At 64.7% G+C, this 109,434-nt stretch carries 120 protein-coding genes and 1 tRNA gene (1 of these 121 only partly in view); 61 read left to right on the top strand and 60 right to left on the bottom strand.

From position 1 onward, the window contains the following. A partial coding sequence (locus AUR64_RS16970) for an anaerobic glycerol-3-phosphate dehydrogenase subunit C (protein ID WP_082230837.1) occupies nucleotides 1–778 on the top strand: 778 nt, incomplete at its 5' end. 66 nt (nucleotides 779–844) lie between these two features. Here the strand turns inward: AUR64_RS16970 and AUR64_RS16975 are convergent. From AUR64_RS16975 to AUR64_RS16985, 3 genes are all read right to left on the bottom strand, one after another. Then, nucleotides 845–1,036 (bottom strand): hypothetical protein, encoded by a 192-nt coding sequence (locus AUR64_RS16975; protein WP_058583161.1) that lies wholly within the window; start codon nucleotides 1,034–1,036, stop codon nucleotides 845–847. A 140-nt stretch (nucleotides 1,037–1,176) separates the two neighbouring features. Continuing rightward, nucleotides 1,177–1,791 (bottom strand): methyltransferase domain-containing protein, encoded by a 615-nt coding sequence (locus AUR64_RS16980; protein WP_058583276.1) that lies wholly within the window; start codon nucleotides 1,789–1,791, stop codon nucleotides 1,177–1,179. Between the two features lie 86 nt (nucleotides 1,792–1,877). Continuing rightward, nucleotides 1,878–3,053, bottom strand: coding sequence for a CBS domain-containing protein (locus tag AUR64_RS16985; RefSeq protein ID WP_058583162.1), 1,176 nt, complete (start codon nucleotides 3,051–3,053; stop codon nucleotides 1,878–1,880). Between the two features lie 180 nt (nucleotides 3,054–3,233). Here AUR64_RS16985 and AUR64_RS16990 point away from each other — a divergent pair, with 180 nt between their 5' ends. From AUR64_RS16990 to AUR64_RS17005, 4 genes are all read left to right on the top strand, one after another. Further along, nucleotides 3,234–3,623, top strand: coding sequence for a cupin domain-containing protein (locus AUR64_RS16990; RefSeq protein ID WP_058583163.1), 390 nt, complete (start codon nucleotides 3,234–3,236; stop codon nucleotides 3,621–3,623). A 107-nt stretch (nucleotides 3,624–3,730) separates the two neighbouring features. Then, entirely contained in the window at nucleotides 3,731–5,791 is a 2,061-nt protein-coding gene (locus tag AUR64_RS16995) for a DEAD/DEAH box helicase (RefSeq protein ID WP_058583164.1), read from the top strand. 87 nt (nucleotides 5,792–5,878) lie between these two features. Then, nucleotides 5,879–7,729, top strand: a complete 1,851-nt coding sequence (locus tag AUR64_RS17000; RefSeq protein ID WP_058583165.1) for an SLC13 family permease — start codon at nucleotides 5,879–5,881, stop codon at nucleotides 7,727–7,729. Nucleotides 7,730–7,786: 57 nt separating this feature from the next. After that, a tRNA-Pro gene (locus AUR64_RS17005) sits at nucleotides 7,787–7,859 on the top strand. Between the two features lie 246 nt (nucleotides 7,860–8,105). Here AUR64_RS17005 and AUR64_RS17010 read toward each other — a convergent pair. Next, nucleotides 8,106–9,254, bottom strand: a complete 1,149-nt coding sequence (locus AUR64_RS17010; protein ID WP_058583277.1) for an MBL fold metallo-hydrolase — start codon at nucleotides 9,252–9,254, stop codon at nucleotides 8,106–8,108. Nucleotides 9,255–9,381: 127 nt separating this feature from the next. Between AUR64_RS17010 and AUR64_RS17015 the strand changes: the two genes are divergently transcribed. The 7 genes from AUR64_RS17015 to AUR64_RS17045 all read left to right on the top strand — a co-directional run bounded on the left by AUR64_RS17015 (nucleotide 9,382) and on the right by AUR64_RS17045 (nucleotide 15,242). Further along, a complete protein-coding gene (locus AUR64_RS17015; protein ID WP_058583166.1) occupies nucleotides 9,382–11,487 on the top strand; it encodes a minichromosome maintenance protein MCM in 2,106 nt (701 codons plus the stop codon). A 1-nt stretch (nucleotide 11,488) separates the two neighbouring features. Further along, entirely contained in the window at nucleotides 11,489–11,779 is a 291-nt protein-coding gene (locus AUR64_RS17020; protein ID WP_058583167.1) for a DUF7854 family protein, read from the top strand. Between the two features lie 103 nt (nucleotides 11,780–11,882). After that, nucleotides 11,883–12,503: a DUF7504 family protein gene (locus AUR64_RS17025; RefSeq protein WP_058583168.1), complete on the top strand. Its 621-nt coding sequence runs from the start codon at nucleotides 11,883–11,885 to the stop codon at nucleotides 12,501–12,503. Between the two features lie 40 nt (nucleotides 12,504–12,543). Then, nucleotides 12,544–12,882 (top strand): DUF7855 family protein, encoded by a 339-nt coding sequence (locus AUR64_RS17030; protein WP_058583169.1) that lies wholly within the window; start codon nucleotides 12,544–12,546, stop codon nucleotides 12,880–12,882. Next, nucleotides 12,879–13,757 (top strand): DUF7856 family protein, encoded by an 879-nt coding sequence (locus AUR64_RS17035; protein WP_058583170.1) that lies wholly within the window; start codon nucleotides 12,879–12,881, stop codon nucleotides 13,755–13,757. The genes AUR64_RS17030 and AUR64_RS17035 overlap by 4 nt, the downstream gene beginning before the upstream one ends. A 25-nt stretch (nucleotides 13,758–13,782) precedes the next feature. After that, the gene (locus AUR64_RS17040) at nucleotides 13,783–14,565 is read left to right on the top strand and encodes a DUF7857 domain-containing protein (protein WP_058583171.1); all 783 of its coding nucleotides are present in this window, start codon (nucleotides 13,783–13,785) and stop codon (nucleotides 14,563–14,565) included. Then, on the top strand, nucleotides 14,562–15,242 hold the full coding sequence (locus AUR64_RS17045; protein WP_058583172.1) for a MinD/ParA family ATP-binding protein: 681 nt from the start codon (nucleotides 14,562–14,564) through the stop codon (nucleotides 15,240–15,242). Before AUR64_RS17040 ends, AUR64_RS17045 begins: the two co-directional genes overlap by 4 nt. Nucleotides 15,243–15,262: 20 nt before the next feature. On the opposite strand, the gene AUR64_RS17050 is transcribed toward AUR64_RS17045, so the two are convergent. Then, nucleotides 15,263–16,126, bottom strand: a complete 864-nt coding sequence (locus tag AUR64_RS17050; protein WP_058583173.1) for a transcription initiation factor IIB — start codon at nucleotides 16,124–16,126, stop codon at nucleotides 15,263–15,265. Nucleotides 16,127–16,296: 170 nt separating this feature from the next. Here AUR64_RS17050 and AUR64_RS17055 point away from each other — a divergent pair, with 170 nt between their 5' ends. Both AUR64_RS17055 and AUR64_RS17060 read left to right on the top strand, forming a co-directional pair. Then, complete coding sequence (locus tag AUR64_RS17055) at nucleotides 16,297–16,812, top strand: DUF7858 family protein (protein WP_058583174.1); 516 nt, start codon at nucleotides 16,297–16,299, stop codon at nucleotides 16,810–16,812. Nucleotides 16,813–16,864: 52 nt separating this feature from the next. Continuing rightward, complete coding sequence (locus tag AUR64_RS17060) at nucleotides 16,865–17,191, top strand: hypothetical protein (RefSeq protein WP_058583175.1); 327 nt, start codon at nucleotides 16,865–16,867, stop codon at nucleotides 17,189–17,191. Between the two features lie 55 nt (nucleotides 17,192–17,246). On the opposite strand, the gene AUR64_RS17065 is transcribed toward AUR64_RS17060, so the two are convergent. The 5 genes from AUR64_RS17065 to AUR64_RS17085 form a co-directional block, all read right to left on the bottom strand. Beyond that, nucleotides 17,247–18,005 (bottom strand): cell division inhibitor, encoded by a 759-nt coding sequence (locus AUR64_RS17065; RefSeq protein ID WP_058583176.1) that lies wholly within the window; start codon nucleotides 18,003–18,005, stop codon nucleotides 17,247–17,249. 91 nt (nucleotides 18,006–18,096) lie between these two features. Continuing rightward, nucleotides 18,097–18,516 carry an HIT family protein gene (locus AUR64_RS17070; RefSeq protein ID WP_058583177.1) on the bottom strand — a complete coding sequence of 140 codons (420 nt, stop codon included), beginning with the start codon at nucleotides 18,514–18,516 and terminating at the stop codon, nucleotides 18,097–18,099. Between the two features lie 70 nt (nucleotides 18,517–18,586). After that, entirely contained in the window at nucleotides 18,587–19,204 is a 618-nt protein-coding gene (locus AUR64_RS17075; protein WP_058583178.1) for a uracil-DNA glycosylase, read from the bottom strand. Nucleotides 19,205–19,237: 33 nt separating this feature from the next. Continuing rightward, the gene (locus tag AUR64_RS17080) at nucleotides 19,238–19,444 is read right to left on the bottom strand and encodes a hypothetical protein (RefSeq protein WP_058583179.1); all 207 of its coding nucleotides are present in this window, start codon (nucleotides 19,442–19,444) and stop codon (nucleotides 19,238–19,240) included. An 80-nt stretch (nucleotides 19,445–19,524) separates the two neighbouring features. After that, entirely contained in the window at nucleotides 19,525–19,755 is a 231-nt protein-coding gene (locus tag AUR64_RS17085; RefSeq protein ID WP_058583180.1) for a DUF7860 family protein, read from the bottom strand. Nucleotides 19,756–19,845: 90 nt separating this feature from the next. Here AUR64_RS17085 and AUR64_RS17090 point away from each other — a divergent pair, with 90 nt between their 5' ends. Further along, nucleotides 19,846–20,100 carry a hypothetical protein gene (locus AUR64_RS17090; RefSeq protein ID WP_058583181.1) on the top strand — a complete coding sequence of 85 codons (255 nt, stop codon included), beginning with the start codon at nucleotides 19,846–19,848 and terminating at the stop codon, nucleotides 20,098–20,100. Between the two features lie 11 nt (nucleotides 20,101–20,111). On the opposite strand, the gene prs is transcribed toward AUR64_RS17090, so the two are convergent. The 3 genes from prs to AUR64_RS17105 all read right to left on the bottom strand — a co-directional run bounded on the left by prs (nucleotide 20,112) and on the right by AUR64_RS17105 (nucleotide 22,591). Continuing rightward, a complete protein-coding gene (gene prs, locus AUR64_RS17095; protein ID WP_058583182.1) occupies nucleotides 20,112–20,963 on the bottom strand; it encodes a ribose-phosphate diphosphokinase in 852 nt (283 codons plus the stop codon). Nucleotides 20,964–21,029: 66 nt separating this feature from the next. After that, complete coding sequence (locus AUR64_RS17100; RefSeq protein ID WP_058583183.1) at nucleotides 21,030–21,857, bottom strand: HVO_0234 family beta-propeller protein; 828 nt, start codon at nucleotides 21,855–21,857, stop codon at nucleotides 21,030–21,032. A gap of 359 nt (nucleotides 21,858–22,216) precedes the next feature. Next, nucleotides 22,217–22,591, bottom strand: a complete 375-nt coding sequence (locus tag AUR64_RS17105) for a hypothetical protein (protein ID WP_058583184.1) — start codon at nucleotides 22,589–22,591, stop codon at nucleotides 22,217–22,219. A 107-nt stretch (nucleotides 22,592–22,698) separates the two neighbouring features. On the opposite strand from AUR64_RS17105, the gene AUR64_RS17110 reads away from it, so the two are divergent. The 4 genes from AUR64_RS17110 to AUR64_RS17125 all read left to right on the top strand — a co-directional run bounded on the left by AUR64_RS17110 (nucleotide 22,699) and on the right by AUR64_RS17125 (nucleotide 26,442). After that, a complete protein-coding gene (locus tag AUR64_RS17110; protein WP_058583185.1) occupies nucleotides 22,699–22,917 on the top strand; it encodes a hypothetical protein in 219 nt (72 codons plus the stop codon). A gap of 61 nt (nucleotides 22,918–22,978) precedes the next feature. After that, nucleotides 22,979–24,103, top strand: coding sequence for a tRNA (guanine(26)-N(2))-dimethyltransferase (locus AUR64_RS17115; protein WP_058583186.1), 1,125 nt, complete (start codon nucleotides 22,979–22,981; stop codon nucleotides 24,101–24,103). Between the two features lie 134 nt (nucleotides 24,104–24,237). After that, on the top strand, nucleotides 24,238–25,497 hold the full coding sequence (locus AUR64_RS17120; RefSeq protein ID WP_058583187.1) for a YihY/virulence factor BrkB family protein: 1,260 nt from the start codon (nucleotides 24,238–24,240) through the stop codon (nucleotides 25,495–25,497). A gap of 30 nt (nucleotides 25,498–25,527) precedes the next feature. After that, entirely contained in the window at nucleotides 25,528–26,442 is a 915-nt protein-coding gene (locus AUR64_RS17125) for a phosphatase PAP2 family protein (protein WP_058583188.1), read from the top strand. Nucleotides 26,443–26,451: 9 nt separating this feature from the next. Here AUR64_RS17125 and glnA read toward each other — a convergent pair whose 3' ends face one another. Next, nucleotides 26,452–27,822: a type I glutamate--ammonia ligase gene (gene glnA / locus AUR64_RS17130; RefSeq protein ID WP_058583189.1), complete on the bottom strand. Its 1,371-nt coding sequence runs from the start codon at nucleotides 27,820–27,822 to the stop codon at nucleotides 26,452–26,454. Between the two features lie 125 nt (nucleotides 27,823–27,947). On the opposite strand from glnA, the gene lrp reads away from it, so the two are divergent. Together lrp and AUR64_RS20160 are read left to right on the top strand one after the other, a co-directional pair. After that, entirely contained in the window at nucleotides 27,948–28,406 is a 459-nt protein-coding gene (gene lrp / locus AUR64_RS17135; protein WP_058583190.1) for an HTH-type transcriptional regulator Lrp, read from the top strand. Nucleotides 28,407–28,526: 120 nt separating this feature from the next. Beyond that, nucleotides 28,527–28,691, top strand: a complete 165-nt coding sequence (locus tag AUR64_RS20160; RefSeq protein ID WP_082230838.1) for a DUF1059 domain-containing protein — start codon at nucleotides 28,527–28,529, stop codon at nucleotides 28,689–28,691. A gap of 122 nt (nucleotides 28,692–28,813) precedes the next feature. On the opposite strand, the gene AUR64_RS17140 is transcribed toward AUR64_RS20160, so the two are convergent. Next, nucleotides 28,814–29,899 carry an aminopeptidase gene (locus tag AUR64_RS17140; protein ID WP_058583278.1) on the bottom strand — a complete coding sequence of 362 codons (1,086 nt, stop codon included), beginning with the start codon at nucleotides 29,897–29,899 and terminating at the stop codon, nucleotides 28,814–28,816. A 392-nt stretch (nucleotides 29,900–30,291) separates the two neighbouring features. Between AUR64_RS17140 and AUR64_RS17145 the strand changes: the two genes are divergently transcribed. Further along, a complete protein-coding gene (locus AUR64_RS17145; RefSeq protein ID WP_058583191.1) occupies nucleotides 30,292–31,320 on the top strand; it encodes a threonine aldolase family protein in 1,029 nt (342 codons plus the stop codon). A 31-nt stretch (nucleotides 31,321–31,351) separates the two neighbouring features. Here the strand turns inward: AUR64_RS17145 and AUR64_RS17150 are convergent, their stop codons facing one another. The 3 genes from AUR64_RS17150 to AUR64_RS17160 all read right to left on the bottom strand — a co-directional run bounded on the left by AUR64_RS17150 (nucleotide 31,352) and on the right by AUR64_RS17160 (nucleotide 38,583). Next, entirely contained in the window at nucleotides 31,352–33,781 is a 2,430-nt protein-coding gene (locus AUR64_RS17150; protein ID WP_058583192.1) for a GAF domain-containing protein, read from the bottom strand. A gap of 150 nt (nucleotides 33,782–33,931) precedes the next feature. Next, nucleotides 33,932–37,924, bottom strand: coding sequence for a hypothetical protein (locus AUR64_RS17155; RefSeq protein WP_058583193.1), 3,993 nt, complete (start codon nucleotides 37,922–37,924; stop codon nucleotides 33,932–33,934). 158 nt (nucleotides 37,925–38,082) lie between these two features. After that, nucleotides 38,083–38,583, bottom strand: a complete 501-nt coding sequence (locus AUR64_RS17160; protein ID WP_058583194.1) for a TspO/MBR family protein — start codon at nucleotides 38,581–38,583, stop codon at nucleotides 38,083–38,085. Nucleotides 38,584–38,693: 110 nt separating this feature from the next. Between AUR64_RS17160 and alaS the strand changes: the two genes are divergently transcribed. The 6 genes from alaS to AUR64_RS17190 all read left to right on the top strand — a co-directional run bounded on the left by alaS (nucleotide 38,694) and on the right by AUR64_RS17190 (nucleotide 45,572). Continuing rightward, nucleotides 38,694–41,462 (top strand): alanine--tRNA ligase, encoded by a 2,769-nt coding sequence (alaS, locus tag AUR64_RS17165; RefSeq protein ID WP_058583195.1) that lies wholly within the window; start codon nucleotides 38,694–38,696, stop codon nucleotides 41,460–41,462. A gap of 85 nt (nucleotides 41,463–41,547) precedes the next feature. Further along, nucleotides 41,548–42,336, top strand: coding sequence for an alpha/beta fold hydrolase (locus AUR64_RS17170; protein ID WP_058583279.1), 789 nt, complete (start codon nucleotides 41,548–41,550; stop codon nucleotides 42,334–42,336). 91 nt (nucleotides 42,337–42,427) lie between these two features. Continuing rightward, complete coding sequence (locus AUR64_RS17175) at nucleotides 42,428–43,144, top strand: type 1 glutamine amidotransferase (protein WP_058583196.1); 717 nt, start codon at nucleotides 42,428–42,430, stop codon at nucleotides 43,142–43,144. Between the two features lie 51 nt (nucleotides 43,145–43,195). After that, nucleotides 43,196–43,729, top strand: coding sequence for a hypothetical protein (locus AUR64_RS17180; protein ID WP_058583197.1), 534 nt, complete (start codon nucleotides 43,196–43,198; stop codon nucleotides 43,727–43,729). An 81-nt stretch (nucleotides 43,730–43,810) separates the two neighbouring features. Then, on the top strand, nucleotides 43,811–44,974 hold the full coding sequence (locus AUR64_RS17185) for an acyl-CoA dehydrogenase family protein (protein ID WP_058583198.1): 1,164 nt from the start codon (nucleotides 43,811–43,813) through the stop codon (nucleotides 44,972–44,974). Nucleotides 44,975–45,284: 310 nt separating this feature from the next. Continuing rightward, the gene (locus tag AUR64_RS17190) at nucleotides 45,285–45,572 is read left to right on the top strand and encodes a DUF7853 family protein (protein WP_058583199.1); all 288 of its coding nucleotides are present in this window, start codon (nucleotides 45,285–45,287) and stop codon (nucleotides 45,570–45,572) included. 51 nt (nucleotides 45,573–45,623) lie between these two features. Here AUR64_RS17190 and AUR64_RS17195 read toward each other — a convergent pair whose 3' ends face one another. Continuing rightward, nucleotides 45,624–45,980 (bottom strand): thiol-disulfide oxidoreductase DCC family protein, encoded by a 357-nt coding sequence (locus AUR64_RS17195; RefSeq protein WP_058583200.1) that lies wholly within the window; start codon nucleotides 45,978–45,980, stop codon nucleotides 45,624–45,626. Nucleotides 45,981–46,020: 40 nt separating this feature from the next. Continuing rightward, nucleotides 46,021–46,497: a cupin domain-containing protein gene (locus AUR64_RS17200; protein ID WP_058583201.1), complete on the bottom strand. Its 477-nt coding sequence runs from the start codon at nucleotides 46,495–46,497 to the stop codon at nucleotides 46,021–46,023. 133 nt (nucleotides 46,498–46,630) lie between these two features. Here AUR64_RS17200 and AUR64_RS17205 point away from each other — a divergent pair, with 133 nt between their 5' ends. Together AUR64_RS17205 and AUR64_RS17210 are read left to right on the top strand one after the other, a co-directional pair. Continuing rightward, entirely contained in the window at nucleotides 46,631–46,951 is a 321-nt protein-coding gene (locus AUR64_RS17205; RefSeq protein ID WP_058583202.1) for a 4Fe-4S dicluster domain-containing protein, read from the top strand. Nucleotides 46,952–47,076: 125 nt separating this feature from the next. Next, entirely contained in the window at nucleotides 47,077–47,532 is a 456-nt protein-coding gene (locus tag AUR64_RS17210) for a ferritin-like domain-containing protein (RefSeq protein ID WP_058583203.1), read from the top strand. Nucleotides 47,533–47,553: 21 nt separating this feature from the next. Here the strand turns inward: AUR64_RS17210 and AUR64_RS17215 are convergent, their stop codons facing one another. The 4 genes from AUR64_RS17215 to AUR64_RS17230 form a co-directional block, all read right to left on the bottom strand. Further along, nucleotides 47,554–49,773, bottom strand: coding sequence for a heterodisulfide reductase-related iron-sulfur binding cluster (locus tag AUR64_RS17215; protein ID WP_082230839.1), 2,220 nt, complete (start codon nucleotides 49,771–49,773; stop codon nucleotides 47,554–47,556). 94 nt (nucleotides 49,774–49,867) lie between these two features. After that, entirely contained in the window at nucleotides 49,868–50,572 is a 705-nt protein-coding gene (locus tag AUR64_RS17220) for an energy-coupling factor transporter transmembrane component T family protein (RefSeq protein WP_058583204.1), read from the bottom strand. Continuing rightward, a complete protein-coding gene (locus tag AUR64_RS17225; RefSeq protein WP_058583205.1) occupies nucleotides 50,566–51,306 on the bottom strand; it encodes an energy-coupling factor ABC transporter ATP-binding protein in 741 nt (246 codons plus the stop codon). Before AUR64_RS17225 ends, AUR64_RS17220 begins: the two co-directional genes overlap by 7 nt. Nucleotides 51,307–51,311: 5 nt before the next feature. Next, a complete protein-coding gene (locus tag AUR64_RS17230; protein WP_058583206.1) occupies nucleotides 51,312–51,896 on the bottom strand; it encodes a biotin transporter BioY in 585 nt (194 codons plus the stop codon). A gap of 107 nt (nucleotides 51,897–52,003) precedes the next feature. Here AUR64_RS17230 and AUR64_RS17235 point away from each other — a divergent pair, with 107 nt between their 5' ends. Together AUR64_RS17235 and AUR64_RS17240 are read left to right on the top strand one after the other, a co-directional pair. Next, entirely contained in the window at nucleotides 52,004–52,603 is a 600-nt protein-coding gene (locus tag AUR64_RS17235; RefSeq protein WP_058583207.1) for a hypothetical protein, read from the top strand. A gap of 218 nt (nucleotides 52,604–52,821) precedes the next feature. Further along, a complete protein-coding gene (locus tag AUR64_RS17240) occupies nucleotides 52,822–53,493 on the top strand; it encodes a CRISPR-associated protein Cas4 (RefSeq protein ID WP_058583208.1) in 672 nt (223 codons plus the stop codon). A 36-nt stretch (nucleotides 53,494–53,529) separates the two neighbouring features. On the opposite strand, the gene AUR64_RS17245 is transcribed toward AUR64_RS17240, so the two are convergent. The 3 genes from AUR64_RS17245 to AUR64_RS17255 form a co-directional block, all read right to left on the bottom strand. Further along, nucleotides 53,530–54,117 carry an L-threonylcarbamoyladenylate synthase gene (locus tag AUR64_RS17245; protein ID WP_058583209.1) on the bottom strand — a complete coding sequence of 196 codons (588 nt, stop codon included), beginning with the start codon at nucleotides 54,115–54,117 and terminating at the stop codon, nucleotides 53,530–53,532. Nucleotides 54,118–54,201: 84 nt separating this feature from the next. After that, entirely contained in the window at nucleotides 54,202–54,711 is a 510-nt protein-coding gene (locus AUR64_RS17250) for a redoxin domain-containing protein (RefSeq protein WP_058583210.1), read from the bottom strand. Next, nucleotides 54,711–55,031, bottom strand: coding sequence for a glutathione S-transferase N-terminal domain-containing protein (locus AUR64_RS17255; protein WP_058583211.1), 321 nt, complete (start codon nucleotides 55,029–55,031; stop codon nucleotides 54,711–54,713). Before AUR64_RS17255 ends, AUR64_RS17250 begins: the two co-directional genes overlap by 1 nt. A 103-nt stretch (nucleotides 55,032–55,134) precedes the next feature. On the opposite strand from AUR64_RS17255, the gene AUR64_RS17260 reads away from it, so the two are divergent. Both AUR64_RS17260 and AUR64_RS17265 read left to right on the top strand, forming a co-directional pair. Beyond that, on the top strand, nucleotides 55,135–56,553 hold the full coding sequence (locus tag AUR64_RS17260; RefSeq protein WP_082230840.1) for a hemolysin family protein: 1,419 nt from the start codon (nucleotides 55,135–55,137) through the stop codon (nucleotides 56,551–56,553). A gap of 75 nt (nucleotides 56,554–56,628) precedes the next feature. After that, the gene (locus AUR64_RS17265) at nucleotides 56,629–58,383 is read left to right on the top strand and encodes a histidine kinase N-terminal 7TM domain-containing protein (protein WP_058583212.1); all 1,755 of its coding nucleotides are present in this window, start codon (nucleotides 56,629–56,631) and stop codon (nucleotides 58,381–58,383) included. Here AUR64_RS17265 and AUR64_RS17270 read toward each other — a convergent pair. Continuing rightward, nucleotides 58,336–59,538, bottom strand: a complete 1,203-nt coding sequence (locus tag AUR64_RS17270) for an inorganic phosphate transporter (RefSeq protein WP_058583213.1) — start codon at nucleotides 59,536–59,538, stop codon at nucleotides 58,336–58,338. The two genes, AUR64_RS17265 and AUR64_RS17270, sit on opposite strands and share 48 nt — an antisense overlap. Before the next feature lie 139 nt (nucleotides 59,539–59,677). Then, on the bottom strand, nucleotides 59,678–59,863 hold the full coding sequence (locus AUR64_RS17275; protein WP_058583214.1) for a DUF7859 family protein: 186 nt from the start codon (nucleotides 59,861–59,863) through the stop codon (nucleotides 59,678–59,680). 90 nt (nucleotides 59,864–59,953) lie between these two features. Here AUR64_RS17275 and AUR64_RS17280 point away from each other — a divergent pair, with 90 nt between their 5' ends. Beyond that, nucleotides 59,954–60,958, top strand: coding sequence for an ArsR/SmtB family transcription factor (locus tag AUR64_RS17280; protein ID WP_058583215.1), 1,005 nt, complete (start codon nucleotides 59,954–59,956; stop codon nucleotides 60,956–60,958). Between the two features lie 220 nt (nucleotides 60,959–61,178). On the opposite strand, the gene AUR64_RS17285 is transcribed toward AUR64_RS17280, so the two are convergent. Continuing rightward, complete coding sequence (locus AUR64_RS17285) at nucleotides 61,179–61,691, bottom strand: metallophosphoesterase (protein WP_058583216.1); 513 nt, start codon at nucleotides 61,689–61,691, stop codon at nucleotides 61,179–61,181. Between the two features lie 91 nt (nucleotides 61,692–61,782). On the opposite strand from AUR64_RS17285, the gene AUR64_RS17290 reads away from it, so the two are divergent. After that, the gene (locus AUR64_RS17290; protein ID WP_058583217.1) at nucleotides 61,783–62,727 is read left to right on the top strand and encodes a cation diffusion facilitator family transporter; all 945 of its coding nucleotides are present in this window, start codon (nucleotides 61,783–61,785) and stop codon (nucleotides 62,725–62,727) included. Between the two features lie 344 nt (nucleotides 62,728–63,071). Here the strand turns inward: AUR64_RS17290 and AUR64_RS17295 are convergent, their stop codons facing one another. After that, the gene (locus tag AUR64_RS17295) at nucleotides 63,072–64,040 is read right to left on the bottom strand and encodes a replication factor C small subunit (protein ID WP_058583218.1); all 969 of its coding nucleotides are present in this window, start codon (nucleotides 64,038–64,040) and stop codon (nucleotides 63,072–63,074) included. A gap of 107 nt (nucleotides 64,041–64,147) precedes the next feature. Between AUR64_RS17295 and samp2 the strand changes: the two genes are divergently transcribed. The 3 genes from samp2 to AUR64_RS17310 all read left to right on the top strand — a co-directional run bounded on the left by samp2 (nucleotide 64,148) and on the right by AUR64_RS17310 (nucleotide 65,392). Then, nucleotides 64,148–64,354, top strand: coding sequence for a ubiquitin-like small modifier protein SAMP2 (samp2, locus tag AUR64_RS17300; RefSeq protein WP_058583219.1), 207 nt, complete (start codon nucleotides 64,148–64,150; stop codon nucleotides 64,352–64,354). A 166-nt stretch (nucleotides 64,355–64,520) separates the two neighbouring features. After that, nucleotides 64,521–65,006: a redoxin domain-containing protein gene (locus AUR64_RS17305; RefSeq protein WP_058583220.1), complete on the top strand. Its 486-nt coding sequence runs from the start codon at nucleotides 64,521–64,523 to the stop codon at nucleotides 65,004–65,006. After that, nucleotides 65,003–65,392, top strand: a complete 390-nt coding sequence (locus AUR64_RS17310) for a GNAT family N-acetyltransferase (protein ID WP_240479629.1) — start codon at nucleotides 65,003–65,005, stop codon at nucleotides 65,390–65,392. The genes AUR64_RS17305 and AUR64_RS17310 overlap by 4 nt, the downstream gene beginning before the upstream one ends. Here the strand turns inward: AUR64_RS17310 and arsN2 are convergent. Both arsN2 and AUR64_RS17320 read right to left on the bottom strand, forming a co-directional pair. After that, the gene (gene arsN2, locus AUR64_RS17315) at nucleotides 65,389–65,880 is read right to left on the bottom strand and encodes an arsenic resistance N-acetyltransferase ArsN2 (protein ID WP_058583221.1); all 492 of its coding nucleotides are present in this window, start codon (nucleotides 65,878–65,880) and stop codon (nucleotides 65,389–65,391) included. The genes AUR64_RS17310 and arsN2 overlap by 4 nt on opposite strands. A gap of 8 nt (nucleotides 65,881–65,888) precedes the next feature. After that, entirely contained in the window at nucleotides 65,889–67,259 is a 1,371-nt protein-coding gene (locus AUR64_RS17320; protein WP_058583222.1) for a phosphoglucomutase/phosphomannomutase family protein, read from the bottom strand. A 154-nt stretch (nucleotides 67,260–67,413) separates the two neighbouring features. Between AUR64_RS17320 and AUR64_RS17325 the strand changes: the two genes are divergently transcribed. After that, the gene (locus tag AUR64_RS17325) at nucleotides 67,414–68,001 is read left to right on the top strand and encodes an NADPH-dependent FMN reductase (protein WP_058583283.1); all 588 of its coding nucleotides are present in this window, start codon (nucleotides 67,414–67,416) and stop codon (nucleotides 67,999–68,001) included. 18 nt (nucleotides 68,002–68,019) lie between these two features. Here the strand turns inward: AUR64_RS17325 and AUR64_RS17330 are convergent, their stop codons facing one another. From AUR64_RS17330 to larB, 3 genes are all read right to left on the bottom strand, one after another. Further along, on the bottom strand, nucleotides 68,020–68,262 hold the full coding sequence (locus AUR64_RS17330; RefSeq protein ID WP_058583223.1) for a GIY-YIG nuclease family protein: 243 nt from the start codon (nucleotides 68,260–68,262) through the stop codon (nucleotides 68,020–68,022). Nucleotides 68,263–68,352: 90 nt separating this feature from the next. Beyond that, the gene (locus AUR64_RS21445) at nucleotides 68,353–68,502 is read right to left on the bottom strand and encodes a DUF7563 family protein (protein WP_425490661.1); all 150 of its coding nucleotides are present in this window, start codon (nucleotides 68,500–68,502) and stop codon (nucleotides 68,353–68,355) included. Nucleotides 68,503–68,646: 144 nt separating this feature from the next. Beyond that, on the bottom strand, nucleotides 68,647–69,414 hold the full coding sequence (gene larB, locus AUR64_RS17335) for a nickel pincer cofactor biosynthesis protein LarB (RefSeq protein ID WP_058583224.1): 768 nt from the start codon (nucleotides 69,412–69,414) through the stop codon (nucleotides 68,647–68,649). A gap of 161 nt (nucleotides 69,415–69,575) precedes the next feature. On the opposite strand from larB, the gene AUR64_RS17340 reads away from it, so the two are divergent. After that, the gene (locus AUR64_RS17340) at nucleotides 69,576–69,743 is read left to right on the top strand and encodes a DUF1931 family protein (protein ID WP_058583225.1); all 168 of its coding nucleotides are present in this window, start codon (nucleotides 69,576–69,578) and stop codon (nucleotides 69,741–69,743) included. Between the two features lie 151 nt (nucleotides 69,744–69,894). Here the strand turns inward: AUR64_RS17340 and rpiA are convergent, their stop codons facing one another. Beyond that, the gene (rpiA, locus tag AUR64_RS17345) at nucleotides 69,895–70,581 is read right to left on the bottom strand and encodes a ribose-5-phosphate isomerase RpiA (protein WP_058583226.1); all 687 of its coding nucleotides are present in this window, start codon (nucleotides 70,579–70,581) and stop codon (nucleotides 69,895–69,897) included. A gap of 205 nt (nucleotides 70,582–70,786) precedes the next feature. On the opposite strand from rpiA, the gene AUR64_RS17350 reads away from it, so the two are divergent. The 5 genes from AUR64_RS17350 to AUR64_RS17370 all read left to right on the top strand — a co-directional run bounded on the left by AUR64_RS17350 (nucleotide 70,787) and on the right by AUR64_RS17370 (nucleotide 76,462). Beyond that, complete coding sequence (locus AUR64_RS17350) at nucleotides 70,787–71,575, top strand: sugar phosphate isomerase/epimerase family protein (RefSeq protein WP_058583227.1); 789 nt, start codon at nucleotides 70,787–70,789, stop codon at nucleotides 71,573–71,575. A gap of 2 nt (nucleotides 71,576–71,577) precedes the next feature. Continuing rightward, on the top strand, nucleotides 71,578–72,909 hold the full coding sequence (locus AUR64_RS17355; protein WP_058583228.1) for a CDP-glycerol glycerophosphotransferase family protein: 1,332 nt from the start codon (nucleotides 71,578–71,580) through the stop codon (nucleotides 72,907–72,909). 169 nt (nucleotides 72,910–73,078) lie between these two features. Continuing rightward, entirely contained in the window at nucleotides 73,079–74,056 is a 978-nt protein-coding gene (locus AUR64_RS17360; RefSeq protein WP_058583229.1) for a glycerophosphodiester phosphodiesterase, read from the top strand. Between the two features lie 105 nt (nucleotides 74,057–74,161). After that, the gene (locus AUR64_RS17365; protein WP_058583230.1) at nucleotides 74,162–75,685 is read left to right on the top strand and encodes an HAD-IIA family hydrolase; all 1,524 of its coding nucleotides are present in this window, start codon (nucleotides 74,162–74,164) and stop codon (nucleotides 75,683–75,685) included. A 51-nt stretch (nucleotides 75,686–75,736) separates the two neighbouring features. Beyond that, nucleotides 75,737–76,462, top strand: coding sequence for an SDR family NAD(P)-dependent oxidoreductase (locus AUR64_RS17370; protein WP_058583231.1), 726 nt, complete (start codon nucleotides 75,737–75,739; stop codon nucleotides 76,460–76,462). A 23-nt stretch (nucleotides 76,463–76,485) separates the two neighbouring features. Here the strand turns inward: AUR64_RS17370 and AUR64_RS17375 are convergent, their stop codons facing one another. The 4 genes from AUR64_RS17375 to AUR64_RS17390 all read right to left on the bottom strand — a co-directional run bounded on the left by AUR64_RS17375 (nucleotide 76,486) and on the right by AUR64_RS17390 (nucleotide 81,141). Beyond that, entirely contained in the window at nucleotides 76,486–77,106 is a 621-nt protein-coding gene (locus AUR64_RS17375; RefSeq protein ID WP_058583232.1) for a hypothetical protein, read from the bottom strand. 203 nt (nucleotides 77,107–77,309) lie between these two features. Beyond that, entirely contained in the window at nucleotides 77,310–78,437 is a 1,128-nt protein-coding gene (locus AUR64_RS17380; protein WP_058583233.1) for an ORC1-type DNA replication protein, read from the bottom strand. Between the two features lie 228 nt (nucleotides 78,438–78,665). Continuing rightward, a complete protein-coding gene (locus AUR64_RS17385; RefSeq protein WP_058583234.1) occupies nucleotides 78,666–80,684 on the bottom strand; it encodes a MutS-related protein in 2,019 nt (672 codons plus the stop codon). A 139-nt stretch (nucleotides 80,685–80,823) separates the two neighbouring features. After that, nucleotides 80,824–81,141: a hypothetical protein gene (locus AUR64_RS17390; protein ID WP_058583235.1), complete on the bottom strand. Its 318-nt coding sequence runs from the start codon at nucleotides 81,139–81,141 to the stop codon at nucleotides 80,824–80,826. Between the two features lie 132 nt (nucleotides 81,142–81,273). Here AUR64_RS17390 and larE point away from each other — a divergent pair, with 132 nt between their 5' ends. Then, on the top strand, nucleotides 81,274–82,158 hold the full coding sequence (gene larE, locus AUR64_RS17395; RefSeq protein ID WP_058583236.1) for an ATP-dependent sacrificial sulfur transferase LarE: 885 nt from the start codon (nucleotides 81,274–81,276) through the stop codon (nucleotides 82,156–82,158). Between the two features lie 239 nt (nucleotides 82,159–82,397). Here the strand turns inward: larE and tatC are convergent, their stop codons facing one another. Beyond that, the gene (gene tatC, locus AUR64_RS17400; protein WP_082230841.1) at nucleotides 82,398–83,300 is read right to left on the bottom strand and encodes a twin-arginine translocase subunit TatC; all 903 of its coding nucleotides are present in this window, start codon (nucleotides 83,298–83,300) and stop codon (nucleotides 82,398–82,400) included. A gap of 101 nt (nucleotides 83,301–83,401) precedes the next feature. Here tatC and AUR64_RS17405 point away from each other — a divergent pair, with 101 nt between their 5' ends. The 4 genes from AUR64_RS17405 to AUR64_RS17420 all read left to right on the top strand — a co-directional run bounded on the left by AUR64_RS17405 (nucleotide 83,402) and on the right by AUR64_RS17420 (nucleotide 86,962). After that, on the top strand, nucleotides 83,402–85,591 hold the full coding sequence (locus AUR64_RS17405) for a twin-arginine translocase subunit TatC (protein WP_058583237.1): 2,190 nt from the start codon (nucleotides 83,402–83,404) through the stop codon (nucleotides 85,589–85,591). Between the two features lie 144 nt (nucleotides 85,592–85,735). Continuing rightward, nucleotides 85,736–85,951, top strand: a complete 216-nt coding sequence (locus AUR64_RS17410) for a ribbon-helix-helix domain-containing protein (RefSeq protein WP_058583238.1) — start codon at nucleotides 85,736–85,738, stop codon at nucleotides 85,949–85,951. Further along, on the top strand, nucleotides 85,944–86,648 hold the full coding sequence (locus AUR64_RS17415) for a queuosine precursor transporter (protein WP_058583284.1): 705 nt from the start codon (nucleotides 85,944–85,946) through the stop codon (nucleotides 86,646–86,648). The genes AUR64_RS17410 and AUR64_RS17415 overlap by 8 nt, the downstream gene beginning before the upstream one ends. 131 nt (nucleotides 86,649–86,779) lie before the next feature. Beyond that, the gene (locus AUR64_RS17420; RefSeq protein ID WP_058583239.1) at nucleotides 86,780–86,962 is read left to right on the top strand and encodes a hypothetical protein; all 183 of its coding nucleotides are present in this window, start codon (nucleotides 86,780–86,782) and stop codon (nucleotides 86,960–86,962) included. 36 nt (nucleotides 86,963–86,998) lie between these two features. Here the strand turns inward: AUR64_RS17420 and AUR64_RS17425 are convergent, their stop codons facing one another. Together AUR64_RS17425 and AUR64_RS17430 are read right to left on the bottom strand one after the other, a co-directional pair. Beyond that, nucleotides 86,999–87,775 carry a 23S rRNA (uridine(2552)-2'-O)-methyltransferase gene (locus AUR64_RS17425; RefSeq protein ID WP_058583240.1) on the bottom strand — a complete coding sequence of 259 codons (777 nt, stop codon included), beginning with the start codon at nucleotides 87,773–87,775 and terminating at the stop codon, nucleotides 86,999–87,001. 61 nt (nucleotides 87,776–87,836) lie between these two features. Continuing rightward, nucleotides 87,837–88,337 (bottom strand): hypothetical protein, encoded by a 501-nt coding sequence (locus AUR64_RS17430; RefSeq protein ID WP_058583241.1) that lies wholly within the window; start codon nucleotides 88,335–88,337, stop codon nucleotides 87,837–87,839. 225 nt (nucleotides 88,338–88,562) lie between these two features. On the opposite strand from AUR64_RS17430, the gene AUR64_RS17435 reads away from it, so the two are divergent. Continuing rightward, a complete protein-coding gene (locus tag AUR64_RS17435; RefSeq protein ID WP_058583242.1) occupies nucleotides 88,563–89,306 on the top strand; it encodes a DNA polymerase sliding clamp in 744 nt (247 codons plus the stop codon). A gap of 57 nt (nucleotides 89,307–89,363) precedes the next feature. Here AUR64_RS17435 and AUR64_RS17440 read toward each other — a convergent pair whose 3' ends face one another. The 3 genes from AUR64_RS17440 to AUR64_RS17450 all read right to left on the bottom strand — a co-directional run bounded on the left by AUR64_RS17440 (nucleotide 89,364) and on the right by AUR64_RS17450 (nucleotide 91,974). Continuing rightward, complete coding sequence (locus AUR64_RS17440) at nucleotides 89,364–90,773, bottom strand: MFS transporter (protein ID WP_082230842.1); 1,410 nt, start codon at nucleotides 90,771–90,773, stop codon at nucleotides 89,364–89,366. Between the two features lie 130 nt (nucleotides 90,774–90,903). Then, nucleotides 90,904–91,491, bottom strand: a complete 588-nt coding sequence (locus tag AUR64_RS17445; protein ID WP_058583243.1) for a DUF7474 family protein — start codon at nucleotides 91,489–91,491, stop codon at nucleotides 90,904–90,906. A gap of 69 nt (nucleotides 91,492–91,560) precedes the next feature. Beyond that, nucleotides 91,561–91,974 carry a hypothetical protein gene (locus AUR64_RS17450; protein WP_058583244.1) on the bottom strand — a complete coding sequence of 138 codons (414 nt, stop codon included), beginning with the start codon at nucleotides 91,972–91,974 and terminating at the stop codon, nucleotides 91,561–91,563. Nucleotides 91,975–92,171: 197 nt separating this feature from the next. On the opposite strand from AUR64_RS17450, the gene AUR64_RS20630 reads away from it, so the two are divergent. Next, a complete protein-coding gene (locus AUR64_RS20630) occupies nucleotides 92,172–92,309 on the top strand; it encodes a hypothetical protein (RefSeq protein WP_155120650.1) in 138 nt (45 codons plus the stop codon). Nucleotides 92,310–92,480: 171 nt separating this feature from the next. Then, complete coding sequence (locus AUR64_RS17455; RefSeq protein WP_058583245.1) at nucleotides 92,481–93,569, top strand: DNA primase large subunit PriL; 1,089 nt, start codon at nucleotides 92,481–92,483, stop codon at nucleotides 93,567–93,569. An 80-nt stretch (nucleotides 93,570–93,649) separates the two neighbouring features. Here the strand turns inward: AUR64_RS17455 and AUR64_RS17460 are convergent, their stop codons facing one another. Beyond that, nucleotides 93,650–93,847, bottom strand: coding sequence for a DUF7472 family protein (locus AUR64_RS17460; protein ID WP_058583246.1), 198 nt, complete (start codon nucleotides 93,845–93,847; stop codon nucleotides 93,650–93,652). A 290-nt stretch (nucleotides 93,848–94,137) separates the two neighbouring features. On the opposite strand from AUR64_RS17460, the gene AUR64_RS17465 reads away from it, so the two are divergent. Continuing rightward, complete coding sequence (locus AUR64_RS17465; RefSeq protein ID WP_058583247.1) at nucleotides 94,138–94,839, top strand: SWIM zinc finger family protein; 702 nt, start codon at nucleotides 94,138–94,140, stop codon at nucleotides 94,837–94,839. A 160-nt stretch (nucleotides 94,840–94,999) separates the two neighbouring features. On the opposite strand, the gene hjc is transcribed toward AUR64_RS17465, so the two are convergent. Beyond that, nucleotides 95,000–95,425, bottom strand: a complete 426-nt coding sequence (gene hjc / locus AUR64_RS17470) for a Holliday junction resolvase Hjc (protein ID WP_082230843.1) — start codon at nucleotides 95,423–95,425, stop codon at nucleotides 95,000–95,002. Between the two features lie 32 nt (nucleotides 95,426–95,457). Continuing rightward, nucleotides 95,458–95,643: a hypothetical protein gene (locus AUR64_RS17475; RefSeq protein ID WP_058583248.1), complete on the bottom strand. Its 186-nt coding sequence runs from the start codon at nucleotides 95,641–95,643 to the stop codon at nucleotides 95,458–95,460. A 215-nt stretch (nucleotides 95,644–95,858) separates the two neighbouring features. Between AUR64_RS17475 and AUR64_RS17480 the strand changes: the two genes are divergently transcribed. After that, a complete protein-coding gene (locus tag AUR64_RS17480) occupies nucleotides 95,859–97,388 on the top strand; it encodes a PAS domain-containing sensor histidine kinase (protein ID WP_082230844.1) in 1,530 nt (509 codons plus the stop codon). 68 nt (nucleotides 97,389–97,456) lie between these two features. Here AUR64_RS17480 and AUR64_RS17485 read toward each other — a convergent pair whose 3' ends face one another. The 3 genes from AUR64_RS17485 to AUR64_RS17495 form a co-directional block, all read right to left on the bottom strand. Next, on the bottom strand, nucleotides 97,457–98,743 hold the full coding sequence (locus AUR64_RS17485) for an adenosylhomocysteinase (protein ID WP_058583249.1): 1,287 nt from the start codon (nucleotides 98,741–98,743) through the stop codon (nucleotides 97,457–97,459). Between the two features lie 183 nt (nucleotides 98,744–98,926). Then, entirely contained in the window at nucleotides 98,927–99,970 is a 1,044-nt protein-coding gene (locus AUR64_RS17490) for a hypothetical protein (protein ID WP_058583250.1), read from the bottom strand. A 147-nt stretch (nucleotides 99,971–100,117) separates the two neighbouring features. Continuing rightward, nucleotides 100,118–101,407, bottom strand: a complete 1,290-nt coding sequence (locus AUR64_RS17495; protein ID WP_058583251.1) for an amidohydrolase — start codon at nucleotides 101,405–101,407, stop codon at nucleotides 100,118–100,120. 123 nt (nucleotides 101,408–101,530) lie between these two features. Between AUR64_RS17495 and AUR64_RS17500 the strand changes: the two genes are divergently transcribed. Together AUR64_RS17500 and hisG are read left to right on the top strand one after the other, a co-directional pair. Continuing rightward, a complete protein-coding gene (locus tag AUR64_RS17500; RefSeq protein WP_058583252.1) occupies nucleotides 101,531–101,917 on the top strand; it encodes a hypothetical protein in 387 nt (128 codons plus the stop codon). Between the two features lie 59 nt (nucleotides 101,918–101,976). Continuing rightward, on the top strand, nucleotides 101,977–102,840 hold the full coding sequence (gene hisG / locus AUR64_RS17505) for an ATP phosphoribosyltransferase (protein WP_058583253.1): 864 nt from the start codon (nucleotides 101,977–101,979) through the stop codon (nucleotides 102,838–102,840). 22 nt (nucleotides 102,841–102,862) lie between these two features. On the opposite strand, the gene AUR64_RS17510 is transcribed toward hisG, so the two are convergent. Both AUR64_RS17510 and AUR64_RS17515 read right to left on the bottom strand, forming a co-directional pair. After that, the gene (locus AUR64_RS17510; protein ID WP_058583254.1) at nucleotides 102,863–103,843 is read right to left on the bottom strand and encodes a CPBP family intramembrane glutamic endopeptidase; all 981 of its coding nucleotides are present in this window, start codon (nucleotides 103,841–103,843) and stop codon (nucleotides 102,863–102,865) included. 241 nt (nucleotides 103,844–104,084) lie between these two features. After that, complete coding sequence (locus AUR64_RS17515) at nucleotides 104,085–104,456, bottom strand: DUF7473 family protein (RefSeq protein ID WP_058583255.1); 372 nt, start codon at nucleotides 104,454–104,456, stop codon at nucleotides 104,085–104,087. Nucleotides 104,457–104,480: 24 nt separating this feature from the next. Here AUR64_RS17515 and AUR64_RS20635 point away from each other — a divergent pair, with 24 nt between their 5' ends. Then, nucleotides 104,481–104,651: a hypothetical protein gene (locus AUR64_RS20635; protein ID WP_155120651.1), complete on the top strand. Its 171-nt coding sequence runs from the start codon at nucleotides 104,481–104,483 to the stop codon at nucleotides 104,649–104,651. Here AUR64_RS20635 and AUR64_RS17520 read toward each other — a convergent pair whose 3' ends face one another. Beyond that, the gene (locus AUR64_RS17520; protein ID WP_058583256.1) at nucleotides 104,652–105,212 is read right to left on the bottom strand and encodes a TATA-box-binding protein; all 561 of its coding nucleotides are present in this window, start codon (nucleotides 105,210–105,212) and stop codon (nucleotides 104,652–104,654) included. A gap of 176 nt (nucleotides 105,213–105,388) precedes the next feature. On the opposite strand from AUR64_RS17520, the gene AUR64_RS17525 reads away from it, so the two are divergent. Further along, complete coding sequence (locus AUR64_RS17525) at nucleotides 105,389–106,354, top strand: methyltransferase domain-containing protein (RefSeq protein ID WP_082230846.1); 966 nt, start codon at nucleotides 105,389–105,391, stop codon at nucleotides 106,352–106,354. Between the two features lie 18 nt (nucleotides 106,355–106,372). Here the strand turns inward: AUR64_RS17525 and AUR64_RS20165 are convergent, their stop codons facing one another. The 4 genes from AUR64_RS20165 to AUR64_RS17545 form a co-directional block, all read right to left on the bottom strand. Then, a complete protein-coding gene (locus AUR64_RS20165; protein WP_240479630.1) occupies nucleotides 106,373–106,804 on the bottom strand; it encodes a hypothetical protein in 432 nt (143 codons plus the stop codon). Nucleotides 106,805–106,841: 37 nt separating this feature from the next. Next, complete coding sequence (locus AUR64_RS17535) at nucleotides 106,842–107,471, bottom strand: protein sorting system archaetidylserine decarboxylase (protein WP_058583258.1); 630 nt, start codon at nucleotides 107,469–107,471, stop codon at nucleotides 106,842–106,844. Then, the gene (locus AUR64_RS17540; protein WP_058583259.1) at nucleotides 107,472–108,482 is read right to left on the bottom strand and encodes an AAA family ATPase; all 1,011 of its coding nucleotides are present in this window, start codon (nucleotides 108,480–108,482) and stop codon (nucleotides 107,472–107,474) included. It lies immediately after the preceding gene. Between the two features lie 131 nt (nucleotides 108,483–108,613). Beyond that, on the bottom strand, nucleotides 108,614–109,063 hold the full coding sequence (locus AUR64_RS17545) for an SHOCT domain-containing protein (protein ID WP_058583260.1): 450 nt from the start codon (nucleotides 109,061–109,063) through the stop codon (nucleotides 108,614–108,616). A gap of 120 nt (nucleotides 109,064–109,183) precedes the next feature. Between AUR64_RS17545 and rnz the strand changes: the two genes are divergently transcribed. Continuing rightward, nucleotides 109,184–109,434, top strand: the 5' end (the start) of a protein-coding gene (gene rnz / locus AUR64_RS17550; protein WP_058583261.1) for a ribonuclease Z. The gene runs 679 nt beyond the window's last position; 251 of the gene's 930 nt are visible here — the first part of the coding sequence; it begins with the start codon at nucleotides 109,184–109,186; the stop codon falls past the right edge of the window.

The raw sequence follows: 109,434 nt of genomic DNA on the forward strand, positions 1-109,434 counted from the left end.
ATTTGCAACTCAGACGTTCAGAGAGTGGTGGGACGAACGCGGCGGTCCGCAGGTTAGAGACGAAGACAAGCGCGTGGCGTACTTCCACGGCTGTTACTCGAACTACAACACACCCGAGGTGGGCAAGGCGATGGTTCGCGTCTTCGAGTCCTTCGGCTACGAAGTCGTCGTTCCGGTCCAACGCTGTTCGGGCACGCCGATGTTCGCCAACGGAATGTTGGACGACGCCAAGCGCGCAGCAGGTATCAACGTCGAGAACTTCTCGGGATTGATTGCCGACGGCTACGACGTCATTGCTTCCTGTACGTCGTGTTCGATGTCGCTCAAGCAAGAGTACCCCGAACTGTTCGATTTGGAGGGCATCGAAGACGTGTCGGCACACACGTTCGAGGCGATGGAGTACCTGCGAATCCACGAGGATTTGGAGGGCGCGCTGTCGGAGTCGTCGGTGTCTGAGCAGTCGTATGCGTACCACGCGCCGTGTCACGCCCGCAATCAGGGTCTCGACAGACAGGCAGTTGAGTTGTTCCGGGAGTTAGATGGTATCGACATCGAAGACGTGGGGTCGTCGTGTTCGGGCATCTCGGGCACCTACGGCTGGAAAGAGGAGAAATACGACAAATCGATGAAGATAGGCGAGGAGATGTTCGAGCATATGCACCACGCTTCGGGGAACGTGGGGATGACCGAATGTCCGACGTGTTCGATGCAGATGGAACACGGCACCGGCTACGAGATTCGACACCCACTCCAAGTTCTCGAAGAAGCTCTCGTCTGAAGGCCGTATCGAGTTGAACTCGTCACTCTGTTCGGGACACGACTCACAGCCGAAGAACTGAAAAAATCAGTAGCCACCCGCGCCGTCGAAACAGCGTCCGCACCGTGACGTGTCGTCGTCGTCGGTGTCGGCCAAATCGACGACGACCGTCGATTCCTCCGAGACGTGAAACAGCGCGCCACAGACGGCGAGTCTGTGCGCGTGGTCGTCGTTGAACTTGTGAACGGTCTCGGTTCGTTCGTTGAGGACGGCGCGCATCGTCAGTACCGACGAACCGTACCCCGTAAAAGACAGTACCCCGTAGTTACGGGTAACTGGCAGGCATTCGACAGCCTTGGTGGCGTGAACACGACGAACGAGGCGAGTACGGCAAACGGGACGAACACAGCGAGTGCGAACTACTCGCTCGTTCGCCTCGCTACTACGGCGTAGAAGGGGTCCGATTGCGAGTCTACGTCGGAGACGACGCGGACATCCTCGAACCCGCCGACGCCCTCAAAGTACCGCCGGACCAGCGCGGCCCGTCCGTCCATCGACGTCGCCCGCCACGCTCGAATCGCTTTCTGGGCGAACATGCGGTTCGAGAAGGAGACGACACAGACGCCGCCGGGGCGGAGCACCCGTCGAATCTCGGCGAACACCGCGCCGGGACGTTGGAGATACTGTACCGACACCGCGACGAGCACCGCGTCGACGACGGCCGTCTCCATCGGAAGCGAAGGGGTTTCGTTGAGATTTCCGACGAAGAACTCGTCGAGTCTCGGATTCTCGGCCAACTCCGCTCGGTTCAGCCCGTGGCCGACGACGCGTTCGTAGTCGACGTCGTCCGGCAGATGCGACACCCAACTACTCATCAAGTCGAGAGCGACGCTGTCGGCCGTGAGTTCGTCTCGATACAGTTCGGTCAGTCGCTCGCGGAACCGTTCGTCGACGTGGTGGACGAACCGTGGGGAGTCGTAGAAACGGGCGTCGTCGCCGGTGTCGAGTTTCGAGCGTTCCGCCGCCGAAAGCAGCGTGGGCGCGTCAGAGAGGTCGGAATCGGCAGCGGAGTCACCACGGGTTTCGGTGTCGACGGTGGGGTCGGACTCTTCGGCCACGCTCAGAGCGACCCCGGCGGGTTCGAGGAACGAAGCGACCGAATCGAGTCCGGCGAGCCGCTGGTCTGGATGATGTCGAACGCCGTCATCAGGTCCGTCCGCGAGACGATGCCGACGATATCGCCGTTGTTGTCGATGACGGGGAGGCGGCCGACGCCCTTCTCCTGCATCATCTGGAGCGCTTCCATCGCGTCGAGTTCGGGAGTGACGCTGGCGATATCGCGCGACATCACGTCTTCGACCCGGTAGGCGTCGCGTTCGACTTCGTTGATCGAACGGGCGTCGTTGAGCGTTACCATCCCCGTGAGCTGGCCGTCACGAAGCACCGGATAGCCGGTGTGACGCTCGGTGAACATCCGGCTCATCAGTTCGGCGATGCTCGTGTCCTCGTCGACGGTGTGGAGGTCCTCCTTGGTGGTCATGATGTCGCGGACGGTCACGTCTTGGAACGCCGCTTTCATCACCGTCTGCTGGGCTTCGCTGGACGCACCGATGTAGATGAAGAACGCGAGCGCGACGAGCCAGAGGTTGGCGAAGAGTCCGAAGATACCCAACAGGAGCGCGAACCCTTTGCCGACCTCCGCCGCAATCTGAGTTGCACGGGCGTACGACCGCGAACGTGCCAGCAGCGCCCGAAGCACGCGGCCACCGTCCATCGGGAAGCCGGGCAGCATGTTGAACACCGCCAAGAGGATGTTGGTCAGCGCGAGATAGCCGAGAACGAACTTGATGGCGTCGAGACTCGACGGCAACACGAGGAAGGCGGCGTAGGAGATAACGCCGAGAGCGACGCTGACGGCGGGGCCGGCGAGGGCGACGTTGAGTTCCTGTTTCCAGTTCTCGGGAATCTCGGTGAAGCGGGCGACGCCGCCGAACAGCCAGAGGGTGATGGAGTCGATTTCGTAGCCGTACCGGAGCGCCACCAACGAGTGGCCGAACTCGTGGAGGAGAACGCAGCCAAACAGCCCGATAGCGGCGGCGCTGCCGAGTATCCACGGCATCGGACCGTCGGTGAGCGCGGCGGCGTCGAGCGACGACCCGAACAGGTCGTTGACGGTCCCCACCAGCGACCCGACGTCGAGTCCGATGAGATACGCGAAGAGCGGTAGCACCAGCAGGAACGTGAAGTCCAACCGGATGGGGATGCCGAAGGCGCTCCCGATTCGAATGCCTCGCATACGACAGGTTAGGGTCCGGACGTTCTTAAACTCGGCCGTAAGTTCGGCAGCGTCCGGATTCGAGAAATCCCCCAAGTTCGTCGCGTTCAGGTTCGTCGTGTGTCCGGTCCGGGCGGGAGGAAAGAGCGTGGGCGAGAACGGTGGAGCAACGCTTACGCCTCGGGAGTCGTAGACGCGGGTATGGAGTCCAGCGAGTCAGGAGACGGTGGCGCAGTCGTCAAACGTGGGTCCGACGTTGAGTACGAGTCGGTCGGCGCGGCGGACGGGATGCAAAAGGGCGTCCTCGTGAGCGACGCCGACGGCGCACCGAACTTCGCTATTCGGCGGTTCACCCTCGATGCGGGCGCGTCGGTGCCGAAACATACGAACGAGGTCGAACACGAGCAGTACGTCCTCTCGGGCGAGTACACCGTCGGCATCGGCGACGAGGAGTACGAGGTGTCGGCGGGCGACTCGCTTCTCATCCCGGCGGGTGTCGTCCACTGGTACCGAAACGAAGGGGCAGAGACCGGGTCGTTCCTCTGTGCGGTGCCGAACGGCGACGACAGCATCGAGTTGGTCGACGAGTAGTCGCATCGTCGCCGGGTGCGAGTGTCGATGCGGAGTGCGAGTGCGACAGCTAGCCACGACTCCACGGAGTCGAATCCCTGAAATACCCCGTTCTCGTACGATGCGACGTGTCTCAGCAGGTCGCCCGGGTCGACACGTTGTTTCTCCACGAGAGCGGTGGCCGCGACGACTTCACCGTCGTCGCCAACCGCGACGGCGAACGTCTCTTCCGTGGCCGACTCGGTCTCAAGGAGACGAACGCCGGCCCCCGTCCCGGGAAGTTCCGCATCGTCGACGGTTCCAGCGAAGAACCGCGGGACCCCGACCAGTTCGTCGAACTCGCGCGCCGGGCGTCGCGTATCCGCATCTCCGAGCAGACCTCCAGAACGGGTCGCTCCGAGCTTCAAGAGATGCTCGACGGCTACCAACTCGACGCGCTCGTCGTCCGGACCTGTCGGTTCTGCGCCGACGGCGGCCGCTACTCGCCTATCACCGAGGAGACGGCCATCAAGACCGAACGTGAGTCAATCTGTCCGGACTGTGCGATTCGGGAACTCGAACGCGAACTCTCGTTCAAAGGCAATCTGACCGGGGCCGCACAGGACCGCCTCGAAGAACTCCTCTTGGACGTACAGGACCTCGACCGTATCACGAATCTCCTGCAGGGGAACCTCGACCCCGACCTGACGAAGTTCGACGAAATCAGTGCGACTGTCGAAGACGTCGACCCCGTCCCGACGAACAGTCTGGACCTCCACCCCAATCTACAGGGAATGACCGAACAGCGGTTCGACACGCTCCTGCCGGTGCAGAGTCTCTCGGTCCGAAACGGCCTCTTCGACGGCGACGACCAACTCGTCGTCAGCGCGACGGCGACCGGAAAGACGCTCGTCGGTGAACTCGCCGGAGTGAACCGCGTTCTGGAGGGCAAAGGGAAACTACTGTTTCTGGTCCCGCTCGTCGCCCTCGCCAACCAGAAGTACGACGACTTCAAGGAGCGCTACGGCCACCTCGCCAACGTCACGATTCGAGTCGGTGCGTCGCGCATCAACGACGACGGCAACCGCTTCGACCCGAACGCCGACATCATCGTCGGCACTTACGAGGGTATCGACCACGCATTGCGGACGGGCAAGGACCTCGGCGACATCGGCAGCGTCGTCATCGACGAAGTTCACACGCTGAAAGAAGACGAGCGTGGTCACCGCCTCGACGGCCTCATCTCTCGGCTCAAATACTACTGTGAGAACCGAGCGGAGCGCCGCGAGAACTACGAGGGCGCGCAGTGGATTTACCTCTCTGCGACCGTCGGCAACCCCGAGTGGCTGGCGCGACGACTGAAGGCGACGCTCATCGAGTTCGAAGAGCGCCCCGTTCCCATAGAGCGCCACCTGACGTTCGCCGACGGTCAGGAGAAAGTGCGAATCGAGAACAAACTCGTCCGCCGCGAGTTCGACACCAAGTCCTCGAAAGGCTATCGCGGCCAAACCATCATCTTCACCAACTCGCGGCGGCGCTGTCACGAAATCTCCCGAAAACTGGAGTACGACGCCGCGCCGTACCACGCCGGGTTGGATTATCGCAGACGAAAGAAAGTCGAGCGGATGTTCGCCAATCAGGATTTGGCGGCCGTCGTCACGACGGCGGCGCTGGCGGCGGGCGTCGACTTTCCCGCCTCGCAGGTCGTCTTCGACTCGCTGGCGATGGGTATCGAGTGGCTTTCGGTACAGGAGTTCAGCCAGATGCTCGGCCGCGCCGGCCGGCCGGACTACCACGACAAAGGGAAGGTGTACATGCTGGTCGAACCCGACGCCGCCTACCACGGGTCGATGGAGATGAGCGAGGACGAAGTCGCGTTCATGCTCCTGAAAGGCGAGATGGAGGACGTTGCGACCATCTACGACGAGTCCGCCGCCGTCGAGGAGACGCTGGCGAACATCACCGTCGCCGGCAAGCGAGCCAAACGGCTGAACGACCGGATGCTCGGCGAGATTCCGACGAAACACGCGGTCGGCAAGTTGCTCGAATGGAACTTCATCGACGGCTTCGAGCCGACTCCCTTGGGCCGAGCGATTACCCGGCACTTCCTCGCGCCCGACGACGCGTTCCGCATTCTCGATGGGGTTCGCAACGGCCTCGACCCCTACGCCATCGTCGCCGAGATGGAACTCGCAGAGGACGACCTGTAACCCGAAGTCGCGCGCGAAACACCTACGACCGCCGCGCCGCCTTGCGAATACCGCATCCTTTTGCCAGCAGCGGCCGTCTGACTCCCCGTGGCAGCGATAACTCCGGGCATCGTCTTCGTCTCTCTCGTCATCCTCGTTGCGCTGGTGTTGTTTGCGACGGAGCCGGTTCCGGTCGACATCACTGCAATCGGGGTGATGGTGACGCTGATGCTCGTCACCCCGGTAACCGAGGCGCTCACCTCGATAGGGCTGCTCGCCGCACCGATACGGATGATTTCGGTCGAGCAGGGGCTGTCGGGCTTTGCGAGTCAGGCGACGTTGACCGTGCTGGCGATGTTCATCCTCAGCGAGGGCGTCCAACGGACGGGCGTCATCCAGATACTCGGCGCGAAAATCGCGGCCGTCACCCGCGAGAGCGAGGGTCGCCAACTCGGTGCCGTCGTCGGCGTCGTCGCCCCTATCTCGGGGTTCATCAACAACACCGCCGCTGTCGCTATCCTCCTGCCGATGGTGACCGACCTCGCCGAACGCGGCCGCAACTCGCCGTCGAAGCTGCTGTTACCGCTGTCGTACGCGTCGATGTTCGGCGGGACGCTCACGCTCATCGGGACCTCCACCAACATTCTCGCCAGCGACATCTCCGCACGTCTCGGTGTCGGCGCGTTCTCGATGTTCGAGTTCACCGGCTTGGGACTCGTCGTGACGCTCGTCGGCACCGTCTACTTGCTCACGGTCGGTCGGTATCTCACGCCGGCGCGCATCAGACCACAGTCGGACCTCACCGAGGAGTTCGAGATGGCCGAGTATCTGACCGAGGTGGTCGTTCGAGAGGACTCCCCGCTCGTCGACCAGCGGGTACAGGACGCGCTGGGCGAAACCGCACTCGACGTCGACCTGCTCCAACTGATTCGAGACGGCGAGGTGTTTCTCGAACCGCTGGGTCCGAAGGAGATTCAAGCGGGCGACGTGTTCGCCGTCCGAACCGACCGCGACACGCTGGTCGAACTGTTGGACGTCGAAGGTCTCGACCTCGTGCCGGTTCGCGTCGACGAGGAGACGCTGGAAGCCGGCGAGTCGGGGCAGAACCTCGTCGAAGTCGTCGTCGCTCCACAGTCGGCGCTCGTCGGCGAGTCGCTCTCCTCTATCGGCTTCCGACAGCGCTACGACGCCACCGTGTTGGCGCTGCGGCGCGGCGGCGAACTCATCCGTCGGCGGATGGACAACGTCCCGCTACAGGTCGGTGACACGCTGCTCGTGCAGGCGACGACCGACAGCATCGAGCGACTCGACCAGAACCGCGACTTCATCGTCGCCCAAGAGATACAGCGACGCGATTTCCGCGAGTCGAAGATACCCGTCGCCGTCGGTATCGTCGCGCTGGTCGTTCTCGTAGCCGCGTTGACGCCCATCGAAATCGTGGTCGCGGCGCTGGCGGGCGCGCTGGCGATGGTGGCGACGCGGTGTCTGAAGCCGACCGAGATTTACGATGCCGTCCAGTGGGACGTCATCTTCCTCTTGGCGGGCGTCATTCCGCTCGGCATCGCCATGCAGGAGACGGGTGCAGACCAGTTGCTCGCCGATGGCGTCGTCGCCAGCGCCAGCGCACTTCCGATGCTGGGAGTGCTCGGACTGTTCTACGTCGTCACGGCGCTTCTGACGAACGTCGTCTCGAACAACGCGAGCGTCGTGCTCATGGTTCCGGTGGCGGTGGAGGCGGCGACCCAAATCGGGGCGAACCCCTTCTCGTTCGTCATCGCGGTGACGTTCGCCGCGTCGACGGCGTTTATGACACCCGTCGGCTATCAGACGAACCTGTTCGTCTACGGCCCGGGCGGCTACAAGTTCACCGACTACGTGCGCGTGGGTGCGCCGCTACAGTTGGTGTTCGCCGTCGTCACGACACTCGGTATCACGGTATTCTTCCCCGTGACGGGGTGAGACACGAGAAACGAGGAACGAAACGCTTTACACTGGAACGCGATTCTGTACTGATGCGGGACCATGGGTTAGCCTGGTATACTTCGGGCCTTGGGTGCCCGTGACCCCGGTTCAAATCCGGGTGGTCTCACTCCACCGTTTTACTTCGTCGGGTCGCGCTACGCGCGACCGCTCTCCGCGGGCGACACATGAGTCGTCCGCGGGGAAGCGAGACGGCGGTGCCGTCTCGCCCTCCTCGCAAAAATCTGTGTTCGTGAACGCAGTGAACGAACGCTCGGGAGAGCAACGCTCTCCCGGTGGACCAAAAAGAGCCGCGACGAGCGAAGCGAGTCGCGGTACAGTACAGTGATACAGCTCCGCGAGGAAAATACAGATTCTACGCCGCGCAGTTGTTCGCGCCCGTCTCCAGCATCTCCGCCTCGCGGTCGCTTCCCACCGACTCCACGCCGCGATTCAATCCGATAATCGTCTCGTAGTTGTCCGGCTTTTCCGGCGTGTTTTCGACCATCCGTTCGACGAACGCCTCGCGTTCCAACCCGGCGAGCGAGAGCGACTCACGAACCTGCGAGAGCGACGCCGCGACGGCCTCACCGGGCGACCCGTGGGCGAAACGGCCGTCGTTCGTCACGGTCACGTGACCCGGTAGAACCGTCAGTTCCTCCGGGAGCGCCAGCAGTGTCTCGTGAAGCGTGTCGTACGCCATCTCCGCGCCTTTCGCCGCGTCGTCGTCGCCGAGCTCCAGTTCGGTGCGCCCCAGCGAGTCCAAGAAGAGCGCGTCGCCGGTGAGCACCGCCTCGTCGCCGACGCGGTACACCATCATCTCGGAGGTGTGGCCGGGCGCGTGCAGTGCCGTCACGTCGAGGTCGCCGAGCGAGACGGCGTCGCCGTCGCCGAGCGGTTCGAACGCGAAGTCGAGGTCTCGCTCCGTCGCTCTTTCGCCGAGGTGGTACGGTACGTTCAGCGCCTCGGCGAGCGCTCGCCCGCCGGAGACGTGGTCGGCGTGGACGTGAGTGTCGAGGACGTGCGTAACCTCCAAACCGAGTTCGGCGGCGGTGACGACGTACTGGTCGGTGTGTTGGGTCGCGTCGACGACGACGGCTTCTCCGGCAGTTTTCGACCCGACGAGATAGCTCAGACAGCCTTTGCCCCGGCGCTGGAACTGGACGACGACGATGTCCTCGTCGTCGGTGTCGACGGAGACGCGTTCGTACAGCGCGTTCCAGTCGCGCATGCCGCCTTTGACGACCGACACGTCGTCGTAGCCGTTCGCGTCGAGTTCCGCCGCCAACGTCGTCGACGTCGCACCTTTCCCACAGATTGTGAGGATGGGTTTGTCGCCTGCCCAGTCGTCGATTTGCGCTCGGCTGTCGTCGTCGAGCGTCTCCGTCGGGCCGAAGGGGAGATTTTTCGCGTCGGTGACGTGCCACGACTCGTAGCTCTCCTCGGGTCGGGTGTCGACCAGCAGGTAGTCGTCGCCGTCGTCCTGCTTTTCGGCCAACTCGCGGGCGGTAATCTGGGTAAACATGACTCCGTAGTCGTGTATGGTCTTGTGACTTTTAATCATTACTACCGTCGCGGCGGACCGACACGACGGGTATCACTTTCGCTCCAAGGCGATACTTCTTACAGGGGGAGGGTCTAAGCGTGTGTCAATGGCGCAGGCATCGAATCAGGAGTTGACCGAGCGGTTCATCCAGTTCTACCGCAACTACTACCGGGACCGCATCGGCCGACTCGCCCAGAACTACCCCAACGAGCAACGCTCGCTCTTCATCGACTACGACGACCTCTATCGGTTCGACCCGGACCTCGCCGACGACTACCAGTCGCACCCAGAGCAGATGCAGGAGTACGCCGAGGAAGCCCTCCGCCTCTACGACCTCCCTGCGGACGTCAGTCTCGGACAGGCACACGTCCGTCTCAACGACCTCCCCGAGAGCATCGCGATTCGCGGCATTCGCGTCCACGACGACCACGTCGGGAAGATGGTGAGCATCCAAGGAATCGTCCGGAAAGCGACCGACGTCCGCCCGAAGGTGACGCAAGCGGCGTTCGAGTGCCAACGCTGCGGTACGATGGCGTACATCCCGCAGTCCGACGGCAGCTTTCAGGAACCGCACGAGTGCCAGGGCTGTGAACGACAGGGTCCGTTCATGGTCAACTTCGACGAGTCGGAGTTCATCGACTCACAGAAACTCCGTGTCCAAGAAAGTCCCGAGGGCCTTCGCGGCGGCGAGACGCCCCAGAGCATCGACATCAACGTCGAAGACGACATCACGGGAAAGGTGACCGCCGGCGACCACGTCACCATCGTGGGCGTACTCCATATCGAACAGATGAAAAACGGCCAGGAGAAGTCACCCATCTTCGACCTCTACATGGACGGCGTCTCGGTGACCATCGAGGACGAGGAGTTCGAAGACATGGACATCACCGACGAGGACAAAGAGGAGATAATCGAACTCTCGGCACATCCGAACATCTACGACGAGATGGTCGCCTCCGTCGCGCCCGCCATCTACGGCTACGACAAGGAGAAACTCGCCATGATTCTCCAACTGTTCTCGGGCGTCACCAAACATCTCCCCGACGGCTCTCGCATCCGCGGCGACCTCCACATGCTGCTCATCGGTGACCCCGGTACCGGGAAGTCGCAGATGCTCTCGTACATCCAGAACATCGCGCCTCGGTCGGTCTATACGTCGGGGAAGGGTTCGTCTTCTGCGGGTCTGACCGCCGCCGCCGTCCGCGACGACTTCGGCGACGGCCAGCAGTGGTCGCTCGAAGCCGGTGCGCTCGTACTCGCGGACAAAGGTATCGCGGCGGTGGACGAGTTGGACAAGATGCGCCCCGAGGACCGCTCGGCGATGCACGAGGCGCTCGAACAGCAGAAGATTTCGGTGTCGAAAGCCGGCATCAACGCAACCCTCAAATCCAGGTGTTCGCTGCTCGGCGCGGCGAATCCCAAATATGGGAGATTCGACCAGTACGAACCCATCGGCGAACAGATAAACCTCGAACCGGCGCTCATCTCGCGGTTCGACCTCATCTTCACGGTCACCGACCAACCCGACCCCGACCACGACGGCAAACTCGCCGACCACATCCTGCGGACGAACTACGCCGGCGAACTGAACACCCAGCGGACGAACCTCACGACGTCGAACTTCACCCAACAGGAAGTCGACGACGTGACCGAGGAAGTCGCGCCGGCTATCGAGGCCGACCTGCTTCGGAAGTACATCGCGTACGCGAAACGCAACTGCTTCCCGACGATGACCGACGAGGCGATGGCGACGATTCGAGAGTTCTACGTCGACCTGCGGTCGAAAGGCGCCGACGAGGACGCCCCCGTTCCAGTCACCGCCCGGAAACTCGAAGCGTTGGTCCGTCTCGCGGAGGCGAGTGCACGAATCCGCCTCTCCGACACCGTCGACGAGGAGGACGCCGAACGCGCCGTCGACCTCGCACGCTCGACGCTACAGGACATCGGTGTCGACCCCGAGACGGGTCAGTTCGACGCCGACGTCGTCGAGACCGGCCAGTCGAAGACCCAACGCGACCGGAAGATGAACCTCCGCAAACTCATCGGCGACATCGAAGACGAGTACGACGGCGGCGCGCCGGTGGAGGTCATCCTCGAAGCGGCCGAAGAGCAACTCGGCATCGGCGAACAGAAGGCCGAAAAGGAGATAGAGGGCCTCAAACGCAAGGGCGAACTGTACGAACCGACACAGGGCCACCTCCGGACGACGTAGGATGGACCGAATCTCCGCACTCCGCAACGTCGAGGAGGCGCTTCGGGCGTTCGAGGAGGGCGATGTCGACCTCGCAACGGCCGAACGTCGGGTCGTCGCCGTGCTCCGGACCTACGCCACCGAGTTCGAAGCCGACGGTCTGTCGGCGTACCGCGCCCGCGGCGACGACAGAGCGGACGGCCTCGTCGTCGTCGCCGACTCCGAACGCGAGGCCGAGCAACGAATTCGGACGCTTCTGGACGACGACGGGGCGCTGTCGTTCGAGGTCGTCGGAGTCGAACAGCGAACCTGAACGCCTCCTCTGGTCGATGGAGCGGGGTGGGGGACCGATGCGCAAACACTTTAGTCCGGCCCTGTGATACATCAAAAAGACAACGTGAGGGAGGCACTCAGTCGTGACAGGTGAGAAAAACACTCTGGAGACCGTGTTCGACGAGGCGTCGAGCATCCTCCTCTTAGCCCCGTCGCTCGGTGAAGGTGAGAGCGACACGTGCATCGAGCTGTTACACCCCGACAACAGCGACAAGAACGCGTTGTGGGTGTCGTACACGAAGTCGCCGGACGCGCAACTGCGTCGGTGGCGAACCCACAGCGACCACGCGCCGGCGAACGTCGGGGTCGTCAGCGTCGGCGACTCGATGCGCTCTGTCGGCACCGCGAGTCCGCAAGGCGGTGCAGCACAGGAACTCGACGCGGGAGTCAAGACGGTCACCAACCCGAACGACCTCACCGGCCTCGGAATCAACATCACCGAGCATCTGAGTCGCTGGCAGGACAACGGCAACCGCACCGTCGTCTGCGTCGACTCGTTGACGGCGATGCTGCAGTACGTCGAACTCCAGACGGCCTACGAGTTCCTTCACGTACTCACCGGCCGCCTCTACGCGTCCGACGCCGTCGCCCACTTCCACATGGACCCCGGCGCACACGACGACCAGACCGTCGAGAGCATCGCGTCGCTCTGTGACGCCGTCGTCGAACTCCGTGATGACGAGCGCCGCATCAGGTGTCGCTGACTCCGAAGGTTTTAATTTTAGAACGGATACAGCTGTATCCGTGCTGTTGGTCGTCACGTACTCACAGGCCGCGCGAGCGACGCTCCGAAACGTCTGCGGAAGCCACGAGACGGCCGTCGTCAGGCGGTTCGGACGCGCGGCGCTGTTTGCAGCGACCGAGTTAGGGGCGTTTCTCGCGCTTCGAATGCGGGAGAAACACGGCGGCGACGTCCAACTCTCACAGACCGAACCGTTCAACGAGTTCGCCGAGGTGAAAGAGGAGATACGTGAGGCGGCGACTGCGTACGAGACCCGCGACTCACCGAGTACGCCGTACACGAAGTTCGTGGTAGGAACCGACCATCCGACTCCCGAGCAGATGCGCGGGCGGGAGCTGTGAGCACCGTCACCGTCCACGTCGGAACGAGAACGTATCGAGGGAGCGGAATCGACCTCAGTGTGGAAGGACTCGCGCCGATGGCAGTGTACGAAGCCGTCGTTGCGGAGACGACTGGAGGCGCGGAAACGGTAGGGGAGACAGCAGGTCGGGTCGTCGTCGAGAGTCCAAACCCGAACACGGGCTACGAGACGCTGTGGCGCATCTGTGAGAAATCCACGAACTCGCTTCTACATTCGCTGGCGGCGGCGGCGCGCTCTCGCGGGCGGACCGCGCCCGAAGACGACGAACGAGTCAACGTCGAGGCGACGCTCGGGTCGCTCGACGTACCGACAGTCGAGATGACAGCGGTCCGTCGTCGCGTCGCCGACGCGGGCGCGGACGAAGCCCGTCTCGGAGAACGCGTCGCCGAACTACGGGGTAGACTCCAAGCCCGGCGTGAGACGGACGAAAGCACCGAGGGCGTCGGCGACGTTCGACAGGAACTCTCGGAGACAGTCGCACGGCTCACCGAAGTCGAAACGGAGCGAATCGCCGCCGAACAGGCGCTCGAACGGGCCGAACGCGAGGCGGCCGACGCACGAGACGCTCGGGAACGACGACTCCGACTCGAAGACCGAGCGGCGAATCTCGCACGGGCAGCCCGTCGTCGCCTCGCAGAGGGCGTGTACGACGAGTTCGCGTCCGCGTTGCGGTCGGTGCCCGGCGAGGCGGACGCGGGCGCGGGGCCGCAGGCGTTTCGTGGCGACCCGGTGACCGCCCGCCTCGCTGCGGTTCGCGTCGCCGACCTCGACGCCCCCGTGGTTCTGAGCGTCGACCGGTTCGACGACGCCGACGCGGCCGCGGACGCACTCGACACGCCCGTCGTCCGAGTTTAAATACGGGAACGCGGCAGGTCAGGGTATGGAGCTCTCTTGGAGCGTCGACCACGCCGACGGCGTCTCGTTCGTCACCGTGCGAACAACGAACGAAACGGCCGTCGACCAGCGTATTCGTGTCGAGAATCGATTGGAGGGACCGGTGTTGCCGCCGCGGCGAGCAGGCGTTCCCGAAGACGGGTGGGACGCCGAAGGTTACGAGGCGGTCGTTAGCGCTGGAGAGACCGTGAGTCTCGGCTACGCCTGTCCGGGCGAGACCGGTGCGGACAATGTCGACGCCGACAGCCCACCCGTGGAACTCGTTTCGGTCGAAAGACCGGCTTCGGAAGCCGAGGTGAGTGAGAACCCGACCGCCGAGCACGCGCTCAGGAAGTGTGGGACCGCGCGCCCGCCACGGGACGCGGTCGGTCGCGTCGTCTCGGGCGACGATAACGGCGGAGGCGAGGGAGACGGTATGACCGACCGAGACAACGAGGACAGCGACAGCGACGGCAGAACCGACGTTCGAGCAGGAGCAACCGAAACCGCGGGAGCGACCGAGACAGCCGAGATACCCGAAGCGGTCGACGAGTGGTTTGGCGACGTTCGAGAGCGCGTCGAGGACGCCGAGACCCTCACCGACGCCTCCGTCGGCGAAGCGACGACCGTACTGGCAGAGCGCGGCGGGCTGGCGGCGGTCGAACGACTGCCCTCGTGTCTCGACGGCGACGCAGCGACGCTCCGAGCGGTCGCTCGCCGAGCGGAGCGACTCGCCGAGCGTGCCGAATCGACGGACGTGCCCCTCGACGCACTTCGGGGGATAGCGTGATTCTCGCCGTTGTCGGGGGGAAGGGTGGCGTCGGCAAGTCGACGGTAGCGTACAACCTCACCGCGGCACTCGACGAGGGAGAGTCCGGAAGACAGAGCGTCGTCGTCGACGCCGACCTCGGGATGGCGGACCTCCCAGTAAAGCGAGGCCCGGACCTCCACGACGTACTGGCCGGGCGTGCTGGACCGCTGGAGGCAGTGCGACCCGGTCCGGTCGACGTGCTCGCTTGCGGCCGGTCACTGGCGGGGGCACGAGCGGCGGACCTCGGTTCACTGTCGGCGGCGCTCGAACGGGTTGAGCGCGAGTACGGAACCGTCGTCGTCGACTGCCCCGCAGGGATGCGCGCGGACGTCGGCGTTCCACTGGCGCTGGCAGATGCGTGTGTCGTCGTCGCCTCGCCGAAACCGTTCGCGCTCGCCGACGCGGTTCGAAGCCGAGAACTCGCCCGGGAACTGGACGCGGGCCTCGCCGGCGTGGTGTTGAACCGCGTCGTCGACGACGCTCCCGAAGAAGCCGTCGGGCGGGCGCTGGGTGCGCCGGCCGAGACCGTTCGCGCAGACCCGCGAGTCGGCAACTCCGTCGGAGAGGAGCGTCCGGTCGTCGCCGCCGCTCCCGACACCGAGGCGGCGGCAGCGTTCCAGCACATCGCGTCTGCGGTTCGCGCCTGCGAGCGTTAAGAGAGAGAAGAAAACGTCGTTCAGTCGCGCAGGTCGTAGTAGGTGCTGCGGAGCGTAACAGGGGTGACGCCCGCGACGTCGGCGGCCTCTTTCTGGGTGAGTTTCACGTCGAGTTCGCGCGCCGCGGTGTAGAGACACGCGGCGGCGACGCCGCTCGGGTTCCGGCCCGCTGCGAGGCCGCTGTCGTGGCTCTCGGCGGCGAGTTCGCGGGCGCGGCGTTCGACCGACGACGCCAAGTCGAGTTCGCTCGCAAAGCGCGGCACGTACTCGGTGGGCGAGATAGGACCCACAGGAAGACCGAGGTCGCGGTTGAGCGCGTCGTACGCCGCGCCGTGTTCGTTCTCCGTCGCGCGGGAGACGGCGAGTACTTCGTCGACGGTCCGGGAGACGCCGGCGACGCGACAGGCGGCGTACACACACGCCGAGGAGAACCCTTCGAGCGAGCGCCCGCGCAGCAGGTTCTCGTTCTGTGCGGAGCGAAGCAGCGAACAGGCGTGGTCGCGCACGCGGTCCGGCAGCGACAGCGCCCCCGTCAGTCGGCGAATTTCGGTGAAGGCGTACACCTGATTCCGCTCGCGTTTCGAGGAAATCCGCGCACGGTTGTGCTGGCGGCGCATCCGCGCCAGTCGGCGGCGTTTTCGACCTTTGATTCGGCTCGACCGACCGATTTCCGTCGAGAGGCCGCGGTCGTGGCGCGAACGCGTCAGCGGCGCGCCGGTCCGCTCGGGGTTCGTGTCGTCGTCCGCGAACGACCGCCACTCGGGGCCGTGGTCGATGTGGTCGGCGGCGACCACCAGACCGCAACTCGCACACACCGTCTCGCTGCTGTTCGTTCGGAGTCGGCCGTCGCATTCGGGGCAACCGGTCGCTTGTGACTTGCTCATACTCGAAACTCGGTCCCGATGGAGTATTTAAACACGGGAGAAATCGGCGGAAATCGGGGTAAGACGGTCGGGAGAACGTATCGGTCACCGATACGTTACACACTCAAATTTATTGAATACTCTTCCTTGTCGATAACTTTTAGTGTGAAGCGGCGGCACCTGTCGCCAGAATGGGATTGGCCGACATCGCGGCGGGCATCGAAGTCACCGCCGAACAGGAGACGCGAGGCGTCCCCACCGTCGACGACACCGGCGTGGACCTCCGGGAACGGTTCGACGCGCACGCCGAATCGCTTCCGTGTGACCCCGACGCGGCAGCGACAGTGTTCGACGCGTACGCGGGCGGGGCGAGCGTCGGCGAGAGCGCGCACGCGGGAGGCGTCGCACCGATGACTGCGGCGAAGGCGCTCCATCGCTGCGGCGTGACTGGCGTGACGCCGCTGGGGCCCACGGCGCGCGACATTCTCCGGGATTGGCTCGCCGGAGAGCTGTCTCGAACCGAGGCGCTGACGCTCACCGGCGCGTCGAAGACGGAGTTCGCACTCGCGGCGTACGTCGAGACGCACGACCAAATCGAGGAACTGGCGGACGCGACGGCGGGTGAACTGACGCCCGGGACGAACGCGACTGTCGCAAAGCGCGACGCGCTGGCGGAGACGATGAGCGACGTGAGCGAGTTCTTCTGAACTGTTCGCGCGACGACAATAGTTATGAGCGCACCCGACCGATAGGAAGCAGATGCATCGGAACGAGAACGAATGGTGGCTGTCGTCTCTACTCGACAGCGCGTTGTTCAGCGAGCCATCGGGAGGGCTCAACGCGTCGGTCCAGTTCGTCGCCGCGCTGCTATTCACGGGGATGTACGTTTACTTCGACGTTCTACTCGGTAGTCCTTCCAGTCATCTGCTATTCCTTGCCACCGCTGCTGGCCTGTCCGGCCTTGCAGAATCCCTCCCGAAAGAACGCCGACGGACCGCAGGCGTGTTGCGTATAGCGGGAATCTCTGTTGCACTCGCACTGATAGTTCTCGTATGGGTGGCGCCCGAGTTCGTCATCGGTCCGTAGTCGCCTCCGTCGAGTTGTCCACGCGACGAGACGTCTCGATAACGTGGCCTCGCTACTACTTCGTCAATCGCCGAAGCGACGACGGGAGGAACCCATCGACACTGTCGAGAACGCTCTTCTCTTCGAATTCGAGGTCGAGTTTCGTCGTCACCGTCGTCTCCGCGGCGTGAGCGACCGTCGGCGCGAACTCCCCGGAGGTGGCGAGCGACGCCGGGAAGGGCGCGTCGGTGGCGGGGACGAACGCGTCGGCGGCGTCGAACCGGCCGCGAGTGGCGAGCGTCGCGTGGCTCTCGATGCCGAGGTCGGCGAGTCGGTCACGGATACGGCGGTTCGCTTCCACGCCGCGGTCGGTCGCGGGCGTGACCGTGACGACGCGTTGGGCGGCGTCGGCGGCCGCGATAGCTTGGTTCGCGGCGACCGGCGGCACGTCGAGGAGGACGTGGTCGAACGTCTCGCTGGCTTCGGCGACACGCGTCTCGAACCGGCGGGCGGCCTCGGCGGTCTTCGCACGGGCGAGTCGCTCGAAGGGCGCGCTGGCGGGGGCACAGGCGACGCGCCCGGCGGTGTCATCGAGAAGCGGAAAGTCGACGAGTGCCGCGTCGAGCGGCGTCTCCGGTTCGACCAACAGCGTCGTCATGTCGGTGTCGAGTCGGCCGTCGGCGTAGTCGGCCAACCCCTGCGTCGCAAAGGCGGCGTCGAGAATCGCCACGTCGCGCCCGTCGTTTGCGAGCGTCGCCGCCAGTTCGAGCGCCGTCCGCGTCGTCCCCGCGCCGCCGGTCGCTCCGACGAGCGCAGCGCAGACCGTATCAGACATACGCCGAGTTGGTACCGCTATCCGGCTAAAAATCTATGGTTTTCTGAACAGTTCAGCGTGGAGTGTTCTCTCGGCTTCGGCTTCGAGACGCTCACTCGGCGATGTCGTCGGCGATATCGTCGAGTTCGTCGTCCGAGAGGTCCGGTCGCTCGCCCGCGACGGCGTGAATCGGGCCGCCGCCGTCGCCCTCGAAACGCGGTACGAGGTGGACGTGGACGTGTGGCACCTCCTGTCCCGCGGCACTGCCGTCGTTGATACCGACGGTGACCGCGTCGGCGTCGACGGCCGACTCTACGCGCGGGGTGAGTTCGTGAACCGCCGCGAAGAGTTCGGACGCCTCCGCTCCCGAGAGGTCGTCGAGTCGCTCGGCGTGTTCTTTCGGGACGACGAGCGTGTGCCCCGCCGAGAGCGGGTTCGCGTCGAGAAACGCCAGTACCTCGTCTGTCTCGTAGACGGTGCGTCCGGGAATGTCGCCCGCGACGATTTTGCAGAAGATACAGTCGTCGGCCATGGTGTGAGCGTCTCTCGCCGTCGGCAAGAAAGTTCGGACGAACGGTCTCAGGGGTGAAACGGCAAACCACTCAAGGCAACTGTGCGGCTATCGCGTCGCGGTACTCTGCTTGCGAGTAGCCTAGCCGCGAGAGCCACACCTCCTGATACGACGGGTGCAGAAGCGGGAGAACACGGACGCCGAGTGTGTCGGAGTCGAACGGTTCGAGCACCCGATCGAGAAACCCACCGACCGACTCGTCGTCGAACGCGAGCAGCGTCGCCGTCGCGTGTTTACCCGTCGTGACGACGAGTTCCGGCGACACCTGTTCGAGTTCGGTTTCGAGGTGGAGGCGGCAGTTCTGTCGTTCTTGGCGTGTTGGCTCGCGGTTCGAGCCATCGTCGCCCTCGGGAAAACAGTTCACCGCGTTCGTGTAGTACGTCCGGTCGGCGTAGCCGAGCGACTCGAACAGCGAGCGGACGCGGCGGCCCGAGTGTTTGGAGGTGTAGGCGAACCCGGTGTGATTGCCACCTCTCCACGTCTCCGCGTCGGGGTCGCCCGCGCCGGGTGCTTCGCCGACGACTACCACGTCGGCGTCCATCGGACCGTTGCCCCACGAGATACACGTCCGCGACTCGACGAGCGCCGAACAGCGCGCACAGTTCGGTTCGAGGACGTTCTTCTCGGCTTCGTCCGGATGAGTCGGCATTGCTTGTGAGACTCGGGGCGGGCAGTGGACCGCTCAGCGGTCGCGGCGGTGGTCTTCTAGCTCTCGGGCCTGTTCGTCGATTTTCGAGAGTTCGCGGACGACTTCGTCGTCGCGTCCGCCGTGTGCGGTCCGGACGGAGAGGTCCAGCGGCGAAGGGACGAATCGGGCGTTCTCGGCGTCGTCTTCGTCGTCGGCGCGGCCGACGAGCGCGAGAAACACCTCCCAGAGGCTACGAACCATACGTGCAGTTCACGTCCGGGAGTTGATAGCTGTTCGTGCCGGATGGAGGTGTGTCCAGAGTGTATCGCCGGGCCGACGCGTTACTCCGTCAGCGGGAGGGCGATGCCGAAGACGAACGGCGAGAGCAACGCGATAGCGATGCCGATGATTTCCATGTCGAGAAACAGCGTGTCTTGCCATCCGGGGAGCGTGCCGAAGGCAGCGTGTCCGACGAGTTCGGCGACTGCGCCGACGGCGAACAGCGTGACGCCGAAGAGGAACGCAGATTTCGTCAGACGAGGGTAGTCTATGTTGCCGTATCGGCCGGTCATACACTCGCTCTACGAGCGACCCGAAAAACCGTTTCGTTCTCGTTTCTCGGAGCGAAAGAGTGAGGTAGGAGAGAAACTGAAGGAGAGGAGATGCTCGAATCACTCCTCGAACTGCTGCCGGAGTTCGTCTCCGTGCTGTTCTTCGCGGGCGGGGCCGCCGCGCTCTCCACGCTCGGCGTCTACATCGAACAGCTCGCATTCGAAACGTTGGCCACCGGCGAAACCGTACTGGCGCTGTGGCTCGCCGTCATCGGCCTGATGGCCTTCTACTTCGGTCCGTACCTGATGGGCTTCACCGAGGCGCTGCCGCGGAGTAGACGGCTACTCGCTCACCTGACCGAATAATCGAAATCCACTCAGAGCGCGTCGGCGACGACCGACGCCGCGCTGACCGCACTCACTTCTCGTTCGACCGTATCCGTCCCGTACACCGCTTCGATGCCCGCAGCGGCGAGTTTCGTCCGCGCGTTGCCGGTGAGCACCGGGTGGACGCAGGTGGCGAAGACGTTGTTCGCGCCGCCGTCCGCGAGTGCGCCGACCGCCTCGCTCATCGTCGACCCGGTGGCGATGATGTCGTCGACGACGACGACGTCCCGACCGGTGACCGACGCGTCGCTCGGTTCGACGCTCACCTCGCCGGTGTCGTAGTCGCGCGTCTTCTCGAAGTAGTCGGTGTCGCCTGCACCGTACACGTCGCGGACCTCCTCGGCGAGGTCTTCGGCGCTGGCGTCCGGGCCGAGAAACAGCGGTTCTCGGAGGTCGTCGGGCAGCGGGTCGGCCAAGAGAGAGGAAGCGTCGACCGTCTCGCAAGGCACGTCGAAGAAATCGGCGACGCGCTCCTCGTGGGGTGTGACGAGCACGACGCGGTCGGCCCCGGAACTGACCGCGCGGGCGACGGCGCGCGCCGAAATCGGCTGGCCCGACTTGAACGCGCTGTCCTGACGACTGTAGCCCATGTACGGCAGAACGGTGACGATTTCCTCTGCACCCGCCTCGCGGGCGGCGTCCTGCAACTGGAGCAGTTCGAGATGTGCATCCGAAGAAGTGGTCGTGCAGACGACGACGGCTCGGTCGTCGTCGAAGTCGGGAATCGACGCGAGCAGTTCGCCGTCGGGGAAGCGGTCGTACTCGGCGACGGCCAGCGACTCGCCCGTCTCGGCGGCGAGGGCGGCCGACAACGCCTGCGAAGTCGAACCGGAGACAATCATATCTCGCTCTCCTCGTCCCGGCCTAAACCCGTTTTCGTTACCGGCGCGCCAGCAGCGTCTCTCGGTTCACTCCTCGATGAAGCGAACGCCGACACCGGCGATGCCGTCGAGACCGAGCGTCTGCGAGCGCCAGCCGTCGCCGGCGTCCATCAGGAGCGTGCCTGCCTCGGTGACGGCGTACGTCGCCGGTCCGTGGACGACGCCGACGAGCGGTTCGTCGACCGGCACGTCGAGCGTCTCCCACTCGTCGTCGTCGGTGCGGGCGTAGACGCGGCCGTCGCCGACGGCGTGCGCGCGACGGCCGTCGCTGGCGACGACCCGAAACGACCCCGAGAGTACGTCCATCCAGCCGTTACCGAGCGCGTACAGTCCCGACCCGGTCGCTGCGAGGGGGACGCCCGAAGCCGACACGTCGCGCGCGTCGTCGAGGCCGACGTGTGAGAGCGCGTCGCCGTCGACACGGTGGACGCCGTCGGCGGCGGCGACGAGCGACCCGTCGATGGCCCGCGGGTGGTCGACTTCTCCGAGCGTCGTCCACGCGTCCGAGTTCTCGTCGGTATCGGCCGCGTCGATGGCTCGCCGAGCGACGCGTCCGGACTCGTCTGCCGCCAGCAGGTCGTCGCCGTCGAAACCGACGGCCACCGCCGACCCGAAGCCCGCGTTCTCGAACCCCTCCCCCTCGCCTCTGTCGAGGAGAACGCGCTCGTCGGTGGCGACGGCGATGTGTCCGGCCGCGCTCGCAACGTCGAGCGCCGTGCATCGGTGGTCGATTCCGAACCCACCGATTCGGTCGTCGGAGACGTCGACGACGACGACGCCGAGCGCTGCGGCGACGAACAGCTCCGCCTTGCCGGTTTTGTCGGCGTAGACCCGCTTTTCGTCGATAGTTGGCATACGTCCGTAGTCGGGAGGGGGGTGCGAAAACGTTCCGTCTCGAAACTGACCAGTCGTTCGGAGTTTAAACCCACACCATTGAAGAGAACTGAACCGTTCCACACAACTGAATAGTGAGACAATAACATGCATGGCATGCCCGCTGTGAAACCACCTCCCCATCAAGAAGACGTGTCTCAGAAAGTACTCCTCATCTGCAAACACTGCGAGCGAGCGCTGCCCGGCGAGAAACGCGACGACGGAACGCTTCGACCCTATGGTGTGAGGTACTGTCCCGACTGTCAGCGCGCGGATTTCGAGGTGCGGGGCCTCGGCGACTCCTGACCGGCGGGTCGCCACGAACTCCGGCCCACGTCGACTCAGAGAAACTCACGGACGTCGGAGTACCACATGTCGTGGTGGTCGACGAGTTCGAGTGCATCGGCGATATCGACCGCGAGCGCGTGCCAACAGCGTTGCTCGGGGTCGTCGGGGTCGAGATTGTACGAACTGTCTTTGCAGGTGCAACTGCCCTCCTCGACGACGTACTCCTCGGCGTAGCCGACGACGACGGTGAAATCCCGGTAGCGTTTGACGCGACGCTCGGAGACGGCTTCGATGGCCTGCGTCGCGCGCGTGCCGTGCGCGGAGACGAGCGTCTCGACTACCGGTCCGGTCAGTTTTCCGGCGTCCGCGAGTGCGGCCTGCCAGTCGTCGTCGCCGTCGTCGCTGTCGCCACCGTCGACACCGTTCACGACGCCGGGTTCTCGGGGACCCCACAAAACCGGTTCGATGCGGGCGGCGGATTCGAGTGCCGAGTTCGGAGCAACCGTTATCAGTGGTAGCTGTGTGGTCCGAAGCGATGTCAGCGATGTCGACGATGACGGACCCACCACCGTTCCCTTCCGAACTGGAACTGCTCGTCTCTGGCGTCCTCGTCGTGACGGCACTCCTGTGGATAGGCGTCCGGTACGTCGGCGACGACCCCACAGAACGAGTCGAACAGGCGTCGAACGCCGCCGTCCGGTCCGCCGCGATGGCTGTCGCGGCAGTCGTCGCGCTTCGACTTCTGTCGCTGTGAGTCTCGAAACCCGACGCCACTGGACCGCGTCACTTTTCGCCGCCGGTGGGCGAGTCGGGGTATGCAGATTCACGAGGGCGGCGTCGACATCGACGTCGCCGACTCCCGCGACGGGGCCAGCGAGGGCGCGGGCGACAGCGTGTTCTTCAACCCGACACAGGAACTGAACCGCGACGTGACCGTGGCGACGCTTCGGGCGTACAAGGAACGAGAGCCACGCGCGGAGACGTATCTCGACGCGATGACCGCCAGCGGGATTCGGGCGGTTCGCGCCGCCGCCGACGGATGGCGCGTCACCGGCGCGGATATCGATTCGGAGGCCGTCGAACTCGCGCGCTCGAATATAGAGCGCAACGGACTGGAGGGAGAAATTCTCGAACAGAACGTCAACGAACTGCTCTACGGGGACCGCGAGGTGTACGACGTCGTCGACGTCGACCCGTTCGGCACGCCCATCCCCTTCGCGGACGCGGCGCTGTCGAACGCGCGGAACATGGTTTGCGTCACCGCTACCGACACCGCGCCGCTCTGTGGAGCCCACCAGAACAGCGGGATTCGGAAGTACTCGACGCTCCCGCAGAACACCGACTTCCACGCCGAGATGGGGCTTCGCGTGCTCCTGTCGGCGCTGATTCGGACCGCCGCGCGCTACGACATCGCCGCGAAACCGGTTCTCTCGCACGTCTCCAGACATTACGCGCGGACGTATCTCGAACTCGACCACCGCGCGACCAGCGCCGACGCGCTCGTCGAACAACTGGGCTACGTCCACAGTTGCGAGGACTGTCTCACCCGAACCCACGAGTTCGGTCTGCTGTCGCACCCGCCCGAGACGTGTCCGCACTGCGACGGCAACCGACTGCTGTCTGCGGGGCCGATATGGCTCGGTCCGACGGCCGAAAGCGAGTTCGCCCGGTCGGTTCGCTCGCACCTCGACGACGAAATGGGGACGAAAAAGCGCGCGTCGCGGATGCTGTCGACCATCGCCGACGAACTCGACGAACCGACCCACTACGACCAACACCGCCTCTGCAAGCAGTGGAACCGCTCGGCGAACGCGATGGACGAGTTCCTCTCGGACCTCCGGGATGCGGGATACGAGGCGTCACAGGCACACTACAGCGGTACTGCGTTCAAAACGGACGCGAGCGTCGCCGAGATGCGCGAGGCGACGCGGCCCGAGTAGAGACAGCAGGGGACGCGAATCCACGACTCGCATCGGTCGTGTGACTCGCAGTAGACGAACAGACGCGTCGGATACGCTCTCTAAGGATGATACTGTCCATCGATTACTTGTAACCGGTTGCTGAACACTGTCACGTGTCAACGGCATCTCTCAACTCGTCTTCCGGTTACGTCGGCACGATACGAGCCGTCGTGACGGAGGTGCAGGAGCGCGAAGTGACGTTTCTGGCCGCGAGCATCTCGTACTACGCGTTCGTCTCGCTGATTCCGCTGTTGGTGCTCGCCGTCGTTCTCGCCGGACTCATCGGTGGCGACGCACTGAGAGGCGAAGTCATGACGCTGGCCGAACAGTATCTCGTCCCGTCGGCGCAGGATGCGGTGCTCAGCGCGATGACGGACCAGACAGCGCAGGGCGGCCTCGGTGTCGTGAGTCTCGCCCTCACGACGTGGGGGGCGCTCAAACTGTTCCGCGGCGTCGACACCGCCTTCTCGCGGGTGTACGGCTCCGAAACCGGCGGTATCCTCGACCAAGTGAAAGACGGCCTCATCGTCATCGGCGCTATCGGTGCTGGCGTCGTCGGCGTCATCGCAGTCAGTACGGTCATCGCTCTCCTGCAGATTCCGTACATCGGATTCATCGGACCGGTTATGCTGCTCTTGACGCTCTGTGCGGCCTTTTTCCCGTTGTACTACGTCTTTCCCGACGTGGGCGTCACCCCCCGGGAGGTGCTCCCCGGGACGGTGTTCGCCGCCGTCGGCTGGTCGATTCTCGGTGCGGTCTTCGGCGTCTACGCGGCCGCCTCCAGCGGCGTCGGCGGACTGCTCGGTGGGATTTTGCTCTTGCTCACGTGGTTTTACTTCGGCGGCACCATCATCCTCGTCGGCGCAGTCGTGAATGCCGTTCTCTCGAACCGTCTCACGGACCGGCAGGTACAACAAGAAGGGGCCCGACAGGAGAAACCAAGCGATATGTCCGACGAGGAGGTTACCCGAGAGGAGGACGTCGAACCGAGCGGTGCGCCGGATATCTCCGAACTCTCGCGTCAAGTCGAGAAGCTACAGGCGGAACTCGACGCCTTCGAGTCGGACGTCGACGAGCGAACGGTCAAGAAACCCGAGTTGGAAGCGGAACTCAAGCGCTACGTCCGCGGCCGAATGCGCCGCGGCAAAGCCCGTGGCTGGGGTCCGTATCTCGTGTTGCTCTACGGCACGGTGCTGACGCTCGGCGCGTTCTACTACCTCGGCGAAGCGCCGCTCGTCGCCGTGTTGGCGATGCTCATCATCTTCCTGTCGACACTCGGCCTCTACGTCATCTTCGTCGTCGTCGGCGTCGGCCTCAACGCGCTGGGCGTGCCGGGTCGCGCCGCCGACTGGGTACGCAAGCGACGCTCCTAAGCGACTCGCAACCCAACGGTAACGATATTGATGCGTGAACTTGGCCTCACCGAGGCGCTCTCGAATCTCCCCGACCCGGTCGTCGCCGCGTTCGCTCTACTCACCCAACTCGGCGACGTCTGGTTTCTTTTTGCAACGCTGGGGTTACTGTATCTCCTCGCCGGCGAGCGAATCGCCTCGAACCCGCGCCGGTCAGGGGCGTTGCTCATCGCACTCTCGGTCGGTGCGCTGGCGACGACACTCGCGTTGAAAGCGACGTTCGCGTTCCCTCGCCCGCCGAACGCCGGCACCGCGTCGATTCCGCCGTGGTTGCCACCGGCGTTGGAGGCGGTGTACCTGAACGTCGCCACTGGAAGCGGGTTCGGGTTTCCGAGCGGGCACGCCATCGGAACCACCGTCGCCTACGGCGGCGCGGCGGCAGTACTCGACGTGTGGAACCGCCGAAAACGCGCACTCGTCGCGGGCAGCCTCGTCGGTATCGTCTGTCTCGCGCGACTCGTCCTCGGCGTCCACTACTTGGTCGACGTACTCGCCGGCGTCGCCGTCGGTGTCACCTACCTCGCCGTGACGCTGCGGGTGGCAAAGGGCGACCCGACGCGCGCGTTCAGTGTCGCCGCCGTCGCCGCGGCGGTTGCACTCGTCGCCGTCGTCGTCAGGGGCGTCCCCTCCGAGTTCGGGCCGGTGGCGGTAACGCTCGGAGCGGCAGCGGCCGGTGCGGTCGTCTGGCGGCGTCTGGACCCCACAGAACGCACGGTTTCGGTCCCCGTCGCCGCCACTGGCCTCGCGCTTTCGGGCGTGCCGTGGGTCGCCGCGTATCTCGGTGACGTGGGACTCGTCCCCTCGCTCGTCGCCGGAGCTGTTGGCCTCTCGATTCTCGTCGGACTGCCGGCGCTCGCAGGGCGCAGCGACGGGCAAAAAAACGATGGAACGTCTCGAACGGCGTAGTTCTCCGCGTTAGAACGTCTCGAGGTAGCGGTCGAGTTCCCACTGGGAGACGTCGATGCGGAACTCGTCGTACTCTTGGGACTTCGCTTGGTGGAACTTCTCGTAGATGTGTTCACCGAGCGCACTCTGGATGGCTTCGTCCTCTTCGAGCGCTTCGAGCGCTTCGCCGAGGTTCGACGGGAGCGTCTCGATGCCGTACTCTTCGCGTTTCTCCTCGTCGAACTCGTAGATGTTCTCGCGAACCGGTTCGGGTGCTTCGAGTTCCTGCTCGATGCCGTCGAGACCGGCGTGGATGAGCGCGGCGAACGCGAGATACGGGTTGCAGGACGGGTCGGGGAAGCGCGCTTCGATACGGCTTGCGGCCGGAACGCGGGCGGCCGGCTTGCGGATGAGCGCCGAACGGTTGCGGTCGGACCACGCCACGTAGACGGGTGCTTCGTAGCCGGGGACGAGGCGCTTGTAGCTGTTGACCGTCGGGTTCGAGATGGCGGTGATAGCGGGCGCGTGTTCGAGGATACCTTGGAGGAACTGTTTTGCAGTCTCCGAGAGGTTGAACTCGTCGTCGTCGTCGTGGAAGGCGTTCTCGCCGTCTTCGAACAGCGAGATGTGGGTGTGCATCCCCGAGCCGTTTACTTTGGCGATAGGCTTGGGCATGAACGTCGCGTGCAGGTCGTGTTCGGCCGCGATGGCGCGAACGACCGTGCGGAACGTTCCGACGTTGTCGGCGGTCGTCAGCGCGTCGTCGTACGTGAAGTTGATTTCGTGCTGGCCTTCGGCGACCTCGTGGTGGCTGGCTTCGATTTCGAAGCCCATCGATTCGAGGCCGTAGATGATGTCACGGCGGACGTCGGAGGCGAGGTCCTTCGGCGCGAGGTCGAAGTAGCCGCCGGCGTCGTTGGTTTTCGTCGTCGCGCGGCCGTCTTCGTCCTCCTCGAACAGGAAGAACTCGGGTTCGGGCGCGGCGTTGATTTCGTAGCCCATCTCGTCGGCGCGGGCGATAGCCTGCTTGAGCACGTAGCGCGGGTCACCCTCGAACGGTTCGCCCGTGGAGGTGTTGATGACGTCACAGATGAGGCGGGCGGAGGCGCCGCCCTCGTGTTTGCGCCACGGGAGGATGGCGAACGTCGCCGGGTCCGGCTTGAGACGCATGTCGGACTCCTGAATGCGCACGAATCCTTCGATGCTGGAACCGTCGAAATAGATGCCTTCGGTGAACGCCTTTTCGGCCTGGCTGGCCGGAACAGCGACGTTTTTCACCGTGCCGAGAATGTCGGTAAACTGGAGGCGGAGGAAATCGACGTTCTGTGCCTCGATTTCGTCGATGACTGCCTGCGCTTCGGTGCTCAACCCCCCGTCTGGAGAGACGTTTTCGTCCGTCATATTTCTGAACAGCCTATGCGTGTACACCCAGTATAAAGACCTTATCGCTTACCGCAAAACGCCCGGTTACGTGTTAGAATTGGATATTCGTTAAATTCTAATGCCCCCAGTGTGTGCGTGGGTGTATGACGTACGAAAACCTCGACGCAAAACTCATCAATGCACTGCTCGGTGACGGCCGCGCGAGCCTCCGCAGTCTCGCCGAGGAACTCGACGTGTCGGTGACGACCATCTCGAATCACCTCCGAGATTTGGAGGCCGAAGGCGTCGTCGAGGGGTACACACCCGTCGTCAACTACGACGCACTCGGCTACGACGTGACGGCAGTCATCCAACTGAAAGTCGAAGGGAGCGCCCTGCCGGACATCACCGACCGCCTGCAGGAACAGAAACAGATGATTTCGGTGTACGAAGTCACCGGAGACTACGACGTCATCGCCATCGGCAAGTTCCGAGACACCGACGGGATGAACAAGCAGATCAAGGAACTACTCACCGACGTCGACATCCGTGAGTCGAACACGAGCGTCGTGCTCAACTCCGTCGTCGAGAACCAGCAGTTCGAACTCGATATCAACCGGTAGACTGACCGAATCCGTTCTCACATCTCGCCTCGACGACGAGCGACTGCCACCGAACCGGACGGTCCCGTACGCCGCAGTACCGAGTTATCTCGTCGGAGCGCGTACTCTCTGCGAACTGCTATGAGCCACAGAGTAACCTGCCGAGAACACGGCTTCGATTGCGACTTCGAGGTCACCTCCGAGAACGAAACCGAACTCATCGAGTTCGTCCGGACGCACGCGAAATCGACGCACGACCTGTCCGTCTCCGACGACGACGTTCGCGGGATGATGCACTCAGCGTGAGTGTGTGAGAACGTCGTTTCTACTGTTTTACTCGAAGTCCGCTTCGAAGACGAACGTGCCAGTTCCACCTTTTGCTCGCTCACTTGCGCTCGCAGAACGGAGAGTGAAACCGCAGAGACTCGCTACTCGAAGTCCTCCTCGAAGACGAACGTGCCGTTGCGCTGGACGACTTCGCCGTCGAGTTCGATGGTGGAGTTCTCGGCCATGTCGACGATCATGTCGACGTGTTCGGCGGACTCGTTGACCTCGTTCTCCTCGCCGACGCACTCGGCGTAGGCGCTGCCGACGGCCATGTGGACGGTGTCGCCCATCTTCTCGTCGAACAGCATGTTGTAGGTGAACTGGTCGATGGCGCGGTTCATCCCGATGCCGAGTTCGCCGAGGTAGCGCGACCCTTCGTCGGTGTCGAGGATGCTCGTCAGCAGTTCCTCGTTTCGCTCGGCGCTGTGGGAGACGACTTTGCCGTCTTCGAACGTGAGGCGTGCGCCTTCGATTTCGCGGCCGTAGCGGTACAGCGGCAGGTCGAAGTAGACGTCGCCGTCGACTTCGTCGCGGACGGGCGCGGTGAACACTTCGCCGCCGGGGAGGTTGGCTTCGCCGTAGTCGTTGATGGTCTCGTTGCCCGCGAGACTCATCGTGATGTCCGTCTCTTCTCCTGATTGGATGCGCACCTCGTCGGCGTCGTTCATCAGGTCGACCATCTGCTGTTGGAACTCCTTCTGGGCGTCCCAGTCGAGCGTGACGGCGTCCCAGACGAAGTTCTGGTAGGCCTCGGTGCTCATTCCCGCGAGTTGGGCGTGGCCCGTCGTCGGGAACTGCGTGAGACACCACGTCTTCGAGAGTCGCTCGTGGAGAATCTCCTGCTCGGCGCGGCGGAACGCCGCGTTCGTCTCGGGGGCGACGTCGGCTTTCTCGGAGACGTTGCCGCCGCTTCGGGCGACGATGTACACGTCCATCTCCTCGTAGAGCGCGAGTTTGTGCGCCGGGGTGTCGAACTCGTCCTCGCGTGCGCGGAGAAACGCCCGCTCGGCGCGGTCGGAGTTGGTGAGAAAGACGGGGTTCGCGCCGCGGTCACCGATGAGTTCGTGGAGTGCAACGGCGAGGTCCTCGGCCTCGCTCGGCATGTGGACGACGACGTTGTCGCCCGCTTCGATATCCGTCGAGTGGTCGACGATGGTCTGTGCGTGTTCGCGGATACGCGGGTCCATGACACGGGGTTCTTGTGGGGGGTGGATACGGCTTTCGGAGTTGTCGTGTGATTTTCGTGATTCTTCTGTGCTGTACGTCGGGTGTGAAGAGACGGCGAGACGGAGTTCGAGGGTCGGGTGCTGTTTTCTGCCGCCGGGCGCACCGAGAAACCGCACCACAGCCTCCCCAACCGATTCGTGTCTCGCTCCCGCTGGTCGCTCCGACACATCATCCACCGGAGCGCTGCGCCGCTCCGAGCCCTCGGTCGCTCCGCTCCCGAGAACCTCGCACGCGACCCGTCGCCCCGAAGGGCGACTGAGCCGCGCGCCACGGCGGTCGGTCCTGCTCTGGTCTCCAACCCAACGTTTCCGCCACCACCGACTATTTGCCCCTGCACCGGTATCGCCGTGGTATGATAGACCTCCGGAGCGACACCGTCACGATGCCGAACGCGGAGATGCGCGAGGCCGCCCGCGACGCCGACGTCGGCGACGACGTCTACCGCGACGACCCGACCGTCAACGAACTCGAACGCCGCGCGGCCGACCTCGTCGGCATGGAGTCGGCGCTCTACGTTCCCTCGGGGACGATGGGCAACCAAATCGCCGTCCGAGTTCACACCGACCGCGGTCAGGAACTGCTCTGCGACGAGCAGGCCCACGTCGTCAAGTGGGAACTCGGCGGCATCGCCCAACTTTCACAGCTCCAAGTCCGGACCATCGACTGCGGCGAGCGCTGCGTGCCGACGCCCGAACAGGTCCGCGAACGCTACGTCGAAGAGGACCTCCATCGACCCGGTACGGGCCTTCTGACGCTCGAAAACACCCACAACAGCCGCGGCGGCGTCGCCGTGCCCAAGGAACATATCGACGCCGCGGCGGAAGCCGCCCACGACCTCGGTGTCCCGGTCCACCTCGACGGCGCGCGCGTGTTCAACGCCGCCGTCGCTCTCGACGAGGACCCCGAATCACTGGTGGAGAACGTCGACAGCGTGATGTTCTGTCTCTCGAAGGGTCTCGGCGCACCCGTCGGCTCGATTCTCGCCGGGTCGGAGGCGTACATCGACCGCGCCCGTCGCACGCGAAAACTGCTCGGCGGCGGCATGCGGCAGGCGGGCATCATCGCCGCACCCGGCCTCCTCGCACTGGAGAACGTCGACCGACTCGCCGACGACCACGAGAACGCGCGGACGCTCGCCGCGGGACTGGACGACCTGTCGGGCCTCAGCGCGCCGGTCCCCGACTCGAACATCGTCGTCGTCGACGTCGCGGGCGCGGGTCTCACGGCCAACGAATTCGTCGACGCCTGTGTCGACGAGGGAGTCGCCTGCGGCGCGTTCGGCGAGACGACGGTCCGACTCTGCACGAACTGGGACGTGACAGCCGAAGACGTCGACGAGGCGCTCGACCGTATCGGGACGGCCGTCGACGCAGTCCGATAATGGTCGACGCGGCTTGAGAGACGAAGAGCAGCTATTCTTCTTTCGACGCGTTGCCGAGCGTCGGGAAGCTGTCGTCCGAGAGTTCGACCGCCTCGGCGTCGGCAGGGTCGGTCGTTTCGTCGGTGACGAAGTGGAAGCAGGCACCGCCTTCAGGGCTGTCACAGACGGTCACCGACCAGTCGTGTGCCTCCGCGATGGTGCGGACGATGTGGAGGCCGACGCCGATACCGTCGCCACCGGTCGAGAAGCCACGTTCGAAGACGCGTTCGCGGTCGGCCTCGGCGACGCCCGGGCCGTCGTCGGCGACGAAGAAGCCGTCGTCGACCGGGCCGACGGTGACCGAAACCGTCTCGCCACCGTGTTCGATGGCGTTGCGAAAGAGGTTCTCGAACAGTTCGCGCAGTCGGCTCTCGTCGGCGTCGACGGGTATCGACCCCTCCCGGCGAATCGTCGCGTCGGCGGTGTCGACGCCGGCCCACGCCCGTGTGGCGACCTCGGTGGCGTCCAGCGGGGTCCGTTCCTCGACGGTGCGCCCCGCCCGCGCTAACGAGAGCAGGTCGTCGATGAGGTCGTCCATCCGGTCCAGCGAGCGTTCGACCGCCTCGAACGACTCCTCTGAACCGGTTTCGCGGGCCAACGAGAGATGTCCCACCGCGACCGAAAGCGGGTTGCGAAGGTCGTGTGAGACGATGTGGGCGAACTCCTCTAACTGCTCGTTCTGTCGGGCGAGGCGTTTTTCTCGAAGTGTCCGCTCGGTGATGTCGGTGTAGATGGCAAAGCCGGCGACGTTCGTCTCGCCGATGGCCAGCGGGACGACGTGAAGCAGGAACTCGCGGGGGCCGTCCGCGGTGAGCCGGCGGCACTCGCGGCGGAGGCTTTCGCCGTCCTGCAGTTGCCGGTTGAGTCGCGGTGCGGAACTCGGGTCGTCGCCGTCGTCGCCGTCGGCGACGATGTACTCGTCGACGTTCTCGCCGACGATGGTGTCGGCGTCGTAGCCGAACACCTCCTCGAACGCCGAGTTGACCCGGCGGACGATAGGTTCGCCGTCGACGAACTCGTAGGCGACGGCGGCGTCGGGGACGTTCTCGAACAGCGCACCGAGTCTGTCGCGCTCGGCGGTGAGTTCGCGCTCCCGCGTGCGAAGCGCTCGCTCGGAACGAATCCGCGAGCGGGTCGTGCGGACGTACGACACCAGAATCTCGGCGAACTCTAGGTCTCGTTCGTCGAACGCGGCAGGCGTCGCCGACAGCGCCTGAAACACACCTGCATCACCCATAGGGATGCTCAGCGCCGCGCGGAATCCGTTGTCGACTGGGTCCGCACGTGTGTCACGTTGGACGTCTTCGATGAGAAACGAACGGCCCTCCGAGAGCGTCTTTCCGGTGATGCCGTGGCCGACAGGGATAGACCCGAGCGTCCACGGCGACGAACGGTTCGTCTCCGCCCGGACGACGAACTGGCCGTCCTCGACCATCCGGACGTAGCAGGAGTCGAACGAGAGAACGTTCTCGGCCGTCTCGATGGCTCGTCGGTACAGTTCGTCCTCGTCGGCACATCCGACGAGTTCAGTCGTCGCCTCGTGGAGGCGTGCAATCTCCTCGCGGCGCTGTCGAAGCGCCTCCTCCGAGCGGATACGTGAGAGCGTCTCCGTCGCGTACGTCACGAGCAACTCCGCGAGGTGGAGGTCCGTCTCGTCGAACGCGTTCACCTGCGTGGAAATCGCTTGGAAGACGGCCCCGTCACCCAGAGTGAGGCTGATGCCCGAACGATAGTCGGGGTCGGACGGTTCGGCCACCGGATTCGCCTGCAGGTCGCCGATGAGCAGCGACTCGCCGGTTCGGTACGTCTCACCGGCTACTCCGTGCGACACCGGGAGTTCGGCGACGTACGCCGACGCCGGCTGAATCGCCGTCGGGACGACCCACTCCTCGCCGTCGGTGTGAGTACCCCCGTCGGCCGTTCCTCGCTCGGTTCCGGTCGAATTCGGGTCGTCGGTGACGACGCCGACGTAGCAGGTGTCGAACGCGAGCACCCGAGAGGCGATATCGACCGTCGATTCGTACAACTCCTCGGCGCTTCGAGCGGCGATGAGCGTCGCTGCCCCCTCGTGGAGTTTGGCGATTCGGCGACGGTCTGCGGTGTCGTTCCGGCGCGTCGCCCACCGAATCTGCGCCGGCAACGTCGACGGGACGTCCGCGGGCGCGAACGCGTCGTATCGCTGCGGTCGGGCGGCGGCGGCCGAACTGTCCGTACAGAGTACCGTCGGAATCCCGCGTGCGGCCCCGGAGAGCGACCGCGCGTCGGTGAGCACGAGACAGTCGACGTCCGCGAGGTGCGCGTCGACGGCGTCGAAACCGCATCGTCGGACCGAGAACGTCGTCTCGGCGTCGAGTACCGCGTCGATACGGTCGACGGGGGCGTCTGCGACGAGGAGAACCCTGACCGACGATTCGGATGCCATGAGAGAGAGTGTATTACTCCGGTGAGTGTTCCAGCACCAATATAATGATTCCGGAGGGAATCGAATGACGAGAAAATCCGGATTCGTCGTCTTCTGACCCCGATAGCCAAAAATTCGGGCAGTACGGGGTAAGATACCGTCCGACTCGGGTCAGTCGTCGCGTTCGAGGATGGTCCCGTTGGCACCGACAGCCACGTCGGGGCCGTCGCTCACGAACGCGACGCCGTCGAGACGTTCGGTCACCGGCGTCTCGGTTTGCTGCCACCCCTCGTCGGTGCGGGCGAAGATTCGCCCACCGCCGCCGGCGACGAGGCCGTCGGAGCCAACACGGTCGATGGTGTACAGCGCACCCGCGCTCACGGAGAGTTTGGTCCAGACGGCACCGTTGTACTGGAGAACCGAACCGTCGCCGCCCGCGACGGAGAGGTCGTCTCGTGCGGCGGCGGCGACGCCGTAGAGGCCAACAGAACCGCCGTCGATGCCAATCGTAGTGTAATTCTCGCCGCCGTCGGTCGTCTCGTATACTTTCGCGTTCGTGTCACAGACGTAGCCGGTCTGCGAGTCGAGGAACGTCACGTCCTTCGCGCTGGAACCGCCGCCGGGTTTGACCACCTCACCCCAGTTCATCGACCCGTCAGACGCTTTCTCGCCCGCGAGCGCCTCACCGGAACCGTTGACGAGCAGCACGCGTTCGGAGCCAGCGGGTCCGGCGACGGCCATCGCCTCCCACGTCGAGGTTTTCCCCAGTGGCGCGGAGTAGTCGGTGAGCGTACCGTCGGTTACGTCGTACTGACCGATAGCGCCGCTCCCGCCGCAGAACCAGACGCGTGCGCCGTCGTCGGTGACGCCCGCTCCGGTGAGCGTGTTCTCTTCGCCCGTCGGCCCCTTCTCGACGACGAGTTGCCAACTGCCGTCGCGTCGGGTCACCACTCGGCCACCGCCACCGACGGCGTACGGGCCGTCCGCGCCCTCGACGACGGCGTTCAGCGACTGGCCGGTCGGCGAGGTGGCTTCGGTCCACCCGGCGAAGCTCGGGTCGTCCTCGCTCGGCGGTGCGGTGTACTCGCCGCGCTCGATTATCGTGCCGTTCGCGCCGACGGCCACGTCGGGGTACGACCCCGTCTCGTCCAGCGCGACGCCCTGCAGGATGGCCGTCGTCGGCGTCTCCTCGGGTTCCCAGCCCTCGCCGGTCAGGACGTACATCGCGCCGCCGGCACCGGCGGCAGCGCCCGCTTCTTCGAATCGGTCGACGCCGAACAGGGCCCGACTACCCGCTTCGTTCTTCGTCCACACCGCGCCGTTGTAACGGAAGAGACTCCCGTCGCCGCCGGCGACGACGATGTCGTCGCGCGCGGTGGCAGTGACATCGTACAGGCCGACGCTTCCGCCACTGATGCCGAGCGTCGAGTAACTCCGCCACCCGTCCGTGGTTTCGTACACTTTCGCGTTCGTATCGCAGATGTATCCGGTCTGCGAATCGAGGAAGTCGATTCCCTTCATGCTGGAGCCACCGCCGGGTTTGAACGCCTCGCCCCAGTCCATGCCTCCTTCCGAGTTCTTCGTGCCGCGAAGCACCTCTCCGGAACCGTTCACGAGGTGGACCGTCTCGGTGTCGGCGTTGCCGGTGACGGCGACACCTTCCCACGTCGAGGTCTTCCCGTTCGGCGCAGAGTAATCGGTCAACTGCTCGTCGGCGACGTCGTACTGGCCGACGACGCCGCTGCCGCCGGCGAACCAGACGTTGCGGCCGTCGTCGGTTACGGCGGCGTCGCGCAAGGTGTTCGACTCCGTCGTCGGGCCGGTGTCGAGTACACGCACCCAGCCGTCGGCGCGGCGCGCGAGGACGTCACCGCCGCCACCGACGGCGTACGGCCCTTCCTGCGATTGGACGACGCCGTACAGCGTCTGGCCCGTGGGTGATTCCGCCGTGGTCCAGTCGGCGAACGTCTCCTCGTCGTCGCTCGGCGGCGCGGTGTACTCGCCGCGCTCGATTATCGTGCCGCTCGCACCGACGGCGACATCGGGGTACGTTCCCGTTCCGTCGAGGACGACACCCTGTAAGGTAGCCGTCGTCGGCGTCTCGTCGGGTTCCCAGCCGTCCTGAGTCAGTTCGTAGACGGTGCCGCCGTTACCGGCTACGAGGCCAGTCTCGGCGAAGCGGTCGACGCCGAACAGCGCGTTGCCACCGGCGTACAGTTTCGTCCACACCGCGCCGTTGTAGCGGAACAGCGTCCCGTCGCCGGCGGCGACGACGATATCGTCGCGTGCGGTGGCGGTGATACCGTAGAGGCCGACGCTTCCGCCACTGATGCCGATGTCGGTGTAGCTCCGTCCGCCGTCGGTCGTCTCGTACACTTTCGCGTTCGTATCGCAGATGTAGCCGGTCTGCGAGTCGAGGAAATCGATGGCTTTCATGCTGGAGCCACCGCCGGGCTTGAACGCCGTCCCCCAATCCATGCCTCCTTCCGAGTTCTTCGTGCCGCGAAGCACCTCTCCCGAACCGTTCACGAGATGTACGGTCTCTGCGCCTGCGTCTCCGGTAACGGCGATACCCTCCCACGTGGAGGTCTTCTCCTTGGGCGCGGAGTAGTCGGTGAGTTGCTCGTCGGTCACGTCGTACTGACCGACGACGCCACTCCCCCCCGCAAACCAGACGTTGCGGCCGTCGTCGGTGACGGCGGCGTCGCGCAACGTGTTGGATTCGGTCGTCGGCCCGGCGTCGAGGACCTGCTCCCAGCCGTCGGCGCGGCGCGCGAGAACGTCGCCGCCGGCACCGACCGCGTACGGACCTTCCTGTGTCTGGACCGCGCTGTACAGCGTCTGGCCGGTCGGCGATTCGACTTCGATCCACGGTTCGTCGGCGAGTTCTGCGACGGTCTTGGCAGTGCCGTCGACCGAGATGGTGATGTTCTGGGTGCTCCCCGACGTCACCTCGAAGTCGGTAATCTCCCCCGAGAAGGTGTACGAGTCGTCGTCGTCGCTGCCGCCGACGCTGCCGGTCACCACGTCGTCGGAGAGCACCGAGTTCTGAACGGTGTCGTCGGACTCGACGGTTCCCGTCTCCCTGACCGCGCCGTCGACGGTGAAGCGGTATTCGGTCGTGTCACTGCTCGACGTGGTGATGCTGATACTGTTCGGCAACGAGGCGGCGAACTCGCCGCGTTCGATGATACTGCCGCCGTCGCCGACAGAGACATCTGGATAGCTGTCAGTCGCGTCGAGGGCGACACCCCGAAGCGTCGACGTCGTGGGTGTCTCCGTCTTCGTCCACTTGTTTTTGCGGCGGTCGTAGACGAACCCGCCGGTCCCGGCGGCGAGACCCGCAGCGCCGGCACGGACGAGCGACAACACGGTGTTCGAGCCGACGTTCTTGCGTTTCCATCCCTTCCCGTCACCGTCGTTCAGGCGGAATATCTTCCCACCCGCGCCCGCGACGTCGAGGTCGCCTTCGTTGAGTGCGCCGACGTCGAAGAGGCCGACGCCCGCGCCGGGGATACCGACGTCGGTCCACGTCTCGCCGCCGTCGGTCGTCCGATACACTTTGGAGTTGGTGTCCGTGACGTAGCCCTCCGTCTCGCTGTAGAAGTCGATGCCGGGCGCGCTCGACCCGCCGCCGGGCTTGAACACCTCGCCCCAGTCCATTCCGCCGTCGGGCGTTTTCGTGCCGGAGAGGAACTCGCCGGAACCGTTGACGAGGTAGACGGTTTCGCTCCCCGCAGTGCCGACGACGGCGAGGTTGAGCCACGTACTCGTCTTACCCATCGGTGCGGAGTAGTCGGTGAGTTGCTCGTCGACGACGTCGTACTGACCGATAACGCCGCTGCCGCCACAGAACCAGACGTTGCGGCCGTCGTCGGTCACGTCTGCTCCTCTGAGAGGGTTCGACTGCACTGTCGGCCCGCGTTCGAGTACCGGTTGCCAGCCGTCGGCGCGGCGCGCAAGGACGACACCGCCGGCACCGACCGCGTACGGTCCTTCCGTGGTCATCACCGCGTCGTACAGCGTTTGGCCGGTCGGTGAGTCGACTTCGGACCAGCCGTTGACTGCCGCCGTCGCCCCGCCGGAGAGCGTACCGACACCGACTGCCGTGACGGCTCCTGCTTTCAGAAACGCTCGTCTCGTGCCTTTCGGGAGTTGAGACATACTCAAGAGTCCATCGAATTAATAAATACTTGTTGTGATGATTCTCATCTAGAGTTAATTTTAACTCAGTGAAAAATCAAGTCAAAGATGAGAGAGTCGGCGAACCGACGGGTAACTGGGGGACGGAGTAGCGGAGAGCAGCAGGGTTTCGCCGTTTTCTATCCGTTCAGCCGCCAAATCTCGAAGTTGAGAACGGCAGCGAACGACGCCCAGAGGAGGTACGGCACGAGTAGGGCCGCGGCCCTGCGGTCGACGCGGTTGAACAGCGCGATGGTGACGAGAATCGCCGCCCACAGCGCGACGATGATGCCGAAGGCGACGAGCGGCATCTGAAGCGCGAAGAACGCCGGCGTCCACGCGAGGTTGAGCACGAACTGACCGGCGAAGGCGGCGTACGCCGTCCGCACCGCCGACGACGGGCGCTGTCGCCACAGTATCCACAGTGCGATGCCTTGCAGCGTGAACAGCGTCGTCCAGACGATACCGAAAGTGACCGGCGGCGGGTAGAACCACGGCTTTTCGAGCGAAGCGAACCACGCGCTGTCGGGACCGGCGAGCAGCGCCGGGGCCGCACCGATGGCGTTGACGAGAACGACGAACGCGAGCGCCGTCACGAGCGAGCGACCGTCGGGAAGCGTTCGACTCTGTGTACTCTCCATAGCTTCGAAGACGTGTGCAGGGAGCCTAACGTTTGCTCCGACGGCTCGGAATTACGCCGCCGCCGGGCGTTCCCGAACCCTTTTAGCCGGTCATCGGCCAAACAGAACCAATGAGCAGTCTCGAATCGGAGTATCGTCTCGACTATTTCGAGGAGAACGACTTCGAGCGCAAGGAGTGCGTCTCCTGTGGTGCCCACTTCTGGACCCGGGACCACGACCGCGAGACGTGCGGTGAACCGCCGTGCGACGAGTACAGTTTCATCGGTGACCCCGGATTCGCCGAGTCGCACACGATGGAGGAGATGCGAGAGGAGTTCCTCTCGTTTTTCGAGGAGAACGACCACACCCGCATCGACCCGTACCCGGTCGCGGCGAACCGCTGGCGCGACGACGTGCTGTTGACGCAGGCGTCTATCTACGACTTCCAACCGCTCGTCACCTCGGGTGAGACGCCGCCGCCGGCGAACCCGCTGTGTATCAGCCAGCCCTGCATCCGGATGCAGGACATCGACAACGTCGGCAAGACGGGCCGCCACACGATGGCGTTCGAGATGATGGCCCACCACGCGTTCAACGCCCGCGAGGAAGTCGGCGACGAGTACGCCTACGAGGGCGAGGTGTACTGGAAGGACGAGACGGTGCAGTACTGCGACGAGTTCTTCGAGAGCCTCGGCGCGAACGTCGAAGAGATAACGTACATCGAGGACCCGTGGGTCGGCGGCGGCAACGCCGGACCCGCCATCGAAGTCATCTACAAAGGTGCAGAGCTGGCGACGCTCGTCTTCATGTCGATGGAACAGGACCCCGATGGCGAGTACGAACTCAAAGACGGAAACCGCTACTCGCCGATGGACACGTACATCGTCGACACCGGCTACGGCCTCGAACGCTGGACGTGGATGAGCCAAGGGACGCCGACGGTGTACGAGGCGGTGTACCCCGACATGATTGCGTTCCTCAAGGAGAACGCCGGAGTCGACCACACCGACGAGGAGGAGGAACTCGTCCACCGCGCCGCAAAGTTGGCGGGAGCGATGGACATCGACGAGGCCGAGGACATGCAGACGGCGCGCTCCGATATCGCCGGCCGACTCGACGCCGACCCCGAGGAACTCACTGCGTTGATGCGGCCGCTCGAAGACATCTACGCCATCGCCGACCACTGCCGGACGCTCGCGTACATGTTCGGCGACGGCATCGTCCCCTCGAACGTCGGGACGGGCTACCTCTCGCGGATGGTCCTCCGACGGACCAAACGTCTCGTCGACAACGTCGGCGTCGACGCGCCGCTGGACGAACTCGTCGACATGCAGGCAAAGCGTCTCGGCTACGAGAACCGCGACACGATTCGTGATATCGTCCGCACCGAGGAGCGCAAGTACAGAGAGACGCTCGAACGTGGCGGCCGACGGGTCCGCCAGTTGGCCGAAGAGTTCGCCGAAAAGGGCGAGCCAATCCCCACGAAAGAGCTCATCGAACTGTACGACAGCCACGGCATCCAGCCGGATATGGTCCAAGAGATTGCCGACGAGAGAGACGTCGACGTGGAGATTCCCGACGACTTCTACTCGCTGGTCGCCGCACGCCACGACACGCCCCAACAGGCCGAGACGACGACGGAGCGCGACGAACGTCTCTCGGACCTCCCCGAGACCGAACGCCTCTACTACGACGACCAGGAGCGCACGGAGTTCGAGGCCGTCGTCCTCGACGTGTTCGAGCGCGAGGAGGGCTACGACGTCGTGTTGGACCAGACGATGTTCTACCCCGAGGGCGGCGGCCAACCCGCCGACCACGGCCACCTCTCTTCGGAAGACGGCTCCGTCGAGGTCACCGACGTCCAGCGCCGCGACGGCGTCATCCTCCACCGGACGACCGACGACCCCGGCAAGGGCGAGTTCGTCCGCGGCCAAGTCGACATCGAGCGCCGCCGCAGTCTCATGCAGCACCACACCGCGACGCACATCGTCGGCTACGCGGCCCGCGAAGTCGTCGGCGACCACGTCCGACAGGCCGGTGCCCAGAAAGGCGTCGAGCGTTCGCGCTTCGACGTCACCCACTACGAGCGCCTCACGCGCGAACAGGTCGAGGAGATAGAACGCGTCGCCAACCGCCTCGTCCGCGACAACATCCCGGTGAAACAGGAGTGGCCCGACCGCAACGACGCCCAAGAGAAGTACGGCTTCGACCTGTATCAGGGCGGTATCCCACCGGGAGAGCAGATTCGGCTCATTCAGGTCGCAGACGACATCCAAGCCTGCGGTGGCACCCACGTCAGACGAACCGGCGATATCGGCGCGATAAAGATTCTCACCACCGAACCCGTCCAAGACGGCGTCGAACGCATCGTCTTCGCGGCCGGCGACGCCGCGATTCGCGCGACACAGGAGACCGAGAACCACCTGCGCGACGCGGCCGAGGTGCTGGACGTCAATCCCGAGGACGTGCCGGACACCGCCGAGCGCTTCTTCACCGAGTGGAAGGAGCGCGGCAAGCAGATAGACCGCCTCAAACAGGAACTCGCCGAGGCGCGCGCGGCGGCCGACGCCGAGGAGATAGATATCGGCGGCACGCCTGCAGTCGTCCAGCGACTCGACACCGACACCGACGAACTCCGTGCGACCGCGACGGCGCTCTCCGAAGACGGCAAAGTCGCCGTCCTCGGTAGCGGCGCGGGCGGCAGCGCCCAGTTCGTCGTGAGCGTCCCCGACGGCGTCGGCATCAACGCCGGCGAAGTCGTCGGCGAACTCGCCGGCATGGTCGGCGGCGGCGGCGGCGGTCCCGCCGACTTCGCACAGGGTGGCGGCCCGAACGCCGACGACCTCGACGAAGCGCTCGACGAAGCGCCGGGCGTGCTTCGGAACGTCCTGAACGCGTAGCGACCTGCGGACGGCGGTCCCCTTTTTCGTTCTTTTACGACTCGCAGACGCAACGCTGACGGTGCCGAGAGACGAACATCCGGCAATGGCTACTGCAACGAACGGCGGCGTCTCGCTTCACTACCAGACCGACGGCGACGGTGAAACGGTCGCCTTCGTGGGTGATGCGGGCTACGGCGCGTGGCAGTGGGGCTGGCAGCACGCTGTCGTCGCCGGCCCGTTCGAGAGTCTCGTCTACGACCACCGTGGCGTCGGTCGCTCCGACGTGCCGGACGGTCCGTACACCGTCGGCGAGCTCGCACAGGACCTCGAAGTCGTCCTCGCCGACCACGGAGTTCGGAAAGCGCACCTCGTCGCCGCGGGTCTCGGCGGGATGGTCGCACTCCAGACGGCGCTCTCGTCGAACCGCGTGGCGAGTCTGACCTTGTTGGCGACGGCGGCGACGGGTGCGGAACCGGAGTTGGACTCGCTGCGCGCGGACCCGAGAGACCACGACGCACTCCGACGAACGACCGAAGCGGGCCTCTCCGAGGCGTTCGTCGACCGACATCCCGACGTGGTCGACCGCATCGTCGCGTGGCGCGCCGACGAGGACGCGTCGCCGGCGGCGTGGGAGGCACAGGCGGCCGCAGTCGAGGGCTTCGACGTCAGCGACCGACTGTACGAGGTCACGGTGCCGACGCTCGTACTGCACGGGACGGCGGACTCGGTGTGGCCCGTCGAATCGGGAAGGGAACTCGCCGACGAACTCCCACGGGGCACGTTCGAGGCCGTCGACGGCGCGGCCCACCTCGTGGGCGTCGAAGCCTCGAAGGACGTGAACGACCGTCTGCTGGCGTTTCTGGAAGAACAAGCAGACGCCGAGTATCTGTAGCGAATTCGTCTCCTCCAGAGTCCCAGCACAGACGCCGGCAGGATTCGCCCGGACGCAACGCCTTTCAGCACCGAGGAACTGATTTTCCTCCATGAGCCGACTTCGCTTTGCGCTTCTCGACGCCTCTCACGGCAGCGGCAGCACCAGACGAAACTTCAGACGCGAACTCGACGCCGACCTCGTGGAGTTCGCCGCCAGCGACGGCGAGTTGCCCGACAGCTACGACTACGACGGCGTCGTCGTCACCGGCTCTCGGGCGTCCGTCTACTGGGACGAGGCGTGGATTCGACCGCTCGTCGACTACGTCGCCGAGGCCGACGAGCGCGGAGTTCCCGTGTTGGGCGTCTGCTACGGCCACCAAGTACTCGCGGAAGCGCTCGGCGGACGCGTCGGCGGGATGGACGACTTCGAAATCGGCTACAACGAAGTGGAACATCTCGACAACGACCCGCTGTTCGAGGGTATCGACGACCAGTTTACCGTGTTCACCACCCACGGTGACGCCGTTCTCGAACTGCCGCCGGGCGCGGAACTCTTGGCGAAAAACGAGTTCGGCGTCCACGCCTTCCGCAAAGGCGACAGCTACGGGGTCCAGTTCCACCCCGAGTACGACATGGAGACGGCCCGCGAAGTGAGCGAAGGCAAGCGCGAACGCCTCGGCGACGAACGGGTCGACGGCGTACTCGACGGCATCACGGCCGAGAACTTCGACGCCGCCTGTGAGGCGAAACGGCTGTTCGACAACTTCGTCGCCCACGCCGAACGCGCCCGCAAGGAGCGCCGCGACAGACCGAGCGCAGAACTCTGAGACCGTAGAATCGACAAGATACTTGTCAGTCTCCGCGAAACTGACGCGGCGATGTCCTCCAACACCCGCCGTGAGTTTCTCAGTGCGTGTCTCGCCACGACAGGGAGCGTCGTGGCGACTGCTGGCTGTCTCGGCCGCAACGTCTTCACCGCGCCGACCGTCGTCGCCGCCGTCGAGTCGAAGGGCGTTCGTGTGACCGATGAGCGAAGCAACCGCCCGTACCTCGACGTTCAGCCGAAAGACGGCCCCGTTGTGGACCGCGCGCCCGTCTCACTTGACCTGCAGACGGTGCGATACGAGGAGTCCGACTCACCGACGTTCGAGGACGGGTCGGTCTCCGTCGACGAGGCGATGGCGAGTCGACTGGAATCGGCGTACCAAAAAGTCGAGTACAGCGTCGTGTTCACCATGTACGAACCGGAGAACGTCGTGGGCGTGCCGACCGGGAACGCCTACGGCTACCGAATCGACCGCGAAGGATTCAATCGCCTCGACCCGGGCAACCGGACCGTTCTCCGGTTCGAGAAGCGTGACGACCTGCCGTACGTCTCGGAAGTTGTCGACGTCACCGCCGCCGAGTCGTAGCGTCGGCGGCCGTCACCGCCCCCCACGTCAACAGGCAACACTTGCGAACGCTTTTTCACCCGACGCCCCGCAGAGTTGTACATGCTCGATTACGTAGATTTGGAGGCCGACCTCGACGAGGAAGAGCGGATGATTCGCGACACCGCTCGCAGATTCGTCGAGGAGAAGGTCAAGCCGGACATCGGCGACCACTACGAGGCCGGAACGTTCCCCGAGGAACTCATCACCGAGATGGGCGAACTCGGCTTCTACGCGCCGAATCTCGACGGCTACGGCCTTCCGGGAGTGGGCGAACGCGCCTACGGACTCCTAATGCAGGAACTCGAAGCCGGCGACGCCGGCATCCGGTCGATGGCGAGCGTGCAGGGTGCGCTCGTGATGTACCCCATCCACGCCTTCGGCAGCGACGAACAGAAGGAGCGCTGGCTGCCGGAGTTAGGCACTGGTGACGCCGTCGGCTGTTTCGGACTGACGGAACCCCAGCACGGGTCGAACCCCGGTGGAATGGAGACGCGCGCGGAGGCCGACGGCGACGAGTACGTCCTCAACGGCTCGAAGACGTGGATTACGAACTCGCCCATCGCCGACGTGGCCGTCGTCTGGGCGCGTGAGACCTCTGCCGAAGAGTCGCCGATTCGCGGCTTCCTCGTCGAAACCGACCGCGACGGCGTGACGACGAACAAGATAGACGACAAACTCTCGATGCGCGCGTCCATCACGGGCGAAATTGGCCTCAACGACGTTCGCATCCCCGAGGAGAACGTCCTGCCCGGCGTCTCCGGGCTGAAAGGCCCCCTATCGTGTCTGACGCAGGCGCGCTTCGGCATCGCGTGGGGTGCGGTCGGGTCCGCACGTGACTGCTTCGAGACGGCGCGAGAGTACGCGACCGACCGCGAGCAGTTCGGCGGTCCAATCGCACGCTTCCAAATTCAACAGGAGAAACTCGCGGAGATGGCGACCCAGATTACGACGAGTCAGTTGCTCGCGTACCGCCTCGCCGACCTGAAAGAGCGCGGTGACCTCCGACCCGAACAGGTGTCGATGGCCAAGCGCAACAACGTCCGGATGGCGCGCGACCAAGCCCGCATCGCCCGCGAGATGCTCGGCGGCAACGGCATCACGACCGATTACTCGCCGATGCGGCACCTCTCGAACCTCGAAACCGTCTACACCTACGAGGGAACCCACGATATCCACACGCTGGTACTGGGGAAGGACCTCACCGGGATTGCGGCGTTCGAGTAGGCCGGTTCGAGACCTCCCGCAATCGCGGTGAGTAACCGGGATTGCGGCGTTCGAGTAGGCTGTTTCGAGACCTCCCGCAATCGCGGTGAGTAACCGGGATTGCGGCGTTCGAGTAGGCCGGTTCGAGCGAATCCGCTCGAAAACAGCCGCTCGACCAGTCCGACTATCTTACAGTCAATTTCTGTATCAGTTTTCGTGGAGTCGCCCGGGACGTTGGAATTCGGGCACTCCTTCCGCTCAGTGATGTACGTTTCGATTGCGACACGGGCGGGGAGGCTTTACCCCTCCACGACGTAGCGTCGGACGAGCCATGACCACTCCAGCGTACAACGGCTCAGCCGAACTCGACCTCACGCACGCCGAATCGTGGGTCGTCCACGCCGCAGTTCTCGCGGCCATCGAGCGGACGCTCGACACCGGGCAGAAGCCGATGCAGGAACACACACTTCGTGAAAAAGTCGAGGAAGACGAGACGTTCACCGACAGCGAACTCCGGAGACTCCGACAGATGCTTTCGACGTATCTGGAGTCCGCCCCCGAACGAGACGTCGAACCCGGCGAAGCCGTACTCGGCTACATCCGCCGAACGATTCAGTGAGGGTTTCTCTCGGTCCCCTACACCGGGCAACATCTCGCTTCGCCGCCCCTCTCAGGCCGACGACCGGCTGACGAAACGCCCCCACAGTGCCCGTCTGTCGGCGGTCCATCGGTAGAGTCGCTCTCGGACGCTCCGATACGTCGGCACGTGGCGAAGCAACGAAAACGCGCCCGCGAAAACAGGATGCAACGCCGCCAGCGTCTGCTCTGCGGCCGCTCCGCAGGAGTAGACGGTCTCGTCGGTCAGCAGATGCGCACAGCGTTCGTAGTCGTCGGGGAGACGGGCGAGTTGGTCGTCGGTGAGTTCCGCGAAGCCGACCAACTCGAACTCGCCGTAGCGGTCGGCGACGACGACGCACCACGTGCAGAATCCGCAGTCGTCGTCGTAGACGAGTCGTGGGGAGGACATAACTACAGATTCGGGAGCTTCGGCCTTAGTTTCCGCCGTTTTACTCGTCCCAGTAGCTGACGGTGTCGTCGCGGCGGTAGTACCCCTCGACGGTCCGGGGGTCGTCGCTGCCGGGAGCCGAACCGGCGAAAATGCCGACTTTCCCCGAGTCGGGGTAGACGCTCACCTCCGGGTCGTCCATCGTCGACAACATCAGATAGCGAAACGGTTCCTCCGAGCGGTTGCCGACGCGGTGGGCGCTCTCTTCGCCGGCCGGTAGCGCGACGTAGTCGCCCGCGAGGAGGTCGTGTTCGTCGTCGCCGAGACGGAGCGTTCCCGCTCCCGAAAGCACGTATATCGCCTCCTCGTTACCCGTGTGGAAGTGGTAGGGCCACGAGTTGCCGCCCGGCGGGAGTTCGTAGAGACTGCAGCCGAGACGGTCGCCACCGGCGGCCGCGGCGAGTTTCTTCCGACGAAAGTGAGTGTCGTCGCGGTCGGTCTCGGTCCAGTCGACGTCAGCCTCGTTGGTGGGGTCCATGCGTACCTGTTCGCTCGGGAAAGCTATCAAACCGACTCGGCAGTCGAACCCCCCCTCGAGGCGTCGAAAGCGGGACACCGAAGTCGAAGTCGAGAGACGTGTTGTTAAGTAGCTGACCCGCCGACCACACCTCATGGGAATCGACCCGAACTTCGACGCAAATCTAGAGAAAGTCGGCGAGGAAAACGGCGTCGACGTGTGGGGACTCGTCGACCCGCCGGAGAAACTCGGCATTCACGGCACGCACGTCGCCGTCGACTACGACATCTGTCTGGCTGACGGCGCGTGTCTCGAAAACTGCCCCGTCGACGTGTTCACGTGGGTGGACACCCCGGGCCACCCCGAGAGCGAGAAGAAAGTCGAACCGACGTACGAAGACCAGTGCATCGACTGCATGCTCTGTGTCGACATCTGCCCCGTTGACGCTATCGACGTGGACGCGAGTCGAGACTGACAAAGCCGACGTTCTCCACGCTGTGCTGTGTCCGAAAATCCGTACTGCGCTGTGTCCGATAGCTGAGAGTCCCGCGTACCGACCGATGTGTAGTTACAATTGGGTGGCTGTGGCAAGTGGCCTGCATGACTTCTCAAGACGTTACGAACACGCTGAAGCAGGCGTACAAAGACGAACTCGAGACAGTGATGAACTATCTGACGAACTCCATCGTTCTCGACGGCGTCAGCGCCGAGGAAGTCAAGGAGTCGCTGCGCGAGGACATCCAAGAGGAACTCGGCCACGCGGAGATGCTCGGCCAGCGTCTCAAGCAACTCGACGAACAGCCGCCGGGTTCCGCCGAGTTCGACCCTCGCCAGCAGTCGCTGCAACCCCCAGAGGACACGACGGACGTCCTGTCGGTTATCGACGGCGTCCTCGACGCCGAAGAAGACGCCATCGAGACGTATCGAACGCTCATCAAGCAGGCCGAGGAGGCCGACGACCCGGTGACGGAGGATATCGGGGTGACGATTCTCGCCGACGAGGAGGCACATCGAACGGAGTTCCGTGGGTTCAAAAAGGAGTACAAGAACGACTGAGCGAACAGCGCTCGAACCGACTCAGTCGGCCGTCGCCGGCCGCGTGTCGTCGCCGGCGGCCGTCCGCTCCGCCTTCGCATCGAGCGCTTCGATGAGCAGTTCGGCGACGTCGACGATTTCGATGTCGTCCTCGAAGTCGCCCGTCTTTCTGCCGTCTTCGTACATCGTCATACACATCGGACAGGCGACGACGAATTTCTCCACTGCGGACCCCGCGTCGGTGTCTTCGAGCGCCTCGCGGAGTCGCTCTTCGCTCGGTTTGGGTTCCTCGTCGAACTCCATCCAGAGACCGCCGCCGCCGCCACCGCAACAGAACGAGTCCGCGCGGTTGCGCGGCATCTCGTGGAGGTCACAGCCGGTCGCTTTGATGATGTCGCGCGGGACCTCGTACACGTCGTTGTACCGCCCGAGGTGACACGGGTCGTGGTAAGTGACGGTGTAGTCGAGTTCCGTCCCGTCGAGGCCGAGGCGGCCGTCGGAGACGAGTTGTTCGACGACCTGCGACCAGTGGTACACCGGAATCTCTGCATCTTCGTTCCAGTACTCGTCGTACTCGAAGGGCATCACGGGGTCGTCGGCGAACTCCGCGAAGTCGATTTCCGGATACTCGTTTTTCATCGTGTTGTACGAGTGCGGGTCCGTACAGACGATTTTCTCGAACTCACAGTCCTCGAAGGTTTCGACGTGGTGACCCGCGAGTTCGAGGTAGAGGAACTCCTCGCCGACGCGGCGGATGTCGTTGCCGTCGAACTTCTCGTCGTCGAAGAGGATGCCGAAGGAGACACCCGCACGCTCGAACAGCGTGGCGAGCGAGCGTGCGACCTTCTTATTCCGGTCGTCGTAGCTCGGGTAGTCGCCGACGTACCAGAGGAACTCGACTTCCTCCTCGCGGGCGTCGGTGAGGTCGAAGTCGAGGTCGTCGGCCCAGTCGGCGCGCTTGCGCGGCGGGTCGCCGAACGTGTTGCCCTTCTGCATCAGGTTCCCGAAGACGTCCTGCATGTTGGACTGGACCGCCCCCTCGTCGGTGAGTTGGCGGTTCATCCGCGTGAACGACGAGAGATGCTCGATTTCGACGGGGCAGGCGTCCATGCAGGCCATACACGCCATACAGGACTCCATCGTCTCGCTGGCGATGACGCCGCCGTCGGCGACGATGGGCTTCGACTCGGTCTCGCCGGCGTCAAGCGATTCTCGATACGATTTGAGGTCGAGAATCACGTCGCGCGGGTCGAGCGGTCGGCCGGAGGCTTTCGCGGGGCAGACCGACGAACAGCGGCCACACTTCGTGCAGGCGTCCTGGTCGAGAATCTCCTTCCACGAGAAGTCGTCGATGGACTCGGCGTTGACGTGGTCGAGGTCGGCGGGCACGCCGGGAAGCCGACTCCCGGCCTTCTCGTCGCGGGTGACGACGTTGGCGAACGAGGAAATCATGTGGAACGGTTTCGCGTACGGAATCCACGCGATGAAGCCGAGTGCGAGAAGCGAGTGGCTCCACCACCCCGCCCAGTACAGCGATTCGGCCTGACCGGCGGACATGCCCGCACCGTCGAACACCATCGCGAGGAAGTAGCCGACGAAACTCACCGTCTCGAACTCGGGGAAACCGGTACCGGCGATGCGAAGCGCCTCGATGACGTAGCCGCCGACGCCGAGCAGAAACAGCGTCCAGATGAACGCGTCGTCTTCGCGGGAGGTGTGTTTGCCCCACAGACGCTCGTGACGGACCGCGTAGCGGCGGTACAGCGCCATGGCGACGCCGATAACGAACAGAAAGCCCATCGCGTCCATTACCAGCGAGTACGAGAGGTAGAAGTTACCCTGGAAGAACGACTCCTGACCGAGCAGTTTCGTCCAGATGTCCATGTCGAACGCGAGAATGGAGGTTCCGATGAACAGCGTCAGAAAGCCCCAGAGGACGAACGCGTGCATCACGCCCGCGTAGAGGTCACGGTCGAACTGTTTCTCGTTCGAGAGGACGATACGCGCGGCGGTGCCGACTCGCTCGGGGAGTTCGGCGAGACGGTCGAACGGGTCTTCGCTGCCGCGAGTGTAGCGGGCGAACCGTTCGTAGACGCCGTAGGCGAAGACGAGAAGCACCAGCGCTGCCAGCCAGTAGAAGACGGCTTCGCCGACGTAGCTTATCGTCCAGAACGTCGGGCGCGTCGGCGCTTCCGCCTGCAGGAGCGCCGCCGGAACGCCCGGAGACGGCGCGAGCGCGCCGCCAACCTGCGAATCTATCATACTCAATCACCGGGGTACCGAGTGGTTAAATCTTGCCACCCGCTTCGCTGCGCGCGAGAGCGGAGACGGCCGGGAGCGGCAGACGGCGTGATGGTCAGAGAACCGACCAGAGTGCAAGAACTGCCGCGACAGCAAACCCGAGCCAGTCGAGACGGCCGAACCGAAGCGCCGGCAGCGTCGGGTTCCACGCGAAACAGCGGGCCCGAAGCGCGAGCGAGAGACGGTCCGCGCGGCCGAACGCCCGGTTCAATCCCGCTATCGCGGTGCGCTGGATGCGCTCTGTGACCGGTCGCTCGTCGCCGAGACGGGCAGCCATCGCCTCGCGGGTTCTGCGCAAATCCGCGAGCAAGAGTGGGAAGAACCGAAAAACGAGCGAGATTCCCATACCCAGAAACTGGCCGAGTTTCCCGGGAACGGTCCGTTGGATGGCCGCGCGCGTGTCGCGGACGGGCGTCGACCGGACGTACGCGGCGGTGACGAACAACACGAGCAGTGCTCGATAGCTGGCGAGCGCAGGCTCTCGGGCGTCGGCGACGACGACCCACGGCGGGCCGAGCGTCAGCGCCGAAACGAGCGGACCGGCGAGAAGAAACGGGAGAAGGTACCGAAACTCTCGCAGCGCAGAGAGCGGCGAGAGTCCCGCAGATGCGAGAAGAACGGCGGCCACCGCCGAGAGTGCCAACAGTCCCTGCGGCGTCTCGTGGGCGAACGCGGCGGCGACGAACGCGAACTGGACGAGCAATTTGGTCCGCGGGTCGAGACGGTGTGCGAGCGACTCGTCGGGGGCATAACTCAGCACGGGTCGTCGGCCGGCGGACGGGGTTCGGTGGGCAGGCGAACGTCGAGGTTCGAGAGCGACTCGCGGGCCGATGTCGAATCAGCGTCGTCGTCGACGACGACGATTCGACCGTCGGCCATCGCTACCACTCGGTCGGCGAGCGAGAGTACGTCGCGCAGGTCGTGGGTGACGACGACGACGCTCGTTCCGTCGGCGTGCAGCGACCGGAGTCGGTCGAGTACCGAGCGCCGCGCGGGTTCGTCCAAGCCGGTGAAGGGTTCGTCCAACACGAGGTGCGTCGGTTCCATCGCCAGCGCCCCCGCGATAGCGACGCGTTCGCGTTCGCCTCCCGAGAGGTCGGTGACTCGGTCGTTTTCCTTCTCTTCGAGATTCACCGCCGAGAGCGCGGCGTCGACGCGGCGGTCGATTTCAGTTCGAGACAGTCCGAGGTTCTCGGGGCCGAACGCCACGTCCGCGCCGACGGTGGCCGAGACGAGTTGGTCGCGCGGGTCCTGAAACACCATCCCGACGGCGACGCGTGCGGCGACGAAGTCGTCTTGCACCCGAGTTCCGTCGACCGACACCTCGCCGGAATCGGGGTCGAGCAGACCGTTGAAGTGGCGGACGAGCGTCGACTTCCCCGACCCGTTGGCTCCGACGACGAGGAGAAACTCACCGTCGTCGACGGTGAGCGAGACGTCGTCGACGGCGACGGTGTCGCCATAGCGGTGGGTGAGGTTTCGGACCCGAATCATTTCGGTTACGCGGCGGCGACGGCGTCCGAACGGACGATGCCGACGGCGGCGGCGATTTTCAGCGCCTCGGCGGGGAGGAACGCGGCCGCACCGACGGCGAACGCTTCGGCGATTCCATAGCCGAGCGTCAGCATCAGGCCGGCCATCCCGAACGCGTAGATGACGACGGTTCCGGCGACCATCGCGCCGACGAGAAGCGGCGTGCTCGCCGCGCGGTAATCACGAAGCGAGACGCCCCGATGGACGACGGCGCCGATGAGCGCCGCCGCGACGGGGTACGACCAGAGATAGCCGAGCGTCGGGTCCGCCAGCAGCGAGCCGAATCCGGCACCGCCGCCTGCGAAGACAGGAACGCCCGCTGCACCTGCGGCGAGGTACAGTACCATCGATGCGGCCCCCCAGACGGGGCCGAGCATGATGCCGGCGAGGAACACGCCGAGTACCTGCAAGGTGACCGGTGCGGGCGAGACTGGATTCGGAAACGAGACGAAGCCGAACGCGCCCATCAGCGCTGCGAACAGCGCAGCACGGGCGATGTTCTTGGCCGTCTCGTCGCCGACGAGTTCGACGCCGTCTGTCGATGTTGCCATGGATTCGACTGTTTCGTAAACCTACTTCAAGACATTGGTTTACAACGTTCGCATCCCACGTGAGTTGGCAGTAGGCTTTTGTACACCAGACGATTCTTATACTCACCATGGACGAGAAGACGGCGGAACTGCGGGACATCTTCATCGATGCCACCGGTTCGGACACCGTCACTGAGAGTCAGGACGAAAAGCGGGGGTCCCTGACCGAGGACGAGGAGGCCGTTGAGCGACGACTCGACGAACTCGTCACGACGATGCGGAGTCGGTACGAGTTCACGAGCGACTTGGAGACGGAGACGCTCGTAGCAGTCGTGCGCGGGTTCTACGACGAACAGTCCGACGAACAACTGGCCGCGGAACTCGATGTCGACGAGTCGGCGGTGTTCGATGCGCGGATGGACCTTCATCTCGTGAACGACGCCGACCGCGAGTCGCCGTTCGCGCTCGACGAACTGCGCACGCTCGTCGTCAACGACGTGCCGATGCGTGACCGAGCGGTCGAACTCGACAGCGACGAGGCGACGGTCGGACGCTACTCGGCGATTATCGAAGCCGACCAGCGCTCGACTCGCGCGAACGACCGCTTCCGCGACGAGTTCGCCGAACTGCTCACCGACTCGGACCTCTCGACACGTCTCGCCGAGACCGCCCGCGAAGACGGCCTGAGAGATGCGACCGAGGACATCGAGACGAACGTTTCCTTCTAACGCACCTTTTTACGCCTCGGGTTCGCGCAGGGCGCGAACCGCTCGGCGCAAAAATCTGCACCAAAAAGGCTGAGAGTGCGGCCTGCGGCCGCACTCTCAGTACGACGGCTGAAACACAGCTCCGCAGAACCCTGACCGTGCAGTATCGATATATCCCTCGGTTTACAGGAATACTGGGGTCCGTAGGTTCAAATACCGAGACGGAACCAACTCGTCGCGTGCCGACGTTCACCGACCTCTCGCAGGCGACCTACTGTCCGCGGCAGTTGTACTACGCTCGCCGCGACGACGACCGGGGACCGCCGCCGGAGGTCGCCGAGATTCGAAAACTGGCGTTTCGCTACGGCGAACTCGTCGACGCCGCCGACGAGACGATTCGAGACCTCGGCGTCGCAGTCGAACCGGAGGCGTACCGCCGGGCGCTTCGAGACCTCCGCGAACGCGACGAATGGTCGAAACTCTGCAATCCCGCCGAATGCGAGCGGTTGCTCCGCGGCAAGGACGCTCGTGGCATCGCGCACAAAGTTCTCACGAGCGGGTCGGACGACGACGACCCGCCGATACCGACACTCGTCTCGCCCGGCCAACCGCCCGAACGCGGCGTTTGGAAGCCACAGAAAGTGCGCGCCGTCGCCGCGGCGAAGGCGCTCTCGTGGGAGGAAGAACGCGAGATTCCGCAAACGCTCGTGGAGTATCCGACGGTCGGCGCCGTGCGAACGGTTCGGCTGACGACCCGAGCGAAAGCCGCCTATCGAACCGCCGTTCGAACCGTGCAGTCGATGGACGGCCCGCCGCCACGACTCCGCGGCAGCGACAAATGTTCGTCCTGCGAGTATCGGACGGAGTGCGGCATCAAAACCCGGTCGCTGCGGTCGCTGTTCGGGTTGTGAGTCGTCGCCTTACTCGCGTTCTGGCCACGCTTCGGCTTACTCGCGTTCCAACCACGCTTCGATGTCGTCCGCGCGCGCCCCGCGACGGTGGACGACGTTCTCGCCCACGTCGACCACCGTGCTCTCGGTGCCGGCCGTTTCGCCGTCGTCGAGCACCGCACCGACCGAGTCGAGAATTCGAGCGTCGAGTTCGTCGACGCGGCGGACGCTTCCCGCACCACTCCGATTGGCGCTCGTCGCCGTCAACGGCGTCGGCGCGAGTTCCGAGAGCAGTTCGAGCGCGAGGTCGTGGTCCGGGACCCGGATGCCGACGCGGTCGCTGCCGGCGGTCAGAACGTCGGGAACCATCTCCCGACGGGGGGTAACGACGGTGACCGGACCCGGGAGGAACTCGCGCATGAACCGGGTTTCGCGGTCGGTCGGGTCGGTGTACTGCAACGCGGCGTCGACGCTCGGCACGCCGAGCGAGAGGGGTTTGTCGCGTGCGCGGCCCTTCAGCTCGAACACGCGTTCGACGGCGTCGGCGTCGATGGCGTTCGCGCCGAGTCCGTACACCGTTTCCGTCGGATAGACGACCGCCTCGCCGCGTTCGACGGCGGCGACGGCGTCGACGATTGTGTCCATACGGATGGATTGCCGGTCGGGCAAAAAAGCGTGCTGCGTTCGAGTGACTTCGCGGCAGTGTCGACTCTCGGTTCGTCTCCGGCCTCAGACGAGGTCGTCGATGGCCGCCTCGACCTCGTCGTAGTCGGGGAAGTCGGGCCACTCGCTTGCGACCCACGCGTACTCGACGGTTCGGTCGCCGTCGAGGAGGAACACCGCTGGCCGGGCCTCGCTCACGCCCGCCATGCCGTCGAGGTCGTTCTCGACGCCGTAGTCGGCGGCGACGCCGTTCTGTGGGTCCGAAAAGAGCGAGTACTCCATCCCCCGTTCCTCGATGAGTGTCTTGTGCTCGTACGCCGAGGAGATAGAGAGGCCGACGACAGTGAGCTTCTCTCCCCAGCTTCGGTCACGAATCTCGTTCCACATGTACGTTGCCGGGAACGCGCCGTCCATCGTGTAGAACACGAGGAGAACGGGTCCGTCGTCGGTGAGTTCCGACAGCGACACGTCCTCCCAGTACTCCGCGTTGACGAGCGGCCGGGTGAAGTCGGGAGCCGTGTCGCCGACGTCGACGTGGTCCGTCTCGGGGAGGTCGACGACGTCGAACTCCGGCATTATGCGGCACCTCCGTTGTCGGCGTCCTCGCGGTCGTCACCGACGTCGACACCGCCGTCGGTCGCCGCCTCGCCGTACGTCTTCTCGAGGTACTCGACGATGTTCGCCGACTCGGACATCGTCAACCCGGTGTTCTCGTCGACGATGGCCGGGGCGGTGCGTTTGCCCGAGATTCGCTTGACGACGTTGCGTTGCGAGTGCATCGGTTCGACGAAACGCGAGCGGTAGTCGAGGTCGTACTCGTGGAGTTTGCGGACGACACGCTCGCAGTACGGACACGCCTGTAGCCGATACAGGGTAATCGCTGGTTCGTCGGACATGCGTTCGGTTACGGGCGTTCGCGGCCTAAGCGCTTCGCTCGCGGAACCTCGCGGGAGGCGAGGACAACTCTTAATTTGGGTCCAAGATAAGGATAGGTGTCACATGGGTTTGCGCCTGCTACTCACAGCTCATTCTCTGCCTCTTCAGTCCGCACAAGCGATTGGTCCTCTCCCGGTCAACTCGACGACTGTCGCCATCGGCGGCGTCTTGACTATCGGAGTGCTCATCGCCCTCTCGGCGTTTTTCTCCTCCTCGGAGATAGCGATGTTCTCGCTTGCGAAACACCGCGTCGACTCGCTCGTCGAAGACGGTGTCCCGAACGCGAAGACCGTACAGGCGCTCAAAGAGAATCCACACCGTCTGTTGGTGACTATTCTCGTCGGTAACAACATCGCCAACATCGCGATGTCCTCCATCACGACGGGACTGCTGTCGTACTACGACTTCAGCGGCCTCGAATCCGTGCTCATCTCGACGCTCGGTATCACGACGCTCGTGCTGCTGTTCGGCGAGAGTGCGCCGAAGTCCTACGCGGTCGAAAACACGGAGTCGTGGTCGCTCCGAGTCGCTCGTCCGCTGAAATACTCCGAGTACGTACTCTATCCGTTGGTCGTCTTCTTCGACTACCTCACCCAGTGGATAAACAAAATCACCGGCGGGCAGTCCTCCATCGAGTCGTCGTACATCACCCGCGACGAGATTCAGGACATGATTGAGACCGGTGAACGTGAGGGCGTCATCGAAGAGGAGGAGCGCGAGATGCTCGACCGAATCTTCCGCTTTACGAACACCATCGCCAAGGAGGTGATGACGCCGCGTCTCGACGTGACGGCCGTCCCGAAAGACGCGACCATCGACGAAGCCATCGAGACGTGTGTGCAGGCCGACCACGAGCGCATCCCCGTCTACGACGGCAACCTCGACAACATCATCGGCATCGTCAACGTGCGTGACCTCGTCCGCGAGAAACACTACGGCGAGGGCAGCGACAACCTCGCCGACGTCGTCAACCCGACGCTGCACGTCCCCGAGTCGAAGAACGTCGACGAACTGCTCGCGGAGATGCAGGACAACCGCCTCCAGATGGTCGTCGTTATCGACGAGTTCGGCACCACCGAGGGAATCATCACGCTCGAAGACGTCGCCGAGGAAATCGTCGGTGACATCCTCGAAGGTGACGAGGAGGAGGCGTTCGATAGAGTCGACGAGCGCACGACGCTCGTGCGCGGCGAGGTGAACATCGACGAAGTGAACGAGGTACTGGAACTCGAACTGCCCGAAGGCGAGGAGTTCGAGACGCTCGCCGGGTTCATCTTCAATCGCGCGGGCCGTCTCGTCGAAGAGGGAGAGGAAATCGAGTACGACGGCGTCGTCATCCGCATCGAAGAGGTCGACAACACCCGCATCATGCGTGCTCGAATCACGATACCCGAGTCGGTCACCGCCGAGAGCGGCGACGAGACCGACGACGAGGACGAGACGGACCAGTCCTCAGAGACCGACCAACCACGCCGAACATAATGCTTATCCTACGGCAGTCGGGAGAGTAACCGAACCGACCGCGACGGCGCGCCGGCCGTTGGTCGACGCCTCCCGATGATATCTGTAATCGCTGTCGTCCAGTTCGGTGCCGCCATCGTCGGAGCGGTGCTCGCAATCGCCGCGTTCACTGCTCGTCGCATTCCCGGAACCCGGTGGTTCGGCGTACTGATGGCCGGCGTTACGGTGTGGGCAGGGGCCGCCGGCGCACAGTGGGTCGTCTCCACACCGGCCACTGTCGAGATGCTGGCGCTGGTGGCGTATCTCGGCATCGTCGTCACGCCGGGAGCGTGGGTCGCCTTCGCCGTCGCGTACGCCGGAGGGGGTAACCGACTGACGACATCGGTCGTCGCGGGCTTGGCCGTCGAACCCGTCGTCGTCCTGACGCTCGCGGCGACGAACGACGCACACGGACTGTTGTGGTCGAGCACCACTGTCGTCGAGAGCGGATTAGCAACCGTCCACGGACCCGCCTTCTGGGTCCACGCGGCGTACTCGTATCTGTTGTTGCTGAGCGGCACGGTCGTGTTGCTCTGGACCGTCGTCCGACTCGACCTGTACAAACGACACGTCGCGCTGTTGCTCACCGGTGTTGCGCTGCCGTGGGTTGCGAACGCGCTGTACCTCTCGGGATGGGCGGCGCTGGCGACGACGGACCCGACGCCGGTCGCACTCGTCGGGACCGGCCTCTGTTTTGCCACTGCGGTCGTCAGGTTCCGACTGCTCGATACGATGCCCGTCGTCCGGGAACTCGCCCGCGACGCCGCGTTGGAGGATATGAACGACGGCGCGGTCATCCTCGACCGCAGCGGCGCGATACTCGACCTCAACGCCGCCGCCGAAGAGCTGTGTGGCGAACCGCGAACGGCGCTGGTCGACCGTCCGTTCGAGGCGGTGTTTCCGGGCGTCGCGTACGAAGACATCGAAGAGAACGACCAGAAACTGCTCACTACCACGCTGAACAACGCCCGGCGAACGTTTCGTGTGGAGACGTCGCCGGTTCGGGCGTTTCGCGGTCACCGAATCGGCCGTCTCGTCACGCTCCGGGACGTGACCGACCGCCGGATTCGTCAGCAGCGTCTCGAAGTCCAGAACCGAGTGCTCCGGCACAATCTGCGCAACGACATGAACGTCATACTCGGCTATCTCGACCAAATCGCCGACCAAAGCGAGAGCGAGGGCGTCTCCGCGTCCGTCGAGCGGTGTCGAGAGCGCGGCGTTCGACTCGTCCGACAGAGCGCGAAGGCGCGGGACGTAGAACGGTTGCTCTCGGAGTCGTCGTCGAACTCCGTCGACCTCGGCGCGACCGTCGACACCGTTTGCGCCGAGTTCCGCGACCAGTACCCGGATGCGACTATCACCGTCACGACTCCATCGGCGGACTGTCGCGTCCGCGTCGACGGGTCGCTCTCGCGGATCGTCTCGGAACTGGTCGAAAACGCCGTCACGCACGGAGACGGCCGCGTCGAACTCACAGTCGACGTCGACGACGACACCGGACGCGTCGTGGTCAGCGACGACGGACCCGGAATTCCAGCGCACGAGCGGGCGGTCCTCACCACCGGTCGAGAGACGGCGCTCGAACACTCGAGCGGCTTGGGTCTCTGGTTGGTGAAGTGGACCGTCGCTCGGTCGGGCGGTAGCCTCGACATCCGCGACGGCGGCGACGGGTGTACGGTGGTGTTCTCCGTGCCGCGCGACGACACCGGTGGGAAAGACGAGGACGAACAAACAGACGGTGACGACGGGACAGACGAGGCTGCCTCAGACTCCCACGAGCAGGTCGACCACGGTGAAAATCCCGTAGCCTAACGCGAGTGCCAGCGCTAACGACCCGACCCACGCGAGCACCGTGTACAGCATCTTCTTGCGACTCACCCCGCTACCGCCGGCGGCGTAGCCGCTGCCGATGATGGCGCTGACGATGATTTCGTTGAACGAGACGGGAATACCGAAGGCGACGGCCGCCTGTGCGATGGCGAACGAGGGGATGAGCGCGGCGATAGAGCGCCGCGGGCCGAGCGAGGAGTAGTCCTGTGCGATGGCCTTTATCATCCGCGGCGCGCCGGTCCACGACCCCGCCAACAGTCCGAGGCCACCGCCGACCAGCACGACGATGAGTGGAATCGGTGTCGCCGGACCCAGAAGGGGAACGAGCGGGCCGATGGCGAGACCGACCTGACTGCCGCCCGCCGAGAACGCGACGAGGCCGCCGAGTGCCAAGAGGAACCGCCGTTGTCCGCTGGCGGCGTCGCGCACCATGTTTCGGTACAGTGCGACGACGACGAGTGCCGCGAGCACGAGCGTCACGAGGATTCGGCCGACGGGGAGACCCGACACCGACGGAATGCCGAGACGGGTCGCCGTGGCGACGGCGATACTCGCGCCGGCACTTCCCGGACCGAGCACCGAGAACTGGACGTTGGCGACGAGTGCGCCGACGATGCCGGCGAGAAGTGGAACGGCGAAACGCTCGGCGACGCGTTCGGCCCGAAGCGTCTTCGCCGTCGCGTACGCGATACCGCCGCCGACGAACGGGGTGAGCACCCACAGCGCGACGATTTCTTGGTACTTCGGCCACGCGGGCGCGCCCCCGAGTGCGAGGCCGACACCGACGACGGCCCCGGTGACGGTGAACGCGGTGGCGATAGGATACCCCGTGAAGACGCCGACGGCGACGAGCGCCGCCGCGGTCAGCAGACCGACCGTCGCCGCGATGGCCGACAGTTGGACTCCAACGATGAGTTCGGTTCCGACGGCTTCGGTGACGCTCGCGCCCTGTAACACCGCGCCTGCGAAGCCGAGGATGCCGACGATGAAGCCCGCACGCATCACCGAGATAGCGTTGGCTCCGACGGCGGGGGCGAACGGCGTCGACCCCGACGACCCAGCACCGATAGCCCACGCCATGAACAGACTGGCGAGGGCCGCTACGACGAACGTCGCAACCGTCTCGACGGCTACCATTCTGGTCTGTTGTGCGCGCGCTGTTTACAAGTGCCTACCGGGAATCGGCGAGTTTCGACGGCGTCGGTCGTCACCGATTTCGTCGTCGCCGATTCGGCCGTTACCGGGCGAGTGCGCGAGTCAGTGCCGACGACCGGCGTCAGCGACGACCCTCGTCGTAGCCTTGCTGGAGTCCGGTGACCGTCCGGCGGACGAACAGATACGCGAAGAAGACGAACAACAGCATCGCGAGGATGAGGCCGACGAACACCGGGTCGTTACCCAGCGCCTCGACGACGGTGTCGACGATAGAGCCTTGGGCGACGACGGGCGACGATTCAGACATAGCGACCACTCGCCGCGGCGGGCCTATAGCCGTTTCGCACGCGTGGAGTGAGGGGAACGCTCTTGTGTGCCGCCTCGGAATCGGGGAGAGATGGCCGGTCTGTTGCCCTCCAGCCCACCGACCGACGACCCCGGCGACCCGCGCGTCATCGGACTCGACAGCGACGCCGCCGACGAGTTGCTCTCGGCGCTGTCGTCTCGGACCGCCCGACGCATTCTCGCAACGCTCCACGAGGAACCGACGACGCCCGCCGAACTCGCCGACCGCGTCGATACCTCCTTACAGAACGTCCAGTATCACCTCGGAAACCTCGAAGACGCCGGTATCGTCGAAGTCGTCGGCACCGCCTACTCCGAGAAAGGCCGCGAGATGAAGGTGTACGGCCCCTCCGACCGGGCGCTCGTCGTCGTCGCCGGCCGCGAGGAGGAGACGAGCGGCCTCCGGGCGATGCTCTCTCGACTCGTCGGCGGCGTCGGCGTACTCGGCGTCGCCAGCCTCGTCATCGACCGACTTCTCGGCGGCCCGACAGCCGATTTCACGCCGTTCGCCTTCGGGTCGTCGGGTGGTCCGCAGGACCAAAGCGGCGAAGCCACTGCCGGGTCAGCCGACGGCGGCAGTGCGACCGGTGCGGGCGGTGCTGGCAGTGACGACGGCGACGCCGGCGGGTACGACGTGAACTCCGACAGCAACGAGAGCACCATCTCGGACCCGACCGGAACCGCGGACGCGACGACACCGGGCGCACAGGCGACCGGGACGCCGGTCGAAGAGAGTACAGCAGCAACGGAGACCGCGGCAGCGACGGAGACGCCGGTCGCAACGGAGACGCCGGTCGCAACGGAGACGCCGGCGGAGACGGGCGGAGAACAGGCCGACACCGTGACCGAGACGCTCGCGGAGACGGCGACGCCCGACGGCGGGGGTACAGTGACACCGCAGTCGGCGCTCGACACCGCGACCGAAGTTTCGGGCGGCGTCGCCGACGCCGGCGGACAGTCGCTCGTCGACGTACTCGCCGCCTCACCGGGGTTTCTGTTCTTCCTCGGCGGTGTCGCGGTGCTTCTGGTCGCGCTGTACGTCCGTTCGCAGCGATAGGTAAAACGAGCGTTTGACCTTACGACGCGTATTTGACACCGGGGCCTATAGATAAGCGTGCAACCGCCTCGCTTCGGCCCACCGTGACCGACGCCGCCTCCCTCGGCGTCGAACTCGACGTGCTGACTGACGGGCCGACGAGGTGGTTCACGGCCCTCCAACTCCCTCCCGGCCCTCCACTCGCCCCTCCTCCCTCTCACCCCAAGCCCACGAGCGACCGCTACCGCGGGTCGATTCTGAACGTCTCGAACACGTCGCCGTCGGGCGTACAGAGCCGTCCGCTGAGTCCGTCGCCGTCGGCTTCCAACTCCGCGTGTGCGAGACCGTAGCCGCGCGGTTCGGCGTGGCTGCCGGGGTTCAAAAGCGCCAGCGGACCGGTCGCGTCGAATCCCGGCCTGTGACTGTGACCGAAGATGACCGCGTCGGCGTCGCGTTCGCGGCCGAACAAGGTGAGCGCCGTGTCGCCGCCGCGACGCGTGTGTGTGACGGCGAAGCGAACCCCGCCGTACTCGACGGTCCGAGCGCCGGGGAGTCGTTCGCGGATGCCGGCGTCGTCGTTGTTGCCGTAGACGCCGCGAAACGTGTCTGATTCGTCGACGAACGCGTCGAGTACCGTCTCGGTCATGAAGTCGCCGGCGTGGACGACCATCTCGGCGTCGCGGACGGCCTGTAGCGTTCTACCTCGCAACCGGTGCGATTCGGTTCCGTGTGTGTCGGAGACGACGGTGAGCACAGTCGGTGTAGGAACCCGCGGATACTGAAACTACCCCGCCGAATCGACCCGTGGGGGAACGGCTATCAGTTAGCGCTGTGACCGGTCGGCCATGGCAGGAAGCAAGTCAGTCGTCATCGCCGCGCTCATCGCCAACGGCGCTATCGCGGTGATGAAGTTCCTCGGGTATCTACTGACGGGGAGTCCGTCGATGCTCTCCGAGACGTATCACTCCATCTCCGACACCGGCAACCAGGTGTTCTTGTTGGTCGGTATCCGGTACAGCGGGAAGAAACCGGACAGAGAACACCCATTCGGATACGGGAAATCACAGTTCTTCTACAGTTTCCTCGTCGCGGTGATGCTGTTCGGTATCGCCGGCTGGGAGAGCGCCAAACACGGCTACGAGGCGATTATGCACCCCGGCCACGGGGCTGGATATCAGGTAATCGAGTTCCTCGGATTCAACTTCAACTCCGTCTGGGTGAACGTCGTCGTTCTCGTCGGCGCAATCGGCTTCGAGACGTACGCGTTCGTGAAGGCCAACGAGGAACTCCAGCGACAGATTCGTGAGTTCAACTGGAGCGGCATCCCCGAGGCGTTCCGGAAGACGAGCGACGTGACCACGCTCACGGCGTTCACCGAGGACGCTATCGCACTCGGCGGTGCGGCTATCGCGCTCGTCGGCGTCCTCCTGTCGTTCTTCCTCGGCGCGCCCATCTACGACGCCGTCGCGTCGCTCGTCATCGGGTTCCTGCTGATGGGCTTCGCCATCGCGCTGGCGTGGGAGAACAAGCGTCTACTCATCGGCGAGAGTCTGCCGGCGGATATCGAACAGAAACTCCGCAGCATCGTCGCCGACCATCCCGGCGTGACCGGTATCGACAGTTTCCGCTCGATGTACGTCGGGTCGGGCGAAGCGCTCATCAACACCGAAGTCCGGTTCGACGGGGAACTCGTCACCGGCGACATCGACACCGACATCGCCCAGCTAAAGTCGAAACTCAAACAGGCAGACAGCCGTGTCTCCATCGTCAACATCGAACCGGAGGCCTGAGCCACGGAATTCAGAATCGGGCGAGGACCAAACTGCACCGCCGGCGTACGTCGAACTGACAGAAATCGAAACACACCGTCGGTTCACGGAACTGAGTTACTGAAAAACGCACTTGGTACGACAACAGTCGCACCGAGGCGTCGGTGTCCGATTTATCGACACCACCCCGTTTCCGGATAGAACGGATTGATATATAAATTCTGCTGACGTTCTCATGTTTCGAGATGTGTCGTCGCGCAGACGACGCGACTCGGGGTCGTACAACGTGTCGAGACGTGTCCACACGTACACTCACCTGAGGCGGTCGATGTCGAGACGCGCGGAGTCTGAATCGCGGAGAGTCGTCAGTCGTCGAGCGCCAGCGACGCGAGCAGCGCCTCCAACTGCACCTGTTCGTTCGCACCCTCGGTGATACGGAAGTCAGCCTCGCCGATACGCTCCATGAGGCGAACCGCCGCACGGTCGTCGAGGTCGAACTCCCAGACGGAGCGATGCAGTTGGTCGATGATGTCGCCGCCGGCCATCCCGACGTCGGTGAGGAGGTGGTCGAGTTTCGAGCGGGCGGCCGCGAAGTCGCCGTCGAGCGCTCGCGTCACCATCTCCTCGATGTCCTCGGGGCGGGCGGTGGAGGTGATGGCGTAGACGGCTTCCTCGTCAACTTGTTCGCCGGTCGTCGCCGCCGCCTGCAGCGAGTTGATGCCGCGGCGCATGTCGCCGTTGGCCGCGTACACCAGCGCCTCCGCGCCGTCGTCGCTCAGGTCGATACCCTCCTCGTCGGCGATGTGGCGAACCGTCTCGTCGACGGCGGCGTCGCCCAACGGCGAGAACCGGAACACCGCACATCGGGACTGAATGGGGTCGATAATCTTCGAGGAGTAGTTACACGAGAGGATGAAGCGCGTGTTGTCGGCGAACTGCTCCATCGTCCGGCGCAGGGCGGACTGGGCGTCGTTCGTCAGCGAGTCGGCCTCGTCGAGAAAGATGATGCGGTAGTCGTGGCCGCCGAAGGAGGCGCGTGCGAAGTTCTTGATTCGGTCGCGGACGACGTCGATGCCGCGTTCGTCGGAGGCGTTGAGTTCGAGGAAGTTGCCCCGCCAGTCGTCGCCGTACACTTCGCGGGCGATAGCGGTGGCGCAGGTGGTCTTGCCGACGCCGGCCGGTCCCGCGAACAGCAGGTGCGGTAGGTCGCGCTGTTCGATGTAGCTCTGGAGGCGTTCGACGATACGGTCCTGTCCGACCACCTCGTCGAGCGTCTGCGGGCGGTACTTCTCTATCCAGATTTCGCGGCCCGGCGTACCCTCGGCCTCACTCATACCTTAGAGAGGAGTCGGTCGCCCCATAAACTCCCCGAGACGACGGCGCAGTTTCGTCGAAGGCGGCGGACGGAAACGCTGAAACCGACCCGGGACCCATCGCGGATATGGACGTGAGCGTAGAGGTCGTCGGTGAGGAGCGTCACGAGGTCGCCGTCGACGACGACGCGACGTACGCCGACTTGGTTTCGGCGGTCGACCTCAGCCCCCACGAGGTGTCGGTGCTGGTCGACGGTCGACCGGTGCCCGAGGACCAACCCGTCGAAGCCGACCGGGTGAAGGTGCTTCGACTCATCAAAGGCGGCCGAACGTAACGCGACACAGGAGGTCGGTACGACGCGGTAACAGGAGGAACGATGCACCGATGTCGTGATATCGACAGCGCTGAGTCCGAGAAACCCCGAATACGTTTGACTCGGATCGACGGACACGGACGATTCCGCCCCCAGACTTTTCGCGCTTCTCGTCGGACTAGCAGGTATGAGTGCCAGCGCGGACCTCGACTTCGAACTGCCGAACGTCGGTCCCGGTCCGGACCCGCTCACGCTCGGCGGACTCGCCGAGACGAACGAAGCGGTGGTTATCCTGCTTCAACGCGACTTTCACTGCGGCAACTGCCGCCGCCAAGTGAAAGCTGTCACGGAGCGCTACGGCGAGTTCAGAGAGCGCGGTGCGGAGGTCGTTTCGGTGCTTCCGGAGTCACCCGGGCGCGCCCGCGACTGGCTTCGAGACGGCGCGTCGTTCCCGCTGGTCGCCGACGAGGGAAGTCAGGTCGGAGACAGACTCGGCCAGCGCGTCCGATTCGGCGCGGTTGGCCGCTTCCACGATTATCTGGGTCGGATGCCGAGTACGGTTATCGTCGACCTAGGTGACGGCCGACCCAGACGCAGTTACGTCCACCGCGGCACCTCCCCGTGGGACCGACCGACCGTCGACGACCTGCTCACCGAACTCGACCGCCTGTGAGCGGCGACGAGCAGGATTTTGCGATTAGAGCCGCCACAACCGACGAATTCGTCGACGTGATGCGCGTGCTCGACGGAGCGGTGCTCGAAATCGACGCCGAGAAAATCCAACACCGACTCGGCACCGACTCGGTACTCGTCGCCGAGCGAGGCGGCCACGTCGTCGGCGCGCTCGTCCGCGATGGTGACCACGTCGAAGCCGTCGCAGTTCGGCGACAGCATCGAAACAGCGGCGTTGGGGCGGCGCTCGTCCGTCGGGCGCTGGAGCGAACCGGCCGCCTCACCGCCGAGTTCGACCCGCAGGTGCGCGAGTTCTACGAGTCGTTGGAGTTCGAGATACGCGAGCGAGACGGACGGTTGTGGGGCGAAAAACGGGTGCGCGATTAGCTATTGCTCCGACCGTCTTCGCGGGCGGCTTCCAGGACCGTCACGGTCGGTGCGCACAGACAGACGGCCGACGCAGGACAGAGTTCGGCGAACTGGGTCGTCTCTCGTATCGCCTCAGGTGCATCGCTGCGCTCACAGTGTTCGAACCCGAGCGACTCGAAGTAGTCCGACGCAGTCTCGGTCAGAAGATACAGCGTCTCGACTCCCTCTGTTGCCGCGTGTTCGGCGGCGGCAGCCGTGAGCGCCCGCCCGTGTCCCGACCCGCGGGCACTCTCGGTGACGGCTACCGAGCGGAGGAGCGCGGCGTCTCCGTGTAGTTCGACTCCGCTGGCACCCACGGGCTCAGGGTCGTCGGCGGCGATAGCGACGAAGAACTGCGCGGGCGCAGTCGGAACGTCGTCGGCCGGGAGGCCGGTCCGTCGGAGTAACGACGCGACAGCGTCGAGGTCAGACTTCGAGGCCGGCCGAATCGTGCGGGTCCGAGACATCGCTCGCTTCAGACGAACGAGCCGACGAGTTGGCGACCTTCGCCGAGCAGTTCGGCGACGTTGTCGGCGCTGTCGGATTCGGCGTAGACGCGCATCTTCGGTTCCGTTCCCGAGGGACGAACGAGCAGCCACGACCCATCTTCGAGCAGCAGTTTGAACCCGTCGAGCGTGACGACGTTCGCCACCTCGCGGCCCGCGACTTCGTCGGGAATCTCGTCGGAGAGGTCGTTCAGGACGCGCTGTTTCTCCGAGTCGGGGCAGTCGACGCTCACCTTGTTCGCGTGAATCTCGCCGTGTTCGGCTTCGAGACGGTCGACGCGCGAGTCGAACGACTCCTCGGCGGCGACAGCAGCAGCAAGAAGCGAAATCAGGACGCCGTCTTTCTCACGGATGTGGCCGCGGACGCTGAAGCCACCCGACTCCTCGCCGCCGACGAGCGCGTCGTGTTCGCCCATCGCTTGCGCGACCCATTTGAAGCCGACCGCCGTCTCGACGACTTCCTCACCGTGAGCCTCGGCGATGCGGTCGATGAGGAACGTCGTCGACACCGTCCGAACCGCCGGCCCGGAATCCTCCTCTAACAGCGCATCGTACAGCGCCGCGAAAAAGAGGTTCTCGTCGAGGAAGCCGCGTTCGGGCGTGACGACGGCGAGGCGGTCGGCGTCGCCGTCGTTGGCGACGCCGAGCGCCGCGTCGTGTTCGGAGACTGCCGAAACGAGGTCATCGAGGAGTTCCTCGCTCGGTTCCGGCGATTCGCCGCCGAACGTCGGGTCGTCGTCACAGCGGAGGCGGATTACCTCTGCGCCGACCGATTCGAGCAGTGCGTCGGTGACGCCACGACCGCTGCCGTGCATGGCGTCGTAGACGATTTTCGTCCCGGTGAGGTCGGCTTCGACGAGTTCGCGCGCGTGGTCGGCGTGGTCGGAGACGAAGTCGACGCGCGTCACGTCGCCGCGGTCGTCGACAGGGTCACGCGGTTCGGCGAGTCGTTCTTCGACGGCTTCGGTCACCTCGGGCAACGCGGGCGCGCCGTCGTCGGGGATGAACTTCACGCCGTTGTACTCCGGCGGGTTGTGTGACGCCGTCACCATCAGTGCGCCCGAGAGGCCGCGGGAGACGATGTTCCACGCGAGAACGGGCGTCGGGCAGTCGCGTTCGGGCAGGAGTACGTCGAAGCCGTTGTCGGCGAGCACTTCGGCGAGACTCTCGGCGAACCCCGGCGAGGACTCGCGGGCGTCGTAGCCGACGGCGACGGGGTCGTCGTACCCCTCGTCGCGGAGATAGTCGGCGACGGCCTGTCCGACGATGCGGACTCGGTCGTCGGTGAACGTGTCGAGCGTCGCTCGCCACCCGTCGGTGCCGAATGAGATTGCGTCCATACCGCTACGTCCCCGGGGGCGGCCAAAAAACCACCTGCAGATTCGAATCGATACCGGCCGAGAGCGGTCAAGACCAGCTATCGGGGTGTCAGCGAGCGAGAGAGACGAGCGCCCGTTCAACGGCCTTTTGAGCGTCGGAGCCGAACTGCAAGCAATGACACGCGTCGTTGCAGTGTCCGGGAGTCGCCGCGACGGAAGCTACACCCGCGAGGCACTGAAGTACGCTCTGAACGCCGCCGCCGACGTCGGCGTCGACACCGACCTCATCGACCTCGGTGCGGTCGACCTCCCGCTGTATCACCCCGACGAGGACGAGCAAGGCGAGTCCGCCGACCTCATGCGCCGGATGCGCGAGGCCGACGGTGTGCTTCTCGGGTCGCCCGTCTACCACGGGTCGTACTCGTCTACGTTTCGTAGTTTCCACGACTACTGCTCGTTCGAGGAGTACGAGGACACCGTCGTCGGCCTCTTGGCGACGGCCGGCGGTGGCTCCTACGGCAGCACGCTCGAACACATGCGAAGCACGGTTCGCGGTGTCCACGGCTACGTCGTCCCGAATCAGGTCGGCATCCGCAAGGCCTACGAGAAGTTCGAAGACCGAAGCGAACCCGCGACGAACGGGCAACCGGCGTACGAACTCGTCGACGAGGACATCGAACAGCGTATCGAGAAACTCGGGCGAACGGTGGCCGAACACGCGACGCAACTGAGTGCCGGAAACAGTCCGTTCGCCAGTGAGTAGACCGACCACTTAGGTCCGTTACTCGTCGTCGACGAGTCGCTCTTTCTGTCGCCGCGAGAGCTGTTTGATGGCGTACTCGCGGCTCATCGCCGCCGACTTGGATTCGTACGTCTCCGAGTGGACGAGTTCGACGGGCGTCCGCCCGCGGGTGTACTTCGCGCCGTCGCCGGCGTTGTGCTCGGCGACGCGTCGCTGCACGTCCGTCGTGTAGCCGGTGTAGAGACTGCCGTCGGCGCACTCGACGACGTAGACGTAGTGCACGAGTCGAGACAGAGAGCCGCGGCGCTAAACGGCGTCGGTTCGTCGGAGAAGGCTTCGCGTGGTGGTTATCGATTCGTTACCCGACAGTGGTTACGCATTGCGGGCGCGATGTCGTGCGACTTCCGCGATACCGGCGTTCGCCGAGCAAGCTGGACAGGCCATGAGACGCCCGTACTCGTCGGCAAACACCCTCGCGAAACGTTCGGAGACGTGCGACCCGCAGTGGTCGCAGGTTGGCATTGTTCGGGTCCGGCATCCACCAGTCAGCCGGTATCTCGTAGTACGAGACCGAGCCACATGAAGGTGTTGTGCGGACGCACCGAACGAGAGACCGAAACGCCGCCAGAGCGTTCCGTCTACGAATAATTTCGACCGTCCGAACGGTTACGTTCGGCGGGCCGCGTCGATAGCCTGTGCGACGAGTCCGGCCTGCGCGCCCGCGACGAACCCGGCGTCGACGTTGACCACAGACAGCACCGAACACGACTGGAGCATGCCTGCAAGCGCCGCGTCGCCCTCGCCGCCGTAGCCGTAGCCGACCGAGACGGGGAGAGCAATGACGGGAGCGTCGACCATCCCGGCGACGACGGTCGGCAGCGCTCCTTCGCGTCCGGCGGCGACGATGAGCACGTCGGCCGCACGGAGTGCCTCCCGTTGGTCGAGGACGCGGTTGATGTTGGCAACGCCCACGTCGTCGATACGGTCGATTGTCGCCCCCATCTCTCTGAGTACCGCTGTCGCCTCGCCCGCCGCAGCAGCGTCGGAAGTGCCGGCGGTGACGACGGCCACTCTCGCGTCGAGCGACGGCGGTTCGTGGTGCGGCGCGCGCGCGACGAGGGTTCGTGCGCGTTCGTCGGTGTCGACAGTTGCGTCGGCGACCGCCGCGTCAACGCGCGTGCGGACCGCTTCGACCGTCGCCTCGTCGGCGCGGGTGACGAGCGCTCGGCCCGTCGTCTCGACGGCGGTGAGCACGAGTGATGCCGTCTCGTCGGGCGTTTTTCCATCCGCGAGAATCGCTTCGGGGATGCCGCGTCGGTCCTCGCGGGCGGCGTCGAACCGCCCGGCGTCGGTGCTGGCGTAGCCCGCCAACCGGGCTTCGGCGGCCGCCGGTGAGAGCTCACCCGCGGCGACCGACTCCAGAATGTCTCGCATAGCCGACGCTCCGCCCGCAGGGCACTCGTAACTGTCGTTTCCGGCCCATCGACCCCGTAGTACTTAAATCCAACGGCGGATTTGGGCGCGAACGACCGCGAGGGGGTCTGACGGCACGATTTGGGAAATCTTATTAATAAGGCCCCGGTAGCCACGCTTGCATGGCAGACCTTATCGTCAAGGCAGCTGTTAAGGAAGCGCTCGATGACAAAAACGTCGCATCGGACTTCTACGACGCGCTCGACGAGGAAGTCAAAGAGCTTCTCGACGACGCCGCCCGTCGCGCCGAGGCAAACGACCGAAAGACGGTCCAGCCGCGCGACCTCTAAGTCCGGCGACTAGCCCACCATTTTTTGGCGCTCACATCGGATAGCGGCGGCGCTCGCCGTTGAAACGGTGACTAGAAACTAACCACACTGAGAGCGACCGGACCGAGAGCGGCCGAACCAGCAACAGCGGAACGGAAAAACGCCACCCGAGCTATCGCGTCCGAACATCGACGCCGTCGTCGGTTCCGACGTGAATCTCGTCGGCGAGGCCGACGAACAGACCGTGTTCGACGACGCCGGGTATCGACGAGAGCGTCCGCGAGAGCGCCGTCGTGTCGGTTATGTCGCCGAACTCGCAGTCCAATACGAAGTTGCCGTTGTCGGTGACGACGGGGCCGTCTTTGCACTCGGCCTCTCGGAGCGTCGGAGCACCGCCGGCGTCGCCGACGGCCGCGGCGACGGTGGAGCGTGCGTCCGGGAGCAGTTCGACAGGAACCGGGTGCGACAGCGTCTCGGCGACCTTCGAGGGGTCGGCGACGACGACGAACCGGTCGGCGAACGCGTCGACCACTTTCTCGCGGGCGTGGGCCGCGCCACCGCCTTTCACGAGGTCGAACTCCGCCACTTGGTCGGCGCCGTCGATGGCGATGTCGACGGCGTCGACTTCGTCGAGCGTCGTGAGCGGGATGCCGGCGTCGCGGGCGAGTTGCCGCGACGCGAACGACGTCGGCACACCGCGCACGTCGAGTCCGGCGTCGACTTTTCGACCGAGCGCTCGAATCGCGTGTGCCGCCGTGCTTCCGGTGCCGAGTCCGACGACCATCCCGTCTAAAACGAGGCCGGCCGCACTCTCGCCCGCGCGTCGTTTCGCGTCGTCGCTGCCGCCGGTCGTCTTCATACCAGTGGCTTCGGCGACGGCGACAAAAACGCTCCGGGGTTCCGCGCTCTCGAACGATACCCCGAGCCTTGTCGACAGCGAGAGTCGTCTCCTCGTGTGAATGTGTCCGGACGGAGATTCCGTCCGTGGAGTCAGTCAGCGTCGCCGACGATTTATCAACCGCCTGACCTATATAGTCGCACACGAAACCACGGGTGGATAGCCAATGACCGACATCAGGAGCGGATTCGTCACCCAGACACACACCGGCGACGTGACAGCATCCGACGCCGTCGAACAGGCCAACGCGTTCGGCTTCGACTTCCTCGAACTGTACATGGACGGAGCCACGGCGCGAACCGAACTCGACCGGGAGAAATTCACGGCCGACGTCGCCGAGGCGGGCTTGGATTTGCTCGTCCACCTCCCGTTCGTCGACTTGGACCTCGGGACGCCACGTGACGGCGTTCGGGACGCGGCCCTCGACGAACATCGTGCGTGTCTCGACACCGCCGCGGAGCTAGACGCAGAGAAAGCCGTCCTCCACGCGAGCACGCACGCGACGTACCCCGAGTGGGACGCCGAGACGACCCATCCGCGGATGCTCGACGCGATACGGCAGTTGGACGACCACGGCCGAGCGGTCGGTGTCGAAGTCTGCGTCGAGAACCTCCCAGGGGTGTCTTTCACCGTCCACGAGTTCGACCGTGTTTTCGCGGAGACAGACGCCTCGATGACGTTCGACACCGGTCACGCCCGCGTCGACGGGATGGACGCCGAGGCGTCGGCGGCGTTTCTCGACGACCACCGTGACCGCGTCTCGCACGTTCACGTCAACGACGCCCGCGGCGCGATGGACGAACACGTCCCGACCGGGTCGGGGACGACGGAGTTCGAGACGATTCTCGCACCGCTTCGTGAGAACTGGAACGGCACCGTCTCCGCGGAAGTGTACACGTTCGACGCCGACTATCTCGAACTCAGCAAGCGGAAACTCGACGAGGTACTCGCCTGAGAATGTGGGACGAGGTGTCGCCGCTCGGTGAGGTGACGGGCGGACGCGACGGGAACGTCGGCGACGAAGAAGAGAGCGAAAGCCGAGACGGCGAACGAGAGGAACGAGGGGAGCCACAGCATCGAAAGGAGGGACGAACCCGACTCGGACAGTCGCTCTACTACGTCTCGCTGTTTTTCGAAGCTGTTTCGGTCTTCGTCGTCGGGGCGGTCACCCGACGAATCGGCCGCGACGACTCGCTGTGGGTGTTCGGCGCGCGCGGCGGCAGCGACTTCGGAGAGAACTCGAAGTATCTGTATCTCTCCGTCGCCGCCGACAGGACCGACATACGGCCAGTCTGGGTGACGAAGAACAGAGACATCGTCCGCGAACTCCAGACACACGGCTACGAGGCGTACCACGCGTTTTCGCCGCGCGGCATCTGGTTGCAACTCCGCGCGGGAACGGTGTTTCTGACGCACAATCTCAAAGACGTGAACCGCTTCGCCGTCGGCGGGGCGACGCTCGTGATGCTGTGGCACGGTGTTCCGCTGAAACACGTCTCGTGGGACGCCGAACTCGCCGAGCGTCCCCGACCGGTGCGGGCGCTCTCGCGCTACCTGTACGACCAGTACGACCTCGTCACGCTCACTGGTTCGGGCGCGCGCGAGTCGTTCCGAACGGGCTTCGGTCTCGGGGACGACCACTTCGCGGAGACGGGCTACCCACGGACTGACGTGTTCTTCGAGGAGATACCGGGTGCGACGCTCTGCACCGACGAGACGGAACTCAGGCGCGTAGAGCGACTCGCCGCCGACCACGACGTGTGGCTCTACATGCCGACGTTCCGCGAGAATCCGGCGGCACGTGCCCCGAACCACGTCGACTTCGCGGCACTAGAGGAACTGTTCGCCGAACGCGACGCCTACCTCGTCGTCAAACTCCACCCGAAAGAGGAACTGGACACCGACCTCTCGGCGTTCGAACACCTCGTCGAACTCCCGCCGAGCGTCGACGTGTATCCGCTGCTCGCGGCGACAGATGGCCTGATAACGGACTACTCGTCGGTGCTGTTCGACTATCTGCTCCTCGACAGACCGGTCGTCTGCTACGCGTACGATTTGGCGGCGTACCGCGCCGAACGCGGGTTCTACTACGACTACGACGAGGTGACGCCCGGACCGGTCGCCCACGAGTTCGACGGGGTGCTCGCGGCACTCGAGACAGCGCTCGACGGCGACGACGACGACGAGTTCGCGGCGGCGCGGCGCACCGTCCGCGAACGGTTCTTCGACGGCGATAGCGGCGGATACGCCGACGCCGTCTACCGGGCGGTGAGCGAACGACGTGGCTGACAGTCGACCGAAAAGTAAAGAACGGCGTGCGCAGGAACTGGGGTGTGAACCGCTACGGAGGGCAGTGACGGGCGGACCGCTCCGGAGAGATATAGTCAACTATGAGAGGTATGTACACGAACGGAGATAGTTTGATGTACGTGACGGTACACCCTTCGAACACGAACGCATGGCACAGCTAGCAGGGCACGAACAGACGACCGAGACGGAGACGGACGTGTCGCTCATCGCCCACCGCGGGTTCGCGGGCGTCTACCCCGAGAACACCCGGGCGGCGTTCGGCCGCGCCGTCGGCACCGACGGGGCGACGACACCGCAGGCCGACGTGGTCGAACTCGACGTGATGCCGACGGCGACGGGGGAAGTCGTCGTGTTTCACGACACCGACCTCGGGCGACTGACGAACGCACCCGAGAAACTGGCCGACCGGAAAGTGTGGGAGACACCGTACGAGACGCTTCGAGGACTCGACGTCCTCGGCACCGGCGAGTCGGTGCCGCTTCTCGCCGAGATACTGGAGATGATACCGGTCGACGTCGAACTCAACGTCGAGTTCAAAAATCCCGGCGTCGACGACGTGCGCTACGGACCGCTCGACGACCACGACGAACTCGTCGAGCGACGCGCAGTGTGGCGGCCGTTCGTCGAACGCACCCTCTCGGAGTTGGACAGACATCCCCACGAGGTGCTCGTCTCCTCGTTTCACGAGGGTGCACTCGCCGCCGCGCGGCAGTTCGACGCGACGGTCCCCATCGCCAACGTGTTCTGGGACGATATCGAGGCAGGCCTCCGAACCGCCCGACGACACGACTGCGAGGTGCTCCACGTCCCGTGGAACATGGTCTACGGCACCGAACTGTTCAACGAGGAGTACCACGCTGGTCCGTTCGACCCCATCGATATCCTCGACGTCGCCCACGAGGAGGGTCGCCGCGTCAACGCGTGGACCGTCGAAAGTTGGTATCAGGCCAACCAACTCCGCCGGGCAGGCATCGACGGCATCATCGCCGACTACCCGAACCTGCTACAGTACGGGTCGAACCGGGACGTCGCGGCCGACACGAACTCGTCGGAGTCGTCGAATCCACCGGAGTCGTCGAAGCCGTCGAAGCCGTCGCTGCAATCCCCGGACGTACCGCCGCAGTAACTGTCCGGCCCCACGTACGTCAGGCGTTGACGACTTACTCTCTGCGACTTAATTCCGTTACTTGTTAATCCTCACTTATTGTCCCAGGTGTGGTACACATCAGGAATGACATATCCGAACACGGCAGTTATTCTCGCCGCGGGCATCGGGTCTCGACTTCGGCCGATAACGCTCCGCAAGCCGAAGTGTTGCGTCACCGTCGACGGCACGCCGATTCTGACGTACCAACTCCGGGCGTACGCCGAAGCGGGCCTCGACGAAGCCGTCGTCGTCGCCGGCTATCTGGCGGAGAAGACGCGGGCGTTGGCCGAGGGAGTCGCCGACGAGTACGAGGATTTCTCCGTTACCGTCGTCGAAAACGAGGTGTACGCCAACACCGACAACATGTACTCGTTGTCGCTGGTCGAACCGCTTCTCGACGGCGAACCGTTCTTTTTGAGCAACGGCGATGTCGTGTTCGACCCCGAGGTCGTCGAGCAGTTGGCCGACGCCGACGCCGACAGCGCCATCGCCTGCGACACCTCGCTGTTCTCCGAGGAGGCGATGAAGGTGACCGCCGACGACCACGACTGCATCTCCAGTATCTCGAAGGAGTATACGGATTCGGAGGCACACGCCGTCTCCATCGACGTCTACCGGTTCTCCGGACTGTTCTCGGCGGCGCTGTTCGACGAAATCGAGCGAAGCGTCGAACGCCACGGCGAGTACGGCGGGTGGACCGAACTCGCCATCGACCGTCTGCTCAAAAGCGGCCGCTTCGACGTTGACCCCGTCGACATCGCCGGCGCGCGCTGGGTCGAAATCGACAACCTCGACGACCTCACGGTCGCCGACCGAACGTTCGCCTCGCTGGGGTCGCTCGCCGAAAAGCAGGCGGTCTTCTTCGACCTCGACGGCACCGTCTATCTCGGCGACGAACTCATCGCCGGTGCGTCTGAAGTCGTCACCGGACTCCGAGAGGCGGGCGTCGACGTGTTCTTTCTGTCGAACAACTCCTCGCGGTGGAAACCCGGCTACGCCGAAAAACTCCGGAACCTCGGCATCTCGGCGACGCCGGAGTCGATTATCCTCTCGACGGACGGCGTCATCTCCTATCTCGAATCGGTCGGCACCGACGAGACGTTCGTCGTCGGCACCGAGGCGATGCGCGACGCGATTCGTGAGCGGGGGTTCGCCGTCGAATCCGACGACCCGACGCACGTCGTCGTCGGCTTCGACACCGAACTCAGCTACGAGAAAGTCCGCCGCGCGACGCTCGCCATCCACGACGGGGCCGAGTTCGTTCTCGCGCATCCGGACGCGGTCTGCCCGACCGACGAGGGGCCGATTCCCGACTGTGGCTCCATCGGCGCACTGGTGGAGACGGCCGTCGGCCGGCCCCCGGCGCACGTTTTCGGCAAACCCAACCCGGAGATGCTCCTGCCGACGATGGAGGAGTACGGCTACGAACCAGAGGATGTGGTCGTCGTCGGTGACCGTCTCGAGACCGAACTCCGGATGGCCGACCGCCTCGGCTGTGAGTCCGTCTGCGTGCTCACCGGGGACGCCAACCGCGCCGACGTCGAGGCCAGCGACATCGTGCCGTCGCTGGTCGCGCCGTCGATAGCGACGCTCTCGGAGAATATCTGAGACGCCCAACACCGACCTCAACGCTTTGGGCGTCGGGTTCGTACGCTCGGTATGTCACGAACTGTCGTCGTCGCCGGCGTCGGTCCCGGTCTCGGCGCGTCGGTCGCCAGACGCTTCGCTATCGAAGGCTGTCGAGTCGCGCTGTTCGCCCGAAGCGAGTCGTACATCGACGAACTCGCCGCAGAACTCGACGAAGACAGCGCAGGCGAGGCACTGGCGGTCCCGACGGACCTCACGGACCCCGATGCCATCGAATCGGGGTTCGAGGCCGTTCGAGACGCGTTCGGTCCCGTCGACGTGCTCGTCAACCACGCCAGTGGCGGGTCGTGGAAGGGACTCACCGACCTCTCGCAGGAGGAGTTCGACCGGGCGCTCGACGTGGGCGCTCGTGGTGCGTTCCTGTGTTCGCAGGAAGCCGTAGGCGATATGCTCGGTAACGACAACGACAACGACGACGGTGACACCGGCGGAACGGTCATCTTCACCGGGGCCACGTCGGCGATTCGGGGTCGTGACGGTGCGCTCGCGTTCTCGGCGGCGAAGTTCGCCGCCCGCGGAATGGCGCAGTCGATGGCTCGGGAGTTGGGGCCGAAAGGAATTCACGTCGCCCACGTCGTCGTCGACGGCGGAATATCACCGCCGAATCGAACGGTAGAGAACCCCGAGGAGTATCTCGACCCGGACGCTATCGCCGACAGCTACTGGCATCTCGTCGAACAGGACGAGAGCGCGTGGACGCTCGAACTCGACCTGCGGCCGCACGTCGAGAAGTTCTGACGAGAACAAGCCGCACGTCCGCTCTACGCGCCCGTATCCGCAGGGGTCGCCACGGTCCGCTCGGTCGTCGTCCAGAGGTGACGGCCGAGGAACACCCACGCGAGACCGTACAGTATCATCGAACCACCCCACGGGTCGAGCACCTCTCCGGCGGTGAGTTGCATGATGGCGATAGCGCCCGGAAGTCCGATTGGGAGCGCCGCGATGAGAAGCCACGCGGCGGTTCGAGGTGGTGCGTCGGCACGAAGCATCGCAACGCCGTAGACGATAGCGCCGACGAAGAGGACCAGCAAACCCGCCAAGTACGCGAGAAACGCGATGCCAATCCAGTAGTCCGCGATTGGGAGTGCAACCGCGGCGACCGCCGACCCGACCGCGAGCAGTCCGAAGCCGGCTTTGGCGAGTCGGCCGAACCACTGTCGTTCGCTGGCGTACAGCGGGACGAGCGCCGCTGCGAGTACGATGCTCGCAACGATGCCGAACGGTCCGACGACTTCGAACTCCGCCGGATTGAGTAGCGTGAGCAACGCGGCACCGACCGCCGCGAAGATGACGCCAGCAACGCTAGCGGCGATGCCGCTCATTCGAATCCAGCGCCGGGAAGAGTCGTCACCGACGCGTCGAGTGTCTTCGTACTGATTCATATCTATCACATTCAGTTCCGCGGAGTCGAAGCGAACCGCGTCTCCTCGGAGCTACTGAGACTACAGGTGAGGTGAGAAGATAGCAATTGCGAGCAGCATGACACGTCAGAAGACACTCAATACATGATGAAGTAGAAGGCTCGGCCGAGCAGTGGCGTGGACATCGTAATCGACGGTCGCCTCTCGAACGGCCAGTACAGTAGTCAGTTGAGACGGTCTAACACTGCGTCGGGGTCGTACGAGAGCGTCAACGTCCGCGAGCGTCCTCGCCCTTCGATGTTGGCGTAATCGGCTTCGATGACGCCGAGTTGGTCGAGTTTGTTGATTATCTCCGAGTAGCGCGTGTAGCCGAGTCCCGTGTTGGCGTGGAACGCCTCGAACACCTCACCGGCCTGTTCGCCGGTGTGGTCGGCGAGCACTTCGACGAGCGCGCGTTCGGAGTCCGAGAGGCCGCGCAGACTCCGCGAAAGGTGGACGTACTTCGACTTGTCGTAGGCGTGTTCGACGTCTTCGAGCGTCACCGTTCGGGAGGCGCGCATCTCGGCGTTCAGTCCCGCTCGTCGGAGCAGGTCGATACCGACGCGCAGGTCGCCGCTCTCGGCGGTGAGTTCGGCAACCCGGTCGAGTTCGGGCGCGCCGATAACGCCGTCGTGAAAGCCGATACGGGAGCGTTCACGGAGGATGTCGACGATTTCGTCGGTGTCGTAGACGGGAAAGTACACCTCTTCGGGCCGGAAGACGCTCTGGACGCGCGTGTCCAGTTCGTCCATGATATCGAGCGAGAGGTCCGAGGAGATGATGATGACGCCGATGCGCGCGCCGCTGTGGGCCTCGTGGGCGCGAAGCAGCGAGTAGAGCGTGTCTGAGGCCTCGTTCTCGTAGAACAGGTAGTTCACGTCGTCGAGCGTGACGACGAGCACGTCGTCTTCCTCGACGAGACGGTCGGTAATCTGTCCAAACAGTTTCTTGAACGAGATTCCCGACGAGGGCGGTTCGTACTCGAAGATGCTCTCGAAAAGCCGCGAGAAGACGGCGTAGCGCGTCGAGTCGACTTGGCAGTTGACCCGAACCGTTCGAACGTCGGTCTGACTGCGGAGTTCGCCGAACAGTTTCTGGACCGCCGTCGTCTTCCCCGTCCCGGGGGGGCCGCGGACCATCGTGTTGAGCGGACGGGCACCGCGAACGGCCGGACGGAGCGCGTACTGCAGACTCTGCAGTTGGTTCTCGCGGTGGCGGAACGTCTCGGGGACGTAATCTATCTCGAAGACGTGTTCGTCACGGAACACCGTCTCGTCCCACGAGAGCATCCCCCTGTCGGGGTCGTCAGCCATCACTTTCACCACGCTTCGGTGGCTACTTAACCGTTTGCCACCCCCGGAGTGAAAGTGAAATTGAACCGGAGAGCGGCCTCAGCTGGCATCCACGACAGTTAAAAGAAACTGAACGTTTACTGTGCAGTCGAAGTGGAAACACGACCCGCCAGCGCGGGCGGAGACGAAATTACGGAGAGATGCACGACGGCGTTCGCGCTCAGTCGACGATGAGCGCCTACGTACCTCTCAGAACTTCTCTAACAGTCGCGCGTAGAACCCGCGACGCGACGCCGCTTCGTCGCCGCTGCCGTTTGCGCGTTCGGCGTCGTCTCGCGCCTCTCCAGCCAACTTCTCGACGATGAGTTCCGGTGTCGAACGCGCGAGATGTCCCTTTACCGGCGAGCGGTTTACCCGGAGTTCGCCGTCGACGAGGCCGACGGCTTCGATACCGTCGACGGCGACGTCGAAGTCGGTGGTTTCGCGTATCTCGTCGGCGAGGTGCGAGACGAACACGCCGGTCGTCCCCTGCTCGTGGAGCGCTTCGAGTATGCCGGCGATGATGCGAGCGCTCGCACCGGGTTCGGTGATGCTTTCGAGTTCGTCGACGAGGACGAGACGGCCCGACGCACCCGTGGTCAGCGTGGCGAAGTCGCGGAGCGTACTCTCGAACGCGCCCGCGTCGAGGGTCCCCTGACTCTTCGCGTAGTAGTGTAGTTCCGAGACGCGTTCGAGGCGGGCGCGTTCGGCCGGGACGGGTAGCCCCATCTGGCCGAGAATGACGACGACAGCGACCAAGTCGAGCGTCGACGTCTTCCCCCCGCTGTTGACACCGGAGAGAAGCGTCACGCCGGAGACGCCGTAGTCGACGGGGTCCACCTCGTCGAAGGAGACGTCCAACAGCGGCGACCGACCCGCCTCGAACTCGAAGCCAGAGCCAGAAAACTCCGGGAGCACGCAGTCGAAATCGCGCGAAAACCGCGAGACGGCGAGTTCGACGTCGAGTTCCAGTGCGTCGGCGACGAGCGTCTCGACGGGTTCTCTGAGTGCCCCTAAGTCCGCAGCGAGGTCCGCTTTCAGCGTCGCCGCGCGTCGGTCCCGACCGGCTTTCAGTTCGGTTCGGAGGCGCGAGACGGCCTCCTCGTTGTGGTCGACGGGAAACGTCGGGTCGCCGCCGAAGACGCGCTCTGCGAGGTCGTACTCGCTTTCCTCCAGCGAGAGCGTCTCTGCAAGATGGCCGCGGGCGGTCTCGACGGCCGTGTCGTACTCGTCGGCGAGTTCGCGCGAGAGGAGGCTGTCGACGCGTGCGCCCTGTTCGACCAGCGAGAGGAAGTCTTGGCCTTGGATGGTCACGTCCTGCTCGCTGATAGCCTTCCTGAGGTGGTCGTTGGCTGCCGACTCGGCGGTCGACACCGCGGCATCGAGGTCGTCGACGGCGGCGGTGAGGCGGTCGAGTTCCGCGTCGCCGACGAGTTCGCCGTTCTCGTCGACGCGTTCGAGGGCGTCGCGGAGGTCGGCGGGCGAACACGCCGGGTCGAGGGTCGCGGCCTCGTGGACGGCTATCGCCGCCAGCAGTCGCTCGCGGTTCTCGGCGAAGAACGCGAGAAGACGCTCGGGGACGATTTCCTCAGGATGTTCGGCGGCGTCGGGACGGACGCGCACGTCGCCGTCGACGTCGACGCCTGCAAACGCCTCGTCGAGGGCGACGACCGTCGAGTACGACCGCGCGAGTTCCGCGAGGTCGTGGGCGTCCTCGACGATTTCGACCGACAGTTCCGGGAACGTCGCCTTCGCTTCGGCGTAGCGCTCGGCGTCGACGGTGGCGAGACAGCGCTCGCGGACGCGGAGGTTCGGGGGCGCGCGCAGCGCCTCGACGTCGCCGAGGGCGTCGAGAACCGCCGGGTCGGGCGTGCGGTCGAGCGCTGCTTCGACGAACGTTCTCACTTCCTCGATTCGGGACTTGGAGGCGGTCGGAAACAGCGTCTCCAGCCGTTTTTCGGCGTAGTCGGTGACCGCGCGTTCCTTGAGCAACGCGAGAACGTCGCGGTAGAGTTCGCGGGCGCGGTCGGTCGCCAGAAAATCGCCGTCGTCGCCGTGTTCGGCGCGGATGGCCGCGCGCGCGATGGCGGCGGCACGTCCCTCAGTGATACCCGGGGCGCGCGAGAGCGTCGCCACGTCGCCGTCTCTGAGCGCCCGTTCGGCGTCGTCGAGTTCGGCGAGCGATGCCGCCGTCTTCTCGCCGACGCCCGGGATGGCCTCGAACTCCATTCTCCCGCGATTACCGCGCCGGATGATAAAAACGTTCGCGGAGCGACGCGAGGTGAGGCGACGAAACGGGGCGAGGCGACCCACACAGGTTGGTCGGAACGCTCAGTCGGTCGTAGTCGATGTCGGCCGAAAAGATGGGTCAGTTCCCGTCGCTTTGGGACTCGCCGCCGGCGCTCATTCCTGGGAGATGCTCCTTCGCGTAGTCGGTGAGTTCGTCCCACTCGAAGCCGTCGAGCACGTCGCCCAGTCCCTCGTCGTCGCCGAGTTGACGGCGGTCGGTCCACCGTGGCGCGTCGGTGTTCTCGGTTATCTCGGCGGTGTACTGCTCTTTGGACGACTCGTTGTAGTAGATCGGGTCCCCTCTGGCCGTTGTCCCAACGAAGTTCGCACCGTCGTGTTCGTTCGGAAATCCACCGAGGTTCTTGCTCGTGTCCGCCTCGCCTGGTGTCTTTTTCATCTCGATTTCCTCACGCTCAGTACGGTTGCGAGCAAAGTGTTTGTTGGGGCTGGTAACTGTCACACCGAAGGCTCACCGGCCGTGCGTGCCGTGGACAACGCGTTTTTGAACGCCGGCAATCAACGACAGTGCATGGACCTCGAAGGGAAGATAGACGCCGTCGTCTCCGACCTCAGAGAGCGCGACGGTGTCGTCGTCGCGTTCTCCGGCGGCGTCGATTCGAGCGTCGTCGCCGCCCTCGCGCGGGAAGCACTCGGTGACGACGCTGTCGCCTGCACCGCCAAGAGCGAGACGCTGCCGGCAGAGGAACTCGACGACGCAACGCGTGTCGCCGAGGAAATCGGCATCCGCCACGAACTCGTCTCCTTCTCGGAACTCGACAACCCCGACTTCGTCGCCAACGACGGCGAGCGGTGTTATCACTGCCGGACGATGCGTCTCGGCAAGATGTACGAGACGGCGCGCGAACTCGGTATCTCGACGGTCTGCGACGGGACGAACGCCTCCGACCCCGGCGAGGGACACCGACCCGGACTCCGCGCCGTAGAGGAGTTGGAAGTGTTCTCGCCGCTTCTGGCACACGACATCTCGAAGGCGGAAGTCAGAGAGATAGCCGACCGCTACGACCTCTCGGTCGCCGACAAACCGTCGATGGCGTGTCTCTCTTCGCGGATTCCGACCGGTCTCGAAGTGACCGAAGAACGGCTGACGCGCGTCGAAAAAGCCGAGCGACTGCTGCGGACGTGGGGGTTCTCGCAGTTCCGCGTCCGCGACCACGACGGCCTCGCGCGCATCGAAGTCGCCGAGGGAGAGATGGAGCGTGCGCTCGACGCCGACTTCGTCCGCGCGGCCCGCGAACACCTCTCGGACGTCGGCTTCGACCACGTGACGCTCGACCTGCACGGCTACGCCACCGGGAGCGTCAGTCCGGCGAATGCAGCGTACGACGAGGAAGGAGACGAACCGCTCGTCGCCGACGTGTTCGCCCAAGAGTACCCGGTCGGCGAAGACGACTGATTTTCGGGTGTTTTCCGGCGAGACGGTGCAAAGCGATAGCTGGAAAAATGCGAACAGGCGGCCGCGTCGGTATTGGGTTGTCGGTCGCACTCGGAGCGGTTGACCGCACACCCGCCTCGACTCGCTCCGAGTCGCTCGTCAGCGCATAGGGGCGATGGTCTCGCTATCGGTCATAAACGCTCGGAGCGGTCGCTCTGGGAAGTGGGCGTGAGAGTTGGATAGAGACGAGAGGAAGTGTCCTAGTTGCCGGTCCACCGAAGCAGCGCCAGCGTTCCCTCGAAGAGGAAAATCATCGTCACAGCGACGATGATGGGGGCCATCCCCGTCGGGTCCGGGGTGGCGATAAAGGAGATACCGGCGAACGCACCCCAGAAGAGGAGACGCTTGTCCTCCATCCAGACGCGGGTGACGAGATTCATCATCACCGCGAGCATGATGAACAGCGGAATCTGGAACACGACCGACATGTACGCCGTCAGGAGCACGATGAGGTTGAACGTGTCCTGTAGCGCGAAGGCGACTTCGACGGCTCTCGTCGTGTACACCGTGAAGTAATCGAAGACGAACGGGAGGACGAGAAAGTGCGAGAACGCCGCACCGACGACTGCAAGGATGAGACTCGTCGGAATCGCGGCGAGGTAGTAGCGACGCTCACGCGGGTACAGACCGGGGCGCATGAACCGGTACGTCTGGTAGACGAAAATCGGAAGGCCGACGATGACGCCCGCGAGACCGGCAACCTTCAGTTCGGTGAGGATGAGTTCCAGCGGGCCGTAGACGTGCGGGCGGTTGGTCGCCGGGTCGGGGATGTACGACCCCCACAAGTAGTTGATGAGGTCGGCCCCGAGGGGGTACGCCACGAGCGTGGCGATGCCGCCGATGAGGAAGACGACGCCGAGGCGGCGCATCATCTCCTCGATGTGTTCGGTCAGCGGCATCTCCTGGTCCGACGCGGGACCGTCGCCGAACAGACCGCCGTCGTCTGCGGCCGTCTCCGGCGTGGATGCGGCGGAAGCGGCGGAAGCGGCGGCATCGTCGGGTTCCGATGTCGCAACGTCGGCGTCAGCTGTCTCTGCCGACTCGACAGTCGAATCCGTGGACACCTCGGAGAAACCGGGCGTCGAGTTCGCTTCCTCGCCCATTCATCTCCACTACGGCGTGGTGCCGTTATAGGCCTTTTTCATCTGCGCGTCCACGCGACGGTGAGAAAAGATTGATAACCGCGAGAGGGTTTCCTACACCTATGTCCAGCGCGCTCGACGAGGATACCCGCCAGACGCTCGATGCGGGGCGGGAGACGGCCGGCGCGATGTTGCGCTCGGCCCAAAAAGACCTCCAGAAGGTCTTCATCGTCTTTCTTATCGGGTTTCTCGGGACGTTCTACGCGCTCCAACTGTGGGTCTGGGAGTTTCTGAAGAACGTCACCCGAGCGCAGATGGAGGCGTCGACGGCCCAAGACGTCCGCTTTATCGCACAGACGCCGTTCGACGTCATCCTCCTGCAAGGGAAGATAAGCATTGTCGCCGGTATCATCGTCGCTCTCCCGATATTCGTCTACTTCTCGCGTGACGCGCTCAAAGCGCGGGGTATGTGGCCGCAGTCGCCGGTGAAGCCGTGGAAACTCGCGCTCATCGGCCTCATGGCAGCGGTGCTGTTCTTCGCCGGACTGGTGTACGGCTACTCGCTGTTCTTCCCGCTGATGTTCAAGTTCCTTGCGAACAACGCCATCTCCGTCGGCTTCTCCCCGCGGTACTCCATCGTCAAGTGGGCGCAGTTCATCTTCCTGCTCACGCTCTCGTTCGGGTTCGCCGCACAGATGCCACTCGCCATCACGGGACTGTCGTACAGCGGCATCGTCAAGTACGAGACGTTCCGCGACAAGTGGCGCCACGCCGTCGTCCTCATCTTCGTCTTCGGCGCGTTCTTCTCGCCGCCGGACCCGTTCACGCAAATCATGTGGGCAGTGCCGCTTCTGGTGCTGTACGCCGCGAGTCTCTACCTCGCCAAAGTCGTCGTCACCGCAAAACGCGGGAGCCAACAGATAGACCTCGGCCGGACCGTCCGCTCGCAGTGGAACATCGTCCTCGGCTTCGCCATCCTGTTCGGCGGCGCGACCAACGCGTTCTACAGTTACGGCGGTCTCGACTACGTCAACTGGGCGCTGGCGTACCTCAACAGCACCTACCGCGTCGTCCCACTCGGCCAGCAACTCCCGTACCCGGCGGAGACGACCATCCTCATCTACTCGGCTGCCGCGGGTGCGGTCGGCCTCTTACTCGGCCTGTTCTACGGCATCTACCGCGACATCGAAGCGACGGCCGGTCCGCAGGTCCGCGGGCAGACGGGTGACCCGGCGGCTATCGACCTCACCGAACTCGACGCGGCGGGCGTCCGCGCGGCACCCCCGGAAGCGTTCACGGGCCTCACCGAAGAGGAGGCGATGGGCTACGCCAGCGCCGCCATCGACGACGGTGACAACGCGAAAGCCCAAGCCATCCTCGACCGGTTCGACGAGGCCGAGGAGAGCCGTGAGGAAGAACCCGAAGAAGGGAACAGTGTCCCCGGCGTCGACGACGACGTCGGCGACAGAGCGTCCAGAGCCAGCGGCACCCTGCTGGAGGGTCTCACCGACGGCGAACGCGACGAGGACGACATCGGCGGCTACTACAAGGACGTCGCGTTCATCGTCGACAGCCTCCGCTCGCGGTCGTTCATCCTCGTGGGCTGGTTCATGGTCGTCCTCGCGGGGACGTTCGCGTGGCTCTACAGCGGCGGTATCGGGACCATCTTCGACGGCTTCCTCGCGCAGATGCCCGCCGCCTTCGACATCGAGCAGGTGAACGTCATCACGCTGCACCCCGTCGAGGCGCTCATCTTCGAGGTGAAGTTCTCGACGCTCATTGCCGCCATTGCGACGCTCCCGCTTCTGGCCTTCTTCGCGTGGCCCGCTCTGCGCGAGCGGAACTTCGTTCGCGGCCACCGGAGCGTCATCTTCGGGTGGGCCGCGGTGCTTCTCGGCGGCCTGCTCGGTGGTCTCTACCTCGGCTACGTCTACATCGCGCCGACGGTCATCTCGTATCTGGCCGCCGACGCGCTGGCGGCGAACGTCGTCATCAGCTACCAGATTACGGATTTCTTCTGGCTCATCTTCTTCACCACCGCCGGTATCGGTATCCTCGCGGACATCCCGGTGTTGATGGTGCTTCTGAACACCGTCGGTCTCTCGTACCGGCGGATGCGCGGACGCTGGCGCGAAGTGACGGTGGCGATTCTCACCATCGCGGCGCTGTTCACCCCCGCGGACATCATCACGATGTTCATGGTGACGATTCCGCTGATGGCCGCGTACGCCACCGGCATCGCGGTGCTGTTCGTGCTGACGCTCGGCGGGCGGCGTGACCTCGCGCCCGCGCCGGGCACGAGCGACGCCTGAGCGGCCGGGCGTTCGAGCGGTCCGGCGGCCTCTTTTCGACGTACGTAAAAGACGATGACAGAAGCCGGTCTCGTCTACGGGTTTTGCGCACAGCGGTCGCTAAAAACTGAAACACGTAAGTGCCACCTTCGATACGTGACGGGTATGGCTAAGATAAGCGTCGAAATCCCCGACGAGTTGCTCGCGGACCTCGACGAGCACGTCGGCGACGACAAGAAGTTCGTCAACCGAAGCGACGCCATCCGGGCGTCGGTTCGCAAGACGTTGGACCTCCTCGACGAGATAGACGAACGACACGGACGGTTGGCGGACGAACGCGACGCCTCGACGGACGGCGAGTCGGGTGACGACGGTGCGTGAGTCGCGACTTGCGACGGGCGAAATCGCGCTCGTGGGTCTCTTCGTCACCGCGCTCGTCACGGCACAACTGACCGCCGCGAAACTGCTCGCGTTCGGATTACCGGTGTCGCTACCGGTCGTCGGCGACAGTCTCGCGCTTCCCGGTGCGGCGCTGGCGTATGCGGTGACTTTCTTCGCCTCCGATTGCTACTCGGAACTCTATGGACGGAAAGCGGCCCAGCGGATGGTGAACGTCGGCTTTGCGATGAATCTCGTGGTTCTCGCGCTGGTCGCCGGCACCATCGCCGCACCCGCACTCGACCCAGAGTTCGCCGCGCAGTTCGAGGCCGTCCTCGCTCCGAGCGCGAACATCGTTCTCGGGAGTCTGGTCGCCTATCTCGTCAGTCAGAACTGGGACGTACTCGTCTTTCATCGCATCCGTGAGGCGACCGGCGGCGACCATCTGTGGCTCCGCAACGTCGCGTCGACGGCGACGAGTCAGGCGCTCGATACGGTGCTGTTCGTCGTCGTCGGCTTCCTCGTCGCGCCCGCGGTGCTCGGAATCGGGCAGGCGACGCCGGTTCCGGTCGTGATTTCGCTCGTCGTCGGCCAGTACATCCTAAAACTGCTCATCGCCATCGTCGATACGCCGTTCGTCTACGCCGTCGTCGGGGTTCTCCGTCGGTCCGGCGACGACCGAGAACGGGTCTCGGTGTAGACGTTAGACGCGGACCACTGTCGAAACGGACCGGTGAGGAGCGGAGACAGCAACACCGCAACGCACCGCCACCTGCGACAGTCTCGTCGAACGGAGTTGGAACTTATCACTGACAGTGGCTAACGAGACGCATGGATTCCACGCGTCGTATCCGTCTCACAGAGAGCGACTGGATGGAGGGCGGCATCAACTGTCCGAACTGCAACCGGTATCTCCCGTTCGGCGATATCGTCGCCGTCGGCCGGTGTGACGGACGAGTTCGACCCGGCGAGACGTGTCGGACCGAGTTGGCGCTGGACCTCGTTTTGGGGTGAGAACCGCCAGCGGCGGTCGAAACACGAAAACGAAGATTACGAGTCGTCGACTCGCTCGGCGAATCCGAACTTCGGTTTCACGTCGGTGACGCGGACGCGAACCGTCTCGCCTTCGTCGGCCCCCGAGACGAAGAGGGTGAAGCCGTCGACACGGGCGATGCCGTCGCCTTCGTTACCTACGTCGGTGATGTCGAGTTCGAGTTCGTCGCCGACGGAGACGGGCGCGGTGATGCGCCCTTTGGCGACGAGGTAGAGTTCCGAAGACTGCTTTCTGGAGGCTTGTGGCCGGACTTCACGGACGTACTGGAACTCCGGGTCGATATCGTCTTTCAGGTCCTGGAGGTCCTGACCGTCGAACACCTTCACGACGAGGTCACCGCCGGCATCGAGAACGTCCATCGCCACCTCGAACGCCTGCCGGGCGAGGTAGACAGAGCGGGCGTGGTCCAGCGAGTACTCGCCGGTCATGTTTGGTGCCATGTCAGAAATCACGACGTCCGCGCCGTCCTCGCCGACGAGGTCCAAGAGTTTAGATTTCGTGTCCTCGTCGGTCATGTCGCCGCGAATCGTCTCGACGTTCTCCGCGTCGAGGGATTTGATTCGCTGGAGGTCGACGCCGACGACGGTTCCTTCGGGGCCGACTTCCTCGGCGGCGACTTGCAACCAACCGCCGGGAGCAGCGCCCAAGTCGACGACCGACGCGCCTCGGTGAAGGAGATTCGCCGTCTCGTCGAGTTGCTGGAGTTTGTAGGCCGAGCGGGCGCGGTAGCCCTCCTGCTTGGCCCGGTTGTAGTATTCGTCTTTGCGCGCCATTTCCCGGAGATTGCGCGCGAAGCCGAAAAACGCCTTCGTTCGGGCGCGAGGCCCACGCCGACTACTCGATACGGAGTTCGTCGTCTTCGGGGACGCTGTCGGCGTCCCATGCGATGGAGAAGTCGACGCGTTCGCGGGTGCCGGCCTCCATCAGCGAGGAGTCCGAGTCGACGGCGACGTCGAAGGAGACGGTTTCCGGCGGATTGATGGTCGCGCTGTCGTTGCCGACGAGGAACGTCACTTTCCGGTAGTTCGTGTTCGAGTGGGTCTGACTGTTTTCGCCGTCGGTGGTCTCGTCGGTCGTGCCTGCGGTGTCGGCGGTGTTGTCCTCGGCCGTCGTCGCGGTGTCCGGCGAGTCACGCGACGTTCGGGTCGCGTCGGTGCTCTCCGTCGTATGCGTGTCGGTCGTTCCACCGGTGGTCCGATTCGACGTATCCGTTCTGTGCGCCTCGTCGTGGTGGGTAGTGCCGTCGTCTCGGCGGTCGAGTTCGTCCGCGAACTCGCGGAGATACGCAGCGACTTCCGCTCGCGACAACTCCCGCGACGTTTCGAGTTCTGCCATGGCTCACGGAAAGTACAGCGAAGAGACGGACAGTTCGTCTGCTTGCGTGCGCAGGCGGAAACCGCCGAAGGCGGCGGGCCTCGAGGAGTGTCGGCGTCGGGTCGTCGACGAGACGTTGCGGCCGCACGCGAACGGCGAAATCACCCGACTCATCAGGGTCTCATGCGCGCACGCGCACGCCTAAACCACGGGTATTTTTAATACCCCTCTCGTAGGTCGCTATATATGTTCCAGGCCATCGTGAGCGCGTCGACGCTCCGGGACGCGCTCGATTCGGTGAGCGTGTTGGTCGACGAGTGTAAGATTCGACTCAACGAGGACGAACTCGCTATTCGGGCCGTCGACCCCGCGAACGTGGGCATGGTCGACCTCACGCTCGACGCTGCGGCGTTCGAGTCCTACGAAGCAGACGGCGGCGTCATCGGCGTCAACCTCTCGCGACTGGAGGATATCGCCGGCATGGCGAACACCGGCGACCTCGTCCACCTCGAACTCGACGAGGAGACGCGGAAACTCCACATCCAGATAGAGGGCCTCTCCTACACGCTCGCGCTCATCGACCCCGACTCCATCCGGCAGGAACCGGACATCCCGGACCTCGACCTCCCGGCGACCATCGTCGTCGAAGGCACGCATCTCGACCGCGGTATCAAAGCCGCCGACATGGTTTCGGACCACATCGGCCTCCGCGTCGACGAAGCAGACGAGACGTTCCACATCGAAGCCGAGGGCGACACCGACGACGTCGACCTCGAACTCGGCCGCGACGACCTCATCGACCTCTCGGCGGGTCCGGCGGACTCGCTGTTCAGCCTCGACTACCTCAAGGACATGAACAAGGCGATTCCCTCCGACGCCGAGGTCACCGTCGAACTCGGTGAGGAGTTCCCCGTCAAACTCCACTACGAGTTCGGTGAAGGCATGGGTCACGTGACGTACATGCTCGCACCGCGCATCCAGAGCGACTGAGTTCTCGCGGCTTTCTCGGGATTTTTCTGCGGCCTCTCGGGACTCACCCGTTCGGTTCTACCGACTCCGCTCGTCGCCACCGTCGGGTTCGCCGACCACCCCGTCGGTCGGTCCCTCCGTTCGACTCACATCGGGCGGCGAGGCCAACCCCGTCCGGGCGATACCGACGAGAATCGTCAGAATTGGCAGTATTATCAGTGCGCCGGCGACGAACGGCGACCAGTACGTAAAGACGTACAGCGCCGCCATCGCGGGCGGGCCGACGGTTCGGCCCAAGCTTCCGGCCCCCTGTGTGACGCCGAAGGCGCTGCCCTGTGTCTCGGCGCTCGTCGCCTTCGAGACGAGCGTCGTCAGCGCGACGTTCAGCAGACTGTTGCCGACGGAGAGCAGCGCCAGCGCGACGAGGAGCGCGACGAGCGCAGGCGTCAGATACTCGGGGCCGCCGAGAGGTGGCAACAGGGCGCCGAGTTCGGGCGAGAACGGAATCGCCGCGAGCGCGACCAAGAGAATCGTCCCTCCGGCGACGGCGATGTAAGAGTCGCGGTAGCGCCGCGAGAGACGCCCGACGAGGACGCCCTGATTGAACACGCCCAACACCCCGATGTAGGTCAGAAGAAACGCCGTCTGGGTCTCCTGATAGCCGTAGATGTCGGCCGCGAAGGGGATGAACATCACCTGAATTCCCGAGAAGGCGACGGAGACGAGAAAGAAGGAGACGACGAGTCCCCGGAGGTTCGGGTCCCGGAGCGCGTCGGCGAACTGCGAGACGAGCGTCGTTCGGGGCGCAGTACCTCGCGTTCGCGCCGGTTCTTCGAGAAAGAGGGCGGCGAAGACCAGACTCGTCAGGCTGAACAGCGCGGCGGCGAAACTCGGCAGCGAGAACGGCGTCGCGGGGACGAACGCCGGGAACAGACCCTCCGCAGCGGCGACGACGGCGTCGCTGGCGAACAACCCCCCGATAGCGGGTCCGAAGACGAAGCCGAGCGCGAACGACGCCCCGACGAGTCCTAACGCCTCTGCTCGCCGCTCTTCGGGCGTGATATCGGCGACGTACGCCTGCGCGGCCGCGATGTTACCGCCCATCGCTCCGGCGAGCATCCGCGAGACGAAGAGGACGGTGACGCCCGCAGCGACGCCGAAGAGGGAGGAAAACTCCGCGGCGAGGCCGAAGATAGTCCACGCGACGGTGCTGCCGGCCAGAGAGAGCATGATGACCGGACGGCGACCCCGCTGGTCGGAGAGGCGGCCGAGAAACGGCGCGAATCCGAACTGCATCAGCGAGTAGGAGGCGGCAAGAAGCCCGATAAACACGTCGCTGACGCCGAAGCTTCGGACGTAGAACGGCAGAATCGGGATGACGACCCCGAAGCCGAGAAGGTCGATGAAGACGACGAAGACGACGATAGCGAGCGCCCGCCGGGGGTTCCGAACCACGTCGGTCGCAGTGGCCGACCGAGGAGTACTCATTGTGAAAGGGAGGCTTCCAGCGGGCCTAACTCTATCGTGGCTGAGAGATTCGGAAAGTCGGAGAGAGCGGCCCGAACGCCGAGAAACGAACTGAACCGGGAAACGGGACGCCGGAACGACTCGGTCGGCCTCAGTTGTGGCGGTCGATGACTGACTTCGCCGCTTGGGCTTTCTCTTTCCAGCCGTAGCCCGCCTCGTAGACGTGGCGCTTGCTTTCGACGAGCTGTTCGGGCGACGCCTCCTCGAAGCCGCCGCGGGTCCACGTGCCGCTCTCTCTGAGCCACGCGACGACGTTCTCTTTCGTCTCGGCCCACGAGAGCCCGACCATCTCGTACCACGCAATCATGGCGAACACCGCGTTGTCGTGACAGCCCGGGTAGCTCCCTTTTCGATAGAGGGTCTTCATCGGTTCGCGGGTCGGCTCGGAGACCATCTCCTTGTACTCGGCGGCAGTGAGCAGTTCGAGACGGCCGTTCTCCTCTTGCAGTCGTTCGTCGTACTTGAGGCGGTCCAGTGCCGCGACGTGGAGCGAGCCCCACTCGCCGTGGACGGCGTCGGGGAGGCTCTCCTCGTGTTTCGGGCCCGCAGAGAGCAGCGAGACGATGTCGGTGTAAGCTTTCTCCACCTCGGGCCACGCGGTGCCCTCGAAGCGGCAGTCGGCGTCGTGGAGGCTGTTGGTGGTGAGACAGCCCGGACAGGGGTAGTCGAAGCGTGGCACGGGTCTAGGCGGGATTTTGGTTCGGTAACCTTAGCTTGCGTGGTTGTCGGCTTCGGGCGAGAGGAGAACTCACAGCGCGCCGCACGAGAGATGCGTGAGGTCGGCGACTCCGTCTGCGTCGGCGACGACCAGCAGGTCGACACACTCGCGCCTCAGCAACGAGAGGTCGGTTTCTCGCCACTCGCCACCGTCGAGTCGAACGTGGACACGATACAGACCGGCCGTGTTGGCGACTCTGTCCCACGATTTCGACGGAGCGGACTGGTCCGCCGAGTCGGTGTCGTCGGAGCGGGCACCGGTGAGCGAAACGGTACGGTCGAAAACGACCGTCTCGTCGGCTTCGATTCGAACGTCGAGCGTGTGTTGTGTTTCGTCGCGGTTGCTGACGACGAGCGTTCCGAGCCGAATCGACCGTCGCGGACCGCCGAAACAGCCAGAAAGCGTCGAAGCGGAGAGGAAGGCGAGGAACTGACGGCGTTGCACAGTGACTTCCTCTCTGGCAGGAGTCGTCAAATCAGTTGGGGGAACGTGCTCGACGACCGCTCTACGGCGAGCGTACTCTCCCACGACACATATCGGCTTAGCGACACTAGCGAAAAACCAAGAAAGCTAGTGATTGATACTGTTAAATCATCAGTTTCGTGATGTATATCCGTGTCTACCGCACAGTAATAGATGCTATGAAAAGTCGGAACACGGACCAGAACTACTTGGGTGGCAAACTCGACGGGTGGCCGGCGACCGAACTCATCGAGGACGACCTGCTGGACGGCGAGCGGGTAATCGACGGCGGCCTTCTGAACTTTCTGCGACCGTAATCGGATAGTTGAATTTTCCACGAGAGGAGGCTCGGACGCGAAAACCACCGGACGAGAGCCACGGGTGGAGTGCGTGAGTCGGAAGCCAGAGACCGTACTCCGTGCCGTGCGCTCGCGGCGTCATCACCCAACCGCCGTATTTATCCATACCCACCGGAAACCGTACGCTCCATGAACGCGCGTCACGCCCGGTACCCGTTCTTCGCGGCCGCCAGAGAGGCCGTCGGCCAGTCCGGCGTGGCGCTGGGCGAACTCGTCACGACCGACGACCCCGCCGTCTCTCGTGCGCTCGAACGCGTCGAACGTGCGCTGATGGCCGGAACCGTCGAGAGCGAGACGCCCGGTGAGTGGTCCGCCCGCGACGAACTGCTCTCCTACCCCGTCGCGCGCATCCTCGTCTCGCTCATCGACGCGCCCGCCGCCGTCCGCAAGTACGCACAGGCGGAGGCGGCGACGGCGTACGACCGCTTCACCGACGACTTCCAGTCTACCGACGACGGACTCAAGAGCACTGGCACCAGCACCGTCGAACTCGGCGAGTTCCTCACGGAGTTCGAGTTGACCGACGACGTGCGACCGGAATCCGACACACAGACTGCGGGGCAACCCCGAAAGGACGACCCCTACCGCGTCTCGCTCGGGACGTACCTGACGCTCGTCGACCCCGACTGGGGCGACCGGTGGCGACTCGTCAACCGCGAAGTCAGCGAGGGAGACGTACGAATCACCCGCGAAGAACTGTACGACCTGCTCCGCGAAGCCGTCAGGCGACAGGTCGCCGAAGGACTGCCGTTCGTCGTCGGCGACGACGCCATCGCCGAGGCGCTCTCGGCGGAAATCGAGTCGCTCCGCGGACTGCTCGCCGACCGGAAACCCGTCGGCCGCATCGACACCGTCGTTCCCGACCTGTTTCCGCCGTGTATGAAACAGCTGCTCGAACGCGCCGGCCGTGGTGCGGAGTTGGACCACCATTCACGATTTGCACTCACCGCGTTTCTGACTGGAATCGGGATGGACACCGACGAAATCGTCGCCGTCTACCGCGACTCGGCGCTCGACGAGGAGGAGATTCGCTACCAGACGGAGTATCTGCGCGACGATTCGGGAACGCAGTACGCACCGCCGTCGTGTGCGACGATGGCCGCCTACGGCGACTGCGTGAACACAGACGAGCGCTGTGAAACCATCACCCATCCGCTGGCGTACTACGCGAGAGCGCTCGACGACGAGGGTGAACGCGCCGGCAACGCCGCCGATTGAGGAGTTCTGCGGGTTCTGACGTTTCTGAAGGCTACAGAGAGCTCTGCACGGACGGAAACTGAGTCGAGAAGCGTCGCCGCCTACCGCGAGAGAAAGACGCCGACGATAGCCATCAGCACGACAAACAACGCGATACTAGCGACGAGTGCGAGTCCGCCCGTCGGGTCGAGGTTCGACCCGCCGTACGCCGTCCCGATGTAGAGGGCGGCGGCGATGAAGAGGCCGACAGCGATAACGGAGACGACGATTTCACGCAGCGTCTCCCCATCGAGTTCCATGGCTTCGGCTTCCCACGACCGGAGTAAAACATCTTCGATGCCGTTCTCCGGGGATTCGTTCTCGGGACTGTCGTCGCGGTGGGTCAGTCAGTCGTCGCGGCGTGTGAGTCCGTCGACGACGGGCCTTGCAGTTCGTGTTTCAGTTCAGCCATTTTCTGTGTTGGGCCATCGTATATCTGGAAGCGCTATTCCGACGAATTCGGACGTTTCGAAGGCACTAGCCGAAGGTTTAGGTGTCTTCGAGCCCTCCGTATAGATACGGGGAGTGCCGCCCACGCCCCGGTGACATTATGACGCACTCACGAAACGCATCCGCGTCATCCGCGACTCGCAAGACCACACTATCAGCCGACGGCTACGAAGGCCGGTCGCTCCGCGCCCGCGCCGACCCGATGGCCGTCCGACCGCTCAGAGACCGCCGCTACGTCGTCGAGACCAACACCGGCACGTACGTCGTCGACCTCGAGGCCCGGTCGTGTACCTGTCCGGATTACGCCATCCGCGGCGCGCGGTGCAAACACCTGCGCCGTGTCGCTATCGAGGTGAACGAACGCCGCCAGCCCGCGCCGACCGAGCGACGCTCCGTCTGTGCGGTCTGCGGCCGAGCCGTGTTCGTCCCGTTCGGGGCGACCGGCCCGCAGCTGTGCGCCGACCACGAGTTCGAGAGCGGCGAGTTCGTCCGTGACCGCGAGAGCGGGTCGGCACTCGTCGTTACGAGCGTCGTCCACCGCCGCGCCGACGAAGTCGTCGTCGAGGACGGCAGCGGCCGCACCGTCGCCGACTACGAGACGAACGCCGACTACGGCGACCACGAACCGGTCGTCGAGGCGGTCTACCTCGGGTCGATTCGCGCCGTCGACGGCCGACTGGAGTTCGACGGCGCTCGCCGGTACAGTTTCCCGGCGTCGCGCCTCCGCCACGTCGACCGCGAACGCGGTGACCGACCGCGACCCGGCGGCTTCCAGAGCCAGGTACCGCTCGCGGAAGCCTGATTCCGGGACGATACCGACGTGTTTCTGCGTCGACGAACCGAGAGCGACGGCGCTCTTTCGGAAGCAACTCTGCGAGACCGGGCGTCGCGTCGAAGAAAGGACGACAGGAGAATAGGAGAAAGAAAACCAGAGCAGAGAGAATCGAATCGAAGCAGTCAGTTCAGGATTCGACGTCGCCGAGCGTCGTTTTCGCCGACTGACCGACGAACTCCGCGAAATCCTCGCCGTCTTTCAGCGCCGTTTCCTTTTTGACTCGGTAGTTGCCGCCGTCGGTGACGTAGAGGTCGCCGGGGTGGAAAAAGTACCAGTCCTCGCGGTCGAATCGGACGGCGATACGGGCTTTCGCGCCGAAGTTTCGCGCGAAGAAGATGAGCGCCTCGACTTCCTCGCCGGTGAGATAGATAGGGTCGCCCGCGCTCGACTTCGCTTCGATGGCGTAGAACCGGTCGCCGTCGCCAGCGAGGACGTCCGGCAGTTCACGGGTCGTCGCGCCGCCGCTTGCGGGCGCGCGCATCACCGCAAACCCCGCCTCGTCGAGTTTGTTGACGAGTTCGCGTTCACGACGGTCACCTTTCGCGTTAGACATGGTGTGTTCTGTGCGGAATCAGCCTAAAAAGGCTACGTCCCTCGCGTGAGGTCGGCGATGGGGTCGGCGTCGCCGCCGGAGAGCACGCCGACGACGGCGAAGGCGACACCGATGGCGAACCACGCGACGGCGAGTACCGAGACGCCGAGGGCGACGTTTGCGAGACTGGCGAGCATGAAGAGCGCGATTGGTAAAGTGTACTCCTCGTCGACGTCCATGCCCGGGCGTTTCCGAGCGCTCCTATAGGCTTTCTGTCTGCCACTGGCGTCGCTGCGGCCGGTGCGACCGGTGCCGTTGCCGGTGCCGTTGCTGCTGTCGCTAGCGTCTTGCCGTCGTTGTTAGCGCTGCCATCGTTTTGGACGTTGCCCCTCGCTACCGTCAGTTCCTACTCGGAAGGGTCAGAGTGATAACGTAGGGGTCGTAGCGGTACGGTATGTCCGAGGGACCGAACGAGGCTACGCAGACGGAGGGGTGGCAGTTCGAGGCGATGTTCGACGACCCCACCTCGTTCATCGGCGTGTTGACGCCGGAAGGGCGACTCCGTCGAGTCAACGAGACGGCGTTGTCGTTCGGAGACGTCGACGCGGAGGCGGTGACGGGGAGTCTGTTCTGGGAGACGCCGTGGTGGCGTCACGACGAAACAGAAGCGGCAGCACTGAAAACACGGATATCGAAGGCCGCAGACGGGTCGTTCGTCCGCTTCGAGGCGACGAACGCCGGTGCCGACGGCGACGAGGTCCACCTCGACGTCTCGCTGCAACCGGTTCGAGACGACACCGGCGACGTCGTCGCCATCATCGCACAGGGGAGGGATATCACCGACCGGGTGCGTGCGCAGCAGGCGCTGGAACGCCGACAAGCGACGATAGAGACCCTCCACGACGTGGCAAGCGACCTCGAAACGAGCGACTCACCGACGGCGGTGTACGAACGAACCGTCACCGCCGCCGAGGAAGTGTTGGAGTTCGAGCGATGCTACATCGGCGTGTTGGAGGACGGCTTAGTCGTCCCACGAGCGCAGTCCTCGGGGTCGACCCGCGACGACGTTCGCACGATGCGACCCGACGAGGGACTCGTCGGCAAGACGCTCCGAAGCGGCGAGTCGTATCTCGTCCGCGACGTAACCACGAACGGCGACACGAAACCGACGCGGGAGACGTTCCGGTCGGGCATGAGCGTCCCACTCGGCGACCGGGCGGTGTTTCAGGCGGTCGCCACCGAACCGAATGCGTTCGACGAGTCGGACCTCGAACTGGCGGAGTTGCTGCTCTCACACGCCTCGGAGGCGCTCGTCCGCATCGAGACGGAGGCGACGCTCCGCCAACAGAACGAGCGACTCGACGAGTTCGCCTCCGTCGTCGCCCACGACCTCAGAAACCCGCTGAACGTCGTCTCCGGCAACATCGAACTGGCGCGAGAGACCGGCGACTTAGAGCGACTCGACGCCGCCGCGCGAGCGGTGCGACAGATGGACGACCTGCTGTCGAAACTGCTGCACCTCGCACGGGCGGGTAAAGTCGTCGGCGAGACCGAACCCGTCTCGCTGTCGTCGGTCGCCGAGGCGGCGTGGTTCGGCATCGACGCGCCCGAGGCGACGCTGTCGATAGCGTCGAATCTCACCGTCGAAGCCGACGAAGCCCGGTTCAGACAGCTGTTGGAGAACCTGTTTCGGAACGCGGTGGAACACGGCTCGCCGGGCGACGACACCGACTCGGCGGTGACGATAACGGTCGGGCGACTGGAAGACCGGCCCGGCTTCTTCGTCGCCGACGACGGCCCCGGAATCCCCGCGGAACTGCGCGAAGAGGCGCTCGAACACGGCTTCTCGACGAGCGACGGGGGAACCGGTTTCGGCCTCTCTATCGTCTCGACTATCGCGGAGGCACACGACTGGACAGTCGGTATCACCGAGAGCGAAGAGGGCGGCGCGCGCTTCGAGTTCGCGGGCGTGTTGGCCGCGTAAAACGGCCGTTTTCGGGCGTGAGTAGACTGGCTGAAAGAGAATCTGTTTTCGGGTGTTCGTTCGGCGACTTACGTCCCGTGCTGCCAGCTACCCATGTACTCGCGTTGTTCGTCGGTGAGTTCGTCGTGGTCGACGCCCTCGGCGTCGAGTTTGATTTCGGCGACGCGACGGTCCAGTTCGTCGGGCACGTCGTGGACACCGGCGTCGTACTCGTCGCCGTTGTCGACGAGTTCGCGGACACAGACGGCCTGCACGCCGAAGCTCTGGTCCATCACCTCGGCGGGGTGGCCCAGCGCGATGGGTGCGGCGAGGTTGACGAGGCGGCCCTCGGCGATGACGTTGAGGCGGCGGCCGTCGTCCATCTCGAACGCTTCGACGCCGTCTCGGGCCTCGTAACGGTCGACCGCGAGGTCGTCGAGGTCGTCGAGGTTCACTTCGATGTCGAAGTGGCCCGCGTTGGCGAGGAGAACCCCGTCTTTCATCTGCTCGAAATGCTCGCGGGTGACGACGTCGCGGTTGCCCGTCGTCGTGAGAATCACGTCGGCTTTCTCGGCGGCTTCGGCCATCGGCAGCACCTCGTAGCCCTCCATGTGCGCTTCGAGCGCGCGGCGGGGTTCGACTTCGGTGACGATGACGTTCGCGTTCTGTCCGGCGGCTTTCTTGGCGACGCCCTTCCCGCAGTAGCCGTAGCCGGCGACGACGACGTTCTTCGACGCCCACGAGAGGTTCGTCGTCATGGCGATGGTGGCGAGTGAGGACTCGCCAGTGCCGTGGATATTGTCGAACAAGCGTTTCATCGGCGTGTCGTTGACGGCGAAGATGGGGTATTCGAGCGCGCCGTCTTCGTCCATCGCGCGCAGGCGGTGGACGCCCGTGGTGGTCTCCTCACAGCCGCCGACGATGGTCTCTATGAGTTCCGGATACTCCTCGTGGACGACTTTGACCATGTCCATCCCGTCGTCGACGGTGATGGTGGGTTCGTGGGCGACGACCGAGTGGATGGCCGCGTAGTAGTCCTCGTCGTCGACGCCGCGGACGGCGTACGAGGAGATGTTCTCGTGGGCGTCGAGCGCCGCGCTCACGTCGTCGTGCGTCGACAGCGGGTTGCAGCCCGTGATGGCGACTTCCGCGCCGCCGTCGGCGAGCAGTTCGACGAGGTTCGCCGTCTTCGCTTCGACGTGCATCGCCATCCCGATAGTCTGTCCCGCGAAGGGTTTCTCGGCCTCGTACTCCTCGCGCAGGGCGGTGAGAATCGGCATGTGCTGCAGCGCCCAGTCCATCTTGCGTCGGCCCTCCGCGCGGGCGGCCTCGACGTCGTCGAGATGTTCGCTCACGGGAGCGTAACTCGTGCTCATGGCTGGGGCTTTGCTCACCGCGCTCAAAACGGTACCGAAGGCGGTGACTCAGCGGGTGCCGAGCGTGGCGTCCGGAACCGAACTCGATGGGAGGTAAGCAGAAGGGGGACCGGAAAGCGAGAGGGGAGGACCGAGCCGTCAGCGAGAGTGGTCAGTGAGTCGAGTCGGTGGCTGTGGTGGTGCTTAGGCGTCGGCGGGCACCGTCGGCCCGTCTACTGCAGGCCCGTTGTCGAGTTCGGGCGAGTCGCCGCCGTTACCGTTTCCGTTTCCGTTGCTGCCCTTCTTTCCGTTCTGTCCGTTCTGTCCGTTCTCGTTCTTCTCGTCGGTCTCGTCGGTCTCGTCCGACTCGTCGTCTACGTTCTTACCGTTCGCGTTGCTCGGGTGGTCGTCGCCCTTCTCGGCGCCGTGACCGTTTCCGTTACCGACTTTCGACTGGTTGCCCCGGTCAGCGTTCTTGCCCTTGTCTGCGGGCGGGCCCGCGTGGTCGGGTCGCTTCTCGTCGGCTTTCCCGGGGTTGTTGCCGCGGACGAACTCGGAGACGACCTGTCCGATACCGCCCTCACCGTCGTCGCCGAGGACGCTCTGGACGAACGAGGAGACGCGCTGACCGAACGACATCGGTTCCTCGTCGGCGACAGTGAGGTTCGCCGTCGTCTCGACGGTGTCGTTGTCGGTGGTCGCCGTCACGGTGACCGTGACGTTCTCGTCGGGTTCCGGCAGCGAGACGCTGCCGTTCTCGCCGGTCGTGTACGTGCCGAGACCGGAGTAGTTACCCTCGGCGGCGACGTCGACCGTCGCGTTCGGAACGGCGGTACCGTTGTCGGTCACTGACACCGTCGGTTCACCGCCGTCGTCCTGCGAGACGGAGACCGACAAGCCCTCGCTCGTCGACGGGGCGAGTTCGACCGATTCGGTCGTCTCCAAGGACCCGTACGTGACGTTCAGCGTCACGTTCGTGGGCGAGTCGGGTTCCGGCAGCACGACGCTGCCGTTCTCGCCGGTCGCGTACGTCCCTTCACCGGAGTAGTTGCCGTCGGCGGTCACGTTGACGGTGGCGTTCTGCACCGTCGTCGCGTTCTGTGTGACCGTGACCGTCACTTCCGTGTCGTCGTGTGCCACGTCTACGTCCAGCGGGGCGTCCGCTGCGAGCGCTCCCGCGACGCCCGGCGCGAACGCCGTGCAGAGGAGAACTAACGCAAACGTGAGAGTCACTTTACTTGAACTCATCAACGTGCCCGACATCAGAGTGGTAGATAAAGGGGGCCTGTCGTTCACCCGGTTCGGTTCGTTGAAAACGGCCGAGAATCGTTTATAACCGTTCAAACGACTTTCTAAGGCGCTGATTTTTCACTAGAAGATGAATGTCACGAACGCTTAGGTGGCTCGGTCGAGCGCCGCCCGCGCGTGTTCGGCCGCACGGCGAATCACCGCCGCTTCGTCGAGCGTAAGCACCTCTCGGTCCCGCATCAGCAGCTCACCGTCGCAGACGGTGTGTCGGACGTCCGACCCACGAACCGCGTACGCGAGGTGGCTCACAGGGTCGTGCGCGGGCGTCAGATGTGGGGCGTCGAAGTCGACGACGACGACGTCGGCGTTCGCCCCCGCTTCGAGGCGGCCCGAGTCGAATCCGAGCGCATCTGCTCCGCCGCGGGTCGCCATCTCGACGACCGTCTCGGCGGCGACGGCGCTGGCGTCGTCGGCGGCGAGTTTGCCGACCATCGCCGCGTCGCGCATCTCGTCGAACAGGTCGAGGTCGTTGTTCGACGCCGCGCCGTCGGTGCCCAGTCCCACCGAGACGCCTGCGTCGAGCATCTGCTGGACGGGCGCAATACCCGAAGCGAGTTTCATGTTCGACGCCGGGCAGTGGATGACGCTCGTCCCCCGTTCGGCGAGCAGTTCTATCTCCGTGTCGTCGACGTGGACGCCGTGGGCCAAGAAATCAGATTCGCCGAGCATCCCGAGGTCGTCGGCGTATTTCAGGGGTCGCTCGCCGCGGTCGTCGACGATGGGGTCGACTTCCTCGGTCGTTTCGTTGCCGTGGTAGTGGACGGGAATCCCGAGTTCGCGGGCGCGGGCGACCGATTCATGCAGTTCGTCTTCGCTCACGGTGGTGAGACTGTGCGGCATGTACGCCGTCGACACTCTGCCTCCCGCCGCGCCGTCGAACTCGGCGGCGACGTCGAGGCTCTCGTCGATGTCGGCTTGCGCCGCTTCGTCGTCCTTGCCGACGGTGACGACGCCGTGGCCGAGTCGGGCGCGCAGTCCCGCCTCTTCGACGACGTCGACGATTTCGGGGACGTGAAAGTACATGTCGGCGAACCCGGTCGTCCCCGAGCGAATCATCTCCACCATCGCCAGTTCCGCGCCGACGCGCACGTCGTCGGCGGTGAACGCGCCTTCGACCGGCCAGATATCCTCTCTGAGCCACGTTTCGAGGGGTTTGTCGTCGGCGACGCCGCGAAGCAGCGTCATCGGGACGTGCGTGTGCGCGTTGACGAGACCGGGCATCACGAGGCCGCCCTCGGCGTCGAGGGTCTCGTCTCCCTCGTCGGTGTCGCCGACGGCGAGAATCTCGCCCGACTCGGTGTCGACGAGTACGTCGCCACGTTCGACCGACAAGTCGGGAAGCAGCACCTCGCCACCGGTAATCTGGAGCGTCGTCATGGCCCACGGTACACCGGAGGCGACCAAAGGCGGTCCGGTTCCGTGGACGGAATCGCTCACCTCGGAGGTGAAAGAAAGTGTCTGCGGGATACACTTATCAGATGGGGTGATTGATATCTCGGTATGGCTGTCACAGCCTCCCCGCTTCGACGACTCGTCGTCGGTGACGAGGACGCCGTCGAGTGGCTTGCCCTCATCCCCCTCCTCTTTACCGCCGAGTGTATGGGCGTCGTCGTCTGCCGGATGCTCGGCTTGTTCCCGCTGGTGGTGGTCCCCGGTGCGGTGGTCACGCTGGCGTTGATGGTCGTCCCCTCGGCGCTGAGCGCGGCCAACGGCGGCGGTCTGTTCGGAAGCGTCGTCCTCGGTCTCGCACCCGTCTCCGGTCTCCAGTTGGCGCTGAGCGGCGAGGCACCGCTCGGTATCGACGTCGCAACGATGGCGAGCGTCGGCGTCGTCGCCGGCATCGGTCTCGGCGCAGTCGGATTCGTCGTCGGCGCGGCGCGGCGGTGACCGGTCGACTCCGTGAGAGAGAGGGAAAGACAGTTCTCCTGCGCCCACGAGCATCCGGTATGCGAATCGCCGTGCCCAACAAGGGCCGCTTGCACGACCCGTCGATGGACCTGTTGGAACGCGCCGGACTCCACGTCGAGAACGGCGCGGCCCGGAAACTGTACGCCGAGACGGTCGACCCCGAGGTGACCGTCCTGTTCGTCCGCGCCGCCGACATCCCCGGTTACGTCCGCGACGGGGCCGCCGACATGGGAATCACCGGCCTCGACCAAGTTCGAGAGTCGGGCCACGAACTCTCCGAACTCCTCGATTTGGGCTTCGGGAAATGTCGACTCGTGCTCGCCGCCCCCGAGGACGGCGAGATTCACTCCGTCAGCGACATCGAAGGCAAGACCGTCGCCACCGAGTTTCCGCACGTCACCCGCGAGTTCTTCGCGGCGCGTGAGGTCGACGCCGACGTGGTCGAAGTGACCGGCGCGACGGAACTTACTCCACACGTCGAGATGGCCGACGCCATCGTCGACATCACGAGCACCGGGACGACGCTGCGGGTGAACCGTCTCGCCGTCGTCGAAGAGGTACTGGCGAGTTCGGTTCGAGTGTTCGCTCGTCCCGACGTGGTCGACGACGAGAAGGTCCAGCAGGTGACGACGGCGTTCGATTCGGTGTTGGCCGCCGACGGGAAGCGCTATCTGATGATGAACGCGCCGAAGTCGCGGTTGGACGAGGTACGCGACGTGATTCCGGGAATGGGCGGGCCGACCGTGATGGATATCGCGGGTGCGGAGGCTGACGGCGACGACGCCACCGTCGCGGTCCACGTCGTCGTCGACGAACGCAAAGTGTTCGAGACTATCGGCAATCTCCGCGAAGTCGGTGCGTCCGACATTCTCGTCACCGAAATCGAGCGTCTGGTAGAGTAACGCGGCCAAAGAAGAATTCCATTCAGCGCCGCCGCAGGTCGGGTTCGGTGAGTCCCGAGTAGAGTACGACCTGTCCGTAGCGTCGCTTCGCCCACGCCGCGACGACCAGACACCCGAGCGAGAGCGCCGAGACGCCGAGCAGTCCCGCCTCGGGGCCGAACGCGCCGCCGGTGTAGAGCGCGGGACCGTGGTGGTTCAACACCAGAAGCGACGCCGCCGGGTCGACGCCGGTGACGGGCAATCCAAAGACCGGCCCCTGAAACAGGTTCCACGAGACGTGAAACCCGACCGGGAGCGCGATTTCGCCGGTGAGAACGTACGCGAACGCGAGGAGAACGCCCGCGAACGCCACGCCGAGCGTGCTGAGTATCGTCGCGTTCGGGTTGACCGCGTGCAAGAGTGCGAAGAGGGCCGCCGAGGCGACGATTGCGCCGCCGACGGCTCTGTCGGCGTCGAAGTCGGCGTGGCCGAACAGCCCTTCGGCGAGGTTCGTGACGACGTAGCCGCGAAACAGCAACTCCTCGTGGAAGCCGACGAAGACGACGAATGCGACCGACAACAGTAGTTGTGGGAGCAACGCCGACAGCGGTGCGCTGAGCACACCCTCGACGCTCACCCATCCGGCGGCGTACTCGACGAGAAAGACGAGCGTCATCAGCGCCGACCCGAGGCCGAACCCGACGCCGAGGTCGGTCCACCAGTCGCCGTCGACGTGGAGGCCGAAGTCGGCGAAGTAGCGCCGGTCGAGAAACGTGCCGCTGAAGGAGACGGCCGCGATGGTCGCCGTGCCCAACAGCACGAGCGGTGCGAACTCCGAGACGAGTACGGCACCCTCGCCGAGGGCGGGGTCGGCCCCATCGCCGGGTGTGGCGAACGCGACGAAGACGAACCACCCGGTGAGCGTCAGCGCTCCGACGAGAAGTGACGTCGCCACGATACGCCACGGCGCGCGCAGGCGTCGCTCGTCGAGGTTCCACAGCACTTTCGGGACGATACCGTTCACCGGGCGCTCACCCACCCGGGACCGACCGACGGTGAGGCGGTCGCAGGCGTCTGCGACCGTACCCCCGCGGACGAACAGCGCGTCGAACGACGAAGAACGTCCATATCGTTCTTCTACTCACGAACGTCCTACTTGTATCTATCCGTCGTCGAACAAGCAGTTCTCGGCGGTCGAAACGCGTCAAACAGTGTTGTGAACCGCTGAGACGCTGTGCGTTCGTTCCTTTCGAGCCGACCGCCGATTAGCCGGGCGCGCTCTGCCAGAGCGCGAGCAGGCTGAAGACGAGCGCACCGAGGATGATGGTGACGACGAGGTGGATGGCCACGACGTACAGCGTCAGTCGCCACGGCCGGTCGTAGAGGTACTTTATCAGCGCGGCGTCGGCGGCGAGAGCGAGCGGCAGCGCCAGCGCCGCCGAGACGCCGAACGTCGTCGACAGCACCGCGATACCTGCCGGGAGCGGACCGACGCCGAAGGCGTTTCTGATGGCGACGTCGCCGAGAACGTTGCGCGCGGCGATGTGCGCCGTGACCGAGAGAAACAGCGCGAACAGACCGACGGTGCCGGCGATAGCGACCGGACTCCCGACTGTCGTCTGCAACGGAACGACCATGCCGACGCTTCGGACCCCGACCGTATGGTGTTTTCCGAACACGACGGCTACACGCTCGTCGTCAAGCGCGAGCCCTATGGTCGGAACTGCGAGGAGTGCCCGCACGGGCCGTACATCTATCAGGTGAGCGAAGAGAAAATGCCGAACGGCGAGCGTCGAACGCGATGGACGCTCATCGGCCGCGTCGAGGAGTAATCAGTCGAGGAGGCCGAGTTCGGAGAGACGGCTGACGATTTTGTCGACGGCGTGTTCGGCGTCGACCGGTTGCTTGCCGCCCGTGATGACGAGTTTGCCGGAACCGAACAGCAAGGCGACGACTTTCGGTTCGTCGAGACGGTAGACGAGACCCGGGAACTGCTCGGGTTCGTACTCGATGTTTTCGAGACCGAGACCGATGGCGATAGCGTTGAGGTTGAGGTTCCGCCCGAGGTCGGCGCTCGTGACGATGTTCTGGACGGTTATCTCGGGGTCGTCGTCGACGGGAATCTGGAGTTCGCGGAGTTTGTCGAAGACGATACCCAGACTCTCGTGGACGTCGTCGGTCGATTTCGCACCGGTGCAGACGATTTTGCCGGACCGAAAGATGAGCGCCGCCGACTTCGGGTTCTGGGTGCGGTAGACGAGACCCGGGAACTGTTCGGGGTCGTAGTCCGCACCTTCGAGGTCCATCGCGACGCTCTGAAGGTCGAGTTCCTGCCCGATTCCCGTGGAAGCGACCACGTTCTCGATGTTGATGGTGTCCTTGGGGTCACTCATGGAGCGATTTAAGTATCGTATTTAAGGTTTAAAAAGGTTGGTGCAGGCGTTGATAGGTTCGGTTTCCGGCAGTTCGTCCGATTTCGGGTCGTTCGAGGGGTCATTCGGAGCGACCGCTCGCTCGAACCGTTCGACACGCTCATACGTCGGCCCCGACAGATTCGACCGTGTACTGTTTGGAACTCGCGGGCGAGGACGACGCGTTCGCCGCCTACGAGGCCCGCGCGGCCGCCGGAGAACCCGAACTCGCCGCCCCGGGTGTCGCCGTCGCGCGAACGCTCGACCGAGCGCGCGCGAGAACGCTCGCGTACACCCATCGTGCGAGCGATCTGGTCGGCCACACCGACGCCAGCGTCGAGAGTGCCCGACTCCTCCTCGAAGCGGCGTCGCTGTCGCGGGAGGGGACCGTCGCCGTCCGTGCGCGCGACGTTCGCGGCGAGAGCGACGTCTCGACGGGCGACACCGAACGCGAACTCGGCGGCGTTCTCGTCGACCGCGGCTACGCCGTCGATTTGGACGACCCCGACAACGTTCTCCGGGTGGTTTTCGCGGACGACCGCTGTTTCGTCGGCTGGCAGGTCGTCGAGAGCATCCGCGACTACGGAGACAGGAGACCGACCGACCGGCCGTTCTTCCAACCGGGGAGCATGGCTCCACTGGACGCCCGAGCGTTCGCCAACATCGCCGGCGCACAACCCGGTGCGACGATTTTAGACCCGATGTGTGGCACCGGCGGCACGCTCATCGAGGCGGGACTCGTCGGCGCGACGCCCGTCGGCGTCGACGCACAGAAGAAGATGGCCGCCGGCGCACGGATAAATCTCGACGCGTACGTCGACGGCGACGCTCACGTCGTCCGCGGCGATGCTACCGCTCTGCCTCTGCGTGACGACGCCGTCGACGGCGTCGTCTTCGACGCGCCGTACGGCCGCCAGTCGAAGATTGCGCGGCACTCGCTGCGTGACCTCGTTTCGGGAGCGCTCGAAGAGGCGTACCGTGTCGCGCCGCAGGGCGTTCTCGTCGCCGACCGTTCGTGGCACGAGGAAGCAGAGAACGCGGGGTGGACAGTCGAGGAAACGTTCGAGCGGCGGGTGCATCGCTCACTGGTCAGGCACGTCCACGTGTTGCGACGCGACGAGTAAGCCGCTCCGACGCAACGATTAGGGCGCACCGACGCGTCTTCGGCGGCGATACAGGTAGTAGCCGAGCGCCGGGAGCGAGACGACGTACAGTGGATAGAACAACGCTGCGACAACGTTGCCGACGCCGCCGAGCGCCCACGCCCACGACGGCCGCCAGCCGTAGTCTCCTCGGCGGAGCGCCCAGGTATCGAGTACGAGCATCGTGAGGACGCCGAATGCGACGAAGACCGCGAGCAACTGCGCAGCGAACGTGAGCAACAGCCACGAAATCACCAGCGTGTCGGGAGGACTGCCGCCCGCGTTCAAATAGGAACCGCCGCCGAACAGCACGACGCTGAACGTCGAAAGCAGCGACAAGAGCGGCACGAGCGGAAAACAGGCGACACCGAACCACCAGCGGGGCGCGGCGGGAGTATCCGATGACCGACGAGATTGTGATTGGAGGGACACGTCACCCGATTCACAGAACGCGGGTATGAGGGTTTCGTCAGGACTGGCGCGCGACGACGGTCTCGCCCGCCCGGACGCGCTGACCCTTCTTCACACAGACGTCGGTCGCGTCGAACCGCTCGGGAAGCAACACGTCGGCACGACTACCGAAGGCGATGTGGCCGATTCGCTGACCGCGTTCGAGCGAGACGCCGTCCTCGACGTAGGGGTGAATGCGCCGGGCGAACGCGCCCGCGATGAGCGACACCTCGAACTCGCCGCAGTCGACGTCGACGCGTTCGTTTCGCTCCGAATCCTTCGAGAACGCCGGTTTGTGCGCGCCGGGTCGATGCGTCACCGACTCGACCGTCGCGTCGGCGGGCGCACGGTTGACGTGGACGTTCGTGACGTTCATGAACACGCCGACGCGGACGCGGTCGTCCTCGCGTCGAATCACCGAGACACGTCCGTCAGCGGGCGAGACGAATCCCGAGTCGGGTGCGACGCGTTCGGGGTCGCGGAAGAACCAGAGGACGAACAGCGTCACCGCGATGAAGAGCAGTCCGAGCGGCGGCACGAAAACCGAGAGCAGCACCGCGAGAATCGCAGGCGGAAGCGCGTAGCGTCGCGTCGACGGGGCGAACTGTCGGGGGACGGCCGCCGAGAGGCGTGCGGGAAGCGAGGCCATCTACGCGGCCCCACCCGCGGGCGACCACTCGGTGAGCAAGTGACAGACGTGGATTCGGTCGTCGCTCCCCGTCGCCAAGTCGAGGTCGACCTGTCCGGCGAGTCGGTGCAGGCGGGCGAGTTCGTCGCCGCTGTAGTCGGTTCGGGCGACGCGGAGCAGTTCGCCGAGCAGTTCCTGTCCGCCGTAGCCTTCGTCGAGAAGGTCGTCGACACCCTTCCGGGCGGCTTTGAACTCGCCGGCTTCGGCGTCGGCGAGCACGCCGCGGAGCGCCTCGTCGTCGCCGACGTCGCCGAGGGTCTCGAACGCCGCGTTCATCGTCAACTCGTCGGCGGCGACGGCCGTCGCCTGTGCGCTGAGAATCGCCTTCCGGAGATTGCCGCCGGCGAATCCGGCGACGTACTCCAGACCGTCGTCGTCGTACTCGATTTCCTCGGCGTCGACGATATCGCGGAGCACGTCGACCATCTCGTCGGTCGTCGGCGCGCGAACCGGGACCGGGAAACAGCGCGAGCGAATCGGCGGAATGAGCTTCGTCGGCTGGCGCGTCGTGATGACGAACTGTGTGGTCCGGTGGTGTTGTTCCATCACGCGGCGAAGCGCCTGCTGGAAGTCCTCGCGGATGGCCTCGGCGTTGTCGAGGACGATGGTTTTGTACTCGCCGGAGACGGGCGCGTAACTCGCCGACTCCTTGAGCACGCGGTTTATCATGTCGCGTTTGGCCATCCGACTGCGACCGGAGAGAAACGACTCGAAGCGGGGGTCCTCGCGGAGTTCCTTTTTCGTCCGAGTGAAGAAGTCCGCGACGTTGATTTCGACGAGGTCGTTCTCTACGTCGTCGTGCGTCTCACGGGCGAGCGCACGGACTGCTGCGGTCTTGCCGACGCCCGGCGGACCTTGAACGACGAGGTTCATCGGTTCGTCGACGGTGCGAGCGAGTCGCTCTCGAACCGCCGCCTGCGGGAGGTCGGCGAGCTCCGGTGCGTGCGCATCGGTCCACAGGGGGGCGTCCATTTGTCCGATATTGTCTGTAACGACGTAAGAATCGGTCGGTTCAGTCGGGCGACGGCAACGACCACCGGCTTCGATTCCGAATTTCAAAAAAGACCCCCCGGGATGTTCCAGATTTTCGCAGTCTGCCGAACTCAGCGTTCGTACTCCCGGCTACGCTCGTATCGCTCCCGGCTCGACCGCTGGACGCGTTCTCGGGCCCCCTCGTACGTCTCGGTTTCGAGCAGTCGCTCCAGTTTCTGCTCGAACATCTCGTCGGAGAGCTCTCCGCGTGCGTAGCGTTCGCGGAGCGTCACGAGCGGGTCTGTCTCCTCCTCCTTCTCGTCGTCGCTGGCGTCACTCGTCGCCGACCAGTCGAACATCTCTTCGAGCGACGCCTCGAACGACGAGAACCAGTCGTCTGTTTCCTCCTCTTCTTCGCCGAACAGCAACTCGACGAGCGGGACGAACACGACGAACCCGAGTATCCAGATGAGAAAGAACAGTTCGAACCCACCGAACAGCGCGAGAAAGCCTGCGCCGAGGACCAGAAGCGAGGCGATTTCGGTCGCGTTCGTTCGAGCGCGCTCTGCCGGGGAAGCCATAGCGGTTCTACTCGCGCTCAGACCAAAAACCAGTCGGCGAACGCGACGGTGAGTGCACCCTCAATCGACTGCGACGACGTATCCGACACGGGTTTAGTCCGCCCCCGTCTCAGAGCCTGTATGTCGATGCGCGTGACCTTCTTAGGAACCAGTGGGGCCATCCCGACGACCCAACGGGCCCCCAGCGCCATCCTCCTCAACCGGGAGGGCGAGCGCCTGCTTTTCGACTGCGGCGAGGGAACTCAGCGGCAGATGATGCGCTTCGGAACCGGCTTCGGGGTCTCACATCTGTTCGTCACACATCTCCACGGTGACCACATCCTCGGGATTCCCGGATTGATACAGTCGTGGGACTTCAACGGCCGCGAAGA

The organism is Haloprofundus marisrubri (assembly GCF_001469955.1).
Classification (GTDB): domain Archaea; phylum Halobacteriota; class Halobacteria; order Halobacteriales; family Haloferacaceae; genus Haloprofundus; species Haloprofundus marisrubri.

Excerpts from the sequence above, each read along its gene's own strand:
- lrp (WP_058583190.1), top strand. The coding sequence starts at position 27,948 with ATGACGTACGAAAACCTCGACGCAAAACTCATCAATGCACTGCTCGGT.
- samp2 (WP_058583219.1), top strand. The coding sequence starts at position 64,148 with ATGGACGTGAGCGTAGAGGTCGTCGGTGAGGAGCGTCACGAGGTCGCC.
- AUR64_RS17110 (WP_058583185.1), top strand. The coding sequence starts at position 22,699 with ATGTCAGCGATGTCGACGATGACGGACCCACCACCGTTCCCTTCCGAA.
- AUR64_RS17475 (WP_058583248.1), bottom strand. The coding sequence starts at position 95,643 with ATGGACGTCGACGAGGAGTACACTTTACCAATCGCGCTCTTCATGCTC.
- larE (WP_058583236.1), top strand. The coding sequence starts at position 81,274 with ATGGACCTCGAAGGGAAGATAGACGCCGTCGTCTCCGACCTCAGAGAG.
- AUR64_RS17155 (WP_058583193.1), bottom strand. The coding sequence starts at position 37,924 with ATGTCTCAACTCCCGAAAGGCACGAGACGAGCGTTTCTGAAAGCAGGA.
- AUR64_RS17230 (WP_058583206.1), bottom strand. The coding sequence starts at position 51,896 with ATGGCAACATCGACAGACGGCGTCGAACTCGTCGGCGACGAGACGGCC.
- AUR64_RS17320 (WP_058583222.1), bottom strand. The coding sequence starts at position 67,259 with ATGGACGCAATCTCATTCGGCACCGACGGGTGGCGAGCGACGCTCGAC.
- AUR64_RS17355 (WP_058583228.1), top strand. The coding sequence starts at position 71,578 with ATGTGGGACGAGGTGTCGCCGCTCGGTGAGGTGACGGGCGGACGCGAC.
- AUR64_RS17460 (WP_058583246.1), bottom strand. The coding sequence starts at position 93,847 with ATGGAACTCGATGGGGAGACGCTGCGTGAAATCGTCGTCTCCGTTATC.
- AUR64_RS17290 (WP_058583217.1), top strand. The coding sequence starts at position 61,783 with ATGGCAGGAAGCAAGTCAGTCGTCATCGCCGCGCTCATCGCCAACGGC.
- AUR64_RS21445 (WP_425490661.1), bottom strand. The coding sequence starts at position 68,502 with ATGCCAACCTGCGACCACTGCGGGTCGCACGTCTCCGAACGTTTCGCG.
- AUR64_RS20160 (WP_082230838.1), top strand. The coding sequence starts at position 28,527 with ATGAGCCACAGAGTAACCTGCCGAGAACACGGCTTCGATTGCGACTTC.
- AUR64_RS17265 (WP_058583212.1), top strand. The coding sequence starts at position 56,629 with ATGATATCTGTAATCGCTGTCGTCCAGTTCGGTGCCGCCATCGTCGGA.
- AUR64_RS17305 (WP_058583220.1), top strand. The coding sequence starts at position 64,521 with ATGAGTGCCAGCGCGGACCTCGACTTCGAACTGCCGAACGTCGGTCCC.
- AUR64_RS17080 (WP_058583179.1), bottom strand. The coding sequence starts at position 19,444 with ATGGTTCGTAGCCTCTGGGAGGTGTTTCTCGCGCTCGTCGGCCGCGCC.
- AUR64_RS17015 (WP_058583166.1), top strand. The coding sequence starts at position 9,382 with ATGGCGCAGGCATCGAATCAGGAGTTGACCGAGCGGTTCATCCAGTTC.
- AUR64_RS17435 (WP_058583242.1), top strand. The coding sequence starts at position 88,563 with ATGTTCCAGGCCATCGTGAGCGCGTCGACGCTCCGGGACGCGCTCGAT.
- AUR64_RS17515 (WP_058583255.1), bottom strand. The coding sequence starts at position 104,456 with ATGGTCGTTCCGTTGCAGACGACAGTCGGGAGTCCGGTCGCTATCGCC.
- AUR64_RS17365 (WP_058583230.1), top strand. The coding sequence starts at position 74,162 with ATGACATATCCGAACACGGCAGTTATTCTCGCCGCGGGCATCGGGTCT.
- tatC (WP_082230841.1), bottom strand. The coding sequence starts at position 83,300 with ATGGGCGAGGAAGCGAACTCGACGCCCGGTTTCTCCGAGGTGTCCACG.
- AUR64_RS17115 (WP_058583186.1), top strand. The coding sequence starts at position 22,979 with ATGCAGATTCACGAGGGCGGCGTCGACATCGACGTCGCCGACTCCCGC.
- AUR64_RS17200 (WP_058583201.1), bottom strand. The coding sequence starts at position 46,497 with ATGGACCCCACCAACGAGGCTGACGTCGACTGGACCGAGACCGACCGC.
- AUR64_RS17250 (WP_058583210.1), bottom strand. The coding sequence starts at position 54,711 with ATGCCGGAGTTCGACGTCGTCGACCTCCCCGAGACGGACCACGTCGAC.
- rpiA (WP_058583226.1), bottom strand. The coding sequence starts at position 70,581 with ATGAAGACGACCGGCGGCAGCGACGACGCGAAACGACGCGCGGGCGAG.
- AUR64_RS17280 (WP_058583215.1), top strand. The coding sequence starts at position 59,954 with ATGGCCGGTCTGTTGCCCTCCAGCCCACCGACCGACGACCCCGGCGAC.
- AUR64_RS17100 (WP_058583183.1), bottom strand. The coding sequence starts at position 21,857 with ATGCCAACTATCGACGAAAAGCGGGTCTACGCCGACAAAACCGGCAAG.
- hjc (WP_082230843.1), bottom strand. The coding sequence starts at position 95,425 with ATGTCTAACGCGAAAGGTGACCGTCGTGAACGCGAACTCGTCAACAAA.
- AUR64_RS17480 (WP_082230844.1), top strand. The coding sequence starts at position 95,859 with ATGTCCGAGGGACCGAACGAGGCTACGCAGACGGAGGGGTGGCAGTTC.
- AUR64_RS16985 (WP_058583162.1), bottom strand. The coding sequence starts at position 3,053 with ATGCGAGGCATTCGAATCGGGAGCGCCTTCGGCATCCCCATCCGGTTG.
- AUR64_RS17140 (WP_058583278.1), bottom strand. The coding sequence starts at position 29,899 with ATGGACCCGCGTATCCGCGAACACGCACAGACCATCGTCGACCACTCG.
- AUR64_RS17360 (WP_058583229.1), top strand. The coding sequence starts at position 73,079 with ATGGCACAGCTAGCAGGGCACGAACAGACGACCGAGACGGAGACGGAC.
- AUR64_RS17070 (WP_058583177.1), bottom strand. The coding sequence starts at position 18,516 with ATGGCCGACGACTGTATCTTCTGCAAAATCGTCGCGGGCGACATTCCC.
- AUR64_RS17340 (WP_058583225.1), top strand. The coding sequence starts at position 69,576 with ATGGCAGACCTTATCGTCAAGGCAGCTGTTAAGGAAGCGCTCGATGAC.
- AUR64_RS17405 (WP_058583237.1), top strand. The coding sequence starts at position 83,402 with ATGTCCAGCGCGCTCGACGAGGATACCCGCCAGACGCTCGATGCGGGG.
- AUR64_RS17125 (WP_058583188.1), top strand. The coding sequence starts at position 25,528 with ATGCGTGAACTTGGCCTCACCGAGGCGCTCTCGAATCTCCCCGACCCG.
- AUR64_RS17055 (WP_058583174.1), top strand. The coding sequence starts at position 16,297 with ATGGGATTGGCCGACATCGCGGCGGGCATCGAAGTCACCGCCGAACAG.
- AUR64_RS20630 (WP_155120650.1), top strand. The coding sequence starts at position 92,172 with ATGAAAAGTCGGAACACGGACCAGAACTACTTGGGTGGCAAACTCGAC.
- AUR64_RS17375 (WP_058583232.1), bottom strand. The coding sequence starts at position 77,106 with ATGAATCAGTACGAAGACACTCGACGCGTCGGTGACGACTCTTCCCGG.
- AUR64_RS17215 (WP_082230839.1), bottom strand. The coding sequence starts at position 49,773 with ATGATAGATTCGCAGGTTGGCGGCGCGCTCGCGCCGTCTCCGGGCGTT.
- AUR64_RS17465 (WP_058583247.1), top strand. The coding sequence starts at position 94,138 with ATGACGCACTCACGAAACGCATCCGCGTCATCCGCGACTCGCAAGACC.
- AUR64_RS17255 (WP_058583211.1), bottom strand. The coding sequence starts at position 55,031 with ATGTCCGACGAACCAGCGATTACCCTGTATCGGCTACAGGCGTGTCCG.
- AUR64_RS17050 (WP_058583173.1), bottom strand. The coding sequence starts at position 16,126 with ATGAGCAAGTCACAAGCGACCGGTTGCCCCGAATGCGACGGCCGACTC.
- hisG (WP_058583253.1), top strand. The coding sequence starts at position 101,977 with ATGCGAATCGCCGTGCCCAACAAGGGCCGCTTGCACGACCCGTCGATG.
- AUR64_RS17540 (WP_058583259.1), bottom strand. The coding sequence starts at position 108,482 with ATGGACGCCCCCCTGTGGACCGATGCGCACGCACCGGAGCTCGCCGAC.
- AUR64_RS17380 (WP_058583233.1), bottom strand. The coding sequence starts at position 78,437 with ATGGCTGACGACCCCGACAGGGGGATGCTCTCGTGGGACGAGACGGTG.
- AUR64_RS17275 (WP_058583214.1), bottom strand. The coding sequence starts at position 59,863 with ATGTCTGAATCGTCGCCCGTCGTCGCCCAAGGCTCTATCGTCGACACC.
- AUR64_RS17090 (WP_058583181.1), top strand. The coding sequence starts at position 19,846 with ATGCTCGAATCACTCCTCGAACTGCTGCCGGAGTTCGTCTCCGTGCTG.
- AUR64_RS17545 (WP_058583260.1), bottom strand. The coding sequence starts at position 109,063 with ATGGCTTCCCCGGCAGAGCGCGCTCGAACGAACGCGACCGAAATCGCC.
- AUR64_RS17210 (WP_058583203.1), top strand. The coding sequence starts at position 47,077 with ATGACTTCTCAAGACGTTACGAACACGCTGAAGCAGGCGTACAAAGAC.
- AUR64_RS17235 (WP_058583207.1), top strand. The coding sequence starts at position 52,004 with ATGGACGAGAAGACGGCGGAACTGCGGGACATCTTCATCGATGCCACC.
- AUR64_RS17455 (WP_058583245.1), top strand. The coding sequence starts at position 92,481 with ATGAACGCGCGTCACGCCCGGTACCCGTTCTTCGCGGCCGCCAGAGAG.
- AUR64_RS17075 (WP_058583178.1), bottom strand. The coding sequence starts at position 19,204 with ATGCCGACTCATCCGGACGAAGCCGAGAAGAACGTCCTCGAACCGAAC.
- AUR64_RS17185 (WP_058583198.1), top strand. The coding sequence starts at position 43,811 with ATGCTCGATTACGTAGATTTGGAGGCCGACCTCGACGAGGAAGAGCGG.
- AUR64_RS17420 (WP_058583239.1), top strand. The coding sequence starts at position 86,780 with ATGGATTCCACGCGTCGTATCCGTCTCACAGAGAGCGACTGGATGGAG.
- AUR64_RS17520 (WP_058583256.1), bottom strand. The coding sequence starts at position 105,212 with ATGAGTGACCCCAAGGACACCATCAACATCGAGAACGTGGTCGCTTCC.
- AUR64_RS17485 (WP_058583249.1), bottom strand. The coding sequence starts at position 98,743 with ATGAGCACGAGTTACGCTCCCGTGAGCGAACATCTCGACGACGTCGAG.
- AUR64_RS17440 (WP_082230842.1), bottom strand. The coding sequence starts at position 90,773 with ATGAGTACTCCTCGGTCGGCCACTGCGACCGACGTGGTTCGGAACCCC.
- AUR64_RS17370 (WP_058583231.1), top strand. The coding sequence starts at position 75,737 with ATGTCACGAACTGTCGTCGTCGCCGGCGTCGGTCCCGGTCTCGGCGCG.
- AUR64_RS17245 (WP_058583209.1), bottom strand. The coding sequence starts at position 54,117 with ATGGACACAATCGTCGACGCCGTCGCCGCCGTCGAACGCGGCGAGGCG.
- alaS (WP_058583195.1), top strand. The coding sequence starts at position 38,694 with ATGAGCAGTCTCGAATCGGAGTATCGTCTCGACTATTTCGAGGAGAAC.
- larB (WP_058583224.1), bottom strand. The coding sequence starts at position 69,414 with ATGCGAGACATTCTGGAGTCGGTCGCCGCGGGTGAGCTCTCACCGGCG.
- AUR64_RS17495 (WP_058583251.1), bottom strand. The coding sequence starts at position 101,407 with ATGACGACGCTCCAGATTACCGGTGGCGAGGTGCTGCTTCCCGACTTG.
- AUR64_RS17425 (WP_058583240.1), bottom strand. The coding sequence starts at position 87,775 with ATGGCGCGCAAAGACGAATACTACAACCGGGCCAAGCAGGAGGGCTAC.
- AUR64_RS17150 (WP_058583192.1), bottom strand. The coding sequence starts at position 33,781 with ATGGCATCCGAATCGTCGGTCAGGGTTCTCCTCGTCGCAGACGCCCCC.
- AUR64_RS17065 (WP_058583176.1), bottom strand. The coding sequence starts at position 18,005 with ATGTCTGATACGGTCTGCGCTGCGCTCGTCGGAGCGACCGGCGGCGCG.
- prs (WP_058583182.1), bottom strand. The coding sequence starts at position 20,963 with ATGATTGTCTCCGGTTCGACTTCGCAGGCGTTGTCGGCCGCCCTCGCC.
- AUR64_RS17020 (WP_058583167.1), top strand. The coding sequence starts at position 11,489 with ATGGACCGAATCTCCGCACTCCGCAACGTCGAGGAGGCGCTTCGGGCG.
- AUR64_RS16975 (WP_058583161.1), bottom strand. The coding sequence starts at position 1,036 with ATGCGCGCCGTCCTCAACGAACGAACCGAGACCGTTCACAAGTTCAAC.
- AUR64_RS17085 (WP_058583180.1), bottom strand. The coding sequence starts at position 19,755 with ATGACCGGCCGATACGGCAACATAGACTACCCTCGTCTGACGAAATCT.
- AUR64_RS17535 (WP_058583258.1), bottom strand. The coding sequence starts at position 107,471 with ATGGCCTCGCTTCCCGCACGCCTCTCGGCGGCCGTCCCCCGACAGTTC.
- AUR64_RS17490 (WP_058583250.1), bottom strand. The coding sequence starts at position 99,970 with ATGAGTTCAAGTAAAGTGACTCTCACGTTTGCGTTAGTTCTCCTCTGC.
- AUR64_RS17010 (WP_058583277.1), bottom strand. The coding sequence starts at position 9,254 with ATGTTTACCCAGATTACCGCCCGCGAGTTGGCCGAAAAGCAGGACGAC.
- AUR64_RS17325 (WP_058583283.1), top strand. The coding sequence starts at position 67,414 with ATGACACGCGTCGTTGCAGTGTCCGGGAGTCGCCGCGACGGAAGCTAC.
- AUR64_RS17295 (WP_058583218.1), bottom strand. The coding sequence starts at position 64,040 with ATGAGTGAGGCCGAGGGTACGCCGGGCCGCGAAATCTGGATAGAGAAG.
- arsN2 (WP_058583221.1), bottom strand. The coding sequence starts at position 65,880 with ATGTCTCGGACCCGCACGATTCGGCCGGCCTCGAAGTCTGACCTCGAC.
- AUR64_RS17270 (WP_058583213.1), bottom strand. The coding sequence starts at position 59,538 with ATGGTAGCCGTCGAGACGGTTGCGACGTTCGTCGTAGCGGCCCTCGCC.
- AUR64_RS17145 (WP_058583191.1), top strand. The coding sequence starts at position 30,292 with ATGATAGACCTCCGGAGCGACACCGTCACGATGCCGAACGCGGAGATG.
- AUR64_RS17160 (WP_058583194.1), bottom strand. The coding sequence starts at position 38,583 with ATGGAGAGTACACAGAGTCGAACGCTTCCCGACGGTCGCTCGCTCGTG.
- AUR64_RS20635 (WP_155120651.1), top strand. The coding sequence starts at position 104,481 with ATGGTGTTTTCCGAACACGACGGCTACACGCTCGTCGTCAAGCGCGAG.
- AUR64_RS17350 (WP_058583227.1), top strand. The coding sequence starts at position 70,787 with ATGACCGACATCAGGAGCGGATTCGTCACCCAGACACACACCGGCGAC.
- AUR64_RS17195 (WP_058583200.1), bottom strand. The coding sequence starts at position 45,980 with ATGTCCTCCCCACGACTCGTCTACGACGACGACTGCGGATTCTGCACG.
- AUR64_RS17205 (WP_058583202.1), top strand. The coding sequence starts at position 46,631 with ATGGGAATCGACCCGAACTTCGACGCAAATCTAGAGAAAGTCGGCGAG.
- AUR64_RS17410 (WP_058583238.1), top strand. The coding sequence starts at position 85,736 with ATGGCTAAGATAAGCGTCGAAATCCCCGACGAGTTGCTCGCGGACCTC.
- AUR64_RS17430 (WP_058583241.1), bottom strand. The coding sequence starts at position 88,337 with ATGGCAGAACTCGAAACGTCGCGGGAGTTGTCGCGAGCGGAAGTCGCT.
- AUR64_RS17190 (WP_058583199.1), top strand. The coding sequence starts at position 45,285 with ATGACCACTCCAGCGTACAACGGCTCAGCCGAACTCGACCTCACGCAC.
- AUR64_RS17175 (WP_058583196.1), top strand. The coding sequence starts at position 42,428 with ATGAGCCGACTTCGCTTTGCGCTTCTCGACGCCTCTCACGGCAGCGGC.
- AUR64_RS17170 (WP_058583279.1), top strand. The coding sequence starts at position 41,548 with ATGGCTACTGCAACGAACGGCGGCGTCTCGCTTCACTACCAGACCGAC.
- AUR64_RS17060 (WP_058583175.1), top strand. The coding sequence starts at position 16,865 with ATGCATCGGAACGAGAACGAATGGTGGCTGTCGTCTCTACTCGACAGC.
- AUR64_RS17390 (WP_058583235.1), bottom strand. The coding sequence starts at position 81,141 with ATGAAAAAGACACCAGGCGAGGCGGACACGAGCAAGAACCTCGGTGGA.
- AUR64_RS17040 (WP_058583171.1), top strand. The coding sequence starts at position 13,783 with ATGGAGCTCTCTTGGAGCGTCGACCACGCCGACGGCGTCTCGTTCGTC.
- AUR64_RS17225 (WP_058583205.1), bottom strand. The coding sequence starts at position 51,306 with ATGATTCGGGTCCGAAACCTCACCCACCGCTATGGCGACACCGTCGCC.
- AUR64_RS17260 (WP_082230840.1), top strand. The coding sequence starts at position 55,135 with ATGGGTTTGCGCCTGCTACTCACAGCTCATTCTCTGCCTCTTCAGTCC.
- AUR64_RS17385 (WP_058583234.1), bottom strand. The coding sequence starts at position 80,684 with ATGGAGTTCGAGGCCATCCCGGGCGTCGGCGAGAAGACGGCGGCATCG.
- glnA (WP_058583189.1), bottom strand. The coding sequence starts at position 27,822 with ATGACGGACGAAAACGTCTCTCCAGACGGGGGGTTGAGCACCGAAGCG.
- AUR64_RS17180 (WP_058583197.1), top strand. The coding sequence starts at position 43,196 with ATGTCCTCCAACACCCGCCGTGAGTTTCTCAGTGCGTGTCTCGCCACG.
- AUR64_RS17500 (WP_058583252.1), top strand. The coding sequence starts at position 101,531 with ATGGCTGTCACAGCCTCCCCGCTTCGACGACTCGTCGTCGGTGACGAG.
- AUR64_RS16990 (WP_058583163.1), top strand. The coding sequence starts at position 3,234 with ATGGAGTCCAGCGAGTCAGGAGACGGTGGCGCAGTCGTCAAACGTGGG.